A 115343-nucleotide genomic window follows, 5' to 3' on the forward strand; every position below is an offset into this window, starting at 1 on the left:
GCCATTTGGTGTCGGGGGAGTCGGATTTCCTGCTGCAGGTGGTGGTCGCGGACCTGGCGGCCTACGAGCGCTTCCTGACCGGGACCCTGCTGCGCCTGCCGGGCGTCAGCGACATCCGCAGCAACTTCGCGATCCAGACCGTCAAGGAGCACGGCCCGCTGCCGCTGACGCGACTCGAGGACGAGGGCCGGGACGCCTAGCCGGCGTCGAGCCAGTCCATGACCGCCTCGTGGAGTCGCCGGGCCTGGGCGGCGTCGAGTCGCGGCGGTGGCACGTCGGGGGCGGCGCCCGCCGGCATCTCGATGCCGATGATCCGGATGCCCCCCCGGAAGATCCCGAGGGCCTCGACCAGCGCCAGGGTGCCCGCCAGGTCGAGGCCATGGGAGGACAGCGATGCGGCGGTCTCGGGAAGTTCCCCCGGCGCGAAGACCCTGAGGGTGCCGGGCGAGCCCTGGCCCCGCATGGCGTCGACCAGCAGCAGGCGGTCGCTCGCTGTCACCGCATGGAGGAAGAGGTCGACGGGCTGGGCGAGGCAGTCGACGCTGACATCGTCGCGGTCGGCCAGCGCCTCACGCAGGCCGTCGGCGGCGAGCCAGCCGAGCCGGTCCCCGCCATGGGGCGAGCCGAGCCCGAAGAGGTAGGCATGGCCCGCCGGCCGGTCGTCGGCCCCGTCCTGCCTAGCCAGTTTCGCCCCGGTCACGCCCGGTTCAGTCTCGGGTGGCTTATTTTCGCACGACATGGAAGTCCAGGAAGTGGGTGGCGCAGGAAATGCAGGGGTCGTAGTTGCGGATCACCATTTCGCCATGCAGCCGCAGGGCGTCGTCGTCGCGCTCCAGGCCGAACCGCGTGAGGCTGGTCACGAGGTCCTCCTCCATCCGCGCCTGGTTCTGGCTCGTCGGCGGGACGATCTGGGCCTCCACGACCCGGGCCTCATCGTCGAGCGCGTAGCGATGCCAGAGGATGCCGCGGGGGGCCTCGGTGCACCCGAATCCGACGCCGGCCCGGGTCGGCACCTCGACACGGGGCTCGGCGGCGGGTTCGTAGTCCTCGGTGAGGCGCAGCGCCTCGGCGAGGGCCACATGGATCTCCACCGCCCGGGCCACGATGCTGTGGAACATGTTGCGACTGGGGAAGGCCACGCCGCAGTCGTCCAGAAGCTGCCTCAGGTCGGCGGGCAGCCGGTCGAGGTTGTTGTTGAGCCGGGCCAGCGGGCCGACCAGGTAGGGGTGGCCGTCGAGCTGGGCGTGCAGGGCCGTCGAATGGGGGACCTGGAACTCCCGGAAGCGCTGCTCGAAGTCGGCCGGGTCGATGTCGAGCCCCTGGTCGGAGACGATCCGGCCCGCGGTGATGGGGTAGTCCCGGGGATGGCGCAGCGAGACCGAGACGAAGTCCTGGTCGTCCTCGGGGATGGGGAGTCCGGCCGTCCAGGCGATCAGCTCCCGGGCCTCCTCGAGGCCCTTCGCCAGCTGCTCTCGCAGGCGCTGCATGGTCGCCGCGTCGGGGGCATGGAAGAAGCCGCCCGGACAGAGGCCGACCGGGTGCACCGAGCGGCCGCCGAAGGTGCGGATGATCTCGTTGCCGAGCCCCTGGAGCCGCAGGCCGCGGCGGACCTCGTCCGGATGGTCCTTGGCCATCGCCGGGGCACTGTCGTAGCCGAGGAAGTCGGGGGCGGCCAGCAGGTGGATGTGCAGGCTGTGGCTCTGCAGCCACTCGCCGCAGTACATCACCCGGCGCATCGCCTCCACCCAGGGGCTCGGCGTGACGCCGAGGATCGACTCGATCGCCGCCACCGCACTCATCTGGTAGGCCACCGGGCAGATGCCGCAGATGCGGGCCACGCTGTCGATCACGTCCTGGGTGCTGCGCCCCTCGAGCAGCTTCTCGAACAGCCGGGGCGGCTCGAAGATGCGCAGCTTCAGCGCCTCGATCCGACCGGCCGCGATGCGGATGTCCAGGGCGCCCTCACCCTCGACCCGCGCCAGGATGGGCACATGGATCTCGCCGGTTCGCGTGGTGTGACTCATCCCTGCTCCTCCTCGCTGCCCTGACGCGTGATGACCCGTGCCTGCCAGTCCAGGCCCTCGGCGCGGAACGGCTCGGCATGGCCGTTGATGAACAGCAGGCGCCGGGCGACCTCGTCGGCCGGCATACCGGTATCGGCCAGGTGGGTGGCCAGTGCCGAGACGTTGGCCTGGACGGCGGGCCCGTAGCAGGCGTAGCAGTCCCGCTGCCAGCGTGGGCAGATCGCCCCGCAGCCGGTGCTGGTGACCGGGCCCATACAGGGCCTGCCCTGGGAGACCATGACGCATACCGCCTGCTGGCGCTTGCACTCCATGCACACCGCGCTGTGGTCGACCCGGGGCAGGTGGCCGGCCAGCATCGCCTTGGTGGCGCCGAGCACCTGTTCGCCGCTGACGGGGCAGCCCCAGAGTTCCAGGTCGACCTTGACGGTCTCGGCGATGGGGGTCGAATCGGCGAGCAGGTCGATATGCTCGGGCTGGGCATAGACCCCGGACACCCACTCGTCGGCGTCATGGAGGTTGCGCAGCGCCTGGATGCCGCCGGCGGTAGCGCAGGCGCCGATGGTGACCAGGTAGCGACTGCGTTCGCGGATGCCGCGCAGGCGCGCGGCATCCTGGGAGGTGGCCACGCTGCCCTCGACGAAGGCGATGTCGACCTCGGCCTCCTCGTCGATGGGGCCGGCCTCGGCGAAATGCAGGATGTCGACCGTCTCGGCAAGGGTCAGCAGGGGCTCGCCCAGGTTGAGGAAGGCCAGCTGGCAGCCGTCGCAGGAGCTGAACTTGTGCACGGCGATGCGCGCGCGGCGGGTCCCGGTGGTCATGGTCAGACTCCCCTGTGTGTCAGGTAGGGCGCCAGTTCCCGGCAGGTGAAGACCGGGCCGTCACGGCACACGAACTTGGGGCCCAGCTGGCAGCGGCCGCAGGAGCCGATGGCGCAGTGCATGTTGCGCTCCATGCTGAGCCAGATCCGCTCCTCCGGCACCTGGCGCTGGCGCATCGCCTTGATCACCGCCCGCATCATGCCCTCCGGTCCGCAGATGAAGACCGAGCAGCGCGCCGGGTCGAAGTCGATGCGGTCGAAGAACTGGGTCACCGGGCCGACATGCCAGGGCCAGAGGGTGTCGCCGGTATCCGCGGTCAGGTAGACCTCGACGTCCGGGTGCTGTCGCCAGGCGTCGTAGCGCTCGCGCCAGATCAGGTCGTTGGAATGCTTGACCCCCTGGATGATGTGCATGCGGCCGTAGCGCCCCCGCCGGTGCAGCACGTACTCGATCAGCGAGACCGACGGGGCGCAGCCGAGCCCCCCGGTGACGATCACCAGGTCGGTGCCCTCGGCCTCCTCCGTGGGCCAGCCGCGGCCGTAGGGGCCGCGCAGGCCGAGCCGGTCGCCGACCCTGAGTTCCCCGAGGTTGCGGGTGACCGAGCCGACCTTGCGGATGGTGTGATCGATCATCTCCCGCTCGTCGGGGTCGGAGACGATGGAGATCGGCACCTCGCCCATGCCCGGCAGGTAGAGCATGTTGAACTGGCCCATCGAGAAGCGATAGGCGGCCTGCACCTCGGGGTCGGTGAAGCGTAGCTGCAGGCTGAACATGTCCGGGGTCTCGTCCTTGCAGCCGACGACCTCGGCCTCGAAGGGCACCAGCGCGCTGGTCATGGCGTGTCCTCCCCATCGGTGGGTCGAGCGGGCGTCGTGGCGGGCGCCGCATTCGTCGCCAGGGCGGGTGCGTCGTCGGGCGCCTTGGAAAGCGCGGCTTCGGGCGCTATGGAAAGCGCGGCCAGTTCCTCGATCACGTCGATACCCACCGGGCACCAGGCGATGCAGCGGCCGCAGCCCACGCAGCCGCTGCGGCCGTACTGCTCCACCCAGGTGCCGAACTTGTGGGTCAGCCACTGGCGATAGCGCTGGGGCCGCTCGGCGCGGATGACGGTGCCGTGGATGTAGCTGTGGTCGGGGTCGAAGCAGCTACCCCACTGCCGGCCGTGCTCGGACGTCTTCCCGTCCAGCGAGAGCTGGTCGACGTGGGTCTGGCAGAAGCAGGTGGGGCAGACCGCGGTGCAGTTGCCGCAGGTCAGGCAGCGATCGTTCAAGCTCTGCCAGTGCGGGTGGTCGACGGCCGCCTGCAGCATGTCCGGCAGAGAGCCCTCGGGCAGCCGGCGCGTCTGCTGGTGGGTGGCCCGCTCGATCCCGGCCTCCACCTGCTCGAGCTGGTCATGGGTGGCCGAGGTCGTCTCCAGGGCGTCGAGGATGGCCTGGCCCTCCAGGGTGTGGGCCTCCATCACGAAGCCGTCGTCGAGCTCGGAGAGGGCCAGGTCGAAGCCGTGCTGGACCCGCGGGCCGTCCCCGGTGGCGGTGCAGAAGCAGGTGGTGGCGGAGCGCATGCAGTTGACGGCGACCAGGAAGAGGTTCCGGCGTCGCTCCCGGTAGTGCGGGTCGGGATGGGCGTCGTTCAGGAAGTGGCGGTCATGGATCGACAGCGCGGCGAGGTCGCAGGCGCGCACGCCGATGACCGCCGTCGGCTGGGCCTCGGGGGGCTGCTCGCGGAAGACCAGCCGGCCGTCGGGCTGCCGCTCGCTCCGCCACAGCGTCTCGCGGGGCGCGAAGGTCAGCGGCTTGATCGCCTGGGGGCCTGTGGCCCAGTCGAAGAAGCGCCCGCTGTCGGAGCGCTCGAGCCGGTAGTGGCCGGGGGCCTGGGCGTCGGTGATCCCCTCGGGGAGCTGCTCGACCCGCGAGAGGGGCTCGAAGAGGATGGCGTGATCGCGCACCCGGGGGCCGATGACCTCATAGCCTGCCTCCACCAGCCGGTCGAGGAGGGTCTGGAAGCGGTCCCTCGCCAGGAAGTGCCGTACCTTCATGGTGCCATGTCCCGTTCAATCGTCGTCAGGATGACCGGCGCGCCGGCGCCGGCCGGGTCTCAGCAGATGCGGGGCAGGGGGTCGTCCTCGAGCTCCTGCAGCAGGCGCTCGCCGCCCCACTCGTTGACCAGCAGCAGCCGGTCGTGATGCGGATCGAGCGTGCCGATCCGCTGGGCCTCGCGCCCCTGGGGAAGCGACTGCCAGCGCCGCAGGGCCTCGTCGGCCTGGTCCTCGGCCACGATGGCGACCACCCGCCCCTCGCAGGCGATATAGAGTGGGTCGTAGCCCAGCATGTCGCAGGCGCTGCGGACGCTGCCGCGGATCGGCAGCCGCTCTTCCTCGAGGGTCACTCCCTGGCCCGTGGCGTGGATGACCTCGTGGAGCACGGTCGCCAGGCCGCCGCGGGTCGGGTCGCGCATGAAACGCAGGCCGGTCAGGTCCAGCAACGCCTGGGTCAGGGGCACCACGCTTCCGCTGTCGGAGGCCAGCGAGCCGCTGAGGCCGAACTCCTCGCGGGCGAGCATCACGGCAATGCCATGGTCCCCCACCGGCCCGCTGACCAGCACCGCATCGCCGGGGCGGATGCCGTCGGCGCCCAGCACCAGGCCGCGCGGGCGCAGGCCGATCCCGGAGACCCCGAAGTAGGCGCCGCCGCAGAGGCCGCGCGGCAGCACCTTGGTATCGCCGGCCACCACCTGGACATCGCAGGCCCGGGCCGCCGCGGCCAGGCTCTTGACGATCCTCTCGAGCTGCTCGAGCGGCAGACCCTCCTCCAGGAAGGCGTTGAGGCTCAGGTAGCGCGGCATGGCGCCGGCGACGGCGAGGTCGTTGACGGTGCCGTGAACGGCGAGGCTGCCGATGTCCCCCCCGGCGAAGAACAGCGGCTGCACGGTGACCCCGTCGCTGGTGAAGACCAGCTCCTGATCGTCCTCCGGTGCATCGGGCAGCACGGCGGCATCGGCGAGGGGGGCCAGCCAGGGGTTGCCCAGGTGGCGGACGAAGACCGATTCGATCAGCTGGCGCATGAGGCGTCCGCCGTTGCCATGGGCCAGGGTGATGGTGGCCGTCTCGACTCCGGGCTGTGTCACTCACTTCTCCTCGTCATGGCGGGCCAGTCGTTGCATGCCAGGTACTCCATGACCTGGCCGACGCTGATGGCGGCGTCGTTGCAGGGCAGACGCTCGTGCAGCAGCACCGTGAAGCCGTCGCCTGTCAGGGCCGTCACGGCAGCCTCGGTCAGGCGGCGGTTCTGGAACACACCCCCGGTCAGGCCGAGGGTCGTCACCCCCGAGGTGACCCGGGCCGCCTCGGCCTGCCGGCGGAGCACCTGGACCAGGGTGGCATGGACATCCGCGGCGCGCCGGGCGGGGGCGAGGCCCGCGTCACCCAGGTGGCGGATCAGCGGACGCCAGTCACAGCGTAGCACCCCGGCCGCGTCGCGATGGTGAGGCAGGTCAAGGCCCTGGCCAACGCCATCGGCCAGGGCCTCGAGCCGCATGGCGGCCTCGGCCTCGTGGCTGATCCGGCGAATCGGCAGCAGCAGCGCCGCGGCGGCATCGAAGAGCCGGCCCGCGGCGGAGCAGGTCGGGGCGTTGAGGCCTCGCTCCCAGATCCCTCGCAGCAGGGTCAGCTCATCGTCGGTGCCGGGAACGTCCGGCGTCGCGAGGCCGCTCTGCCAGGCCAGGGTGACGGCCAGGCGCCAGGGCTCGCGGATCGCCGCCTCGCCGCCGGGCAGGGCGAAGGGCGCGAAGGAGGCGTGGCGCTGCCAGTGGCCGGGGTGGCCGAGCAGGGCCTCGCCGCCCCACAGGGTGCCGTCCGGGCCCAGGCCGGTGCCGTCCCAGGTGAAGACCAGGGTCGGCTCCCGGAAGCGGCCGTGCTCACCGCAGAGGGCGGCGGCATGGGCATGATGGTGGGCGATGTCGTGGCAGGGCAGGCCGCTCTCCCGGGCCCAGCGGGTGCCGTGATAGCCGGGGTGGGCATCGTGGAGGACCCGCGCCGGACGCACGCCATAAAGCTTTGAGAGGGTTGCGATCTGGCGCTCGAAGGCACGCTGGGTGCCAAGGCTCGAGAGGTCGCCGATGTGCGGCGACAGCACCAGCCGTGACCCCCAGGCGAGGCAGATCGTGCCCTTCTGGTGGGCGCCCACGGCCAGCACGGGCTGAGGCAGGGGCCAGGGCAGCGCGAGCTCCAGGGGAGCGGCGCCTCGGCCGAGGCGCAGGGGACGCGCCCGGCCGGCGATGGGCCGCCGGACGCCGTCGTCGATGCCCTGCAGGATGGGACGGTCATGGTGCAGGAAGGCGTCGGCGACCCGGCCGAGGCGCGCTTCGGCTACCTCCGGGTCGGTGATGATGGGCTCGCCTGAGAGGTTGGCCGAGGTGGCGACCAGCGGGCGCCTCAGGGCCTCCAGCAGCAGGTAGTGCAGGGGCGCGTAGGGCAGCAGGACGCCGACCTCGTCGAGCCCGGGGGCGATGCCGTCTGCGAGGCCGTCGGTGAGGCCGCCGGTGAGGAGAGCGTCGGCCCGCAGCGGCAGCAGCACGACCGGACGCTCGGCCGCGGCGAGGGCCTCGGAGGCCGCCGGGTCGAGCCGGGCATGCTCGCGCACGGCGTCCAGGCCGTCCTCGCCCTGCCAGGGAAACATCACGGCGAGCGGCTTGTGCGGCCGGTGCTTGCGCTCGCGCAGGGTCGAAACCGAGGCCGGTCGGCCGGCATCGGCCATCAGGTGATAGCCGCCGACGCCCTTCACGGCGACGATCCGCCCGGCGTCGAGGGCCGCGATGGCGGCCGCCAGCGCCTCCTCGGGATCCGTGAGCGTCCGGTCGCCCTCCACGACGCCTTCCACGAAGTTCTCTACAAACGTCAGGCGGGGCCCGCACTGCGGGCAGCCGATCGACTGGGCATGGAAGCGCCGGTTCTGCGGGTCCTCGTATTCCCGTCGGCAGGCCGGGCAGAGCGGGAACGCCGCCAGGCTGGTGCGCGCGCGATCGTAGGGCAGCCGCTCGATCACGCTGTAGCGCGGGCCGCACTGGTCGCAGTGGGTGAAGGGGTAGCGGTAGTGGCGATCCTGCGGGTCGTGCATCTCCGCCAGGCAGGCCGGGCAGACCGGGGTGTCCAGCGGCAGGTGGACCGGGCCCGCCTGTGCGCCCTCGTCATCGCTTGGCTGGATCAGGAACGGTCGGGGGAGGAAGACGGGATCTGCTCCGCCTCGATCGTCTCGCGGCAGGCGATACGCGGGCTCGCCTGCCGAGGGGCATCAATGAGCAGGGCGCGCTCGAACGCGTCCAGCCGACCGGCGCGCCCCCGGGCCTCGATCACCACCTCGCCGCCCCGGTTGCGCACCTGGCCCGCGAGGTCCAGCCGGCTGGCCAGGCGCTGGACGAAGGGGCGAAACCCCACCCCCTGGACGCCGCCGGCCAGCACCCAGCGGCGCGCCACCAGGTCGGGCGCCGGCTCCTCCGGGGTGGTCTCGTCCTGGACTGTCTTGTCCGGGGCTGTCTCGTTCGGGGCAGCGTCGACGGAGGTGGCGGCGATTCGCCGGGCGGGCGGCGTCTGGGCCGAGCGGACGCCGCTCGCCCACCAGATCCGGCAGGCGCCCTCGTCGGAGACCATGCAGGGGCCCACCGGGTGATCCGGGTGACAGGCGCTGCCGTAGAGCCGGCACTCCGGCGGCCGGATCCGGCCCAGCACCACCTCGGCGCAGTCGCAGCCGGCCGGCATCTCGCCGCGGCGGGCGTAGGCGGCCTCGAACACTTCGGGAAACTGCCGGCGGGCATCGCGGTGGGCGAGGGCGTCCGTGCAGGCATAGCCCGAGTCGGGAAGGGCGCCGATGCCGCGCCAGTTGGCGGCGGTGATGTCGAAGGTCGCGGCGATCATCTCCCGCGCCCGGGGGTTGCCGTCGGCGGTGACGCACTGCGGGTAGGCGTTGTCCAGCCGGGGGGCCTGGTCGAGCGCCTGTCGGAGCACCGCGTGCAGGCCCTCCAGGATCAGGCCGGGGGTGAAGCCGGCCACGGCGGTGGGCAGCGCGTGTGACTCGGCCACGAAGCGCCACTGATCGGCGCCCATGATCGTCGCCACATGGCCCGGGGCGATCAGCGCATCGAAGCCGGCCCGGCCATCCTCCAGCAGGTGGGCGATGGCCGGCCAGGTCTGGCGGGCACTGAGCAGCAGCAGCAGGTTGTCCGGCAGGTCGGGTCGCGAGAAGAGGGCGGCGATGGGGGCGGTGGTCGTCTCGAAGCCGGCGGCGAAGAAGACCACCTTCTGGTCGGGATGCTGGCGGGCCAGGGCCAGCACCTCGCCAGGGGAGGCCACCGGGACCACCCGGCCGCCGAGGGCCCGGGCCGCCTGGAGGGAGCGGGGCTCCCGCTTGGGCGCATTGCAGGGAACCCGCACCATGTCGCCGAAGGTGGCGACGATGACGTCGTCCTGAAGGCTCAGTGCCACCGCGGCATGGATATCCTCCTCCGGGCAGACGCAGACAGGGCAGCCTGGCCCCGGGATCAGCTCCAGGTAGTCGGGCAATACCTTGCGCAGGCCGGCATGGGTGATGGTGCGCTCATGGCCGCCGCAGACGTTCATGATCCGCAGGCGGCCCGACGAGGGCCGGGGCAGGGCACGGATCCGCGACAGCCACTCGCCCGGAGACGGCGTCGTCATGGGGCAGTCGATGCCAGGTGGCCGGGAAGGCCGGGACGCGTCAGCAGGCGTTCCCCGTCCGGCGAGGGCGCCGGGCGGAACGGTCGGCGCCGCTCGGCCAGGCCGGCCTCGAGCCACTCGAGCCAGGCATCGAGCGGCCCCGACTTGCTGCTCAGCGCCATCACCGGGGCGGCGGAGGCGAGCCGGTGCATGTGCTCCTTCACCGCCTCGACGTCGAAGTCGTCGAGGACCGGCAAGAGGTCGGTCTTGGTGACCAGCACCAGGTCGCTTGAGCGGAACATGACCGGGTACTTGAGCGGCTTGTCGTCGCCCTCCGGGGTGGACAGCAGGGTGACGTTGGCATGCTGGCCCAGGTCGAAGCTCGCGGGGCAGACCAGGTTGCCGACATTCTCGATGAACAGGATGTCCAGTTCGTCCAGCGACAGCGCGTGGGCCGCGCGGTGCACCATCGTCGCATCCAGGTGGCAGGCGCTGCCCGTGGTGATCTGGACCGCCGGCACCCCCTTGGCGCGGATGCGGCGGGCATCGTTTTCGGTCTCCAGATCGCCCTCGATCACCGCCAGCCGGTGGCGGCCGCCCAGCGCCTCGATGGTGGCCTCCAGCAGGCGGGTCTTGCCGGCGCCGGGCGAGGACATCAGGTTGACGACCAGCAGGCCGGCACGGTCGAAGTGCTCGCGGTTGTGACGCGCGGCCGCGTCGTTGTGGGACTTCAGGCCCTCGAGCACCTCCACGGTGTGGACATCATGCTCGGTCGAGGCATGCTGAAGGTGGTCGGGCAGGGCACAGCCGCAGGTCTGGCACACGATGGGGCTCCTTCTTGCTCGGTGGGGCTAGGGACTCGACGGGACGGAAGGGGCGGCGATAGGCGCGGCGAGGTCGACGCTCACCAGCAGCAGCTCGTCGCCGCCGGTCAGCCGGGTCTGCCAGTGGCCACAGAGGGGGCAGCTGAGGTCGTTGACCCGGGCCTCGGCCTCCCGCTCGCAGCGGGGGCAGTGCACCCGCACCGGCGAGGTCGTCATCTCCAGCCGCGCGCCCTCGGCGGCGGTATGGCGGCTGGCCAGCGGAAAGGCCTCGCGCATCAGCTCGGCCTCGACGCCGGAGAGCGGGCCGATGCGCACGCAGACGCGACGTATGCCTGGCGCGCCATGCTCGGCGGCGACCAGTGTGGCCTGGCGGACCAGCGACCGGCACAGGCTCAACTCATGCACCTTGCGGGGCTCCGTCGTCCGGGTCGCCGGCGGCATCCATCTCGTCGAGCAGTCGCCAGGTCTCGAGGGCATCGTCGGGATGCAGTCGCTGCAGGGCGTAGCCGACATGCACGATGACGAAGTCGCCCACGGCGAGGGCCTGGTCCTGGACCAGCATCAGGTCGATATCGCGTTCGATGCCGCGGGAGGTCGCTCGCGCCGTGTCGCCGTCGAGGCGGGTGATCTGCATGGGTATCGCCAGGCACATGGTCGGTGGTCGGGCTCCCTCGTCGGGTGGGGTGAGGCACTCGCGTAACTGCACTATAGAAGATCGCTTTCCCCGACGTCAGACCCTTCCCCGCCCGATGGCGCCGATCCGGGTGATGGGCGCCACTTTCTGGTATCCTCCTTGATCCACATCATCCCTACAGGGCCCTGGCCCGACGGCCCCGCCGTCCGCTCTTCCCCTCAGCATCTCAGGTCACTCCCCTTGTCCGATTCCTCTGCCGACTTCGCCGCGCTGCCGCTGGCGCCGGAACTGCTGTCCAATCTCGCCACGCTGGGCTACCGCACCATGACGCCGATCCAGGCCGAGAGCCTGCCACCGATGCTGGCGGGACGCGACGTCATCGCCCGGGCCAGGACCGGCTCGGGCAAGACCGCGGCCTTCGGCCTGGGGCTGCTCTCGCGGCTGACGCTCTCGAGCGCCCGGGTGCAGGGGCTGGTGCTCTGCCCGACCCGGGAGCTCGCCGACCAGGTGGCCGGCGAGCTGCGTCGCCTGGCGCGCAGCCTGCCCAACGTCAAGGTGCTGACCCTGTGCGGCGGCGCTCCCCTGGGGCCGCAGCTCGCTTCGCTGGCGCATGGCGCGCATGTCGTCGTCGGCACCCCGGGGCGGGTGGAGGAGCACTTGCGCAAGGGCTCGCTCGACCTCTCAGGGCTCGAGACCCTGGTGCTGGACGAGGCCGACCGGATGCTGGACATGGGCTTCCAGGCCGCCATGGAGGCGATCATCGCCGAGACCCCGCCGAGCCGCCAGATGCTGCTCTTCAGCGCCACCTATGCCGAGGCCATCCGGCCCATCGCCGAGGGCCTGATGCGCGACCCGGTCACGGTGGAGGTGGTCGAGCCCCATGACGAGACCACGATCCGCCAGCACTTCTACCGGGTGGCCGACGAATCGGCCCGCTTCGAGGCGCTGCGCCGCCTGCTGCTGCACGTCAGGCCCGCCGCCAGCGTGGTGTTCTGCAACACCAAGCGCGAGACCGACGAGGTCGCCGATGCCCTGAACGAGGCGGGCTTCAGCGCCCTGGCGCTGCACGGCGACCTCGAGCAGCGCGACCGCGACCGCCTGCTGGTGCTGTTCGCCAACGGCAGCGTCTCGATCCTGGTGGCCACCGACGTGGCCGCCCGCGGGCTGGACATCGATGCCCTGGACGCGGTGTTCAACTACCGCATCGCCCGGGAGCTCGAGGTGCACGTCCACCGCATCGGGCGCACCGGCCGCGCCGGGGGCTCCGGAATGGCCTGTACCCTGGTGGCCGAGCAGGAGGACTACCGGCTGGCGCGGCTCGCCGACTTCCTGGGCGAGACGCTGGAAACGGAGCCGCTGCCTTCCCGCGCGGTCCTGGAGCGTACTCCTGTCACGCCGGCCATGGCGACGCTCGAGCTCGGTGGCGGCAAGAAGCAGAAGCTGCGCCCCGGCGACATCCTCGGCGCCCTGACCGGCGAGGGCGGGATCGCCGGCGACCAGGTGGGCAAGATCAAGGTGCTCGCCAACTGCGCCTACGTGGCCGTGCGCCGGGACGTCGTCCGGGCGGCCCTCGACCAGCTGGCCAACGGCAAGCTCAAGGGGCGCAGCTTCCGGGCCCGTCGCATCCGCGGCTAGCTGGTAGTGTGTCCCCACACATTGCTATCAGGAGGCGTTCATGGCGGAGCCATCATCCCCCGATGACTCCCTCACCCTGACCCTGGGACGCGAGGAACTGATCATCCGCCGGCGCTACGAGACGCTGAGCATCTTCAACGATGTGCTGATCGCGCTGTGGTTCCTGGTCGGCAGCATCCTGTTCCTGTACCCCTCCCAGGAGCACCTGGCGATCTGGATGTTCATCCTCGGCAGCGTCCAGTTCCTGGTGCGCCCGGCGATTCGCCTGATGCGTCACCTGCACCTGCAGCGCATCCCCCGTCGCGACGGCCACGGCTGACGCCGGCCGGCGCCTTAGGGGGCGCCGGCCGACGCCCTGGCCTGGTCGAAGCGCTGGGTGGCCGCGGTCTCGGTGTGGCGGCGATCCTGCAGGGGGCTCGCGCCGAAGGTGCGCTTGTAGTCGCGGCTGAACTGGGCCGCACTGCGATAGCCCACCGCCTGGGCGGTCTGGCTGACATTCAAGTCGTCATGACTCAGCAGCAGCCGCGCCTTGATCAGCCGCAGCCGCTTCAGGTACTGCAGCGGAGTGGCGCGGGTGACCTGCTTGAAGTGCTGATGGAACGACGAGACGCTCATGTTGGCCTCCCGGGCCAGGCCCTCCACCGAGGCGACCTGGGTCACGTCGGCATGCATCTGCGCGAGCACCTGGATGATCTGCGAGTAGTGCCCCTGGTGGTGCACCAGGGCCCGCAACGCCGGTCCCTGCTCGCCCTTGAGGGCCTCGAAGATCACCTCCCGCACCCGGGCCTCGCCCATCACCCGCGCATCCAGTGGGTCGCCCAGGGCCCGCAGGAGCCTCACCACCGCCTCCTGCATGCTCGCGGTCATCGCCACCGAGGCCATCGGCAGAGGTTCGCCGTCCCTCGACGCGGTGTCGAGGCCGGTCTCGAGCACAAGTTCGCTGAGCATCGCCGGGTCGATGCGCACGGAAAGCCCCAGCAGCGGGGCCTCGGGGGTGGCGAAGGTCTCGCACTCGAAGGGCAGCGGCAGGGTCTGCACCAGGTACTGACCCGGGTCGTAGTGGATCTCGCGATCGCCGAGATAGCCGATCTTGCGGCCCTGGACGACGATCACCAGGCTCGGCTCGTACATCAGCGGGGTGCGCGGCACCTGCTGGTGGCAGGCCATCAGCGAGACCGACGGCACCGCGCTGGGGGTGAACCCATCGCGGTCGATCAGGGGGTCGATCAGCGCTTTCAGGCGGGGAGAAAGCGGCATGGGCGAAGTCCTGTCGGGGGATGACGGGCCGGAAACGGCCGTCCGGGGCGACGATTATAGGGCCTCGCGACAACCGGATCATGTCGTTTTTGGCGATAAAGCGATGCGCCATGCGCCGGTTCCTGGAGGAATAGGCAAGAATCACGCAGGATCGTCTGTCGCGGAGAGGGGCCGGGAGGGCCACAATGGTCGGCCCTCATCATCCGCATGAGCCCACTCTCTCAGGAGGACACGGAACCCATGAGCCATCAAGCCAAAGGTTATGCCGCCCATTCGGCCGAGTCGGACCTCGCCCCGTTCAGCTTCGAGCGTCGCACGCCGCGCCCGGACGACGTGTCCATCGAGATCGACTACTGCGGTGTCTGTCACTCCGACCTGCACTTCGCCCGCAACGACTGGGGCATGAGCCAGTATCCCCTGGTGCCTGGCCACGAGATCGTCGGCCGCGTCACCGCCGTCGGCAGCGAGGTCACCAAGTACAAGGTCGGCGATGTGGTCGGCGTCGGCTGCATGGTGGATTCCTGCCGCCACTGCCGTGCCTGCCAGGATGACCTGGAGCAGTACTGCCTGGCAAGGCATGACCATGACCTACGGCAGCCCGGACCGTCATGACGGCGCCATGACCCAGGGGGGCTACTCCGACTCGGTCGTGGTCAGCGAGCGCTTCGTGGTCTCGGTGCCCGACAAGCTCGACCCCGCCGCGGCGGCACCGCTCTTGTGCGCCGGCATCACCACCTACTCGCCGCTGCGCCACTACGGCGTCAAGGCCGGCGACCGGGTCGGCGTCATCGGCATGGGTGGCCTGGGCCACATGGGCGTCAAGTTCGCCAAGGCGCTGGGCTGCGAGGTCACGCTGTTCACCCGCTCGGAGGCCAAGGTCGGCGAGGCCAAGAAGCAGGGTGCCGATCACGTCATCGTCTCCACCGACGACGACCAGATGGCGGCCGCGGCCGAGCACTTCGACTTCCTGCTCGACACCGTGCCGGTCCCCCATGACCTCAATCCCTACCTCGCCACCCTGAAGTACGACGGCACCCACATCCTGGTCGGCCTGATCCAGGAAGTGGACCCGGCCCTGATGGGCGGCAACCTGGTGATGAAGCGCCGCGTGCTGGCCGGCTCGCTGATCGGGGGCATGGCGGAAACCCAGGAAGTGCTGGATTTCTGCGCCGAGCACGACATCACCTGCGACATCGAGATGCTCGACATCAAGAACATCAACGAGGCCTACGATCGCATGCAGAAGGGCGACGTGAAGTACCGCTTCGTGATCGACATGGCCACCCTCAAGGACACCCAGCCGGCCTGATCCGCCCGGCGCCCCGTCCTGCGCCCGCCCCCGGTCCTGCCGCGGGCGGGCGCTTTCGTATCGGGGCCAGCCGCGAGCAGGTGTCATGGCCCCGTGGCAAGATAGGCATGCGGAGGGGAATCGTGCCCGTAGTGACTTGTACGCTTCCGCCTCGATCATGAGATGATGTATCAGGCGCCTGGTTCGAAGGCGCGTCACCGGCAAGGCAGGGCCCCGTACAGGCGTTATGAAGATACCGAAGAGACTACAACCGCTGGTCGACGATGGCTTGATCGACGAGGTCGAGAGCCAGTTGATGAGCGGCAAGGAAGCCCAGGTGTTCGTGGTGCGCTCCCATGGCGAGCGACGCTGCGCCAAGGTCTTCAAGGAAGCCAAGCAGCGCAGCTTCAAGCAGGCGGTGCAGTACCAGGAGGGGCGACGCGAGCGCAACAGCCGTCGCTCCCGGGCGATGGCCAAGAAGACCCGCTACGGCCAGAAGGAGCAGGAGCAGGCCTGGCTCAACGCCGAGGTCGATGCCCTCTACCGGCTTGCCGCGGCGGACGTGCGGGTGCCCAAGCCCTATGGCTTCATCGACGGCGTGCTGCTGATGGAGATGATCAGCGATGCCGAGGGGCTGACCGCCCCGCGCCTGGACGACGTGACCCTGAGCGCCGAAGAAGCCCGCGAGTACTACGCCAAGATCCTAGCCGACGTGGTGAAGATGCTCTGTGCCGGCCTGATTCACGGCGACCTGTCCGAGTTCAATGTGCTGCTGGCCGCCGACGGGCCGGTGATCATCGACCTGCCCCAGGCGGTGGACGCCGCCGGCAACAACAGCGCCGAGTGGATGTTCGAGCGTGACGTCGACAACATGCGTCGCTACTTCGGCCGCTTCGCCCCGGAGCTTCTGGCCACCGACTACGGCAAGGAGATCTGGGCGCTCTATGAAGCCGGCGACCTGCACCCGGACAGCCAGCTGACCGGCTGCTTCGAGCACGATACCAGCACCGTTGACGTGGACGAGCTGATGACCGTGATCGATGACGTGCGCGAGGAGGAGGCCGAACGGCGTGCCGCGCTGAGCGGCGACCGGGAGCCCGGCGTGGAGGAGGCCGCGGCGGACTGGCGGGCGGCCCACGACGAGCGCTGAGGCCGCTGCCTGCCGTTATCGATGTTCCCTCTCATGCTTTCGGCTGGTTTTCCTGTCCTCTCTCTGGTCGGCCCGGGTATCCGGGACTGTACTGGAACACGGCTCAAGAGCTAACGCGGCCAAGGGAGAGCCCCGGATATCCGGGAGGGCTTTCGCCCTGCCGGCGATGACCTGCCTGACGGCGCGGCCAACGCGGCGATGCTCCCTCCCGCATCGGGAGGACAGCGACAATGAAGCATCTCTATGGCGGTATGAAAGGTAAGGTTGGACCGGGCCTGGTCGCGCTGCTGGCGTGCCTGGCCGGGAGCGGGGTGGCCCTGGCCGACCAGGCGATGATCGATGACGCCCTGGCGGCCGCCTCGCCGGTCCTGACGGAAGGCGCCAGTGTGGTCGACTGGGAAGGCAACGTGCTGAAGGAGGGCTCGAACGGCTTTACCTGCATGCCGACGCCACCAAGCCTGGCCGGAACCGCACCGATGTGCCTCGACGAGGCCTGGATGCACTGGGCAAAGGCCTGGCAGAGCAAGGAGCCGATCACGGTCGAGTCCTTGGGCATCGCCTACATGCTGGCCGGTGACGAGGGGGCGAGCAATGTCGACCCCTATGCCGAGGGACCCACCGAGGACAACGAGTGGATCAAGGAAGGGCCGCACCTGATGATCATCGCCCCGGCGGCGCTGCTCGAGGGCTACCCGACCGATCCGGACAACGGCGGCCCCTACGTGATGTGGAAGGGCACCGACTACCAGCACCTGATGGTTCCCGTCGGGGCGCGTGACTGAGCGTCCCTCGCTCAGGGCATCGCCCTGCATGACCCGCCACGGCCTTTCATGAACCACCACTGCATGGCGTGACGCCCATGCCCCTCAAGGCTGGTCCCTCATGGAACGGCCGGCCCCTCGGGCCGGCCGTTCCATGAGGGCGGCGGGGGAAGGCCGCGTCACGCCTCCTGCTGGATCTCGGCGTTGTGGAAGACGTTCTGCACGTCGTCCAGATCGTTCAGGGTGTCGAGAAGCTTCTCGAACATCGCCACGTCGTCGCCCTCGACCGGGGTCACGGTCTGGGGCACGAACTGGATCTCGTCGACCTCGAAGTCGAGCTCGCCGAAGGCATCGATCAGGGCCTGCTTGGCCTTTGCATACTCGGTATGGGGGGCGAAAACGGTGATGTGTCCCTCCTCGTCCTCGATGTCGGTGACATCGACATCGGCCTCCATGAGCGCCTCGAGGGTGGCCTCCTCGTCATCGCCCGGGAAGGCAAGGATGGCGCAGTGGTCGAACATGTGGCTGACGCTGCCCGGGGTGCCGAGCTTGCTCTTGGCCTTGTTGAAGCAGGCGCGCACGTCGCCGAAGGTGCGGTTCGGGTTGTCGGTCAGGCACTCGACGATGACCATGCAGTTGCCCGGCCCGAAGCCTTCGTAGCGGGCCGGGGAGAAGTCCTCGCCGCCCACGCCGCTGGCCTTGTCCAGCGCCTTGTCGATCACGTGGGAAGGCACCTGGTCCTTCTTGGCTCGCTCGATCAGCCCGCGCAGGGCCAGGTTGCCGGAGGGGTCGATACCGCCCTGCTTGGCGCAGACGTAGATCTCGCGACCGTACTTGCTGTACACCTTGGTCTTGGCGGCGGCCGTCTTGGCCATGGATTCCTTGCGGTTCTGGAAGGCCCTGCCCATTGCATTGTCCTGTGGCATCGAAACTCGAGGCTGGATTCTACGAAACCGACGTGGATGGTAACAGGGATATTTTGAGCCGACGCGCTGTCCTGACGCCCGGCATGGCTACACTGCCAGGGAACCCCGTTCACCCTGGAGCGTCACTCGATGGATCACCACGCCTACCGCCATGCCCTGGCTGACTGCCTCGCCGAGAGCGAGCTGCCCTTTCCCCCCGAGGAGTTCGACGCCCGTCGCCGCCGCGTGCGACAGGCCATGCGGGATGCCGGGCTCGAGGCGTTGCTGCTCACCGACCCTGCCGACATCTTCTACCTGACGGGCTATCACACCTTCGAGGTCTCGGTGTACACCTGCCTGGTGGTCTCGGCCGACCGGCTGGTGCTGCAGGTGCCCTCCATCGAGACCGGCCCTGCCGTGGTCACGGCCAGGGTGGACGAGATCCTGGGCTATCGCTGGGAAGGCATCGAGGAGGTGATCGAGCCGCTGGCCGAGGTTCTCGCGCCGTTCCGGGCCATCGGCCTGGATGCCTTCGGGGCTGGCCTTCGCCATGGCGTCATTCGCGAGCTTCAGGCCCGCCTCGGTGCCGGGCGCTTCCGTGATGACGGGGGCGAACTGCTCGATCGCCTGCGTATCGTCAAGACGCCGGCGGAACTCGACTGCCTGCGCGAGAGTGCCCGGATCACGTCCATCGGCCTCAGGGCGGCCATGGCGACCATCGCGCCCGGCGTCACCGACAACGAGGTGGCGGCGGAGGGCAGCCGGGCCCTGCTGGCTGCCGGCAGCGAGTTCATGAGCCTGCAGCCCATCGTGACCACTGGCCGGCGCATCAGCATCATCCACGTCAACCACAAGCGGCACGTGATCGCCGCGGACGAGCCGGTGTTTCTGGAGTTCGGCTCCGCCTACCAGCGCTACACCGCGCCGATGATGCGCACCGCCGTGGCCGGTCGGTCCAGCGCCGAGATGCAGGCGCTGCGCGATGTCTGTCGCGGCATGTTCGAGGCGCTGGTCGCCACCATGCGACCCGGCCATACCTTCGACGAGGCGGCCCGGGCGGCCGAGGCCGTGCTGGCCCCCCATGCCGACCGGGCGTTCTTCTCCGGCGTGTTCGGCTATGCGGTGGGGGCCCAGTTCCCGCCCAGCTGGGTCGAGGGGACGGGCTACATCGCCCGCGGCCAGAACCGCGAGTTCGAGGCCGACATGGTCTTCCACCTGCCGCTCTGCCTGCGGCTGCCGGGCCAGTGGGGCATCGGCCTGAGCGATACCGTGCGGGTCACGCCCGAGGGCGGGCAGCCGCTCACCGACAACGACTGGCAGTTGCAGGAGCAATCCTGACCATGGAACGGACGAGGCGGCGAACGTGGGGCATGCCTCCCCGGAGGTCCGCTCATTGACCACGGAGCGACCTCACGCTGGCCGAGTGATCCTGGACCCCGGTCGCCTGAAGCAGCATCGCCAGCGACTGGGGCTGAGTCAGGATGCACTGGCCCAGCACTGTGTCGACCGTCACCACTGGCTCTCCATCGCCTCCATCAAGCGAGCCGAAAGCGGCCGGCCCGTCCTCTTCCGGACCGCCCGTCACCTGGCCCTCGTCTACGAGGTGGAGGTTGCCGACCTCATGCCGCCAGCTTCGCGGCCACGGGAGGAGGGGCCCGAGAGGCCTGACGAGGCGCGCACCGTCATCAGGATAGTCGTGGAGCCGCTGGCGGACGCGTCCACCCCACCGCTGGCCTCCATGGTGGGACAATACGGGGGCATCCTGCAGCCCGGCGCGGGCCCGCCACCCCATGAGGCGATCTTCGGCGTGCCTCGTGCCTATCGCAGCGATGCCCTGCGCAGCCTGCAGTGCGCGATGGCCCTGAGCGATCGCGCCGCGGGGCGTCTGCGGGTCGCTCTCAGGGTCGAGCAGTGGCGTCCCTCCGATGGGGAGGTGATGGGTTCGGCCCCCGCCTGGCCCGAGGGCCCGGCGGCCGGCGTTCGTGTCCATCGCGACCTCGTCGTGCAGCTCACGGAGCACTTCCTGTTCGAGGACACGGGGCAGCCTTTCCTGCGCTGCCTGGCGCGACGTCCTTGCGAACCGGTGCCGGGGGGTGGCCTGGTCGGCAGGCATTTCGAGCTTGGCCAGCTCACCTCGGCGCTGGAGACCACCTGCGCCCATGGGGCCGGTCACACGATCTACCTGCGCGGCCTGGCCGGCATCGGCAAGACTCGCCTGTGCACCGCCTTCGTCGAACTCGCCCGGCAGCAGCGGGTCGGGCTGCATGAGGCCGCCGTGCTGGATTACGGACGGCGGGTCGAGGATGACCCCCTGGGGCAGTGGCTCCGCTCGCTGCTGGGTCGTGCCGGTAGCGGCGCACGCTTCGATCATCGGCTCCTCGACCGGTTCGAGGCACTGGCGCTGCCGGAGGCGCATGTCCTGGCGCTGCGGCCCCTGCTGGGCATTGCGCCATCGACCGTACAGGCGTCGTTGGCCCCCGAGGCTCTCATCCGGCAACGGGTCCAGGCCCTGGGCGACCTGATCCTGCGCGAGGCCGCCGTGTGTCCCCAGGTGATGGTCATGGAGGACCTGCACTGGGCGGACGACGCGCTGCTTTCTGCCGTGGCGGGGCTGGTCCGGGCGACCCGCGATGCCCCGGTGGCCTGGCTCCTGACCTCACGCATCGAGCAGGATCACTGGGAGTCCCACCTGAGGCCGCGGCTGACGGATGTGCCGCTGTCGCTGATCGAGCTGGGCCCGTTGCGAGATGACGAGGCACTGGCCCTGAGCGAGCAATTCGCGGATATCGATCCCGCCCACGCCGCCCTGTGCGTGGAGAAGGCCCAGGGCAATCCGCTGTTCCTCACCCAGCTTCTCCGGCTGCATCCCGACCCGGCCCTGCCCGCGAGCATGAAGCACCTGGTGCAGAGCAAGCTCGACCAGCTTGGCCATGGGGAACTCGATGCGCTGCGCCTGGCGGCGGTCATTGGCCAGCGGTTCTCCCTGCCCCTGCTGAACCAGCTGCTGGGGAGTTCGGCCGACGCCCTCCTGGTGGGACCGACGCGACTGAGCCTCGTGCGTCCCCTGGACGTCGACACCTGGCAGTTCCTGCATGAGCTGATCCGTCAGGGCATCTACGAGGCCATGCCCGAGGGGCAGCGCGAGCGTTTCCACCTGCAGCTCGCCAGTCACTTCGAGGCGCGCGATGTGGTGCGCCAAGCCCAGCACCTGGTCAAGGCACGGTCGCCCCAGGCGCCCGCCGCTCTCATCCGAGCCATCGAGGAGAGGCTCGAGCATCATCGCCATGCCGAGGCCTTTCCCCTGCTGCGCCAGCTTGCCGAGCTCGATCCTGCGCCTCGTGATGAGGCCCGCTGTCACCTGCTGCATGCGCGGGTCTGCCTCGCGCAGGGCCTGATCCACGAGGCTCGCCATCGGTTCCGGCTCGCCTGCCGCGAGGCGCGGCATGACAGCGAGCGGATCGCCGCCAGCCTGGGCCTGGCCGCCACCCTGGAGATGCTGGACGAGCTCGACGCCGAAGAGGTCGAGCTGCAGGCCATCCTGCCCCTGGTGCGCGACCGGAATATCCCCGAGAGTCTCGCGGAGACGCATGGCCTGCTGGGCAGGCTGGAGCTGGCCCGCGAGGGGCAGGCCCGTGGCCGCCGGTGCCAGCTGCGGGCCCTCGAGGAGGCGCGATTGAGCGACTCTCGGCGACTGTGGATCGGGGCGGCGATCGGGCTGGCCGATGCGCTCTATGCGGAAGGACGCATGCAGGAGGCGGGCCGTCTCTATGGCTACTGCGTCGAACTGAGTCGGCGGTCCGCCCATGTCGACCTCGAAGCCGCCAGTCTCGTCATGCGGGCCACGACCCGGCTCTATGCCGGCGAGACGCAAGCGTCGCTGGAGGATGGCGAGAGGGCCGCCCAACTCGGGCGTCAGCTCGACGACCGATGGATCGAGCTGAGGGCGCGACAGGCGCTCGCCTGGACGCTGCTCTCGCTGGCGCGCCATGAGGAGGCGGCAGAGCACGTCGAGACCGCCCTCGGGATGGTACGGGCCATGGGCACCCCGCGCCCCGAGGCCCTCCTGCTGGAGAGCCAGGCACGCATCGAGCTGGTGGCCGGTTCCCACGAAGCGGCCTGCAACACCATTCGCAGGGCCTGGCACCTGGTCCGCCGGCACGGGCTCGAACGCCATCTCGGTCCCTGGGTGCTGGGTACGCTGGCGCTGCTGGCGGCGTCACCGCCGTCGCGTCGCCGGGCGCTGGCGGAAGGGGAGAGGCTCCTCGCTCGGGGGGCTGCCGGTCACAACCGTCACCGCTTCCTGATCACGGCGGCCGAGGTCAGCCTGATGCAGGGGCATCCCCTGCCGGCGCTGTCGTATGCGCAGCGACTCGAGGCTCTCCAGGCGCAGGAGCCCTGCGCCTGGATGCAGCACCATGCCAGGCTCATCCGCTCCCATGCTGCCTGGCTGGTCGCGCCCTCGGAGCGAACCCTGCAGGAGGCCAGGGAGTGCTGGGAGGATGGCGGCCAGGCCGGCCTGATCATGACCCTGCCCTGCCTCGCCATGATCTATCGCACCACGCCCTCGACGAGCCATCCCCGGTTCCCGGACCCGAGCGGCCAGCCCCTTGCTGATACCAGGATGATGCGGCTAAGAGGATAGGCGTCGTCATCCCCCTGAATCCCCCGGGATCGGCTCGGCCGATCACGCGATGCCGGCCCTCGCCCGACGAGTTGCTGCTACCGCGATGATACTGCGCCATGACAGGACGCCATCTGTACTGAAGGAGCCATCAGGATACCCCCGCTGGCGCTAAGCCGGATGACACTTGTTTCATCCGCACAACGTGACAGGAGCAGCACCAATGAACATGGCGCAGGAAGTCAAGGGTGAATTTTCCAAGGATTCCATTACCTTTGCACAGACGGTGTTTTCCGAAGCAGGGCATCGACATTCTTTAAACAAATTGGAGAGCATCTTCAATCTCAGTGTTAGCCCAGTGGCGCTTACGGCTGAAGCCCCAAGTTCCAGTGACCTTGATTCACTTCTTAATAATGTGGGAAAAGCGAGCAGTGCTACCACTATCACGACGGTTCCAGATGCGCCGACTAACAATGATGCTCTTCTGATTCAGGATGTGCAGACGCTGGAGTCTTACATTGCGGTTCTGACGGCTTTGGTAATGTACAATAAGCATCCAGATCCTTATGACTTGTCAGATTCAAAGCAGGCAGCCCAGTTTGTCATAGATACGGCAAATGCAAAAAACTATGTCATGACAGGTGGTACGGTAAAGGATATCGTGATGTACCTGCCCGGGATGGAGGCAAGTACAGAAACGAAATCACTTTCCACCACTTCGGCGGACCTTCATGTTGACTTGCTTAATGCGCTGTTCGGGGCCTTGAGCTTGCCTGAGTCGGTGCTTACGCAGCTTGATGGTATATTGACGGAAATTTCAGAGACACTGAAGAGTCTCAAGCTTTCATTTTCCTCTCAGTCCCAGACTCTCAATCATGTTGTGAGTTTTTATTACCTTTCTCCGGTCGAGGGAACGTCTCCCCCTATCAACGAGATGAAGGTTCGGTTCCTTTATTTGCAGATTGATCAGAATTCCTGGAAGGCCTCTGCTGGGAAGTCTTCGGTCGAGCACTTCTCGTTTGATATGATTCTCACACAAACCAGTTCAACCATGAGTTCAGGTATTGTCTCGGCCAATACGTCAAATATTGTCAATTCCTTGATGGCCTTGACAGCCAAGGACCCTGATGAAATCTCTAAGCTGACGGGGGCGAAAGGAGTAAAGGTCTGATTGGGTAGTGCCTCTCAGGAGTTGTTTTTTCATGGTGATGTCTTGTCTTGGTGGCATCGTGGGGTGGGTTATGACACAAATATCGACCCGGGAATTCTTGGGCTATGTGGAGGAGTGGGTTAATGGTAGCTATCAAAAGATTGGCTCGATGTGGCCGCAGAAGGGAGGGTGGGAGAAATGGGCGCAAAGTGAAATAGGGTCGTTCATTCTGAGTCAAGACAGCACCTGTGATCTATTGAGGGAGCAGGGGGTCTATGTCTCGAAAAGAAAGGATGCGGATTTTCTTTTAAACGGCATGTCGATGACGGCAAGTGATAAGGTTGTTGTGGAGTTGAAGTGTCAGTCTTTTGAAAATTACAAGAACTTCAAGAAAGGGCTCGAGGAAGATATATCCAAGCTTTCCAGGGAGTTGAAGCCAGGGTTCAGTGGTGCAGATCTTCTCGTGCTAGGGATATATTTTTTTCAGCACTCAGACATTCCACCGTATTTTGACAAGAAAGTGCTTGATAATGGTGAAGTGGGGATGTGCTGGGCAATAGACTTGAACAGCTGACTGCAGGCTAGACGAGCAGGAAGGGTGGCCGTTCCCTTGGCAACAGGGGGCGGCCACTTCGCGTTTCCGATGGGGCCAACGCCTCACGGGTATTATCATCATCGAGGTGGGGTTGCTGTCATGATGTGGTCTCATCCCCGGCACCAAGGAGGCGACACGACGCTACTCCGCACGTGCAACGCCGATACACTCACGCTGGACCTTTAGGGGAAGCCCATTCATGGCCTGTGCTGATACATCATCCGAGATACGGCCACCCTTGCCGCCGTTCACCCGCGAGACCGCCGAGCAGAAGGTACGACTGGCCGAGAATGCCTGGAACGGTCGCGACCCGGAAAAGGTGTCCCTTGCCTATACCCCGGACAGCCGCTGGCGCAATCGTGCCGAGTTTCCCCAAGGGCGGGCACAGATCGTCGAGTTCCTGACCCGCAAGTGGGAACGCGAGCATGAATATCGCCTGATCAAGGAGCTATGGGGGTTCACCGGCCATCGAATCGCAGTGAGATTCGCCTACGAGTGGTGCGATGACGCGGGGAGCTGGTATCGCGCCTACGGGAACGAGAACTGGGAGTTCAATGAGCAGGGGCTGATGAAAACACGCTACGCGAGCATCAATGACCTGCCGATCACAGAATCCGAGCGGCTGTTTCACTGGCCTCAGGGTCCTCGCCCCCTTGATCACCCCGGACTCAGCGAGCTGGGGTTGTAGCTGCCCAGGACCTGGCTCCAGCTCAAGTCGTGGCCAAAGGCGAGTTGAGGTGCTCCAATGGATGGAGGGACCCGGATAAGCCTGGTCATGGAGGCAAGGAGGGGGGCATGATCCGACAGGCTCGGCGAGGGTGTTCCGACCCATCCAGCGCCGATGCCTCATGACACTCCCCTTTCCTGATATGCCGGAGGACATGATGCGAACCTTCAAGGTCTCGCTGGCCGCACTGGCCCTGCTGCTGACGGGCAGCGTCCTGGCCGCTGACATCCAGCGCTTTCCCGATGTCATCGGCGTCGAGGTGGATCGTGCGGGCGAGAACCGCTTCCACTTCGACGCGACCCTCTCCTCACCCTACGACTCGCCGTCGCGCTATGCGGATGCCTTCCGGGTGCTGGGACCGGACGGCGAGGAGTACGGGGTGCGTGAGCTGCTGCACGACCATGCCAACGAGCAGCCCTTCACGCGCCGGCTTTCCAGCGTGGCGATCCCCGCCGGTGTCGAGCGGGTGACCGTTCAGGGGCGCGACCAGGAACACGGCTACGGCGGCCGAACCTTGACGGTGGCATTGCCTGGACGACAAGTCGGCGATCAATGAGAGGACTGCGTCATGGCGACCCGATAGGGCCTGCGGGAGTCTGACCGTGACCTCGACGCGGCTCGTCGGCCAGGTAGTGGCTCGCTTCGAGGCGGTGCATCTCACCTGATCGGTTGCTGTCGCGGGATGTTCGAGGCCGGCAGCGTCGTCGACCTGCCGTCCGCTGAGAGGATGGCGACGCGTCGGGGGAGGGGCCATCCTGAGAGGATCCCGCGGCCTTCGGGCCCCGGTGGCATCCCGCCCGCCGGGCCCCGGCGGCGCATCAGAGGCCCGCATGTTCCGCTTCTTCGAGTCCCTCGTGAATCCCTACCCGGAAGGCGAGCCGGAGGTCCCGCCTCGGGGCCTGCTGCCGTTCATCCTGCATTTCTCGCGGCCGGTGCTGCCGCTGCTGATCGCCATGTCGCTGGTCACCGCCCTGGTCTCGGCGGCCGAGGTGCTGTTCTTCCACTACATGGGTGAGCTGGTGGACTGGCTCGCCGGGGCCGAGCGCGAGGGCTTCTTCGCCGACTACGGCTGGCGCCTGGCGGGCATGGCGGCGCTGGTGGTGGTCGGCCTGCCGCTGCTGACCCTGCTGCAGTCGCTGCTGACCCACCAGAGCATCTTCGGCAACTACCCGATGCTGGGCCGCTGGCTGGCGCATCGGCACATGCTGCGCCAGAGCCTGGCCTTCTATCAGGACGAGTTCGCCGGGCGCGTCTCCCAGAAGGTCATGCAGACGGCCCTGGCGATCCGCGAGACGGTGATGAAGCTGATGGACCTGATGGTCTACGTCCTCGTCTACTTCGCCGGCGCCATGCTGCTGATGGGCCAGGCAGAGCCCTGGCTGATGGTGCCGCTCGGCGCCTGGCTGGCCGGCTATGTGGCGATCATGTGGGTGTTCGTGCCGCGGCTCAGGCGGGTCTCCATGGACCAGGCCGATGCCCGGGCACGCATGACCGGGCGGATCGTCGACAGCTACAGCAACATCCAGACCATCAAGCTGTTTGCCGACACCCGACGTGAGCAGGCCTACGCCCGCGACGCCATGGAGCGCTTCATGGTGACGGTGCATCGCCAGATGCGCCTCGCCACCCAGCTGACGCTCTCCCTCACGCTCCTCAACTCGCTGCTGCTGGCCGGTGTCGTCGCCACGGCCATCGGTGCCTGGTACCTGGAGGCGGTATCCCTGGGCGCGATCGCGGTGGCCATCGCCCTGGTGATGCGCATCCGCTTCATGTCCAACTGGATCCTCTGGGAGGTGGCCGGACTCTTCGAGAACATCGGCACCGTGCAGGACGGCATCAACACCATCGCCCGTACCCCGGCGGTGCTGGATGCCCCGGATGCCCGGGCGCTGTCGGTGTCGCGGGGCGAGATCCGTCTCGAGGGGCTGCGCTTCGGCTATGGGCAGGGGGCGGGGCAAACGACAGGGGAGACCCGGCGCGTCTTCGACGGGCTCGACCTGACCATTGCCCCGGGAGAGCGGGTCGGACTGATCGGTCGCTCGGGGGCCGGGAAGTCGACCCTGGCCAACCTGCTGCTGCGCTTCTACGACCTGCAGGGCGGGCGCATCCTGATCGACGGCCAGGATATCGCCGGCGTCACCCAGGAATCTCTCAGGCGCCACATCGGCATGGTCACCCAGGACACCTCGCTGCTGCACCGCTCGGTGCGCGACAACCTCCGCTACGGCAGCCCCGGGGCCAGCGAGGCGGACATCCGCCGGGCGGTGCGCCAGGCCCATGCCGACGTCTTCATCGAGGAACTGGTCGACCTCGAGGGGAGGCGTGGCCTGGACGCCCATGTCGGCGAGCGCGGGGTGAAGCTTTCCGGGGGGCAGCGCCAGCGGATCGCCATCGCCCGGGTTCTGCTCAAGAATGCACCGATCCTGGTGCTCGACGAGGCGACCTCGGCCCTGGACTCCGAGGTGGAGGCGGCCATCCAGGAGCAGCTCTACGCCCTGATGGCGGGCAAGACGGTGATCGCCATCGCCCATCGGCTGTCGACCATCGCCATGCTCGACCGGCTGGTGGTGATCGACGCGGGACGCATCGTCGAGACCGGGCGGCATGACGAGCTGCTGGCCCGGAATGGGCTCTACGCGGCCCTGTGGCGCCGCCAGTCCGGCGGCTTCCTGGGGCTCGACACCCGCGGTGGGGTGGTCGATCACCACCAGCCGGCGCTCGATGACTGAGGCTCGCCGCCCGGACGCGGTGGCGTCTCTCGCCTAGGCTGGGAGTAACGCCAACGGCGTTTCCCTTCGCGGGTGATACGGGCCGCCAGGATGAGCACGCTCTTCATCAGTCACAGCAGTCAGGATGCCAAGGCCGCCGCCGAGCTGGCCGACTGGCTGCAGCGGCACGGCCATCACTCGCTCTTCCTCGACTTCGACGTCGAGCATGGCATCCCGGCCGGACGCGACTGGGAGAAGGAGCTCTACCGTCGCCTGCGCGCCTGTCAGGCGCTGATCGTGCTGTGCAGCGACGCCTCCATGGCGTCCTGCTGGTGTCTCGCCGAAATCAGCCATGCCCGGGCGCTCGGCAAGCCCATCCTGCCGATCCGCATCGCGCCCTGTACCCTTCGTCCGCAGCTTCGCGAGCTGCAGGTGATCGATCTGGTCAAGGAACCCGAGTCAGGCTACGAGCGGCTGCGCCGGTCGCTCGCCGGGGTGTTCGACTGGGATCCCCGCCGGCCGCCCTATCCCGGGCTGATGGCCTTCGAGGAGCAGGACGCAGCCATCTTCTTCGGCCGCGAGGCCGACACCCAGCATGCCCTGGATCGCCTCAACCGTCTGCGTCGCTTCGGTGGCCCGCGCCTGCTGCTGTTCCTGGGCGCCTCGGGGAGCGGCAAGTCGTCCCTGATGCGGGCCGGGATCCTGCCGCGGCTGCGTGCCTCGCCGGAGACCTGGGCACTGATCGGGCCGATCCGTCCCGGGGACTGGCCCCGGGATGCCCTGGTGGACGGGCTTCTGGCCGGGCTCGAGGCCCAGGGCGTGGCGACCGCAGAGCTGGCGGCGCTGGTCGGACGGGATGCGGCACCTCCGGGGCTGATGCCGGCGGCGCTCGAGGCATTGCACGCCACCTCCGGGCGGGAGCGCTCGTCGCTGGTGCTGGTCATCGACCAGTTCGAGGAGGCGCTGAAGGACTCCGCACAGGCATCGGCCTTTCGTCGCCTGCTGCATCCCGTCGTGCAGGCCAGCGACGGTGACGTGCTGGTGATCGCCACGCTCCGTTCGGACTTCCTGGGGGCCCTGCAGGCTCAGCCGGGCTGGCAGGATGTCCCCCTGGCCCCAGTGACCGTGGCGCCGCTCTCCGTGGAGGGCTTCTCGGCGGTCATCGAGGGGCCGGCGGAGCTGGCCGGCCTGGATCTCGAGGCGGGCCTGACGCAGAAGATGGTCGCCGATACCGCCACCGAGGACGCCCTGCCGCTGCTGGCCTTCACGCTGCGGGAGCTGTGGGAGAGGGGCCGGGCCGACAGCCGGCTCACCCTGGCCGAATATCGTGAACTCGGCGGCCTGCACGGCGCTGTGGCACAGGCCGCCGAGGCGGTACTCGCGGCCGCCCGGCCCACACCGGCGCAGCGGCACGCCCTGCGCCGGGCGCTGTTCGCCCTGGTCCGCCTCGATGACGAGGGGCGCTATACCCGTCAGGTGGTGCACTGGCAGGCACTGCCCGAGGAGAGTCAGCCGCTGCTGGAGCGCTTCGTCCAGGCGCGCCTGCTGATCGCCGGCGACCACGAGGGCGAGCGGACCCTGGAGGTGGCGCATGAATCGCTGTTCCGGGTCTGGCGTCGGCTGAACCACTGGCTGCGGGCCAATCGCGACGCCCTGAGGGTCCACGAGGGCCTGCGTCGGGCCGCCGCCGACTGGGAGGCGGGCGACGACAGCGACGAGCTGCTGGTCCATCGTGGCGGGCGGCTGGAGGAGGCGGAGGCGCTGGCGCGGGAAGCCACCCTGCCGCTCGACGCGCGGGAACGCCGCTACCTGGAGGCCTGCCGTGACCTGCGCGACGCTGAGCGCGAGGAGCGCCTGCGCCGTGAGCGGATCAAGCGGCGCTGGGTCAGGGCCACCTGGCTGACGCTGCTGGGAGGGGTCATCGGCCTCGGCGGGGTCGCCTGGTCACTGCATCAACAGGCCCAGGCGACCCGCCAGGGACTGGCCGACCTGCACTGGGCCAACGCGGTGAGTGCCCGTGACCGGGACGACGATCTCCTCCGTTCGGGCATGCACTTCATGCAGGCCGCGGCCCTGGCGCTGGATCCGGCACGGGCGGCCAGCGCCTACTGGGCCGGCGAGCGCCTGGGCAGTGGCCCGACCCTGGAAGCCATCGACGCTGTCGGCCCAGGGCTGGTGAGCGCCGACTTCACGGCCTCGGGTGAGGTGCGACTCTGGCAGCGCCACGACGCCAGCCTGGGCGTTTCGATACAAATGGTCGACTCCACGGGCAACCGACCACCCTGGCGGCGACGCATCGCGGTGGCAGGCGAGGCGGGTCGCGTCGAGGTGCGCGATCGTCGCAGCGGCGCGCTGCTGCTCGAGGCGCCACCGGCGCTGGAGGGGCTGTGGATCGGCGACGCCGAGGAGGGCACGGCGGTGACTCTCCACGCCGGCGGTGCGGTCTGGATCTGGGGCCTGGCGAGCGGAGTGCGTCGCGGCCCGCTACCCGGGGTGGCACCGGTGGGTGTGGCCATTGCCCCCGACAGTGAACGCCTGCTGGTCTGGAGTGACGACGGCACGGCCTATATTCATCAGGATGGCGAGACAGTGCGGGTGGCCGGAACGGGGCCGGCGGGAGGAGCGAGGGTAGTCGGCGGGACGCTGGGCCGCGGGACGGGAGAGCTGGCGCTGTGGGACCTTGCCGGGCGGCTGTGGCTGCCTGAGCGGCAGGACTTCGTCCTGCCTCCTGACGGGGCGGGGCGCTGCAGCTGGCGGGCCGTCGGCGCCCGTTTCCTGGATGACCCGGCCCGGCTGCTGGTGTGGAACCATGGCGCCTGTGGCACCGCCAGCCTGCGAACCTTCGATACCCTGGCGCCCTTGGGGCCGGGCATGCGCCACGACAACGAGCTCGCCCTGCCGCTCAGCGATGGCGAGCGGGTCCTCACCTGGAGCGCCGGCAGCGGACCGGCCCGGCTGTGGGACGCCGGGAGCGGCAAAGCGCTGGCGACCCTGCCCGGTCCGCTGCAGGGCGCGCTCTCTGCAGCGACGTCGAGCCTGCTGATCACCTGGCACGGCCGGGAAGCGCGGATCTGGTCGCTTGGCGACGGCATGCCCCGGGGGCTGCCGCTGCGCCAAGCAGCGCGGATCGACGGCGTCGCGGTCGATGCGACGGGGGAGCACCTGCTCAGCTGGTCGGCAGCGGGCGACCTGCGTCGCTGGCGAGGCCCGGTCACTGAGGGCATCGCATCAGCGCGGTGGCAGTTCGGGGCGGCGGTCCTCGATGCTGTGCCGGTGCCCGGCGAGGCGCGGGTCCTGGCCGTGACCCTCGAGGGGCGCCTGCAGTCCTGGTCGCCGACCGGCAACCGCCCGCTCCAGTGGCTGGACCGGGACGCCGTCTATGCGGCCTTCTCCCCCGACGGTGGCCGTCTTCTCACCGCCACGGCCGACGGTGAGGTGCGTGTCTGGAATCGCGAGGACGGGGGCTTCCTGGAGCTGGCTGCTCCCGGGGGGACCACCGGCGACACGCCGCTGGCAGGGGTGGCCTGGGGGGCCGCCGCCGACCGCCTGCTGTTCTGGGGCGAGCGGGGCTGTACCGCCTGGCTGTGGCGGCTGGGCACCGCCCGGGTGCAGCCGCTCGCGCATGCCGAGGCGTCGGACAGCGAATGCCGATTACGCGGGGCGCGCTTCGCCGAGGACGGCGGCGGGCGGGCGCTGATCTGGGGAGAGGACCGGCGGTTGAGCCTGTGGGACACCGAGGCGCCGACGCCCGCGATCCTGGCGACGCCGGTCGAGGGGACGCTGGTGCGCGATGCCCGCCTGGCGGCCGAGGGCGAGCCGGTAGTGGTCGCCACCGCGGAGGGCCGGGTCCGCCTCGTCGGAGAGGCAGACCTGATGCTCGCCCATGCCGCCGTGCGAGGGGCGCGGTGGCATGCCGGCACTCGGCGGATCCTCAGCTGGAGCGACGAGGGCGTGCGCCTCTGGAATGCGGACAGCGGGGCCTTGCTGGCGTCGCTGTCCCATGACGGCGGCGTCGCCGGGGCGGCCTTCACGCCCGACGGCGAGCGCCTGATCAGCTGGCAGACCGACGGGGCCGTGCGTCTCTGGGATGCCCTCGCCGGTCAACCATTGACCCCGCTGCTGGGCGGTGGATCGCACGAACCGCCGATGGTCGATATCGATACCTCGATACCGGCCATGCGGATGCTGGTGGTCTCGGGGTCCCGGGGACGGCTCTGGAGCCTGCCCCCCTTCGTCGCCCCGCCTCACCGGCCGGTGCGCTTCCTGGAAACCGTCACCGGCAGCCGGCTCGCGCCTCAAGACGAGGTGGAGGCCCTGCCGGAAGCGGCATGGCGGGAGTTGCAGGCCGACTAGGGCGCTAGGGCGCGACGTTGACCCGCGACCCCGACCAGGCGGTGACCCAGCCGCCGGTCGGGGCCCAGGCGCGGACCTTGAGCCGATGGGTGCCGCGGGAGACCCGCTCGAAGCTGTCGCGACCGTCCCACTGTCGGGGGGCGATGCTGCGGTTGGCGGCGAGCCCTCCGTCGATGGGCGCCTCGTCGACGAAGAACTGGCGTTCGCCATCGCTGGCGTCCTCCACGCGAATGAACTCCGCCACGGCGTTGGTAAAGTCGGAATGCGAGAAGAAGCGGTAGGAGGCGCGCTCCTGAGCCTGGGCGCGGATCCGTCGCGGCAGGAAGGAGACCTCCTCGATGGCGACCGAGCCGACCGCCCGGGGGCCGCACCCCAGGGCCAGGATCCGGAAGCCGGGCGCCGGACGTTGGCCGCTCATGTCGGTGGCGGTCACGCCGATCGCGGCAGGGCGTTCGCTGTCACCGAAGGCCGGTGGCAGCCGGAACTGCAGACGGTGCTCGCCGATGTCGCCGGCGCCGAAGGGCAGACGGACGGTGTAGACCTCCGGCACTTCCCTGGCGCTGAGGCGCAGCGTGACCATGACCGGGGCCTCGTGGGAGAAGCTCAGCACGAAGGGCCAGTCGCCACGCACCGGGGCGATGGCGGCGAAGGCACTGGTGTTGTAGCTGGGCGCAAAGACCGGGCCCTGACGCTGAAGGCGGGACATCATGGCGTCGTCTTTCGACGGCGTATGGGCCTGGTTGCGCTGGTACAGCCAGCGCCCCACCAGGCCAAGAGCCACCGCACCGGCCACGATGGCCGGCAGCTTCCAGTCGTCATCGTCCCCGTCTCCATTGTCTTCGGGGTAGCGCGGGCTGTCGTTGCTGTCGCTGCCGGTATCGTAAGCGTCGTCGCCCAGGATGGTCTGGATATCATCCTGGATCGCCAGGGCCGGCGACAGCAATAGCATGGCGGCCAGCGAGCCGGCGAGCCAGTGGGAGCCCCGATGACGCCGCTGCATGACTAGGCCTCCACCGTGTTCCAGGACTCCCCGTCCGGTCGGCGGCAGGCCGTGCCGTTGGTGGCACGGCGCTCGCCATCGACAACGACCTCGAGATCGAAGTCACGGCACTGCTGGTCGGCCTCCTGGTAGGTGCGTCGGGGTGTCATGGTGTAGGTGTTGCCGGTCTCGGGGTTGCGCCAGCGCTCTGATTCCCCGTCATCGGCGGTGTCGAGGGTGGTGTCCATGGCTTGCCGGTCCTCGCGGGTCAGGCGAGCACCGATCTCCCTGCCGATCCAGGCGCCCAGTCCGGCGCCGATCACCGTGGCGATGGTCCGGCCGGAGCCGCCCCCGACCTGATTGCCGAGCACGCCACCGATGACGCCGCCGATCCCGGTGGCAATGCCCTCACGGGTGTCGAGGTTCTCGCAACCGCCGAGCAGCACCAGGCCCAGCAGAGCCACAGAGAGCGCACGTACCAAGCGAATCGTCATGCCGGTTCCCCCTGTCGACGGGGCCAGTCCGCGAGATCGGATAGTGGGGCTCGAAGGCGCGGGTGGCCCCGTCCCTTGACCCCTTCACCGGGGCCGTCATCGAGTCCTTGTTGATCAGTATTGCACCCCTTCGCGCCACGCTCCATGTTGGCGACGGTCGGATGCTATCTTGAAGACGGGCGACACGCTTCGGAGGCTGCCGTGGACGATGCGAACCGTGACGAGGCGCCGGCCATCGCCGGGGACCTGCCGGACGAGTGGCAACGGCTGGAGGATCAGCTGGCCTGGTATGGTCGTCGCAGCCGCGACTGTCGACGCTGGCACAAGGGCGTCCGCCTGGTGCAGGTGGTGTTCGCCGCCGCGATACCGGTGATCTCCCTGGCGGATCTGCTCTGGGCCCGCTGGCTGACCGCCACGTTGGGGGCGCTCATCGCAGTCCTCGAGGCCTTCGAGCAGATCAACCAGTTCGGACCGCTATGGATCCAATACCGCTCCACCGCCGAGAGCCTTAAGCACGAGAAGTTCCTGCTGCTCGCCGGAGCGGGACCCTACCGGGATCTGGCGCGCGGCGAGGCCCTGCGGCTGCTGGCGGAACGGGTCGAGGAGCGGGTGTCCCGCGAGCATGCGCGCTGGGTACATGCCACGACGGAAACCGTGGCAACGCCCGCGGCCGAAAAGTCGCCCACCACGCCTCAGCAGTAAGGTCCGGACCGGAGAGAGGCCGACGTGCTCGAGGGCAAGCCTCAGCCGGTTAGCCGTCTCTCCAGGTAGTCGAGCAGACCCTGAAGGGTCTCGAGCTCGTGGTAGTCGCTCTCCGGCACGCTGACGCCGAGGCGCTTCTCGAGGTCGACCAGGATGTTGAGGAAGTCGAAGGAGTCGATCTCGAGCTGCTCTCGCCACGGTCGGCCGGGGGGCAAGGCGTCGAGGTCGGCCTCGGGGGCCACCGCCAGGATGGCGTCGGTGACGGTGTCGCGCAGGGTGTCGCGGCTCAGGGGGGCCATAGGCGGTCGGGCTCCGTCAGCAGGTCGGTGAGTCGGGTGAGGAAGCGGGCGCCGATGGCGCCATCGGTGACCCGGTGGTCGGCGGCCAGCGATACCTGCAGGCAGCGGGCGGCCACGACCTGGCCGTCGCGTACCCAGGGCCGTTCGGCGATGCGCCCGAAGCCGACCAGCGCCACCTGGGGCGGGTAGATCACGCCCTGGACACTGTCCACGCCGAGGTCGCCGAGGTTGGTGACCGTGAGGCCGGCGTCGGTGAGCTCCGAGCTTCTCAGCCGGTCCTTTCGGGCGCGCGTCAGCAGGTCGCGCAGGGCGGCCATCATGGCGTCGGGGTCGAGCCGGTCGGCATCATGCAGCGCCGGGGCCACCAGGCCCCCGCCGCGCAGGGCGGTGGCGACCCCCAGGTGCACGCCTTCGGCGGGGCGGAAGGCGCCGTCGACGAACCAGCCGTTGAGGGCCGGCACCTCCTGAAGCGCCATCGCCACGGCGCGCAGCTGCAGTACCGGGAAGATCAGCCGCTCGGCCACCGAGCGTTCGGCATTGCAGGCCGCAAGCCAGGCCAGCGCCGGCTCCACGCTGAGGGTGTGGCCCAGGTAGTAGTGAGGAATCTCGCGCTTGGAGCGGGCCATGGCGGCGGCAATGGCCTGGCGCATGGCGGCATGGGCGTCATGACCGGCGGCGGGGCGGGCCAGCCGAGGCTCGGCAGGTGCCTCGGGGGCCGTCTCGGCGGCCTTCTCGATGTCCGCCAGGCTGATCGTGCCGCCAGGGCCGCTGCCGGTCACGGTCGCCGGGTCGACCCCCAGCTCGCCGGCCCGCTTGCGTGCGGCGGGGGAGAGGCGCAGCCGTTCGCCGGCGGCTGTCGCGGCGGGCGTCGCCGCGCGCTCGGGCGCGCGGGGAGCCGGTGTCGGGGATGTTGTCGGCGTCGGGCGGCCGGCCGGTGCCGTCTCCGGGGCGGCGTCCTCGCCCTCGGCTTTTTCGCCTTCGGCACGGATCACCGCCAGTACCTCGCCCACGGGAACCTGCTGGCCTTCCTCGACCACGAGACGCTCCACGGTCCCGCCCTCCCAGATTTCCACGTCGATGGCGCCCTTCTGGGTCTCCACCACGCAGACGATCTGACCCCGCTCCACCCGGTCGCCCGGTCGAATGTTCCACTCGACCAGGGTCCCGCTCTCCATGTCGGCCCCCAGCGAGGGCATGCGGAACTCGCTCATGCGTCCATCCCTATGTCTCTCCTTGCCTCGTCATCAGCCGAGCAGCCGCTGCACGGCGGCGACGATGTCCTCGACCTGGGGGATCGCCGCGTCCTCGAGGTGCTTGGCGTAGGGCACCGGCACCTCCTGGCTGCAGACCCGTACCGGGGGGGCATCGAGCTCGAAGAAGGCCTGCTCGTTGATGCGGGTGATGATCTCGGCCGACAGGCTGCCGCTGCGCCACCCCTCGTCGATCACCACCACCCGGTGGGTCTTCGCCACGCTGGCCATGATCGCGGCGTCGTCCAGGGGGCGCAGGGTGCGCAGGTCGAGTACCTCGGCGTCGATGCCTTCGGCGGCCAGCTGCTCGGCGGCCGCGAGGGCCTTGTGCAGCATGCCGCCGTAGGTGATCAGGCTGACCTGGTTGCCTTCCCGCCGGATGGCGGCATGGTCGAGCTCCATGGGGTGCGGCTCGCCCTCGACGGTGCCCTCGGCGCCCAGCAGCAGGGCATGCTCGAAGATCAGCACCGGGTCGGGATCCTCCAGGGCGGCCAGCAGCATGCCGCGGGCGTCCTCGTGGGTCGCGGGGGCGACGATGCGCAGCCCCGGGATGTGGGCGTACCAGCCCTCCAGGCTGTGGGAGTGCTGGGCGGCGAGCTGGCGCCCCCCGCCGGTGGTCATGCGGATCACCACCGGCACGCTGTACTGTCCGCCCGACATGTGGCGCAGGGTGGCGGCGTTGTTCATGATCTGGTCGAGGGCGAGCAGGCTGAAGTTCACCGTCATGATCTCGACGATGGGGCGCATGCCGTTGAGGGCCGCGCCGATGCCGGCCCCGGTGAAGGTCGACTCGGAGAGCGGGGTATCGCGGATGCGCGCCTCGCCGAACTCCTCCAGCAGGCCGTGGCTGACCGCGTAGGTGCCGCCGTAGCGGCCCACGTCCTCGCCCATCAGGAAGACGCGGTCGTCGCGGATCAGGGCCTCGCGCAGTCCTTGGCGCAGGGCCTCGCGGTAGGCGATCGTCTGGGTGGTCATGGGCGCACCTCCCGGGCATAGACATCGTGGCAGAGGTCCTCCACCGGCTCCCAGGTGCCGGCCTCGGCGAAGGCCACGGCGGCGTCGATCTCCTCGGCGACCTCGCGCTCGATCTCGTCGCGCACCGAGGCCTCGAGCAGCCCGCATGCCACGGCGTCCCGGGCGAACGTCTCGACGGGACAGCGCTGCCTCCACTGCTCGACCTCCGCCTTGTCGCGGTAGTGCTCGGGGTCGAACATCGAGTGGGCGCGGAAGCGGTAGGTGCGGTACTCCAGGAACATCGGCCCCTGGCCGCCGCGCACGTAGGCCACCGCGGCCTCGGTGGCCCGGCTCACCGCCACCACGTCCATGCCGTCCACCGACTCGCTCGGCAGGCGGTAGGCGGCGGCCTTGGCGGCCAGGTCGACCTGGGACTGGTGGCGCTCCAGCGCGGTGCCCATGGCGTAGCGGTTGTTCTCGCACAGGAAGAGCACCGGCAGCTGCCAGAGGGTCGCGAGGTTGAGGGACTCGTGGAACTCCCCCTCCGCCACGGCTCCGTCGCCGAAGAAGCAGGCGGTCACGTTGTCGCGACCGGCCAGCTGGTCGGCCAGGGCGAACCCTACCGCCAGTGGCAGGGAGCCGCCCACGATGGCGCTGCCGCCGACGAAGCGACGGCCGGCGTCGAACAGGTGCATGGAGCCACCATGGCCGCGGCTGCAGCCCTCCTGCTTGCCGTACATCTCGGCCATGATCTCGCCCGCCGGCACCCCGCGGGCCAGGGCATGGCCGTGCTCGCGATAGGTGGCCAGCACGCTGTCGGTGTCGCGCAGGGCGGGCATGGCACCGGCCGCGATGGCCTCCTCACCGATGTAGAGATGCAGGAAGCCACGGATCATGCCGGCGCTGTAGAGCTCGGCGCACTTCTCCTCGAAGCGGCGGATGCGCACCATCTGCCACAGCAGCGCCCGGGCGCGCTCGGGATCGTCCAGGCCGGCGGCGCCGATGGCGGGCCGGGTGTCGGGGGTGTCCTGGGGGGTCATCGCGGGGTCTCCAGGGTCGAGATGTCACCCTCGGGCAGGCCCAGCTCCCTGGCCTTGAGCAGGCGACGCATGATCTTGCCGCTGCGGGTCCTGGGCAGCGAGGGCTGGATGTCGATCTCCTTGGGGGCGACCGCGGGACCGAGGCGCTTGCGGGCGAAGCCGAGCAGTTCGCGGCGCAGGGCCTCGTCGGGCTCATGGCCCGGCTTCAGGGCCACGAAGGCCTTGACGATCTCGCCGATCACCGGGTCCGGCTTGCCGATCACCCCGACCTCGGCTACCGCCGGGTGCTCCATCAGCGCCGATTCCACCTCGAAGGGACCGATCAGGTGGCCGGCGGACTTGATCATGTCGTCGGCCCGGCCCACGAACCAGAAGTAGCCATCGTGGTCACGGCGGGCCAGGTCGCCGGTCAGGTACCAGTCGCCGACGAAGCAGCGCCGGTAGCGTTCCTCCTCGTGCAGGTAGGTGCGGAACATCGAGGGCCAGCCGACGCGCAGCGCGAGCTCGCCCTCGTCGTCGACATGCTCGACCGGCGCGACGCCGCCGTCGGGCAGGCGGCGCAGCACCGCGGCCTCGATGCCGGGCAGGGGCTTGCCCATGGCGCCGGGGCGGATGTCCATGCTGGCGAAGTTGGCGATCATGATCCCGCCCGTCTCGGTCTGCCACCAGTTGTCGTGGATCGGCAGCCCGAAGGCCTCCATGCCCCAGTGCACGGCCTGGGGGTTGAGCGGCTCGCCGACGCTGGCGATGAAGCGCAGGGCGGGATAGTTGCCGGCGCGGGCACGCGCCGAGCCCCCCTTCATCATCATCCGCACGGCGGTGGGGGCGGTGTACCAGACGCTGACGGCCTCGCGCTCCAGGATCTGGTACCAGCGCTCGGCATCGAACTCCGCCTCGTCGATCACCAGGGTGGCGCCGAGGGAGAGCGGGGCGATGATGCCGTAGGAGGTGCCGGTGACCCAGCCGGGATCGGCCGTGCACCAGAAGACATCGTCGGCGCGCAGGTCGAGGGCGAAGCGGGCGGTGGCGTGGTGGGCGACCACGGCCTGGTGGACGTGCAGCGCCCCCTTTGGCTTGCCGGTGGTGCCGCTGGTGAAGTGCAGAAGGGCCGGCGTCTCGGGGTCGGTCGCCGGGATCGTGTAGTCGGACGCGGCCGCCTCGAGCAGCGGGGCGAGCTCCCGGGTGCCCTCGGGCAGCGCCTCGAAGTCGTCGTCGCGGACCACCAGGACGTGCTCGAGGCTCGGCAGCCGATCGCGGATCGGGGCCACCTTGCGACGGTAGAGGCTGGTGGTGGTCACCAGCACCCGGCCCTCGCCGAGGGTCATCCGGGTCGCGATGGGCTCGGGGCCGAAGGCGGAGAACAGCGGCGTGACCACGGCCCCCTGCTTGAGCGCCCCGAGCACCGCGAGGTAGAGCTCGGGAATCCGCCCGGCGAGCAGGAAGACGCCGGCGCCGCGGGCCATGCCAAGGGTCTCCAGCACATTGGCGAAGCGACTGCTCAGTTCGGCCAGCTCGCGATAGCGGATCTCGCGTCGGGTCCCGGACTTGCCGAGCCAGCGGATCGCGATGCGCTCCCCCGCCTCGCCGGCGGCATGGCGATCCACCGCCTCGTGGGCGATGTTCAGCCCGCCGCCGTCGGGCAGGCCGTCGAGCCACCCGCGGGCCTCCTCCCAGGAGAAGCTGGCGCATGTCGACGGGTAATCGTCCAGTACCGCGGCCTGGGCCTCGTGGCGGCTCTTGCGGAGAATCTCCATGGGCGACGACCTCCTGAATCCATGACTCCTTCCAGCGTAGTCCGCGGGCCTGTTCCCGCGTGCCCGTCATGGGGCCGGCTTGATCTGCGACAAGTCGGGACAGCCGCCCTGGCCTCGTCTCATGCCAGCAAGGCCAGCGCCAGGCCCGCCGCCAGCGAGGCCACCATCGGCAGGGCGACCTGCTTGCCGAGCCGCCGGGAGCCGAAGGCCGTGGCCAGTCCCGACTTGACGAGGTTGTTGACCGCGGCGGCGATGACGATCCCCAGCACCGCGGTGGAGGGCGTGATCCGCTCCAGCGACATGCGGGTCAGCGAGAGGGTGATGGCATCCACGTCGGCCATCCCCGAGGTGGCCGCCAACAGGTAGATGCCGGCCTCGCCCAGCCAGTCGCGCAGCCACTCCCCGAGCAGCATGATCAGTCCCAGCAGGCCCCCGAACAGCAGCGCCGTGCTCAGCTCCAGGGGGTTCTGGACCGGGGTCGGGCGGTCGACCCGGAGGGTGTGTCTATGGCGATACCAGAGGAGCATCGCGGGCAGGTAGAGCATCAGGCCCATCACCGTGATCGGCAGCAGCAACCGGGGCAGCAGTCCCGGGCTGATCACCGCGGCATAGATCAGGATCCGCGGGAACATGGTGCCGCAGGCCAGCAGGATGCCGGGGGCCAGCATCGCCTCGACCTCGCGGCTCTGGCGGGACAGCCGGGCGAAGTGCAGGGTCAGCGCCGTGGAGGAGGAGAGGCCGGCGAAGAGGCCAGTGAAGAGGATGCCCTTCTCGGCGCCGCCCACGCGCATGGCGAAATAGCCGACGAAGGAGATCGCGGCGATCAGCACCACCATCCACCAGATCTCGTAGGGGTTGAGCACCTCGCCGGGGCCGACGCCGCGATCCGGCAGCAGCGGGAGCATCACCACGCTGATCAGCAGCAGCTTGAGGCCGGCATCGAGCTCGTGGGCCTGCAGCTTGTTCAGCAGGCCGTGTATCTCGTGCTTGTTGTCGAGGATCACCGCGGTGATCACCGCACCGGCGGTGGCGAGTGCCAGGTCGATCGCCACGGCCACAGCACCGAAGCAGAACGTCAGCAGCAGGCCCACCAGGCCGGTGATGCTGTAGTCATGGTGCCGGGTCAGTCGCGCCCGCCAGGCGACCAGGCTGGTGCCGGCCAGGGACAGGAAGATGAGCGGGAAGGCCCACTCGCTGACCGTCCCCGAGAGCAGGGCGGCGATGCCGCCGAGCAGGCCGACCAGCGCATGGGTGCGGATCCCGGCGATGCGCTCCCCGGACTCCTGTTCCCGGGCGACCCAGCCGCGCTCGATGCCGATCAGGGCACCCAGCAGCAGCGCCACGCCCAGGCGAAGGGCGGGTTCGTGGGCGATGAGAAAGTCGCTGGCGACATCATCCATGGCAGGGGCTTCCTGGTGCCGTCCGGTGACCGGCGGATGGCTTCAGGGTGGCCGGTGCTGGCCCCCGCTTCAATGTTCCCCTACGGGAGGGGCCTGCCGGGCTGGTCGGGCATGGATTTCGGAAGGACCGCGACCTGCGAGGGAGGACAAAGCAAAACAATGCGTTACACTGGCGGTGCCCCTACGAGACAAGGAACTCCGGTGGTATGAAGGATTTTCCCGGCCCGACCGGCGAGCGGCACCGCTGGACACGCTTGCAAGCCATCGGTATCTACCTGCTGACGCTGCTGACGCTGGCGGTCTTCCTGGCCTGGGTGCTCCTCGATCATCACCAGCGCGCCCTCGAGAGCGCGCGGGGTCGCACCGGGGGGCGGGCCGACCTCATGGCCGAATGGGTGGCCAGTACCTTCCATGCCAGCGAACATTCGCTCTCGAGCCTGGTGCATTTGCTCGAGACCCCTTTCAGCAGTGCGCTGTTGGCACGCCACGACAATGACTCGGCCCTCCAGGCGCTGCTTCGCCAGCACAGTAACCAATATCCCTTGATCGACGGTATCGGTATCGTCGATTTGGGAGGGAGGCTGCTGGCCTCTTCCAGCTCTATATTACCCCCCGGATTTGATGTCGCCGGTTCGCCCTATTTTCAGGCCTTCGAGCAGGATGACGACCTGCAGGAGTGGGTGTCCCCGCTCTACTGGTCGGCCCTGAACCAGGACTTCCTTATGGCGCAAGCCCGTCGCCTGGAATGGCTGGGCGGCAGCCCCCGTGGCCTGGTCGTGATGTGGCTAAACCCGGCCATCTTCGGCCAGGTTCTCGAGGGACTGGACATCACGCCAAGCGAGAGCATGGCCCTGATCGACACCGGCATGCGCCTGGTGGCTCGGCAGCCGGACTTCGACCCCGAGAGGATGGCCCGGGTGCCGGGGCTCGAGCTCCGTGAGCCATTGACCCGGGCCTTCCTCGACAGCGGCCAGGCCTCGACCACCCTGCGCACGGTCTCGCCGCTGGACGGCCGCGAACGCCTCTATGCCATGCAGCGCGTGGCGGGCCTGCCCCTGCTGGTGGTGGTCGGCGAGGAGCTCGACGTGGCCTTGAGCGGCTGGTACCAACGCCTGTGGCTGCTGGGCGGCGTCTTCCTGCTGGTCGCGTGCCTGGGCCTGCTGGCGCTGCGGCACTACCTCCGCCTGCGGGGGCTGGAGGTCGAGCTGCGCCTGCGGCTGGCCGAGCGGGAACAGGCCCGGCGCTCGGTGCAGGAGCGCGAGGCGCGGCTCCAGGCCCTGATCGGCTCGATCCAGGACATGATCTTCGTCGTCGATGCCGAGGGACGCTTCGTCTACGTCCATGCCCTGGACCCGGACCAGCTGGCCGGGGACGTCGACGACCTGCTGCAGCGTCACTACCGCGATGTCCTGTCGACGGACGTGTCGCGACAGTTCGACCGGGCCCTGGCGGAGCTCAAGGCCAGCGGCGAGCCAGTGGAGATCGAGTATCGCGTCTCCCTGGGCGGCATGCCGCGCATCTTCCAGGCGGTCATCAGCCCGCTGGCCCGGGAGGGAGGGGCCTTCAGCGGCGTGCTGGCCGTGGTGCGCGAGGTCACCCGCGCCCGTGCCACCGAGGCCCAGCTGCGCATCGCCGCCATGGCCTTCGAGACCCACCTGGGGATGCTGATCACCGATGACCAGGGCGCGATCCTCCGGGTCAACGAGACCTTCACGCGCATCACCGGCTACACGGAGTCGGAGGTGCTGGGGCGCAACCCCCGTATGCTCAGCTCCGGGCGTCACGACGAGGCCTTCTACCGGGCGCTCTGGGAGAGCGTGCGACAGACCGGCAGCTGGCAGGGCGAGATCTGGAACCGCCGCAAGAACGGCGAGGTCTTCCCCGAGTGGCTCACCATCAGCGCGGTGCGCGACGAGGCCGGTGAGCTGACCCACTACGTGGCCACCTTCAGCGACATCACCCGGCGCAAGGCGGCCGAGGAGGAGATCCACCAGCTCGCCTTCTTCGATCCCCTGACCGGGCTGCCGAACCGCCGCCTGATGCTGGATCGCCTGGAGGGCGTGCTGAAGGACAGCTACCGTAACGGCCAGTTCGGTGCCCTGTTCTACCTCGACCTGGACAACTTCAAGCAGGTCAACGATACCCAGGGTCACCTGGCCGGCGACCAGCTCCTGCAGCAGGTCGCCCTGCGGCTGGGCGAGGTGCTGCGCGCGACCGATACCCTGGCGCGGCTGGGTGGTGACGAGTTCGCCGTGCTGCTGCACGACCTCGGACGCGACCCGGCTCGGGTGGCGGTGGTGGCCGAGCGCGTCGCCTACAAGCTGCTTGGCGTGCTGCGCTCGCCGATGCGCCTGGAGGGCGTCGAGGTGGAGATGACCGCCAGCCTTGGGATCACGCTCTACCGCGACCACGAGACGACCCTGGAGCAGATCCTCCAGCAGGCCGACATGGCGCTGTTCAAGGCCAAGGAGGCGGGGCGCGATACCCTGCGCTTCTTCGACCCCGCCATGCAGGCACAGCTTCAGCAGCGTGCCCGGCTCGAGGCGGACCTGCGCCAGGCGCTGCCCCGGGGCGAGTTCCGGCTCCACTATCAGCCCCAGGTGGGGGGCGACGGGAGGATGACCGGGGTCGAGGCGCTGCTGCGCTGGGCGCATCCGGCGCATGGCATGGTATCGCCTGGCGACTTCATTCCCCTGGCCGAGGAGAACCGGTTGATCGTGCCCATCGGCGGCTGGGTGCTGGAGACCGCATGTCGTCAGCTGGCTGCCTGGGCCGCCGATCCTGCCACGGCCGAGCTGACGATCTCGGTCAATGTCAGCCCCGTGCAGTTTCGCGAGGCCGGGTTCGCCGAGCAAGTGCTGGCCACCCTGGCGCGCACTGGGGCACCACCCACACGACTCAAGCTCGAGGTGACCGAGAGCCTGTTCGTCGATGACCGCGACGAGGCCCGCAAGACCATGCTGTGTCTCAAGGAGCACGGCGTGACCTTCTCCCTGGACGACTTCGGCACCGGCTACTCCTCGCTCTCCTACCTCAAGCGCCTGCCCCTGGACCAGCTCAAGATCGACCAGTCCTTCGTGCGTGACCTGCTGGAGGACGAGGCCAGTGCGGCCATCGTCGCCAGCACCATCGCGCTTTCCGAGAGCCTGCAGCTGGAGGTGATCGCCGAGGGGGTCGAGACCGAGGCCCAGCGGGCCTGGCTGATGGCACAAGGCTGCCAAGCCTTCCAGGGCTACTTCTTCGGACGGCCTGGGCCCGTGGAGTCGCTTCCCTTACAGGCTTGATGCATGTCAAAGAGTGCGGTTACTCCCGCCCACGATGCTCAAAGCTCTGGATGCCCCGCCATGTCTTGGCTACACATAAATCGTGCAGTGATTATTCCATACGTTTTTTGCTGGTTCGCCAGCAGGGTGAGGTGAGCATGGCATCAGTTTCCTGGATCACGCGTGGCCTGCGGTTCATGCCGGTGGCGGCGCTGTGTCTCTCCATCGGCCTCGCCCAGGCCCAGAGCCCCGACGTCGAGGAGTGGCTCTACGGCGGCCCGATGTTCAGCCAGCAGGAGCGTGACCAGTTCCGGCAGCGGTTGCGCGACGCCGATTCCCTCGAGGCGCGCCAGCGCATCCAGGCCGAGCATCGCAACCTCATGCGCCAGCGCGCCGAGCAGCGCGGCTTCGACCCGGATGGCATCTACGGCTATCCGATGATGAACCGGCAGCAGCGCCGCGAGTATCACCAGCGCATGCAGGGCCTCGACTCTCTCGAGGAGCGCCAGCGGTTCCGCCAGCAGCACCGCGATCAGATGCGTCAGCAGATCCTCCAGCAGCAGCGCAACTCACGCGGCCAGGGCGGCGGCCACATGAAGAACCAGGGCGGTGGGGGACGCGGCTGAGTCGATCCGCGCCGCCGATGCCGGCGTTTCCTGTCCGACCACGAGCGAGGCGGCCCCACGGGGCCGCCTCCTTTCGTTCGGGGCCGGGTCCCGTCACCCCTTCAGGTGCTGGCGGGCCTCCTCGGCGCTCTCGTAGATGTGCGGCGAGACGGCGCGCTCCTCCAGGGCATGGCCGAGCTTGCGGCGCATGAAGCCGCTGGTGGTGTAGCGGGTCACCCGGGTGTAGAAGCGCTGCTCGAGGCCGCGCACCATCTCGGTGTAGGGGGCGAGCAGGTCGTCGTGGATGCGGAAGTGGTCGTAGTTGACGATGGCCTGGACCCGTCGGCCCAGGGGGGCGAGGCGTCGCTCGACCTCCTGCTCGATGGCGTCGATGTCCTTCGGGGAGGCGACGCGCAGGTGCTCGAAGTTGATGAAGAGCACGCCCTCGTCCTCGTCCAGGCTGAAGCGCTGCGCCAGGGGCCGCTCCAGCAGTTCCTCGACGAGCCCCATGGGGGCTTCGCGGAAGATGCGCTCGTCCATCCGGCGGGGCGGCTCGGGCATCCGCGGGGTGAAGTCCATCAGCGCCAGCACGTCGCGCTCCAGGTCGACCCCCGGGGCGATCTCGGTGAGCACGAGTCCCTCCGGGGTGAGCTCGAACACGGCCCGTTCGGTGACGTAGCAGACGGGCTTGCCGTCCGCGGCGGCCAGGGTCCCGCTGAAGGTGCGGTGCTCCACCTCGGCGACGAACTTGCTCTGGCCCCCCTCAGGCAGCCTCAGTGCCCCGTCGACGATGGCGAGGGTCTCCCTGGTGGCCACGAAGGTACCCATGAAGACCACCTTGCGGGCGTTCTGGCTGATGTTGATGAAACCGCCGGCGCCGGCCAGCCGCGGGCCGAAGCGCGAGACATTGACGTGGCCCGCGACGTCGACCTGGGCCATGCCCAGGAAGGCGATGTCGAGCCCGCCGCCGTCGTAGAAGTCGAACTGGGCCGGCTGGTCGATGATTGCCTGGGTGTTCAGCGCCGCGCCGAAGTCGAGCCCGCCCGCCGGCAGGCCGCCGATCACCCCGGGTTCGGCGGTCAGGGTCAGGTGCTCGAGCAGGCGCTCCTCGCTGGCCACCGCGCCGACGCCTTCGGGCATACCGATCCCCAGGTTGACCACGCTGTTGGGCTTGAGCTCGAAGGCCGCGCGCCGGGCGATGATCTTGCGCGCCGAGAGCGGCAGCGGCTCGGGTGTCGCCATGGGCGCCCTTATCTCGCCGGAAAAGGCCGGGTTGTAGGCGGTGCGGAAGGTCTGCCAGTGGTGGTCCGGATCCTCGCAGACCACCACGCAGTCGACCATCACGCCGGGGATCTTCACGTCCTTGGGGTGCAGGGTGCCGTGCTCGGCGAGGCGCTCCACCTGCACGATCACCACGCCCCCGGAGTTGCGCACCGCCGTGGCGATGGCCAGCGCCTCCAGGGTCAGGGCCTCGCGCTCCATGCTGACGTTGCCCAGGGTGTCGGCGGTGGTGCCGCGCAGCAGCGCCACCTGCAGCGGCAGGGCCCGGTAGAAGAGGTACTCCTCGCCGTCGATGGGCAGCAGCGAGACGCGCTCCTCGGTGGTGACGTCGTTGATCCTGCCGCCGCCCAGGCGCGGGTCGACGAAGGTGCCGAGGCCCACCCGGGTGAGGGTGCCGGGCTTGCCGGCGGCGATGTCGCGGAAGAGGTGCGAGATCACCCCCTGGGGCAGGTTCCAGGCCTGGATGCGTCCCTCGATGGCGAGGCGCTGCAGGGCGGGCACCAGCCCCCAGTGGCCCCCGATCACCCTCGCCACCAGCCCCTCGTGACCCAGGTGGTTGAGCCCGCGTGTCTTGCCGTCGCCCTGGCCGGCGGCGTACATCAGGGTCAGGTCGCGGGGCTCGCCGGTCTCCAGGAAGCGTTCCTCCAGGGCCACGGCGAGCCCCTCGGCGAAGCCGATGCCGACGAAGCCGCCGGTGGCAATGGCATCGCCGTCGCGGATCAGGTTCACGGCCTCGCGGGCGGAGACCACCTTGCCCTTCTCGGCGAAGGGCTGGCGGGAGAGCAGGGGATGGGGCATGGCGGGCGTCCTTCTTGTGATTTTTCCTCACGGTAGCACGCCCCATGGCGTGCCGGCAGGGCTTGCCAGACGGGAGTCAGGTGGAGAATACTGTATGGGAATACAGTATTGATGGAGGTGCCCATGACCTCGCCGACGTCCAGCCCCCTGCGGGTGATCGGCCGCGCCGTGCCGGTGCCCGGCGACGCGGCCCAGCCGCTGATGGGGTGCCGGGTGCGGGCCGGCTTCCCGAGCCCCGCCGATGACCATCTCGACGTGGAGATCGACCTGCATGCCCATGTGGTGCGCCGTCCGGCCGCCACCTACTTCGTGCGGGCCGAGGGCGACTCCATGCTCGGCGACGGCATCCACGACGGCGACCTGCTGGTGGTGGACCGCAGCCTGGAGCCGCTGCCCGGGCGGGTGGTGGTGATCGCCGTGGACGGCGAACCCACCGTGAAGCGCCTGGCGCGTCGCGGCGAACAGACCTTCCTGATGGCCAGCAACCCGCGCTTCGCGCCGATCCCCCTGGCGGGACGCGAATGCGAGGTGTGGGGCGTGGTCACCCATGTGCTGCATGCCTTGCCGGGGGGCGGGGCATGATCGCCCTGGTCGACTGCAACAACTTCTACGTCAGCTGCGAGCGGGCCTTCGCCCCGCGCCTGGAGGGGCGGCCGGTGGGCGTGCTCTCCAACAACGACGGCTGCGTGGTGGCGCGCTCCAACGAGCTCAAGGCGCTGGGGGTGGCCATGGGGGCGCCGATGCACCTGCTACCGCCGGCCATCCGCCGCCAGGCGGTGCTGCTCTCCAGCAACTACGCGCTCTACGGCGACATGAGCCGGCGGGTCAACCTGATCCTTGACGAGTTCTCGCCGGACGTGGAGGCCTACTCCATCGACGAGAGCTTCGTGGGCTTCGCCGGCTTCGCGGTCGACGGCCTGGAGGCGCATGCCCAGCGGCTGCGCGAGACGGTACGCCGGGATACCGGCATCCCGGTCTGCGTGGGGCTGGCGCCCACCCGGGTGCTGGCCAAGGTGGCCAACCACGCGGCCAAGAAGCAGGCGGCCTACGAGGGCGTCTGCCGGCTCGAGGCCGACGGGCCCGCCACCCGCGCCCTGCTCGCGTCGCTGCCGGTGACCGAGCTGTGGGGCGTGGCGCGGCGCACCGCCGAGCGGCTGGCGCTGATGGACATCCATACCGCCTGGCAGCTGCGCGAGGCCGACCCCAAGCAGGTCCGCCGCCACTTCTCGGTGGTGCTGGAGCGCATCGTCTGGGAGCTGCGCGGCCGCCCGGCCATCGTGCTCGACGACATGCATGAGCCGCGCCAGCGCATCATGGTCTCGCGCTCCTTCGGCCGGCTGACCGGCGCCTTCGCCGACCTGCAGGAGGCGGTTCGCCAGCATGCCGCCCGTGCCGCCGAGAAGCTGCGCGGCCAGGGCAGCCAGGCCCGGGCGGTGATGGTCTTCCTGCGCACCAACCCCCATCTGGTCGGCGAGCGCCAGTACCGCAACAGCGTGGTGGTTCCGTTGCCGGCCCCCGGCGACGACAGCCGGGAGCTGCTCGAGGCCGCTTCCTGGGGGCTCGCGGCGATCTTCCTCGAGGGAGTGCGCTACCAGAAGTGCGGGGTGATGCTGCTCGACCTGGTGGAGGCCGACCGCCACCAGCTATCGCTGCTGGCGCCGCGCAGCGAGGTCGAGCGTGGCCGCAGCCAGCGGCTGATGGCGGCGGTGGACAGGCTCAACCGCGAGATGGGCCGCGACACCGTGCGCTTCGGCCTGCCGCGCCAGGGCACCGCCTGGGCGCTGCGCTGCGAGCGGCGGACCCCGCGCTACACCACCCGCTGGGACGAGCTGATGCGCGTCAGGACCGGCTGAGGTGCCTGCCGGGCAAGGCGTTCGCCGTGACCGGCCGCGACTGCCATGCTGGAGGGATGTTCCCGTGACCGGCCGACGGCCGAGGAGGCCCCATGCAACCCCGCCCGGTGAGGTGGCTGCTGGCCTGCCTGCTGGCTGGACTGATGGCCGGAGCATGCCTGCTGGCCGGTTACGCCGCGGCGGCCTCCCGGCCGCTGGGTGCCGAGGTCGCCGAGATGGTCGAGATGGAGGTCACCTCGGTGGGGATCGCCCTGCCGATGGGCCGGCCCGTGGTGGTGCTGAGGGAGCCCGACACGCAACGGGTGCTGCCGGTGTTCCTGACGCCGCTCCAGGTGGCGGCCCTGCTGCGAAGCTGGCGGGGTGATCGGCCATCACGTCCCGACATGCCCGAGCTCTTCGGGGAGCTCGTGGCGGCGGCCGGGGGGCGGCTGACGCGGGTCTACCTCGATGACGTGGAAGGGGGGATCTTCCTCGGCATGCTCGAGCTTCGCCTGCCCGGACAGCGATCCCCGGTGCGCCTCGACAGCCGGGCCGGCGACGCCATCACGCTGGCGCTGCGGGCAGGGGCCGCGATCCTGGTCGCGCCCCAGGTCATGGCGTTCGCCCACCCGGGGGCGCCCGGCGACCCGGATGAGGATGAGGATGAGGATGAGGATGAGGATGCTGATGCGCAGGGGCCGTGGGTGACCGTGCCGGACCTCCCGCTGATGTCGGTCACCGCGTCACGGCGCGAAGCGCCGGGGCTGCCGGCCGCGGGGATGGACCGCGCCGGGCCGGGTATCCCCTGACTCATCGGGCCGCGCCGGGCGCCGCCGGCTCGGCGACCTCGCGCCGGGTGGCGAGGCGGGCCTGGCGGATCAGCCACAGGCCTACCAGGGCCACGCCCGCCAGGACGGCGAAGACCGGTGTGTAGGCGTCGAACAGGCCGTGCAGCGCCGTGACCAGGGGGAGCCCGAGCAGCACGCCGCCATAGGTGAAGACCAGGCAGCCCCCGGCGGCGTCGGCGACGCGACTCGCCGGCGCCAGCTGGGTGATCTCGGCCATGAAGACGCCGTTCCAGCCCAGCGAGGAGAGGCTGAGCAGGCACATCAGGGCGGTGACCAGGGCGTGCGGCCAGGCCGGCGTCATCGACGACACCAGCAGGGCGCAGGTGGCGGTGGTGCAGGCGATCACGGCGAGGGTGGTCAGGCGGTCGCCCAGCCGGTCGCCGACCCAGCCCCAGCCGATGCGGCCGGCGATGCCGACGACCTGCACCGCGGACATCACCAGCCCCGCCTGCACCAGGCCGAAGGCCAGGTCCTCCACCAGCAGGGCGACGGTGAAGGCCGACACCGACAGCTGGAGCATCGAGAAGCAGAGGCTGAGCAGCGCCACGTAGCGCAGGGAGTGCTGGCGCCAGACCACCAGCATGCCGGCGAAGGGCGTGCGCAGCCAGCGCGTGTGACGCTCGCGCTGGTCGTCCCAGCGCGGGCGGGCAAGCTGCAGGGCGGCGATGCCGGCGAGGGCCAGGCCCACGAGCAGCAGCAGCCCCGCCTGCCAGCCGATCACCAGGGCCAGGAAGGGGGCGCTGGCGCCGGCCAGCACGCCCCCCAGGGGCACTCCCGACTGCTTCAGCGAGAAGATCAGGCCGCGCCGTTCGGGCGGCGTGAAGCGCACCAGCAGCAACGAGGCCGAGGGGTTGGTCAGGCCGTAGCCCAGGCCGGCGAGCAGCGACGCGACGGCGAAGCTCGGCAGGGCGGGGATCGCCATCAGGCCGGCGCCGCCGCCCAGCAGGGCCAGCGACAGCTGGCTGGTCCGGCAGGGTCCCAGGCGGCGGCTCAGGGGGCCGCCCACCAGCGAGGAGAGCATGGCCCCGGCGAAGATCAGGCTGACCTGCAGGCCCACCGTGGCCGAGGAGACGCCCAGCGCCGCGGCCACCTCCGGGGCGATGGCCGCGGGGAACAGCGCGACCAGCGAGGAGAACGCCAGGACCAGGGTGGTGGCGAACAGGACGAGCGTCACGGCGGTGAGGTCACCCGTCCCCGGGGCACCTGCCGCAGGTGGCTGGCGGTCTGCCCCCCGGGCAGCGCGGCGATGGCATCGGCGGCCTCCAGCAGGCGGGCTAGGTCGATGCCGGTGTCGACATCGCCGCCGTTGAGGGCGTAGACGAGGTCCTCGGTGGCGGTGTTGCCGGTGGCGCCGGGGGCGAAGGGGCAGCCGCCGAGGCCGGCGCAGGCGGCATCCAGGGTGGTGGCACCGTGGTGGATGGCGAACAGCGCGTTGGCCACTCCCATGCCGTAGGTGTCGTGACCGTGGAAGGCCCATTTGAGGCGCGGCCCGGCGTGGCGCTCGACCAGCCGGCTGAAGTGATTGGCCACCTGGTAGGGAGTGGCGCGGCCGGTGGTGTCGCAGAGCGCCACCTCGAGGTGCAGGTCGCCGCACAGGTCGCGTGCCCGGGTGAGGACGTCATCGACCTGGTGCCAGGCGATGGTGCCTTCGTAGGGGCAGTCGAAGCTGGTGCCGAGATCCAGGCGCAGGCAGGCGTTGCCCTCCTGCTTGAGCAGCGCGACGATGCGGGCGAGGTCCTCCAGCGACTCGGCCACGCTGCGTCGGACGTTGCCCTGGTTGTGGGACTCGGAGACCGAGACCACGAACACCAGCTCGCGAACGCCCTTGGCCAGGGCGAGCTCCGCGCCGCGCAGGTTGGGCACCAGGGCCGAGAAGCGCATGGCGGCACGGTCGGCGAAGGCGGCGACCAGCTGGTCGGTGTCGGCCATCTGCGGGATGGCCCGCGGGCTGACGAAGGAGCCGATCTCCATGCGGGTGATGCCGGCATCGATCAGCCGCTGGATGCAGCGGATCTTCTCGTCGGTGGGCAGGGGGTCGCGGATCGACTGGAAACCGTCGCGGGGGGCTACCTCGACGATGTCCACCCGCTCCGGGGGCGATAGCAGGCTCATGAGGTCTCCTCCTGGCGCAACCAGTTGATGACGCCGCCGGCGGAGAGGATCTCGCGCTGGCGGGGACTCAGTTCATGGGTCAGGGACAGGGTTTCGCCGCCCTGGAGGGTGGCCACGACCCGGCGGCCGGCCGCGAGCTGATCGCGCCAGCCCTCGATGCGCAGCGTCTGGCCCTGTCGCAGGCGCGCCCGGTCGGCGGGGTCGGCGAAGGTCAGCGGCAGCACCCCGAAGCAGGGCAGGTTCTGCCAGTGGATGCGGGCGATGCTCTCGGCCACCACCAGCTGCAACCCCAGCAGGCGGGGCACCAGGGCGGCATTCTCGCGGCTCGAGCCCTGGCCGTAGTTGGCGCCGCCGACGATGGCGTGGCCGGCCTCGCCCTGCTCGCGGGCCCGGGCCACATAGCCGGGGTCGACGGCCTCGAAGACATGCTCGGCCGAGGCGAAGACGTTGCTCCAGAGCGGCAGCACGCGGGCCCCGGCGGGCATGATGTCGTCGGTGGAGATGTTGTCGTCCACCGTGAGCAGCACGGGAATCTCCAGGGTCTCCGGCAGCGGCGCGATGAGCGGCAGCGGCGGGGTGTTGTCGGTGGCCAGCAGCTCGACCCGACGGGCCTGCTCGGGAGGCAGCGGCGGCTCGAACCAGTCATCGTTGACGCGCATGTCGCTAGGCTCGCGGGGCCGGGGGCAGGGCATGTCGAGGCGGCGCGGGTCGGTGATCACGCCGTGAAGCGCCGAGGCGGCCGCGGTCTCGGGGCTGCACAGGAAGACGCTGTCCTCGCGGGTCCCGGAGCGCCCGGGGAAGTTGCGCGGTACGGTGCGCAGGCTGTTGCGCCCGGCGGCCGGCGCCTGGCCCATGCCGATGCAGCCGTTGCAGCCGGGCTGGTGCAGGCGGGCGCCGGCGGCGACCAGGGCGCCCAGGTGCCCCTCGTCGATCAGTGCCGCCAGGATCCGGCGGGTCGAAGGGTTGATGTCCAGCGAGACGTTGCCGGCCACGCTGCGCCCCGCGACGATCTCGGCGACCACGGCGATGTCGCGGTAGCCGGGGTTGCCCGAGGAGCCGATGTAGGCCTGGTGCAGCGGCTCGCCGGCCACCTCGGCCACCGGCACCACCCGGTCGGGGCTCGACGGCAGGGCGATCAGCGGCTCGAGGCGGGACAGGTCGACCACCTCGTCGCGGTCGTAGCGGCAGCCGGGCTCGGCGGCCAGCGCCACCCAGTCGGCCTCGCGGCCTCGCGAGCGCAGGAAGTCGCGGGTCACCTCGTCGCTGGGGAAGACGCTGCTGGTGGCCCCCATTTCGGTGCCCATGTTGGCCAGCACGTGGCGGTCCATGGCGTCGAGCGTGGCCAGGCCCGGCCCGTGGTACTCGAGGATGCAGTTCTTGGCCCCCGCCACGCCATGCCGGCGCAGCAGCTCGAGGACGATGTCCTTGGCGCTCACCCAGTCGGGCAAATCGCCCTCCAGACGCACGCCGACGATCTCGGGCATGGCCAGGTAGAGCGGCTCGCCGGCCATGGCCATGGCGACCTCGATGCCGCCGGCGCCGATGGCCAGCATGCCCAGCGCCCCGGCGGCCGTGGTGTGGCTGTCGCAGCCCACGAGGCTCTGGCCCGGCACGCCGAAGCGCTCCATGTGCACCGGGTGGCTGATGCCGTTGCCCGGGCCGCTGTACCAGACGCCGAGGCGCTCGCAGGCGCTCTTCAGGAAGAGGTGGGCGTCGGCGTTGATGTTGTCCTGCTGGAGCAGGGTGTGGTCGATGTACTGCACGCTCGTCCTGGTGTGCACGCGGTCCAGGCCCATGGCATCGAGCTCGAGCATCACCAGGGTGCCGAGGATGTCCTGCAGCAGGGCCTGGTCCATGCGCAGGGCGATCTCGTTGCCTGGGATCATCTCGCCGCCGACCAGGTGGGCGGCGATCAGTTGATGGCTCAGGGTATCAGCCATGGGTAGGGTCCTTGCGGGTGTCGTAGGGTTGCAGCAGGCGATTCACGCTGGCCAGGGTGTCGAACAGGAACTGCAGGCCCAGGGCGGCGAAGCCGATCGGCATCAGGGCGTAGGGAATCACCATCGGCGTGCCCAGCGAGCTCGAGACGCGCTCGCCGTACTCGAGAGCCTGGAGGGCCATGATGCCGCCCCGCCAGACCAGCACGCTGCAGAACACGGCCCCCAGCAGCCCGGTCAGGATGTCGATCACCAGACGGGCCGTGGACGGCAGCTTTTCCTTGAAGAAGGAGATACGGATGTGCGCGTCGTGTCGCTGGGCCTCCGCGGCGCCCATCACGGCCATGTACACCAGCAGGAAGGAGTTGATCTCCAGACTCCAGTTGGTGGGGGCCGAGAAGGCGTAGCGCATGATGGCGTCGTAGGCGATGGACAGCATCATGAACATCAGCACGGCCATGGAGGTCCAGCGCAGGACGGCCATCAGGCCGTCCCAGCTGCGCATGACGATCGCGGTCATGGATACGTCCTCAGGCCTCGCCCAGCGCCAGGGCGATCGCACGGCTGCCGACCTCCTCGCCGACCTCGCCCTTCCAGTGGTCCCAGATCTCGTGGCTGGAGTCGTTGAACGTGGTGGAGTCGGCCTCGGACGGCTCGATGATCTCGACGCCGGCCTCGGCGATCTGCGGCCAGTACTCGTCGGGATAGATGCCCTGGTTGCAGTGGCTGATGAAGTTCTCGTCATACCAGTCGGCGGCCTGCTGGTAGACGGCGCGGGTGTCGTCGTCCAGGCCGTCCCAGGTGTCGCGCAGCATGAAGGGCGCCACCGTGAAGCCGGTCGTCGGCAGCTTGTAGCAGTAGTGCAACTGCTCCTGGAGGCTGCGGCCGATCACCGTGGAGATGTTGAACACGCCGGCATCCACGGTCCCCCGCTGCAGGGCCATGTAGGTCTCGGAGGAAGGAATGCGGGTGGCGCCGATGTCGTACTTCTCCAGGGCCTTGGTGGCCTCGAAGCTGACGATGCGAATCTTCTTGCCGCGCACCTCCTCCAGGCTGCGGATCGGGCTGGCCTCGGTGCTCCAGATGTATTCCGGCTCCAGCACGCCGCCGCCGGAGCTGAGCATGTAGAGGTTCTCCTTGGCCAGCACCTCATTGATCAGCTCCATCAGCGGGCTGCCCTGGGCCAGGCGCTCGGGATGGCGATAGAGCTCGCCGACCACGCCGGGCAGGCCGGTGATGCCGAGGATCGGCACCGAGCGGGTGATGTAGGAGGTGGTGTGGAACATGAAGTCGATGCTGCGCGCGCGCAGCGCCGGCAGCTGCTCGTCTGCCTTGAGCAGCTGGCCGGAGTCGTAGAACTCCACGTTGAGCACGTCGCCGCCGTTCTCCTTGAGGATCTCGACGAAGCGGTTGGAGCCGTAGGTCAGCGCCTTGTAGGAGGGCGGCAGGTAGGTCACCCCGGTGGCGGTGGTGGCCGCCATGGCACGCGGGGAGAACAGGCTGTGCCCGCCGAACAGGGTGGCGCCGGCGGAGGCGAAGGTGCCGTACTTGAGCAGTTGGCGGCGAGTGAGGGTCATGGTGAGTCTCCTGCTTGTTGTTGTGTCTTAGGGTCACTTCACTGGCGTTGCAACACCGGGGCTACATCAGTCCCGGCAACCACAGGCTGAGGCTGGGGAAGAACACGAACAGCATCAGCACGAGGAACTGGACGGCGACGAAGGGCAGGGCGCTTCTGATGATCTCCTCCACGGAGAGCTCCGGACAGACGCCGCGAAGGGCATAGAGGTTGAGCCCCACCGGCGGGGTGACCACGGCGATCTCCAGGTTGAGCACCATGATGATGCCGAACCACAGGGGGTCGTAGCCCAGCGCCGAGATCAGCGGCAGCAGCACCGGCGTGGTCACCACGATCAGCGATACGGCATCGACGATCATGCCCAGCAGGATCAGCAGCAGCATCACCGCCAGCAGGATGGCCCAGTCGGGCAGGCCGCTGGCGGTGAGCGCCTCGGTGAGCAGCTGGGGCACGCGCACCATGTTGAGGTAGTCGCCGAAGATCTTGGCGCAGCCGATGATGAGCAGGATGGCGCCGCTGATGCGGGCCGTGGTGCCGAGGATGCCGAGAAACGACTTCCAGCTGAGGCTGCGGAAGATCAGGGTGGCGATCAGGAAGGCGCCGAGGGCGCCGATGCCGGCGGCCTCGCTGGGCGTGGCCAGGCCGGAGTAGATCGAGCCCAGCACGGCGACGACCAGCAGGGCGGAATGCCAGATGTTGGCCAGGCTCATCCAGCGCTGCTTCCAGGTGAAGCGCTCGTGGCTGACCGGCGCCTCTTCCGGGTTGAGGCGCACGCGCACGTAGATGAACACCGAGAGTGCCAGGGCCAGCACGATGCCGGGCACGATGCCGCCGATGAAGAGGTCGGCCACCGAGACGTTGGAGACCGCCCCATAGATGATGAAGGGCACGCTGGGCGGGATCAGCATCGCCAGCGCCCCCGCGCTGACCACCGACCCGGCCGCCAGGGAACGGCTGTAGCCGCGCGCCAGCATCTGCGGCACGGCGATGGAGCCCACCGCGGCGACCCCGGCGAGGCTGACGCCCGAGACCGCCCCGAACATGGCCGAGGCGCCCACCGAGGAGATCGCCAGGCTGCCGCGCAGCCAGTTCAGCCAGCGCACCGCGGCCGTGAACAGGCTTGAGCCCACCGGTGTGGCGCCCAGGAAGTTGCCCATCAGGATGAACAGCGGCAGGGCGATCAGCTCGAAGGCGTTGAGCTGGCCGAACAGCGACGACGGCGCGAAGAAGAAGGCCAGCGACCCCCGCGCCATGTAGAGGCCCAGCAGCCCGGAGAGCCCGAGGGCGAGGAAGATCGGGAAGCCGACGGCGATGAGCCCGACGAGCAGCAGAACGACGAGAACAGGATCCATTAGGTCACTCCGCTCAGATCACGTGTTCGGCGCGCAGGCCGTCAAGTGATTCGGGGCCGACCCCGAGCCAGTCGGCCAGGATCTCCTCGGTATGCTCGCCCAGTGCCGGCCCCACATGGCGGACGCGCCCGGGGGTCTGGGTCAGCCGCGGGAAGACGTTCTGCATCGGCAGGGGCTTGCCGTGGCGGTCGGGGACCTCGGTGATCGCCTCCCGGGCCTGGATGTGGGGGTCGGCCAGCATGTCGGGGGCGGTATAGACCAGTCCGGCCGGGACGCCGGCCTCCGCCAGGCGGTCGACGATCTCCTGGGCATCGTGGCGGCTCGTCCAGCCCGTCACCACCTCGTCGATGGCCTGCTGGTGGATCCCGCGGGCCCGATGCGTGGCGTAGTCGGGGTGGTCGGCGAGCCCGGGCTGGCCCATGGCCTCGCAGAGGCGCCGGAAGACGGTGTCCTGGTTGGCGCCGATGATCACGTCACGGCCGTCGCGGGCGGGGTAGGCGTTGGAGGGAGCGATCTTGGGCAGGAAGCTGCCGCTGCGCTCGCGTACCTTGCCGGCCCGGGCATACTCGGGGATCAGGTTCTCCATCATCGCCAGCACCGACTCGAAGATGGCGCTGTCGACCACCTGGCCACGGCCGCTGCGCTCGCGCTGGTGGAGGGCCACCAGGGTGCCCATGACGGCATGCACGCCGGCCAGGGTGTCGCCCAGAGAGATGCCCACGCGGACCGGCGGGCGGTCCGGATAGCCGCTGAGATAGCGCAGGCCGCCCATGGCCTCGCACACGGAGGCGAAGCCGGCGCGGGAAGCATAGGGGCCGTCCTGGCCGAAACCGGTGACCCGGACCATGATCAGTCCGGGGTTGTCACGGGAGAGCACGTCGTAGCCCAGCCCCCAGCGCTCCATGGTGCCGGGGCGGAAGTTCTCGATCAGGATGTCGGCCTGGCTGGCGAGCTCGCGCAGCAGCTCCTGCCCGCGGGGCTGGCGCAGGTCCAGGGTCATCGACTTCTTGTTGCGGGCGATCACGTTCCACCACAGCGGCTCGCCGGTCTCGCTGTCGGCTTCGCCCCACTGGCGCATGGCGTCGCCCTTGCCGGGCGGCTCCACCTTGATCACTTCGGCACCGAAGTCGGCCAGCACCTGGCCACAGTAGGGGCCGGCGATCAGCTGACCGAGCTCGAGCACCTTGAGGTCGTCGAGGGGCAGGTCGGTGAGGGAGGTCAGGTCGGTCATTGTTGTTGTAGTCCTTGACGTGTTGTCGGTCGTCGGGTCAGCCCGGCGGGGCCTCGCCGCCCGCCCTGTCGGGCTCGTTGAGGCTCTGGTGCAGTTCACGGGCGGAAAGCAGGTGGGCGCGCATCACGCTCTCGGCCCAGGCGGGACTCCGGGCCTCGATGGCCTGCAGGATCTCGCGGTGATGGTTCATGCTGCGCTGCAGGGCGCGGTGGTCGTAGGTGTTGAAGTTGCGGCGAATCACCGAGGTGCGCACCACCATGTCGAGCATCGTGAACAGGCGCTGGTTGTCGCTGGCGAGCACCAGTTCCCGATGGAACTCGTGATTGAGGACGGCGATCTCGTTGCGGGCCTCGGCGGTCACCGGTTGCATATCGGCCAGGGCCTCCATCCGCGAGGCCAGGGACTTCAGGCGTGCCGTGCGCGAGGCGTCCATGTGCTGGCAGGCCATGCCCGCGGCCATGGGTTCCAGGACCAGGCGCAGCTCGAAGACCTCGCGTGCATCGCGCTCCGTCCAGGCCACCACTCGTGCGCCGTGGTGGGGAATCGCCTCCAGCCATCCCTCCGAGACCAGCTCGCGCAGCGCCTCGCGTACCGGCGTGCGGCTCACCTCGAGTTCACGAGCCATGCTGGTCTCGCGGATGTAGTCATGGGGGCGGTAGGTGCCCTCGAGGATGCGCTGCTTGATGGCCGCGTGGACCTGGGCCGTGGCGGTCCGATGGGCGCCGTCGAGGGCGGCTGAGCTGGCCTTGGCCACCGGTATCTCCTGAAATTGCATACAACATCAAAGGTAGGCCACGCTGTATGGGCAAGGCAATGTCGACCTTAGGCTAAGGTTGCATGCAACTTTGGGTCGTGGCGTCAGGCGTCGGCCCACATCCGCAGCAGGTTGGCGAGGCTCTTTGAGAGGGTGTCGAAGGTCGGGGTCTTGCCGCTCTCCTCGAAGAGGCGTCGGCGGGTGGTGTCGAGGTCGAAGAGGATCTCCCGCTGCTGGGGATCGCGGACCAGGCTCTGTGCCCAGCCGACGGCCGCCAGGCGCTCGCCCCGCGTGACCGGTTCGACCCGGTGCAAGGTCGAGGAGGGATAGAGCACCAGCGAACCGGCCGGCAGCTTGAAGGTCTGCTCGCCGCCGGTCGTCTCGATCAGCAGCTCGCCGCCGTCATAGCGGTCCGGGTCCCCGAGGAAGAGGGTGAAGGAGATGTCGGTGCGCATGGCGCCGGAGGGACTGCCCATGATCGCATCGTCCACGTGGTTGCCGTAGCTCATGCCCGGCTCGTAGCGGCTGAACATCAGCGGCTTCATGCGCCGCGGGCGGACCGCCATCTGGAACAGCGCATGGCGCTGCAGGTGGCTGGTCACCTCCTCGCGCAGTGCGCTCACGGCGGGGTGGCTTCCCTCGGCCTGGCGGTTGTGCTTGACCGTCCTGGCATGCCAGCCGGCGGTCTCGCGGCCGTCCTGGAAGGGCGTGTCGGCCAGGGTGGACTGGATCCGGTGAAGCAGTTCATCGGGGATGATCTGGGCGATGCAGAGGATCACGGTCGGCTCCGTTCATGAGAGACGGGGTCAGTATACCTGAATGAAAAGGATTTGCATTCAGTGTCCGGCCGGTACTATCGTCTGCGACGGCGGCCGTTCGCCGCCCCTATTCATGCGAAGAGAGGAACACTGCACCATGGCCAACACCCGCACCAAGCTCTGGATCGGCGTCGGGACGAGCGTCCTGCTGGGGACCTCCGGCTCCGTCTGGGCCGATACCTCCGGTGCTGCCGGTACGGAAGACGAGGCGACCTCCACCGAGCTGCTGGTCGATGCCGGCACCGACCACTCCCCGGGGGGAGAAGGCGGCGAGCAGGGCCATCACCAGGCAGGTGGTGAAGGCGGTGAGCAAGGCAACCACCATGAAGGTGGTGAAGGCGGCGAGCAGGGCCATCATCGGGAAGGTGGTGAAGGCGGTGAGCAGGGCCACCACCATGAAGGCGGAGAAGGCGGAGAAGGCGGAGAAGGCGGCCTGGGCCCCGACCCCCTTGCCGTCTTTTCCGGCTGGGGCGCCGCCCAGGGCGGCGAAGGCGGTGAAGGCGGTGAAGGTGGCGAGAACGGTTCCGCCCCTGCCGACAACCCGGGGGTCACCTACACCCGCCTTGCCATGATGCAGGGCCATCTCGAGGTCGCCCGCGAGCTGTATCGCCAGGGAGAACATGACGCCGCCGTGGTCCATTTCGCCCACCCCCTCGACGAGCAGTACGAGGCACTGGAGCCGGTCCTCGAGTCTCGGGGGGTCGATGATGTCCTCGAGGTTTCCCTCGAGACCCTCGAGCAGGGCGCCCGTGAGGGGCTGGCCTGGGAGGCACTCGAGTCGCGTTATGCGGAGGTCGAGACGACGATCCGGGAGGCCATGGATACCACCGAGGCATCGCTGCTCCAGGATCCCGCCTTCGTCAGTCGGGTGCATCGCGCGCTGATCACCGCCTCGCTGTATGAGTATGCCGAGGCCGTCGACGAGGGCGACTTCACCAACGTCGTCGAGTATCAGGACGGGCGCGGCATGATGCAGGTGGGGCGTCGGATGCTGGAGCGCCAGGGTGAGATCTTCGGGGCGACCGAGGACGCCGAGGGCTACCAGGCGCTGCTGGACGCCTATAATGAGGCGCTGCGCGCCTGGCCCTCGGCCGAGGCGCCCGCGGAACCGGTGATGAGCTTCGGCGAGCTCTCCGGGGCGGTCTTCCGCCTGGAGAATCTGCTGGGCGACTACTGATTCGCGCCACGTCGGTCGTCATGCGCGGGGCACGGCGACCGACCATCCACCAGTCTCAAGGGCTGTCCTCAGTGGGCGTGTCCATCCGCGTGATGGTCGTCCTGCTCATCGGACACCTCTGCTCCTCGGCCTGCCCTTGTGCATGGTGGCCGTCCGTGGTGCCTGCGCGGGGTGTCGCCGTGTCGTGAGGCCGGCCACCATGCGGCCTGTCGTCTTCCGTTGAGGCCGACCCTGCCATGGCCGTCATGTCGCCATGGCGGTGGTCATGTCCATCCTCTGCCGGCTTGCCGTCTGGGGGTCGAGCAGGCCCTGGTAGACGGTCGCGGATGAGGGAGGGCAGCTTCTGCAGGAAGGCCACCAGCTCCCAGCGCTCCTCGTCCTCGTGGGTCTCGCCCCAGGCAGGCATGCTCATCAGGATTCGCACCATCCTCTCCCATCGGGCTTGTCGGGTCGATTTTTTTCCGGCATCCAGGGGCGGCACCATGGCCACCGACACCGTGTCGGGTTCAAGCGGCAGGCTATCGAGCGCGAGTCTGCGCGATGCCAGTCTGATGATTTCGTGTCCCTTCAACAAAGGGGCTTTTTGAAAACCACTCATCCTTGACATGCGCCAACCGAAGGGCCTGGGGCAACTGGCCGCAGCCTTCACGTCTGGAGATTCCGCAATGTTTCGTTCGCCAGCGCACTGTGAGTGCGTGCCATGAGGTTCATCATCGGACCGAGTGTGGCAACGGACAATGCCTGATACAGGATGTTGCACTATGCGCTGCAGGGAACGCAGCGCCACCTTCGCTTCGTAGACCGCTCGTTCGACAGTCCCTCGTTCTTCCGCCCGCGCTTCGTTCCTGGCATCGGCTCGCCACCAGGTGCTATTCGCGCCGAGTCATCTCTTACCTCGGCCAGACAGGTGCCGATATCGAGGAAAGTGTCATGAAATCCATCTTTGCCCTGACAGTTGGAACGATAGCCTTTTTCCTGGCGATCACCGCTCAGGGTTCGCCTACCACGCAAATCTTCCTTGCTTCCGTGGGCCTGGCGCTATGTGCGGTGGCAATGAGTTCGGGGTCTACTAGAGGTGAGTTGAATGCATCCAGGCACGCTAAGCCGAGCAGACCCAAGCTATACGGGTTCAGTGATCGCCGCCAGTCGAGCCTGGCCATCGACGGCATCAAGGGCGCCCCAGGCCGGGCTCCTTCGCTTCCTGCACCCGAGAGGTCGAGCGGATCCACGAGGGTGCGAGCCCGTCCATGCGGAACCGTCAAGGAGAACCGCGCGCCGCGACCCTCGTCCGGCGTCGGTAGTGAGGCAAGGTAGCGGCTCAGAGGAGATTGCTGCCATTGGCTACCGAGAAGGCTCGCAACGAGAACGGCCACTGCTGTTATGAGCCAAGTGACCGTTTTTCATTGAATTTCTGGTGCCGCAAAGAGGATTCGAACCTCCGACCTACGCATTACGAGTGCGTTGCTCTACCAGCTGAGCTATTGCGGCGGCAGTGGCATGGTAGCGCCGGTCTCGGCGCGATGCCAGACGTCAGGTGCGCAGCCGGGTCAGCCCCTCCTGGGCGCTGGAGGCGACCATCCGGCCCTGGCGATCATAGAGGCTGCCGCGGGCGAAGCCGCGGGCACCGCCGGCCCAGGGACTGTCCATGTCGTAGAGCAGCCAGTCGTCGACCCTGACATCGTGGTGGAACCAGAGGGCGTGGTCGAGGCTGGCGATCTGCAGCCTGGGGTCTCTGAACTCGATGCCGTGGGGCACCAGCGCCGTGGTCAACAGGTTGAAGTCGGAGCTGTAGGCGAGCAGGCTGCGCTGCAGCGCCTGGTCCTCGGGCAGCTCGCCGACCAGGCGGAACCAGAGGCGCTTGCGGGCCGGCTGGCCGGGCTCGGCCGCCTCGTCGACCCGCAGGAACTCGATGGGGTGGCCGGGGAAGCGCTCGAGTCGGGCGTCACCGTCCTGCAGGGCCTCGGGGGCAGGCACATCGGGCATGGTCGTCTGGTGCGCGATGCTCTCCTCCACGCCCTGGAAGGAGGCGCTGCAGAAGAAGATCGGCCGCCCCTTCTGGATGGCGGTGACCCGGCGGGTGGTGAAGCTGCCACCGTCGCGCACCGCGTCGACCTGGTAGACCACCGGGCGATGGGGATCCCCCGGACGCAGGAAGTAGCCGTGCAGGGAGTGGGCCTGGCGGGTCGGGTCGACGGTCTGGCTGGCGGCCGACAGGGCCTGGCCCAGCACCTGGCCGCCGAACAGCTGCGGCAGCCCGAGGTCCTGGCTGCGGCCGCGAAACAGATTCTCCTCCAGGGCCTCCAGGCCGAGCAGGTCCACCAGGGCGTTCAGGGCGTCGGGTGTCATCGTCTCCTCCGGGGCCGGTGGCGTGCAGCCACGCCATCGGTATCATACGATCGTCTTAACGCCATCCAGTCTACGGGAGTTCAGGTCAGTGCGCAGCGACGAGTTCTACATGCATCGGGCGCTGGACCAGGCCCGGCTGGGCCTGGCCGCCGGCGAGGTGCCGGTGGGCGCGGTGGTGGTGGACGCCGCCGGCGAGATCGTCGGCGCCGGCTTCAACGCCCCGGTGGGCGGCCACGACCCCAGCGCCCACGCCGAGATCCGGGCGCTGCGCGATGCCGGCGCGCGGCTTGGCAACTACCGGCTGGAGGGCTGTACCCTCTTCGTGACCCTGGAGCCCTGCCTGATGTGCACGGGGGCGATCATCCATGCCCGCCTGGCCCGGGTGGTCTACGGCGCGGCCGAGCCGCGCAGCGGCATGGTGGAGTCGAAGGCCAATCTCTTCGCCCAGCCCTGGTACCACCACCGGGTGGCGGTGGAGGGTGGCGTGCTGGCGGCCCGCGCCTCGCGGCTGCTCAAGGCGTTCTTCGCCGCCCGCCGGGACGGCGATGGTCCCGTGGCCGACTAGAGGACCGGGGGAACCTGCTCGAAGAGCTCGCTCTCGGCCTGGTCCGGCAGCCGGGCATTGAGCTCGTGGAACTGCTCCTGACTGCGGTCGAGGTAGGCCAGGATCTCGTAGTAGCGACGAATGTTGCGCACGTAGATCACCGGCTCGCCGCCCCGGGCGTAGCCATGGCGGGTCTTGCTGTGCCACTCGCGCTCCTGGAGCAGGGGCAGCGACTCGCGCACGTCGCGCCAGAGGTCCGGGTCGCCGCCGCGCATCTCGGTGATCTTCCGGGCGTCATACAGGTGGCCGAGGCCGACGTTGTAGGAGGCCATGGCCATGAACAGGCGGTCGTCGCCGGTGATCGATTCCGGGAGCCGTTCCTTGATGTGGCGCAGGTAGCGGGCCCCGCCATGGATGCTCTGGGCCGGGTCGAGCCGGTTCTCGACGCCGAGGTCCCCGGCGGTGGCGTTGGTCAGCATCATCAGCCCGCGTACCCCGGTGGGGGAGGTGGCCCTGGGCTCCCAGTGGGACTCCTGGTAGCCCAGGGCGGCCAGCAGCTTCCAGTCGAAGCGGGTGTTGCGGGCGGCCTCTCGGAACAGCTCGCTGTACTGGGGAAGGCGCTCGCGGGCATGGGCGATGAAGGTCCGCGCGCCCACGTACTCGAGGTAGTCGTCGTGGCCGAAGTAGCTGGCGACCAGGGCGTCGAGCTCGTCGTCACGGCGCAGCTCGTCGAGGAACCGGTTGGCGGCGCTGACCAGCCCCAGCCCCCGGCCGGCGGGGAAGGCCCAGGCCAGGGAGAGCGGTTTGCCGAGGGTGAAGCCGTCCTCGACCTCGGGGAAGAACAGCCGGTTGAGGCGGAACTGGTGCTCAAAGATCACCGCGGCGTCCAGGGTGCCACCGGCCACCTGGCCCAGCAGCTCGGCCACTTCCAGTTCGGTGGACTCCTTCCAGCTCAGCCAGGGGTGCTCGGCCTGCAGCTCGCGCAGCACCCGATCGGTGCCGGATCCACGCAGGGTGCCGATCTCCAGCCCTTCCAGTTCCTCGATCCCCTCGGGCGGATGCAGGCCACGACGGTAGACCAGCAGGGGCTGCAGCAGCATGATCGGCCGGCTGAAGAGCAGGCCGTCCAGGGTCGGGTCCAGGGGCAGGGCGGCCGCGCCCAGGTCACCTTCCTCGCGCACGGCCGCAAGCACCTCGGGAATGTTGTGGCCGGAGTCCAGGGTCAGGCTGACGCCCAGGTGGTTGGCGAAGCGCCGCACCAGTTCGTACTCGAACCCGGTGGGGCCCTGGCGTCCCTCGTAGTAGGTGGTGGGGGTGTTGCGGGTATGCACGCTGAGGAAATCGCGGGCCAGCACCTCCTGCAGGTGCGTGTCTGCCGGCGGGCCGGAACGATAGGGCAGCAGCGCCAGCAGGAGGGCACTGCACAGGAGAAATGCCCCACGCCAGAGGCGCCGGGAAGAGATGGTCGCGGATGCGGGCATATGAGCGATGGGCGGCGATGAGGCCTTCAACCATAACCAGCCGGCCGGCGGCTGTCACCTGCGCCGATTTCTCGCGCCCGGCGCTTTCCAGTATCATGTGCGCTCGTTGCCGCCGGCTGCGGCCCCGAATACCCCCTGTTTCAGAGGCTCCAGGATATGCTCGAACTGCGAGGCGCGCCCGCCCTACCTGCCTTCCGTCATGCCAAGTTGCTGGACGCCCTGCGCGCATCCGTTCCCGAGGTCGAATCCCTGCAGGCCGACTACGTCCACTTCGTCGATCACGACGGCGATCTGGGCGAGGACGAGCAGCGCCTGCTGGAGCAGCTGCTCGACTACGGTCCCGAGCGCGGGAACGCGCCCCATGCCGAGGGCCAGCTGTTCCTGGTGGTGCCGCGGATCGGCACCCAGTCTCCCTGGTCCTCCAAGGCCACCGACATCGCCCACAACTGCGGCCTGTCCCGGGTGCGTCGCATCGAGCGCGGCATCGCCTATCGGGTCAAGGTGGCCGGGGCACTCTCCGAGGCCGCCTTCGAGGGAGTCCGGGCGGCCCTGCATGACCGCATGACCGAATCCGTGCTGGCCGATGCCTCCGATGCCGCCCGGCTCTTCGCCCACCACGAGCCGGCCCCGCTGGGCAGCGTGGACATCCTCGAGGGTGGCCGCGAGGCCCTCGAGGTCGCCAACGTCGAGCTGGGCCTGGCGCTGGCCGAGGACGAGATCGACTACCTCTGCGAGGCGTTCCGCGAGCTGGGCCGCAACCCCTCGGACGTCGAGCTGATGATGTTCGCCCAGGCCAACTCCGAGCACTGCCGCCACAAGATCTTCAATGCCGACTGGCTCATCGACGGCGAGGCCCAGGAGCGCTCGCTGTTCAAGATGATCAAGCACACCCATGAGCAGTCGCCCGACGACATCCTCTCCGCCTACAGCGACAACGCGGCGGTGATCCGGGGCTCTGAGGCACCGCGTTTCTTCCCGGCCCCGCTCACCGGCCAGGGTGACGAGCGGGCCGTCTATGGCGCCTCCCACGAGCCGATCCAGATCCTGATGAAGGTGGAGACCCACAACCACCCCACGGCTATCGCGCCGCATCCGGGGGCGGCCACCGGCGCCGGGGGCGAGATCCGCGACGAGGGCGCCACCGGCATCGGCGGAAAGCCCAAGGCGGGCCTGACCGGGTTCACCGTCTCCAACCTGCGTATCCCCGAGTACGTGCAGCCCTGGGAGGCCTTCGACTACGGCAAGCCCGAGCGCATCCAGTCGGCGCTCGAGATCATGCTCGAGGGGCCCATCGGCGGGGCCGCCTTCAACAACGAGTTCGGCCGCCCCAACCTGGCCGGCGTCTTCCGCACCTACGAGCAGGACGCCCTGGGGCATGACGGCATCGAGCGACGCGGCTACCACAAGCCGATCATGCTCGCCGGCGGCTACGGCAACATCCGCGACGGCCATGTCCAGAAAGGCGAGATCCCGGTTGGCGGCAAGCTGATCGTGATGGGCGGCCCGGCGATGCTGATCGGCCTGGGCGGCGGCGCGGCCTCCTCCATGGCCTCGGGGGCCTCCAGCGCCGATCTCGACTTCGCCTCGGTGCAGCGCGGTAACCCAGAGATGGAACGTCGCGCCCAGGAGGTCATCGACCGCTGCTGGGCGATGGGTGCGGAGAACCCGATCCGCTTCATCCACGACGTGGGCGCCGGCGGCCTCTCCAACGCCCTGCCCGAGCTGGTCAAGGACGGCGAGCGCGGTGGCCTGTTCGACCTGCGCGCCGTGCCCAACGCCGAGCCCGGCATGAGCCCCCTGGAGATCTGGTGCAACGAGGCCCAGGAGCGCTACGTGCTCGCCGTGGCCCCCGAGGCGCTGGCGACCTTCGAGGCGCTCTGCGAGCGCGAGCGCTGTCCCTATGCCGTGGTCGGCGAGGCCACCGAGGCCCATCACCTGGCGGTGACCGACGGCCACTTCGAGAGCCAGCCGGTGGACCTGCCCATGAGCGTGCTGTTCGGCAAGCCGCCGAAGATGCAGCGCGAGTTCACGCGCCGGAGCAACACCCTGTCCGGCGTGATGCTCGACAACCTCGACCTGCGCGAGGCCATGGACCGGGTGCTGCGCCTGCCCGCGGTGGCCTCCAAGAGCTTCCTGATCACCATCGGCGACCGCTCCATCACCGGCCAGGTGGCCCGCGACCAGATGGTCGGCCCCTGGCAGGTGCCGGTGGCCGATGTCGCCGTGACCACCGCGAGCTTTGACACCCATGCCGGCGAGGCCATGGCCATGGGCGAGCGTCCGCCGGTGGCCCTGATCGATCCCGCCGCCAGCGCGCGCCTGGCGGTGGCCGAGGCGATCACCAACCTGGCCGCCGCGCCGATCGGGAGGATCGAGGACATCAAGCTCTCGGCCAACTGGATGAGCGCCGCCGACCACCCCGGTGAGAACCAGGCGCTGTATGACGCCGTGCATGCCGTGGGCATGGAGCTCTGCCCGGCGCTGGGCATCGCCATCCCGGTGGGCAAGGACTCCATGTCCATGCGCACGGCCTGGCAGGAGGAGAACGCCAGGGGAGAGGCCGAGGAGAAGAGCATCACCTCGCCGCTGTCGCTGTCGATCACCGGCTTCGCCCCGGTCACGGATGCGCTGCGCACCCTCACGCCGCAGATCAACCTGGAGCAGGACGAGTCCGACCTGCTGCTGGTCGACCTCGGTGGTGGCCGCAACCGCCTGGGGGGCTCGGCCCTGGCCCAGGTCTACGGCCAGGTGGGCGACGAGTGCCCGGACCTGGACGACCCCGAGGACCTCCGGGCCTTCTTCGCGGTGATCCAGGGACTCAACGCCGAGGGCAAGCTGCTGGCCTACCATGATCGCAGCGACGGCGGCCTGCTGGTGACCCTGCTGGAGATGGCCTTCGCCGCCCACGCGGGCCTCGAGATCAAGCTCGACTGGCTGATCGACGAGCCTGTGGACGCCTTCAACGCGCTGTTCGCCGAGGAGCTCGGCGCGGTCATCCAGGTGAATCGCCAGTACACCGAGGAGGTGCTGGCCCAGTTCGCCGCGGCGGGCATCGAGACCTGCGGCGTCATCGCGCGGCCGCGCTACGACGACCAGGTGCGGGTCACCCTCTTCGAGGAGCCGCTGCTGGAGACCACCCGGCTGCTGGCCGAGCGCACCTGGGCCGAGACCAGCTACCGCCTGCAGGCTCTGCGCGACAATGCCGACTGCGCCAAGAGCGAGTTCGATGGCCTGCTAGACGGCCGCGACCCGGGCCTCTCGGCCCAGCCGACCTTCGACGTCGACGAGGACATCACCGCCCCCTATCTTCAGGCACCCCAGGTCAATGCGGCCCGCCCGGCCGTGGCGGTGCTGCGCGAGCAGGGCGTGAACGGCCAGCTGGAGATGGCCTGGGCCTTCGACCGGGCCGGCTTCGAGGCCGTCGACGTGCACATGAGCGACATCCTCGAGGGCCGGGTGAGCCTCGAGGCGTTCCAGGGGCTGGTGGCCTGCGGCGGCTTCTCCTATGGCGACGTGCTGGGCGCCGGCGGCGGCTGGGCCAAGTCGATCCTCTTCAACCCCCGCGCCCGGGAGGAGTTCGCGGCCTTCTTCGAGCGCGAAGACAGCTTCTCGCTGGGCGTCTGCAACGGCTGCCAGATGCTCGCCCAGCTCAAGACGCTGATCCCCGGTGCCGAGGCCTGGCCGCGCTTCGTGCGCAACGAGTCCGAGCAGTTCGAGGCGCGGGTCTCCATGGTGCAGGTGGAGGAGAGCCCGTCGATCCTGCTCGCCGGCATGGAGGGCTCGCGCCTGCCCATCGCCGTGGCCCACGGCGAGGGCCGGGCCGAGTTCCACGACAGCGCCCACCTGCGCGGTATCCAGGGCAGCGGCCAGGTCGCCCTGCGCTTCCTGGACAACCACGGCCAGGTGACCACCCGCTATCCGGCCAACCCCAACGGCTCGCCCTCCGGCATCACCGGCCTGACCACGCCGGACGGCCGGGTCACCATCATGATGCCCCACCCCGAGCGGGTCGTGCGGGCGGTGACCAACTCCTGGCGCCCCGCCGAGTGGACCCGGGACGGCGCCTGGATGCGCCTGTTCCGCAACGCCCGGGCCTGGCTGGACTGACCCGGGGCCCTGGCCCCGCTATCACCCTCACGCCACCGCCCACACGCCGACGCCCGGGACTCGTGCCCGGGCGTCGGCGTCTGTGGCGGGGGCGCCGGGAGGGGTCAGGAGCGGCTGTCGTCCTTGGCGTCGTCCTGCTTGAGGTGCGCCTCGAGATCCTCGATGACATGGCGGAACTGGGCCTGGAAGTAGTCGAACCGGCCGAAGTCATGGCCGCACTCGTCGCAGTACACGTGGTACTGGTCCTCGCGGCCCGGCGGGAAGCGTTTCACCCGGCTGCCGCACTTGGGGCACTCGGGACTGGTCTTCACTTGCATGGGCGTTTCTCCTTCTGCGGGGGGATGGACGACGGCTATCGTCCCTGATTCTCCTCTAGGTATCATGGCACTACCCTTCGAGGTCAAGAGTTGACGCATGACAAGCTCCGCCGACAAGCCCTTCCCCGGGGAGGGCGGCGCCCCGTCGCTGCGCCCCTATCAGGCCCGGGCGGTGGACCGTGTGATCGAGCATTTCCGGGCCTCCGACGACCCTGCGGTGGTGGTGCTGCCCACCGGCAGCGGCAAGTCGCTGGTGATCGCCGAGCTGGCGCGCCTGGCCCGGGGGCGGGTGCTGGTGCTGGCCCATGTGCGGGAGCTGGTTGAGCAGAATCACGCCAAGTACCAGACCTATGGCCTGACGGCGGACATCTTCAGCGCGGGGCTCGGGCGCCGGGAGGCCGCCCGCCAGGTGGTGTTCGGTTCGGTGCAGTCGGTGGTGCGCCATCTCGATGACTTCGACGATGGCCAGTTCACCCTGCTGGTGATCGACGAGTGCCACCGGGTGTCGCCCGAGGAGGATTCCAGCTACCGCCGGGTGATCGACCGCCTGCGCCGCGCCCATCCGCGCCTAAAGGTGCTGGGCCTCACGGCCACGCCCTACCGGCTGGGCCAGGGCTTCATCTACCATCGCCACCACCATGGCATGGTGCGCGGCGACGAGGCGTGCTTCTTTCGCGACTGCGTCTTCGAGCAGCCGCTGCGCCTGATGGTCAGGCAGGGCTACCTGGCGACGCCCCGACGGGTCGATGCCGCCGTCGAGCGCTACGACTTCTCCCGGCTTTCGCCCGCCTCGAGCGGGATCTTCAGCGAGGAGGCCCTGGATCGGGTCGTCGCCGGCCACCGGGCCACCCCGGGCATCATCGCCGAGGTGATCGAGCGCGCCCGGGAGCGCCGCGGGGTAATGCTGTTTGCCGCCACCGTGGCCCACGCCGAGGAGATCATGGGCTACCTGCCGGCCGGGGAGGCGGCCCTGATCACCGGGGCGACCCCCTCCGCCGAGCGCGAGCGGATCATCGCCGCCTTCAAGGCCCGCGAGTGCAAGTACCTGGTCAACGTGGCGGTGCTGACGACCGGCTTCGATGCCCCCCACGTGGACCTGATCGCCATCCTGCGGCCCACCGAGTCGGTGAGCCTCTACCAGCAGATCGTCGGCCGTGGCCTGCGCCTCTCGCCGGGCAAGGACGACTGCCTGGTCCTGGACTACGCCGGCAACCCCTGGGACCTCTACGCCCCCGAGGTGGGAAGCCCGAAGCCGGCCGGCGACAGCGAGCCGGTGCAGGTGCCATGCCCCCAGTGCGATCACCCCAACCTCTTCTGGGGCAAGCGTGACGGCGAGCTGGTCATCGAGCACTTCGGGCGGCGCTGCCAGGGGCTTGTGGCTACTAATAAACGCGCCCGACCCCGCGCGAAAAGCGCAAATTCAAACTCCGACTATCGCGCCCGACCCCGCGCGAAAAGCGTAAATTCAAACTCCGACTATCGCGCCCAGGCCCGCACGCAAGGAGCGAGATCGATACCGCCAACGTCGGCAATGGAGCAGTGTTCGTTCCGCTTCCGCTTCAAGGTCTGCGGCGACTGCGGCGCCGAGAACGATATCGCCGCCCGGCGCTGCCACGGCTGCCAGGCGCTGCTGGTGGATGCCGACGACAAGCTCAAGGCGGCCCTGAAGCTTCGTGACGCCAGGGTGCTGAGGGTCGGCGGGATGCAGCTCGAGGCGACGGTCAACGGCCGTGGCATGGCCCGCCTCAAGGTCACCTACCACGACGAGGAGGGCGTGACCCTGAGCGAGTGGTTCGCCCTGGAGACGCCGGCGCAGCGCGGCGCCTTCGCCGCGGCCTTCCTGCGCGACCATCTGCGGGCGCCCGGCAGCCGCTGGTCGCCGACCACGCCCGAGGAGGTGGTCACCGAGCAGCGACGCCTGCGGGCGCCGGACTTCGTGGTGGGGCGCAAGGTGGGGCGCCACTGGCAGGTCCGCGAGAAACTCTTCGACTACACCGGGCGCTATCGCCGGGCCGAATCGCTGGCATGAGCCCCGGCGGTTTACCCTCCCGGGCCAGGAATTGCTAGACTGCACGATCGATCATCCGCCGTGCAGTCGGGAGGCCAGGCCCCGCGTGAGCGACACCCCCCAGAGTGAAGCGCCCGAGCGGGCCGACCCCGATGCCGTCCCGGCCGCCGACGTCCAGGCCGACGTGCTGGGTCGCCTGTTCGACGAGCCGATCACCGAGCTGCCCGAGGACCTCTACATCCCCCCAGAGGCCCTCAGGGTCTTCCTGGAGGCCTTCGAGGGCCCGCTGGACCTGCTGCTCTACCTGATCCGCCGGCAGAACCTGGACATCCTGGCCATCAACGTGGCGGCCATCACCCGGCAGTACATCGAGTACGTGGAACTGATGAAGGCCATGGAGATCGAGCTGGCCGGGGAGTACCTGCTGATGGCGGCGATGCTCGCCGAGATCAAGTCGCGTACCCTGCTGCCGCGCCCGCCGAAGGAGGGCGACGATGACGACGAGGAGGACCCGCGCGCCGAGCTGATCCGCCGCCTGCAGGAGTACGAGCGGCTCAAGAATGCCGCCGAGGCCCTGGCCGAGCTGCCGCGCCTGGGACGGGACTGGTTTCCGGCCCGGGCCTCGCTGCCGCCCCTTGAGGCCCGGGTGATCCACCCGGAGGTAGAGCTCGACGAGCTGCTCGGGGCCCTGGCCGGCATCCTGCGGCGTGCCGAGCTCAACCAGGCCCACCAGATCAGCCGCGAGGGTCTCTCCACCCGGGAGCGCATGCTGGCGATCATGGAGCGGCTGTCGCGCGAGCACTACACCCCCTTCGAGGCGCTGTTCACCCTCGAGGAGGGGCGGGCCGGGGTGATCGTCACCTTCATGGCGATCCTCGAGCTCGCCAAGGAAGCGATGATCGAGATCGTGCAGAACGCGCCGCTCTCGCCGATCCACGTGCGGGCCCGGCTGGACGAGGAAGAGGCCTTCGAGGAGGAGGCCGTGGAGGACGAGGAGGGCGGCGAGAGCCCCTTCGACGATGACCTTCGCGATGATCGTCGCGACAACCAGGACGAGAGCGACCCGGCATGACCGCCATGGAATTTCCCGATGCCCTGGACGAGATCCTCGAGGCGGCGCTGCTGGCGGCCGGGGAGCCGCTGGGCCTGGAGCGCCTGGAAGGGCTCTTCGACGACCACGAGCGCCCGCCGCGACGCGCCCTGCGGGAGGCCCTCGAGCGCCTTGGGCTTCGCCACGAGCAGGGGGCGATGGAACTGCTCGAGACCGCCTCGGGCTACCAGCTGCGTATCCGTCCGCGGCTCTCGCCCTGGGTATCGCGGCTGTGGGACGAGCGTCCCCAGCGCTACTCCCGGGCGCTGCTGGAGACCCTGGCCCTGATCGCCTATCGCCAGCCAGTGACCCGCGGCGACATCGAGGAGGTGCGCGGCGTCACGGTGAGCGGCTCGATCATGCGCACCCTGCTCGACCGCGGCTGGGTTCGGGTGGTGGGCCACCGCGACGTGCCGGGTCGCCCGGCGGTCTATGCCACCACCCGCAGCTTCCTCGACGACTTCGGGCTGCGGACCCTCGACGAGCTGCCGCCGATGCACGAGCTCAAGCAGTTCGAGGAGCCGACCCTCGAGGACGAGGCCCCGCCCCCCCAGTCCGAGTTGCTGGCCCAGGCGGACGCGCCGGCGGACGAGGACGACGCGGAAGACGAGAGAGACGACGAGACAGCGCCGCCCGAGGAGGGCGGCGAGGTCGTGCCGGAGACCGCCGAGGCGGGAGAGGCGACGACCGACGCGACGGCCGGGAGGGCCGACGACGATGACCACGCCGGGACGGCGTCCGAGCGGGCAGGACTGAGCTTCGCCGATCTTGAGGCTCGCCTGTCCGAACGTGCCCGGGGCCGCGTCGACGATGACGCTGCCCCGGGCACGGAATCCACATCCAGTGAGAACGATGACCGATGAGCACTACCACCGAGAAACTGCAGAAGGTCCTGGCCCGTGCCGGGCTGGGATCGCGCCGCGAGATGGAAACGGCCATCGCCGATGGGCGGGTCAAGGTCAACGGCCAGGTGGCGACCCTGGGCGACCGCATCGACATGCGCGATCGGGTGGCCCTCGACGATCGCCCGGTGACCCTGCGCGGCGCCGAGGACGTGCCGCGCCGGGTGATCATGTACAACAAGCCCGAGGGTGAGCTCTGCACCCGCAAGGACCCGGAAGGGCGCCGCACCGTCTTCGATCGCCTGCCGCGCCTCAAGGGCGAGCGCTGGATCGCCATCGGCCGCCTGGACATCAACACCAGCGGCCTGCTGCTGTTCACCACCGATGGCGAGCTGGCCAACAAGCTGATGCATCCCTCCACGCAGGTGGAGCGGGAATACGCCGTTCGCGTGATGGGCGAGGTGAAGAAGGAGCAGGTGAAGGCCATGGTCGAGGGCGTGATGCTCGACGATGGTCCGGCGAACTTCTCCGACGTGCAGGAGTTCGGTGGCGAAGGGATCAACACCTGGTTCCACGTGGTGATCATGGAAGGGCGCAACCGCGAGGTTCGCCGGCTGTGGGAGTCCCAGGGCCTGACCGTCAGCCGCCTCAAGCGGGTGCGCTATGGCAACATCTTCCTCGACAAGCGGACCAAGGCCGGGGAGTGGGTGGAGCTCTCCCAGGACGAGATCGACGATCTGGCCGAGACGGCCGGGCTGGCGGCGCGCAAGGTGCCGGAGCTGACCCCGGACGAGAAGAACCGCTGGAGCCGCGACAAGCACAAGCGTCGGCCGGTGCAGGCCATGCGCAAGCCCAAGGGCCAGCGCGGTCGCGGGTGAGCCTCTCGCGCTTCGACCAAAGGCAAAAATCACTTGCCATCACGGGGGCAGATCAGTAATATCTGCACCCGTTCGGAAGGGTCGTTAGCTCAGTTGGTAGAGCAGTTGGCTTTTAACCAATTGGTCGTAGGTTCGAATCCTACACGACCCACCATCCGGACCTGTATGCTTGCACGCAAGCACCGGGTCGTTAGCTCAGTTGGTAGAGCAGTTGGCTTTTAACCAATTGGTCGTAGGTTCGAATCCTACACGACCCACCAGATCGATAACAAAGCGCCCTCGCTTCCTGGAAGCGAGGGCGCTTTGTCATTATGGGGTCATGTCTCTGTCGAGCTTAGTCGAGCTTACGGCGTTCGGCTCGCCTGACTCAACGCAGGCCGAGGACGGATAGAACCACCAGCACGATGACGACGGCGCCGACGATCCAGACGATGTTGTTCATGAGATACTCCTCTGCGGCGCATGATCCCGTGTGAGGATCCTGTGCCATGGTTGTGGTGATGGCGTCGCGGTCCCTGCGACGCGTTGGTGCAACTCCCTGTACAGGCTGTTCCCTTGCCTCACCCATGCCGAGAGTAAGCGAACGGTACCCTACCGTCTGTGCGGTGGCGTACATGGGGCTCACGAAAAGTTGAATACGCCCTGCGACGGCGGAAGAAGACGCTGAAGGCCTGAGTCGATCCGTCTTCGTTGAAGGGGCCGGCCATCCATCTCGGCCGTGAAGCTCCGATGCCCATTTCGGCCATTTCGCTTGGTGTGGTACATGGCCGTGTCGGCGTTCTGCATCAGGGCATCGGCATCATCGGCATCATCCGGGTAGAGGCTGATGCCGATGCTCAGCGTGACGAGGAGTTCATGGCCCTGGACATGGAACGGCCTGCTCAGGGCCGCCAGCAGTTTTTCCGCGACCGTGGTGGCATCCTCGGGTTGCCGGATCTCGGCGAGCAGGATCACGAATTCGTCGCCGCCCTGCCGGCAGACGGTGTCGATGTCGCGCATGCACTCCTGGAGACGACCCGCCACCGCCTGGAGCAGGCGGTCGCCCACGTCATGACCCAGGGCGTCATTGATGGGCTTGAAGGCATCCAGGTCGAGATAGAGCAGGGCGACCAGGTGTCGGTGTCGCCGGGCCAGGCTGATGGCCCGGGAGAGCCGTTCCGTCAGCAGGGCGCGATTGGGCAGGCCGGTGAGGGCATCATGCTGCGCCAGATAGGCCATCCGCTCGAGCATGACCTGGGACCGGGTGGCATCGTGGAACACGATCACGGCGCCGGTGACGCGACCTTCCCGGTCATGGATGGGCGCCGCCGAATCCTCGATCTCGAGCTTGCTGCCATCCTGGCGGACCAGCACGCAATCCAGGGCGAAGCCTGCCGTCCTGTTCTCCTCGATGGCACGCCGCCCGGGGGGGATGGTCGTCTGCTGTGTCTTGCCGTCGACGAGATGGAACACGCGGGAGAGTGGCTTGCCGATCGCTTCCGGTTGCGACCAGCCTGTCAGGGTCTCCGCCACGCGATTCATGTGGGTGACCCTCCCCAGAAGGTCGATGGTCAGGACGCCATCATCAATGGCGTCGAGCACCACCCGCGCCCATGCCCTCTCGGCCTCCAGGATGGCGGCGACGTCCCGTCTCGGGACGGTCGCTTTTCGCTCGGAGGTGACGTCCACCGTCGGGTGGAGCCCTTGCCGCACCGGGTGCCCGGCGGGTAAGGAGGCGGCAGGGAGCGGCGTCCAGACGATGCCCTGAGGCACCGAGTTGTCGTCTCTCATGCATTCGCTCCTGGTGGGTGCATCAGCCATGGGCCGCACGCCCGACGGTGAGTCGAGAGCGGCGGGGCACGGTGGGGCGCCCGAGACCGTGAGGCCAGCGACGTGATCATCCGAAAGGTGGGCACTTGCATGAGTCGGTTTCCTGTTCCGCCTGCCTGCGAGCCCCGGGTGGCCAGGCGTCGCCTGCCCCCTGTCCCTGTCCTGGCGCGCCTGGCCGATAGTCATCAAGCCTAGTGGCGTGACGGGGTCGCTTCCGTGCGTTAGCGTACACAGCATGGGCATCGCGCCCTGCGCCTGTGTCGGCGGGGCATGCAGCGAGTCAGCGTTTCTCGGTGTATTTCCAGGGGTGATCGCCTGCCTGGTGCTGTCGGGCAGCCTGTTGCCTGTTTCTTGACGTGATCCGGGGTGAGTCCGGCAAGGTGTTTCCGCGGCTGCCCCGTATCGTCAACCACCATCGGCCAAGTCCTCTCTGCCGACCCTGCGGTCGGGGGTGGCCTGACCGACTCGGGAGTGTCAGTCATGGCCCTGCAACATGATCCTCGCCAGAATCACCTGCTGGCGGCCCTGCCGCGGGACGAATACGAGCGCCTGGCGCCCCACCTCGAGCGGGTCGAGCTGACGCTGGGGGAGTCGCTGGTCGAGTCGGGCATGGTGATGCGCCATGTCTATTTTCCGACGGATTCCATCGTATCGCTGCTATGCGTCATGGAAGCGGGTGATTCGACGGAAATTGCCGTCGTCGGTGCCGAGGGGATCGTCGGCATCTCGCTGTTCATGGGCGGCGAAACCACGCCGAGCCGCGCCGTCGTGCAGAGTGCCGGCAGTGCCTATCGCCTCAAGGGGCAGCTGCTGAAGGACGAGTTCGATCGCGCGTCAACGCTCCAGTTCCTGTTGTTGCGCTACACCCAGGCCCTGATCACCCAGATGGCGCAGACGGCGGTATGCAACCGTCATCACAGCCTGGATCAGCAGCTGTGTCGCTGGCTGTTGCTGAGCCTGGATCGCTTGCCGACCAACGAACTGGTCATGACCCAGGAACTGATCGCCAACATGCTCGGCGTGCGCCGAGAGGGCGTCACCGAGTCGGCCGGCAAGCTGCAGAAAGCCGGACTGATTTCCTACCATCGCGGGCGTATCTGCGTCCTGGACAGGCCTGGCCTGGAAGCGCGGGTCGGTGAGTGCTATGCGGTCGTCAAGAAGGAGTACGATCGCCTGCTGAGCTATCAGCGTCCCGGGTGAAGGTGCCCTGTCCCTCGCGGAGCGGCATGGTGGTGAGCAGGGCCTTTCCCGCGTATGTCTCCTGGCGCACCGACGGCATGATGGTGGATATGCCAGTGTTCGCTCGGCGGCTTGTCGGAGGATGTCTGATCCCTCCCTGGCGGCCGTCGACGTCGGAGCTGAGTGATTCATTGCCATGTGCCGATTGCCGGTTTTCCACCAGGAGCACGCACATGCGACCTTCATCTCCCCGTCCGGCCACCAATCACCTTCTCGACAGCTTGCCATGCCGGGAGAGAGACCTCTTGGTCGCCTCCAGCGAGACCGTCGAGCTGGTGTTCGGCGACGTGCTCGTCGCGCCCGATGCGCCCATCTCGCATGTCTATTTTCCCCTGACCGGCTTCATTTCCCTGATCGCGAGCCTGGACGACGGCCAGCGGATGGAAGTGGCGATGGCCGGGAGCGAGGGCATGTTCGGCGTTTCGCTGATTCTGGGAGTCGAAGCGTCTCCCCTGCTCGCCCTGGTGCAGGGGAGCGGTTCGGCCCTGCGCATCCCGGGTGCCTCCTTCCTGGGCCTGCTGGAGCAAAGTCCCTTCCTGCAGCTGCTGTTGAAACGCTACCTTCATGTGCTGATGACCCAGCTTGCCCGTTCGGCGGCCTGCACCCACTTTCACCAGGTCGAGGCACGACTGGCGCGCTGGCTGCTGATGACTCAGGACCGAACGTACTCCGAACGGCTGCATCTCACCCACGAGTTTCTCGCCATGATGCTGGGGGTGAGGCGCGCCGGCATCACCCTGGCCGCCATGGCGCTTCAGGCGCGCGGGTTGATTCACTATCACCGTGGGGATATCACGGTGGTGAATCGGGCGGGTCTGATAGCGGCTTCTTGTGGGTGCTATGTCGCGGACCGTGAGCTCTATGCACGGTTGCTTGAAGGGCCGGCATGATCGGAGCGGCCGGCCATGAATCTCAGGCTGGATGGTCGGCTCGGAACGCACTGATGTCTTCGCCCATCGCGCCACCCAGCTATTCGGTCACATCATTCAGGCTTGCTGGTTTCGTGGCCAATGACGCCGCCGACGGCTGCACCGCCGATGGTGCCCATCGTGCTGCCACCGGTCAGCACGGAGCCACCGATGGCGCCCGCACCCGCGCCAAGGGCGGTGTTCCTGTCCTGTTCCGACATGCCGGAACAGCCCGAGAGAGTGAGCAGCAATGCCATCATCACGATAGCAAGCTTGGATTGGTGCAGTGTGTTCATGGGAATAACCCCCTGTCGCAAGCGCGACACGTTGAGGGACGAAGCACAAGTGACGGCTTCACCCTTTCAGTCTAGTTGATGTCCCCCTTGGGCCGGGTGAGACGCACGCCGACGTATCGGGGCCGGGGCGAATCGTGGGGGGCTGGATGGGGGCGTGATGAGCTCGAGTTGCGGTGCGGGCTTGACGACATCGTGAAGCATCGGTGAGCCCATCTTGGCGGCACTTGGAGCCAGCGGTCGGTGCGCTGGCACACCAACGCCGTCGATAAATTTCGCCCCCCCATGCCACACTTTCTGCCCGGAATCGAACAATGGCCGGGCATTCTGGTCTAGAATGGCGTTGGGTCGGCCATCGCGACAGACGCAGCGGTTGACCCTCTGGCGTGTTGCCCCGTGCGGAGTGCACGAGCGGCGGCACCTGGTGCAATGCAGGGGGAGCCCCTGCCGGTCACAGTGGTAGACACGATGACGATCATGACTTCCCGTGCCGAGCTGCGCGAGCAGCTGGCACGCACCTACTGCCCCACCCGCATCCTCGCCGAGGACGAGGCGCGCATCGAGGAGATCAAGGCGCTTCTCGAGGCCAACAACGCCGTGCTGGTGGCGCACTACTACACCGACGATGCCATCCAGCGGCTCGCCGAGGAGACCGGCGGCTGCGTGGCCGATTCCCTGGAGATGGCGCGCTTCGGCGCCCGGCACGAGGCGGACACCCTGGTGGTGGCCGGCGTGCGCTTCATGGGCGAGACGGCCAAGATCCTCTCCCCGGAGAAGCGGGTGCTGATGCCCACCCTGGAGGCGACCTGCTCGCTGGACCTGGGCTGCCCGGCCGACGAGTTCAGCGCCTTCTGCGACGCCCATCCCGACCGCACCGTGGTGGTCTATGCCAACACTTCCGCGGCGGTGAAGGCGCGTGCTGACTGGGTGGTGACCTCCTCCATTGCCGTGGACGTGATCGAGCACCTCCAGGCGCGCGGCGAGAAGATCCTCTGGGCCCCGGACAAGCACCTCGGGGGCTACATCCAGAAGCAGACCGGTGCCGACATGCTGCTCTGGGACGGCGCCTGCATCGTCCACGAGGAGTTCAAGGCCCAGGGCGTCGAGGACCTCAAGGGACTCTATCCTGATGCGGCGGTGCTGGTGCACCCGGAGTCGCCGGCCGCGGTGGTGGAGCTGGCCGACGTGGCGGGCTCCACCTCCCAGCTGATCACGGCGGCCAGGGAGCTGCCCCACGACAAGCTGATCGTGGCCACCGACCGCGGCATCTTCTTCAAGATGCAGCAGGCGGTCCCCGAGAAGATCCTCTTCGAGGCGCCCACCGCCGGCAATGGCGCCACCTGCAAGAGCTGCGCCCACTGTCCCTGGATGGCGATGAACGCCCTGGACAACCTGGCCGGCGCGCTGCGCCAGGGAACGGGCGAGATCTTCGTCGATGCCGACCTGCGCCTGGCCGCCCTGAAGCCCCTGGAGCGGATGCTCAACTTCAAGAAGTAAGCGCCGAGCCACAAGCGCCGAGCTACAGGAAACCCCGAAGGCTGAGACCTCCGGGGTTTTCCTTTGCTGCGGACTTGCCGCTTGCCGCTTGCCGCTTGCCGCTGCTACTGAAACTCCTCCAGCGCTTCCCGGTAGCCGAGGAAGGCCTCCCGGCGCCGCTCGATCTCGATGGCCGCGGCGCGGTCGTCCTGCTGCCGGGCGACCTCCTTGGCGACCTCGAGCTGGCGGATGGCGCGGTCGATGCGGCCGGTGAGCTGCAGCTGTTCGGCGCGGGCCAGGTGGCCCCAGGCCTCCCGGCCACTGCGTCCGGCGGCCTCGGCGAGCAGGGTGAACACCTGCGGATCCTCGGGGCGGCGCTCGGCCAGGTCGCGGAGCACGCGATACGCCTCGTCGGGGTCGCGCTGTAGCAGCGCCTCCCCGAACAGCCGGCTGGCCGGCACGTAGTCCGGCATCAGCCGCAGCTGGCGGCGGCTGCGCGCGATGGCGTTGTCAAGGCGCCCGGCCTCGAAGGCGACCTGGGTCGCCGTGGCCGGCACCATCGCCAGGTCGGGCAGCATCCGGGACAGGGCGTCTAGCTCGCGCAGGGCCCGGTCGGTGCGACCCGCGTCGGCGTCGATCAGGGCCGCCAGGTAGCGCCGGGCCGGTGCTGGCGCCTCGTCCTGGGCCAGGCGGGTGCTGGCCTGCCGAGGGTCGCGGGAGTGGATCGCCTGCAGGGCACGGGCCCGGACCAGCTGGTACTCGAGGTCCCCGTCGCGCGGGGTGGCCACGGCGATCTGGCTGGCGCGGGCCTCGGTATCGCTGATGCGCGACTCGGTCATCGGGTGGGTCAGCAGGAATTCCGGCGGGGTTCCCCCCTGCAGGCTCATCATGCGCTGCATGGCGCGGAACATCTCCACCATGGCGTCGGGTTCGTAGCCGGCGTCGGCCATCGCCTGCAGGCCGACGCGGTCGGCCTCCTGCTCGAAGCGCCGGGAGTAGCGCAGCTGGTCCTGGAAGAAGGCCGCCTGGGAGCCCATGGCGGCGGCGATGCCGGCATCGCCGCCGCCGCCGGCGGCGATCAGCATGCCGGCCAGCATGGCGGCCATCGCCGGGATCTGGGTCTGTTCGGTGCGGGCCTGGCCGCGGGCATAGTGGCGCTGGGAGAGGTGGCCGAGCTCATGGGCGATCACCGAGGCCAGCTCGGCCTCCTGCTCGGCGAAGGCGAAGAGCCCGGCATTGACCCCGATCACCCCGCCGGGCACCGCGAAGGCATTGAGCAGGCGGCTCTCCACCAGGGTCACGATGGGATGGGCATTACCCAGGCCGCTGTGGGGCAGCAGGCGGGCCACCAGCGACTCCACGTAGTCCTGGGCGATGGCATCCTGCCACTCGGGGGCGCGGGCGCGGAACTGGCGCAGCCAGGCGCGTCCCAGGCGGGCCTCCTCGCCGCTGATGGCCTGGCTGTCGCTCTGGGTCAGGCTCGGCAGGCCATAGTCCCCGCCGCTGGTCGGCGTCCCGCTGCTGCGGGTCAGGCCCGGTGCCTCGTAGCGCCCGGTGGACTGGGCCTGCACCGGGAGGGCAAGGGCCACGCAGAGGGCACAGGCGATGAGGGGGGTTCCGGTTAGACGCAGCATGGCCATCCTCGTCAAGGGCGAAAGCAGGGGCGTGCGTCCTGCTCTGACATTGATTCGGCCCGCAAAGTGCCTTTAAATCGCAAGGGCTTGCGTGTGGACCCGCTGGCCTGCACGACACACTGCATTCTCCCGGGAGACAACATGGCGCTGCAACCCGACGACCAGCTCGATGCCCGCGGTCTTCCCTGCCCACTGCCGCTGCTCAAGGCCAAGCAGGCCCTGGCGCGTCTCGCGCCCGGCCAGCTGCTGGAGGTCAGGGCCACCGACGCGGGCTCCTGGCGCGACTTCGAGACCTTCATCGCCCAGAGCGACCATGAGATGCCGGCCCGCGAGGAGCGGGGCGAGGTCTACCACTACTGGATTCGCAAGGGCGGGGAGCAGGCTTCATGACCCTGAGGGCGGTGTTTCGCAGCTGGATGGACCACTACCTCTCCGACGAGGAGGCGGTCATCCTGCTGATCGTGCTGGTGCTCGGCTTCGCCGTGGTGATCTGGCTCGGCAAGATGCTGGCGCCCTTCCTGACCGCCCTGGTGATCGCCTTCCTGCTGCAGGGGGCGGTGAGCGCGCTGACCCGGCGACGCGTGCCGCACTTCCTGGCGGTGATGCTGGTCTTCCTGGCCTTCATCGGGGTGCTGTTCGCGATGGCGCTCATCCTGATGCCGCTGATCTGGAACCAGCTGATCAACCTGGTCCAGGAGACGCCGCGCATGTTCGCCAGCGTCCAGCAGCTGCTCGACGACCTCCAGGTGCGCTACCCGCAGCTGGCGACCCCGGACCAGATCCAGGCCTGGATCGGCATGGCCGGCCGCGAGGTGACCCAGCTCGGCCAGCGGGCCCTGACCCTTTCGCTGGCCTCCCTGGGCAACCTGGTGGGGCTGATCGTCTACCTGGTGCTGGTGCCGATCCTGGTCTTCTTCATGCTCAAGGATCGCGACCGGCTGGTGGGGTTCGTCGTCTCGCTGCTGCCGCGGCATCGCGGGCTGATGACGCGGGTCTGGCAGGAGATGGACGACCAGATCGCCAACTACGTGCGCGGCAAGTTCACCGAGATCATCATCGTCGGCGGCGTGGCCTTCTTCACCTTCGCCTTCTTCGGACTGCCCTATTCGGCCCTGCTGGCGGTCATGGTGGGCCTCTCGGTGCTGGTGCCCTTCATCGGCGCCGCGGTGGCGACCCTGCCGGTGGCGGCCGTGGCCGGCTTCCACTTCGGCCTGGGCGACCAGTTCCTCTACGTGATCATCGCCTACGGCGTGATCCAGGCGCTGGACGGCAACGTGCTGGTGCCGGTGCTGTTCTCCGAGGCGGTGAACCTGCACCCGGTGTCGATCATCCTGGCGGTGCTGTTCTTCGGCGGGGTGTGGGGCTTCTGGGGCATCTTCTTCGCCATTCCCCTGGCGACCCTGCTCAAGGCGCTGGTCTATGCCTGGCCCAGGGGCCTCAAGCAGCGCCGCCAGGAAGTCTCCCAGGAAGAGCGGGCCGCCGGGTCCTGACCGCCTCCGCCCCGCGGCCCAGGCGCGATCACGGCCCGGCGTGCAGCGCCTGGGCCGCCTCCAGCACCTCCTGGGCATGGTCCTTGACCTTGACGCCCCGCCACTCGTGGGCAAGCCGGCCGTCCGCATCGATCAGGAAGGTGCTGCGCTCGATGCCCAGGTGCTCCTTGCCGTAGAGCTTCTTGAGCTTGATGACGTCGAACAGCCGGCACACCGCCTCATCCTTGTCGGAGATCAGCGCGAAGTTGAACCCCTGCTTGGCCTTGAAGTTCTCCTGGGCCCGGATGCCGTCCCGGGAGACGCCCAGGATCACGGTGTTCGCAGCCTCGAAGGCCGCCTTGCGATCGCGGAAGTCGCCGCCCTCGGTGGTGCAGCCCGGCGTGCTGGCCTTGGGGTAGAAGTAGATCACCACCTGCTGCCCCTTCAGGTCGGAGAGCTGCACGGTGGTATCGCCGGTGGCGGTGGCGGTGAAGTCGGGGACGGGCTCGCCGAGGCTGACGCTCATGGACGGACTCCTTTGTGGCATTGGGGGAGGGGAAAGCCCTGATTACACGCAAGCCGCGGCCAACTGTAAAGTCGCGGCTGTACAGGCTCCCGAGGCCTGAGTACCATTTGGCCCTTGGCACCGGGGCAGGTCCCGGCGCGTTGCCCGGGTCCGAGAGGCCGCGAATGTAGGCGAATCGAGAGGAAACGAAAGGATGATCACTGGCAGTATCGTCGCGCTGGCGACGCCGATGAAGGTCAACGGCGACATCGACTGGGAGGCCCTGCGTCGCCTGGTGCACTTTCATCTCGACAACGGCACCGATGCGATCGTGGCGGCCGGCACCACCGGCGAGCCGACGACCATGTCCTTCGCCGAGCACTTCGACGTCATCCGCACCGTGGTGGAGGAGGTCGATGGACGCATTCCGGTCATCGCCGGCACCGGCTCCAACAACACCACCGAGGCGGTGGAACTGGCCCGCTACGCCAGCGAGGTCGGCGCCGACTGCTGCCTGACCGTGGCGCCCTACTACAACAAGCCCACCCAGGAAGGCCTCTACCGGCACTTCAAGGCCATCGCCGAGAGCAGCGACCTGCCGGTGATCCTCTACAACGTGCCGGGGCGCACCTGCTCCGACATCTACAACGAGACCGTGCTGCGCCTGGCCGACGTCGACAAGATCATCGGCCTCAAGGATGCCACCGGCAACCTGGAGCGCGCCGAGGACCTGATCGCGCGGCTCAAGGGCAGCGACTTCATGCTCTACTCCGGGGATGACGCCACCGCCTGCGACTTCATGCTGATGGGCGGTCATGGCGACATCTCGGTGACCGCCAACGTGGCCCCCCGGGCCATGCATGAGCTCTGCAGCGCCGCCGTGGCCGGCGACGCCGACAGGGCCCACCAGATCAACACCCGCCTGATGCCGCTGCACACCAACCTCGGGATCGAGTCCAACCCGATCCCGGTCAAGTGGGCGCTGTACCGCATGGGCCACCTCGAGGCGGGCATTCGGCTGCCGCTGACCTGGCTGTCCGAGAAGTACCATTCCACCGTCAGCGAGGCCCTGCAGCTGGCGGGCCTGATCGACGACTGAGCGGTGCCCGGGCACCGCACTCCGCACAACACTAGGCAAGGTGGACGCATGAACTCTGCGCTGAAAGGCATGCCGCTGGTGGCGGTGATCGCCCTGGCCATGGCCGGCTGTGCCCGTGATGGCTTCTATCATGACCGCAACCTCGACTACGCCGAGGCCGAGGAGAGTGCCCCCCTGGTGCTGCCGGACGCCCGCAATGCCAATCGCTACCGGGATGCCATGCCGGTGCCCGAGGTGAGCGGCACCCGTCCCGCCGAGGACGGGGTGGTGGAGGCGCCGCTGCCCCAGGCCCTGTCGCCCGGACGGGCCAGGGAGCCCGGCTATGTCGAGCGCCGCGAGATCGGCAGCGACGCCTGGCTGGTGGTGGGCGCCGACCCCGCGGCGATATGGCCGGAGCTCGAGCGTTTCGTGCAGCGTCGCGGACTGGACGTCACCGCCCGTGACCCGGGCCGCGGCCTGCTGGAGACCGAGGAGGCCAGGTTCCGCGTCCGGCAGGGGCTGCGCAGCGGCGACAGCGAGATTCTCTGCGAGCGCGGCGGCGCCACCGACACGGGCTGCCTGACCGCGCTGGAGCGACACTTCCAGGCGCTCAGCGCGTCCTCCAGCGTCGCCTCCCTGACCGCCCAGCGTCCCGAGAGACTGGATCGCGCCCGGTTCGAGCAGCGCGGTGACGACTGGCGGGTGATCCTGCCCTTCGGCGTGGATCGGGTCTGGGCCGAGCTCAGCCACCAGCTGGAGATCGACTTCGCCATCGAGGGCCGCCGCGAGCTGCTCGACCGTGACCCGAGCGGGCATGCCTTCCTGGTGGACTACCTGACCCTGAGCGAGCGCGAGCAGGGCCTGCTCAGTTCGCTGGCCTCCCTGGACCTCGGCGACGAGCCGCGCAGGGTCCGCCTGGCGCTCGAGGCCCTCGGTCCCGAGGAGACCGTGCTGAGGGCGACGGGGGTCGGCGAGGCCGGCGAGCTTTCCGACCAGGACCAGCGCGAGCTGCTCGAGCGGGTGGCGGGCCTGCTGCGCTGATGAGGGGCCCGGCGTCGGGCGCCCCCGGGCGCCTCACCTTCGCCTCCCTGGGCAGCGGCAGCAAGGGCAACGCCACCCTGGTCAGCGATGGCGAGACGCACCTGCTCGTCGACTGCGGCTTCGGCCTGCGCGAGACCGAGCGTCGCCTGGCTCGCCTGGGACTGCACCCTCGCCAGCTCGATGCCCTGCTGGTGACCCACGAGCACGGCGACCACGTGCGTGGCGTGGGCCCCCTGGCCCGACGCCACGGGGTGCCGGTCTACCTGACCCCCGGCACCTGGCTGTCGGGAAGGCTCGGCGAGCTGCCGCTGCGCCACTGGATCACCCCCCAGGCGAGGTTCGCCGTCAAGGGACTGGTCATCGACCCGGTGACGGTGCCCCATGACGCGCGCGAACCGGTGCAGTTCTGCATCGCCGGGGGCAGGCAGCGCCTCGGCCTGCTGACCGACCTCGGGCATCCCAGCGCCCACGTGGTCGAGGCCTTCGCCGGCTGCGACGGCCTGGTGCTGGAATGCAACCACGACCCGCGCATGCTCGCCGAGGGTCCCTATCCCGCGAGCCTCAAGCGTCGGGTGGGCGGCGACTGGGGCCACCTGGCCAATGGCCAGGCGGCCTGGCTGCTGCAGCGACTGGGGCTCGACCGCCTGCAGCGCATCGTCTGCTCGCATCTCTCCGAACACAACAACCGCCCCGAGCTGGCCCTGGAGGCCCTGGTGCCACTGCTCGACGGCGATGACTCCCGGCTGAGGGTCGCCGCCCAGGACGATGGCCTGGCGTGGCAGACCCTCGGCTGAACGACCATCCTTACCCGTATCCTCGCCTCTGGAGGCTCCCATGGAAAAGCGCCAAGAACTCTTCGCCGGCAAGGCCAAGTCGGTCTACGCCACCGATGACCCGGATCGCCTGATCCTGCACTTCCGCAACGACACCAGTGCCTTCGACGGTCGGCGGGTGGAGTCGCTTGAGCGCAAGGGCCGGGTCAACAACCGCTTCAATGCCTTCATCATGGGCAAGCTCCAGGAGGCCGGGATCCCCACCCACTTCGAGAGCCTGCTCTCCGATACCGAGTGCGTGGTCAAGAACCTCGAGATGATCCCGGTGGAGTGCGTGGTGCGTAACATCGCCGCCGGCAGCCTGGTGAAGACCCTCGGCGTCGAGGAGGGCCAGGAGCTGACCCCGCCGACCTTCCAGCTGTTCCTCAAGAACGACGCCCTCCACGACCCGATGATCAACGAGTCGCTGGCCGAGACCTTCGGCTGGGCGACCCCCGACCAGCTGGCCGAGATGAAGGCGCTGACCTTCCGGGTCAACGAGGTGCTCAAGGCGCTCTTTGCCGAGGGCGGCATGCTGCTGGTGGACTACAAGCTCGAGTTCGGCCTCTTCCACGGCCAGATCGTGCTGGGGGACGAGTTCTCCCCCGACGGCTGTCGCCTGTGGGATGCCGAGACCCGCGAGAAGCTCGACAAGGACCGCTTCCGCCAGGGGCTGGGGAACGTGATCGAGTCCTACGAGGAGGTCGGTCGCCGCATCGGCGTCGACTTCGGCTGACATCGGGTGTCGCGCTGGGTGTCGCGTCGAGCGCCGCCATGACGAAGGGCCCTGCGGGGCCCTTCGTCGTGAGCGGGGCTCAAGCCGGCACGATCTCGACGACCTCGAGGCGGGTCGGGCCGTCAGGGACCTCCAGAGCCTGGAAGCGCACGTCCACGTCGCGCAGGCGCACCCCGTAGATGCGCGCCTCGGCGCCGCGACGGTAGGCCGGTCGCGGGTCCTGGGCGAGGACCTGGCGGATCAGCTCGCGCAGCTTGTCGCCATCGGGGCGCCGGGCCAGCACGGCCTCGGCCTCGGGCGAGAGGCCGACCGCCAGGGTGGGCGGGGTCCCGGGGGCGAAGCCGGCGCGGGCCTCGGGACGTGACTCCGCCCAGGGCAGGTAGGGCTTGATGTCGAGCACCGGCGTGCCGCTGACCAGGTCCACCCCGCCGAGGGTCAGGCGCACCCCCCGCGAGGTGTCGATGTCGATCAGCTCCACCAGCGAGAGGCCCAGGCGGTTGGGGCGGTGGGTGCTGCGGCTGGCGAAGACCCCCACCCGGGTATTGCCGCCCAGGCGCGGCGGGCGCACCAGCGGCGTCCAGCGCTCGGGGCTCTGGTGGAAGACGAAGGTCAGCCAGAGGTGGCTGAAGGCCGAAAGGCCGCGCACCGTCAGGGGATCATCGTAGGGCGGGACCAGCACGAGGGTCGCCCGGGCCGCCGTCGCCAGGCCCGGCTGACGCGGGATGCCGAACTTGTCGGGGAAGTCGCTCTCGATGATCCCGACCGGGGTCAGGCTGACGGGAGCGGGCAGGGCGGGGCGGTCGTTCATGGCGGATCCTGACACTTTCCTTTCTCGGGGATTGGCCCCGCGGCGTGGCTTGGGTAGTCTGCTGGCCTGGCCATCATCGCAGGAAGCTCACGCATGCGTCATGCCGATCACCACCATCCCGATGCCGAGCCGCGCTCCGAGGCTGTTCCTGGAGCGCGTCGCGGCCCGCGAATCGTCTATCGGGCGGCGCTGGCCCGTGACGCCGCCGATCAGGCCGAGGTCTTCCACCATGCCGTGATGCAGGGGGCCGCGGGACACTATACCCTCGCCGAGCGCGAGGCCTGGACGATGGCCCTGCCCCGGGATGCCAGCGCCTGGTCGGCACGTCAGGCGCTCTTCACCACCCTGGTGGCCGACTGCGAGGGCCGTTGCGTGGGCTTTCTCGAGCTGGATCTGTCCGGGGGGCGGATCGAGACCCTCTACGTCTGGCCGTCGTTGGGGCGGCGGGGCATCGGGTCCACCCTGCTCATGCATGCCGAGCGCCTGCTGCTGGAACAGGGCGTGACCCGGGCCAGGATCGAGGCCAGCGCCATGCTGGCCGACGGCCTGGTGCGTCGCGGCTGGTCCCGGCTGGGCGACGAATGGGTCGAGCGTGGGGGCGAGCGGCTCTATCGCCAGCGGCTCGAGAAGCGCCTCGTCGGGGTCGAGACCTGAGGTCTCGCTCAGGTCGGCTGCTCGATCATGCGCATCGACAGGTCGATGGCCTTGAGGTCCTTGGTCAGCGCCCCGCTGGAGATGCAGTCGACGCCGGTCTCGGCGATCGCGCGCAGGGTGTGCTCGTCGACGTTGCCCGAGGCCTCCAGGGTGGCGCGCCCCTGGTTGCGTCTCACCGCCTCGCGCATGTCGTCGAGGCTGAAGTTGTCGAGCATGATCACGTCGGCGCCGGCGGCCAGCGCCAGGTCGAGCTCCTCGAAGGTCTCCACCTCGACCTCCACCGGCAGATCCCGGGCGATATCGCGCGCCTCTCTCACCGCGGCCTCGATGCCCCCGCAGGCGGCGATATGGTTCTCCTTGATCAGGAAGGCGTCGTAGAGGCCGATGCGGTGATTGTGGCCGCCACCGCAGGTCACCGCGTACTTCTGCGCCAGGCGCAGGCCCGGCAGGGTCTTGCGGGTGTCGAGCAGGCGTACCCCGGTGCCCTCGAGCAGGTCGGCGTAGTGGCGGGTGCGCGTCGCCGTGGCCGACAGGGTCTGCAGCAGGTTGAGCGCGGCGCGCTCGCCGGTGAGCAGGCTGCGGGCGGGACCCTCCAGCTCGAGGAAGGCCTGCCCGGCCTCGAGGCGATCGCCGTCGGCGGCCTGCCAGTGAAGACTGACCCTGGTATCGAGACGCCGGAACAACTCGTCGACCCAGGCCACGCCGCACAGCACCGCGGGCTCGCGGGTGATCACCCGGGCCCGGGCCATCTGCTTCTCGGGAATCAGCTCGGCGGTGATGTCGCCGGGGCCGACGTCCTCGGCCAGCAGCCGGGCGGCACTGTCACGGATCTCTTCGGCTAGGGCGTCCTGATAATGCATGCTAGGTCCATCTCTGTGCGGGGAAACGTCAGGCGGCCATTATAGGGAAACCCATGCATCCACGTCAGGGAAAAACCATGCGCATCGACGACGGCTGGCTCGAGGGCGCCCGACGCCTCCCCTCGCCCAACCAGGACAGACGCCCCGAGGGGGAGGTCTCGCTGCTGGTACTGCATTCCATCAGCCTGCCTCCGGGCGTGTTCGGCGGCGAGCATATCGAGCGGCTCTTCACCAATCGGCTCGATCCCGCGGCGCACCCCTTCTTCGCGGCCATCGCCGGCCTGCGCGTCTCGGCCCACCTGCTGATTCGTCGTGACGGCGAGTGCGTGCAGTTCGTGCCCTTCGAGGCGCGCGCCTGGCATGCCGGACGCTCGCGCTGGCGCGACGGGCCCAACGAGCGCCAGGCGCTGAACGACTTCGCCCTGGGCATCGAGCTGGAGGGGGACGAGGTGACGCCCTATACCGGCGCCCAGTACCGGGCCCTGGCCCTGGCCACGGCGGCGCTGCTGGCCTGCTATCCTGCGCTGAACGACCGTCGCATCACCAGCCATGCCCGGGTGGCCCCGCTGCGCAAGACCGACCCCGGTCCGGTCTTCGACTGGGCCTATTTTCGCCAGGAACTGGGAAAGCTACGTTCCTAGCTACCGCCAAGACAACCGACGAGTTCATGACCCAGTGGCACGCTTGCTTCATACGGTAGTTCAGCTACAACTTCTTGAGAGTGGGCGGTTTCGGCGAGGGTGTCGTGCGTAATTGTCTGTGTTGCGGTGCAATATAGCTTATGTGAAAAACATTTCCATTTTATCTTGAATTGGCAGGGCCCGGCGTTTACGGTATCTTCGCGCCATCAGCGGCGGCTTGTTGCACTGCCTTGTAAAACAACTACAGGCCTGACGCGTCAGGGCACCTCGCCCGACCATGCGTGCCATTTCGCCCCTCTGCGGGGCTGTAGTCCCCATCGTCATTCGGAGAGACGTCTATGAGTCTGGAATCAAGAGAAGATCTCGATCCGGTCGAAACCACGGAATGGCTGGATTCCCTGGAGTCGGTCCTGGATCGCGAGGGCGAGGATCGTGCCCGGTACCTGATGACTCGCCTGGCCGACCGGGTGAGGCGAGACGGCATGCAGGTGCCCTTCTCGGTGACCACCCCGCATCGCAACACCATTCCGGTGCACCGCGAGGCGCCGATGCCGGGCGACCTGTTCATGGAGCGTCGTATCCGCTCGCTGGTTCGCTACAACGCCATCGCCCAGGTGATCCGCAACAACCGGGCCAACCCCGGCCTGGGCGGGCACATCGCCAGCTTCATGTCGGCGGCGACTCTCTACGACGTGGGCTTCAACCACTTCTTCCGCGCCCCCAACGGCGACTTCGAGGGTGACCTGGTCTACATCCAGGGCCACGTGGCGCCGGGGGTCTATGCCCGCGCCTACCTGCTCGGACGCCTCTCCGAGGACCAGATGGACAGGTTCCGCCAGGAGGTGGACGGTGACGGCCTGTCGTCCTATCCGCACCCCTGGCTGATGCCGGACTTCTGGCAGTTCCCCACGGTCTCCATGGGCCTCGGGCCCATCCAGGCCATCTATCAGGCCCACGTGATGAAGTATCTCGACGCGCGCGGGCTCAAGGACATGCACGATCGCAAGATCTGGTGCTTCATGGGCGACGGCGAGTGCGACGAGCCGGAATCCCTCGGCGCCATCCACCTGGCCAGCCGCGAGAAGCTCGACAACCTGATCTTCGTCGTCAACTGCAACCTGCAGCGACTCGACGGCCCGGTGCGCGGCAACTCGCGCATCATGGACGAGCTCGAGGGCGTCTTCCGCGGTGCCGGCTGGAACGTGCTCAAGGTGGTCTGGGGCCGCCTGTGGGACCCGCTCTTCGAGAAGGACAAGAAGGGCATCCTGCAGAAGCGCATGGACGAGGCGGTCGACGGCGACTACCAGAACTACAAGGCCAACGGCGGCGCGTACACCAAGGAGCACTTCTTCGGGAAGTACCCGGAGACCGCCGAGATGGTCAAGGACATGTCCGACGAGGACATCTGGAAGCTCAACCGTGGCGGCCACGACCCGTTCAAGGTCTATGCGGCCTACCACCAGGCGACCCAGAACGCCAACGGCCGTCCGACCGTGATCCTGGCGCACACCGTCAAGGGCTACGGCATGGGGGGCGGTGACGGCGAGGCCGCCAACGAGGCCCACCAGGTCAAGACCATGGAGTACGAGGCGCTGCGCCGCTTCCGCGACCGCTTCGGCATCCCGCTCTCCGACGAGCAGCTCAAGGAGGTGCCGTACTACAAGCCCGAGGACGACTCCCCGGAGCTGAAGTACATGCACCTGCAGCGCGAGCGCCTCGGCGGCTACCTGCCGAGCCGTCGCAGCGACTTCGAGGCGCTGCCGATCCCGGCGCTGGACGACAAGACCTTCGCCTCCCAGACCGGCGGCTCCAAGGGGCGCGAGGTCTCCACCACCATGGCCTTCGTGCGCATCCTCAACGGCTTGGTCAAGGACAAGCAGCTCGGCGAGCGCGTGGTGCCGATCATCCCCGACGAGGCCCGCACCTTCGGCATGGAGGGCATGTTCCGCCAGCTCGGCATCTACACCTCGGAAGGGCAGAAGTACGAGCCGGTCGACAAGGGCCAGATCATGTTCTACCGGGAGGATCAGAAGGGTCAGATCCTCGAGGAGGGCATCACCGAGGCGGGCGCCATGTCCGCGTGGATCGCCGCCGCGACCTCCTACTCGAACAATGGCATCACGCTGCTGCCGTTCTACGTCTACTACTCGATGTTCGGCTTCCAGCGCATCGGCGACCTGGCCTGGGCCGCCGGCGACATGCAGGCGCGAGGCTTCCTGATCGGCGGCACCGCCGGGCGTACCACCCTCAACGGCGAGGGCCTGCAGCACCAGGACGGCCACAGCCACCTGCAGGCGTCGATGATCCCCAACTGCCGCAGCTACGACCCGACCTACGCCCATGAGGTGGCGGTGATCGTCCAGGACGGCCTGAAGCGCATGTTCGCCGACAAGGAGAACTGCTTCTATTACCTGACGGTGATGAACGAGAACTACGAGCACCCCGCCCTGGAGGAGGTGCCCGCGGACGACATCATCAAGGGCATGTACCTGCTGCGCGAGACCCAGGGCAAGAAGGGCCGCGTGCAGCTGCTGGGCTGCGGCACCATCCTGCGCGAGGTCGAGGCGGCCGCCGAGATGCTCGCCGAGGAGTGGGGCGTGGGCGCCGACATCTGGAGCGTCACCAGCTTCAACGAGCTGCGTCGCGAGGCGCTGGAGATCGACCGCCAGGCCTTCATCAACCCCGAGGCCGAGGCGGGCAAGCCCCACGTGACCGCCTGCCTGGAGGGTCGCGAGGGTCCGGCCATCGCCGCTACCGACTACATGAAGCTGTTCGCCGACCAGGTCCGCGCCTGGGTGCCGACCCACTATCATGTGCTGGGGACCGATGGCTACGGCCGCTCCGACACCCGCGAGAAGCTGCGTCACTTCTTCGAGGTCGACCGTCGCTTCGTCACCGTGGCCGCGCTCAAGGCGCTGGCCGACCGCGGCGAGCTGGATCGCAAGGTGGTCGGCGAGGCGCTCAAGAAGTACGGCATCGACCCGACCAAGCCCAACCCGCTTGAGGTGTGAGGCGCCGCCCGACCGATCCGGTGGCATGGCGGGCCCGCGGGCCCGCCCCCGTCAAGAGTTTGAAGGAGCGCGACCTTGAGTAGCGAAATCATCAAAGTTCCGGACATCGGTGGTGATACCGATGTCGAGATCATCGAGATCGCGGTGGCGGTGGGCGACGTCATCGCGCCCGAGGACACCCTGATCACCCTGGAGTCCGACAAGGCCAGCATGGACGTCCCGGCGCCGAAGGGCGGCAAGGTACTGAAGGTGCTGGTCAAGGAGGGCGATACCGTCTCCGAGGGCGACGGCATCGTCGAGATCGAGGCCGAGGGCGGCGGTGACGCCGGGGACGAGGCGCCGGCGAAGCAGGAGACGACCGCGCCCGCCCCTGAGTCCGCCGCAGAGAAGCCGGCCGCCGAGAAGCCCGCGGCCAAGAGTGGCGGCGGCAAGCAGACCGTCGAGATCAAGGTGCCGGACCTCGGTGGCTCCTCCGACGTGGAGATCATCGAGGTGGCGGTGGCCGCCGGTGACGAGGTCGCGGCGGAGGACACCCTGATCACCCTGGAGTCCGACAAGGCCTCCATGGATGTGCCGAGCCCCCACGCCGGCAAGCTGGTCACGCTCACCGTCAAGGAGGGCGATACCGTCTCCGAGGGCGACGTCATCGGCACCATGGAAGTCGAGGGCGAGGGGGGCGGCGAGGCCGCACCCGCCGCCGAGTCGGCACCCGAGCCCGCCGAGAGCGCCCCGGAGGCCGATGCCCCGGCCGAGGAAGAGAGCGGCGGTGGCGAGCCGGAGCGCAAGGAAGTGCGCGTCCCGGACCTCTCCGGCTCCTCCGACGTGCCGATCATCGAGATCGCCGCCAGCCCCGGCGACGAGGTCGACGAGGAGGATCCGCTGATCACCCTGGAGTCCGACAAGGCCTCCATGGACGTGCCCAGTCCCTTCAAGGGCAAGCTCATCGAGCTCACCGTCAAGGAGGGGGATACCGTCTCCGAGGGCGACCTGATCGGCTACATCGAGGTGGCGGGCAGCAAGCCCGCCGCCAAGCCGGCGTCGAAGCCGTCCGAGCAGAAGGCCGAGAAGCCGCCGGCGCAGAAGGCCGAGGCGCCTGCCGCCGCGACTCCTTCCGGCTCGCCGAGCCCCGAGGCCCAGATGGCCGCCCACAAGCCGCGCGACGCCAAGCTGGTGCATGCCGGCCCGGCGGTGCGCATGCTGGCCCGCGAGCTGGGCGTCGACCTGGGGCTGGTCAAGCCCAGCGGCCCCAAGGATCGCGTGCTCAAGGAGGACGTCCACGCCTACGTCAAGCAGGTCATGTCCGGCCAGGCGAAGACGCCTGCCGCGGCGGCACCGGCCGCCACCGGCAGCGGCATTCCGCCGATCCCGGACCAGGACTTCAGCCAGTTCGGCGAGGTGGAAGAGAAGCCGATGGGTCGCCTGATGAAGATGGGCGCCACCAACCTGCATCGCAGCTGGGTCAACCTGCCCCACGTCACGCAGTTCGACGAGGCGGACATCACCGAGCTGGAGGCCTTCCGCAAGTCGATGAAGGCTGAGGCCGAGGCCCAGGGCGCCAAGCTCACGCCGCTGCCCTTCCTGATCAAGGCCTGTGCCTTCGCGCTGCGCAAGTACCCGCAGTTCAACGTCAGCCTGAAGAGCGACGGCGAGACGGTGGTGCACAAGAAGTACGTGCACATCGGCATCGCCGTGGACACCCCGGATGGCCTGATGGTGCCGGTGATCCGCAACGCCGACCAGAAGTCGCTGATCGAGCTGGCCAAGGAGTCGGTGGAACTGGCCGGCAAGGCGCAGTCGAAGAAGCTCAAGCGCGAGGAGATGACCGGTGGCTGCTTCACCATCTCCAGCCTGGGCTCCATCGGCGGCACCGCCTTCACGCCGATCGTCAACGCCCCGGAGGTGGCCATCCTCGGCATCTCCAAGGCGCAGATGAAGCCGGTGTGGGACGGCGCGGCGTTCCAGCCGCGGCTGACGATGCCGCTGTGCCTCTCCTACGACCACCGGGCGGTCAACGGCGCCGATGCCGCGCGCTTCACTGCCTTCCTGGGCCAGGTGCTGACGGACATCCGTCGCCTGCTGCTGTAGGCGCGCCCCGCCCGCAACAACGGCGCCGCAAGGCGCCGTTGTCGTTTCCGGGGTTGCTCGCTCCCGCGGGGCAGACCAAAGTGCTATTTGGCTCCCAGGAGCCTGATGTGGGGCACTTTTTTCCCCGATTGGCGGCGTGATCCGAGGCCCTTCGCTTGTCTGGGCCCGGCCGCGCGGTTATGGTTCGCTTCTTCCATTTCTTCGTCGACCAGAACCACACTTCAAGGAGCAGTCAGATGCGTTTGATCCTTTTGGGCGCCCCGGGTGCCGGCAAGGGCACCCAGGCCCAGTTCATCTGCGAGCGGTTCAACATTCCGCAGATCTCCACCGGTGACATGCTGCGCGCCGCGGTGAAGGAAGGCAGCGAGCTGGGGCTCAAGGTCAAGGAGATCATGAACAGCGGCGGCCTGGTGTCCGACGACATCATCATCGCCCTGGTCAAGGAGCGCATCAGCCAGCCCGACTGCGCCAACGGTTTCCTCTTCGACGGCTTCCCGCGCACCATCCCCCAGGCCCAGGCCATGCGCGACGCCGAGGTGAAGATCGACCACGTGCTGGAGATCGCCGTCGATGACGAGGAGATCGTCAAGCGCCTGGCCGGACGCCGCGTCCACCCGGGGTCGGGTCGCGTCTACCACCTCGAGTACCAGCCGCCGAAGGAGGAGGGCAAGGATGACGTCACCGGCGAGGCCCTGATCCAGCGCGACGACGACCGCGAGTCCACGGTGCGCAATCGCCTGTCGGTCTATCACGAGCAGACCGCGCCGCTGGTCGACTACTACCGGCAGTGGGCCAAGGAAGCCCCCGAGGCGGCCCCGGCCTACCATCGCGTCGAGGGGGTCGGCAGCATCGACGACATCACCGCCCAGGTGATCGAGGCCCTGGAGGGCTGAGCTCCCGCCTTGCCCCGCACGTCCCCGAAGGCCCGCCAGCGCGGGCCTTCGTCGTTGGCGGCGGCAGGCGTATAATGTTCCGACATTTCCCGCCACGACGTGATGTCCCATGCCGATCCTGCTGGCCCTGGATGCTTCCTCGAGCGCCTGTTCCGCCGCCCTGCTGCGCCGCCGCGACGGCCACGATGACGAACTGATCTCCCGCTTCGCCCTGACGCCTCGCGAGCACACCCGGCGCCTGCTGCCGATGGTCGACGAGGTGCTGGCCGAGGCCGGGCTTCCGGCCACGGCGCTCGACGCCGTGGCCTATGGCCGGGGGCCCGGCTCCTTCACCGGGCTGCGCATCGCCGCCGGGGTCGCCCAGGGGCTTGCCTTCGGCCTCGACCGTCCGCTGCTCGGGGTCTCGACCCTGGAGGCCCTGGCCCTGGGGGGGCATCGTCGCCATCACTATCGCCAGCTGATCACGGCCCTGGATGCCCGCATGGGCGAGATCTACGTGGCCGCCTGGCAGTGTCGGGACGGTCGCGTCCTGCCCCTGACGGACGAGGCGGTCATGCCGCCGTCGCGACTGCGCCTGCCCGAACTCTCGGACAGTGCCCAGGACGATCACGACTGGGTCGGCGTCGGGTCGGGGTGGACCCTCTGGGACGAGATGCCCACCGAGGTCCAGGCGGGGGTCGGCCTCTGCCTGTCCGAGGTCGAGGCCGAGGCGGCCGACATGGCGCTGCTGGCCATGGAGGCGTGGGCCAGGGGCGAGGCCCGCCCGCCCCACGAGGTGCAGCCGGTCTACCTGCGCAACCAGGTCGCCTGGCAGAAGGGACGATGAGCCGGGTCGCCGTCCGCGATGCCTCGCTCTACCCGCTCGCCCGGCGCCTGGGCCTGCCCATGCTCGGCGAGGGCGAGGCCGAGCTGACCCTCGCCCGGCAGGAGGACCGCCTGGTGCTGGTGGGCGATCCAGGGCGCTACGGCGACCCCCTGGCCGTGGAGTTCGTCACCGGCCGCGCCGCCCACCGTCGTCGGTTCGGCGGCGGACGTGGCCAGCTGGTCGCCCGCGCCTGCGGGCTCGCCAAGGGCGTCACGCCCTCGGTGGTGGACGCCACCGCCGGGCTCGGGCGCGACGCCTTCGTGCTCGCGAGCCTGGGGGCCGAGGTGCTGATGGTGGAGCGGGTCGCGGCGATCGTCGCGCTCCTCGAGGACGGCCTGGCGCGGGCCCTGGCCGATCCCGAGACCCGGGAGGTCGCGGCGCGCATGGGGCTCGTGCAGGGGGATGCCGGCCGCGAGCTGGCGGCCCTGGTGGCGAGCCGGGCGGTGGCCCCCGAGGTGATCCACCTCGACCCCATGTTTCCCCACCGCGACAAGTCCGCGCTGGTCAAGAAGGAGATGCGGCTCTTCCGCACGCTGGCCGGCGACGACCCCGACGCCCCGCGACTGCTGGAGGCGGCGCTCGACGTGGCGACTCACCGGGTGGTGGTCAAGCGCCCCCGCAAGGCGCCGCCCCTGGAGGGCCCGGCGCCGCGCCACGTCATCGAGGACAAGACCAGCCGCTATGACCTCTATGTTCATCGCCGCCTGGGCGCCTGAGGTCACCCCTCGCCGGGGCGGCTGACCAGCTGCAGCCGGTGACGCAGTGCCGAGTCGAACAGCGCCCGGCTGCGCCTGGCCGCCTCGCGCAGCTCCTCCCCGAACGTCAGGCGATCCCCCTCCGTCCCGATCCATCCCTCGGCCGCCAGGCTCTCCACCAGCCCGCTGAAGAGCCGGGTATCGAAGAACTCCGGGGCGTCGAGTCCCGAGAGCAGGGCCAGCCGCTCGGCGAGCTCACGGCTGCGTGCGGTCAGTTCGTCGGCCGTGAAGTGCCCCGCCGGTTCGCTCAACAGCGTCGACAGCAGCAGGTAGCCGCGCTCCAGGGACGGCTGCATCAGGGCGCCGAGCATGTCCAGCTGCTCACCGGCCTCCAGGGAGGCCCGTGGCCGCCGCCAGCCGTCACCCCCTCGCTCCAGCAGCCCCTGCTCGACCAGCACCTCGAGCATCGCGGCCAGATCGGCCCGCGGCGGGGGCGTGGGGTCGATCGCCAGTTCCCTGGCCAGTATCGGCCAGCCGGGGCCGATCAGGGCCTCGAGGTCGTCCAGCCGGTGACGGGCCTGGTGACGGAAGGTGAAGGCCGCGAGGCCGGCGAGGGCGAAGAGGTGCAGCACGTTGTTGCGGTACCAGCCCAGCAGGCCGGCCTGGTGGGCGTCGGCGACGATGATGTCGCCCAGCGGATGGGGGTGGCGCCCGATCATGCCCAGCGTGGCCACCTGCTCGATCCATGCCTCGGGGGTGCCCTGCGGCAGGCTCTCGTCGCGGCCGCCTGGCCGTCGCTGCTGCAGGGCCACCAGCAGCGCCAGCTGGCGCCGGAGCAGGCCGACCTCGATGGCATGGTGGGGCGTGGCCAGCAAGACCAGGGCCACCAGGTTCACGGGGTTGAGCGCGGCGACGGCGTTGATGCGCCGCGAGAGGGTTTCGCCCAGGCGGGGCACGACACGGGGCAGCCAGGACGGTCGGGACGTGTCGAGCGACCGTCGCCAGTCGGGGGCCGCCTCGTCGAGAAAGTCGGACAGCGACAGCGGCTCGCCGATGTTCACGGCCACCCGCCCATGGGGCTGGCGGAGCCGTCGCGTCACGCCGAGCAGGGCCAGCGGCGATTCCTTGCGCTTGCTGGCGCCGTGGAGCTCGCGCTGGTAGCTGGCACTCTCCAGGATGCGCTCGTAGCCGAGGTAGACGGGTACGAAGACCACGTCGCGGCCGCCTTCCCGTCGACTGCGCAGGAAGGAGCGTAGGGTCATGGACAGCATGCCGGGCCGGGCCTGCAGCAGCCGGCCGCTGCGCGAGCGCCCCCCTTCCATGAAGTATTCCAGCGGATGGCCCCGTGACAGCAGGCGGTGCAGGTACTCGTTGAACACCGCCGCATAGAGGCGGTTGTCGCGGAAGCTGCGGCGCATGAAGAAGGCGCCGCCGCGGCGCAGCAGGGGGCCGATCAGTGGCATGTCGAGGTTGCGTCCGGCGGCGATATGCGGCGGCATCAGCCCCTCCCGGTAGAGCACGTAGGAGAGCAGCAGGTAGTCGATGTGGCTGCGGTGGCAGGGCACGTAGACCAGGGCGTGCTCGCCGGCCACGGCCTTGACCCGCTCGAGACCGCGCACGTCGACCCCGTCGTAGAGGCGGTTCCAGAGGCGCCGCAGGAGGCCTGCCAGGAAGCGCATCACCGGATAGGTCATGTCGGAGGCGATCTCGCGGCCGTAGCGCCGTGCGCGGCGGGCCAGTCGAGCGGGCGGCACGCCTTCGGCCTCGGCGACCTCGGCGATGGCCTGCTGCACCCCGTCGCTCGTGACCACCCCGTCGATCAGGGTCCGACGGTGGGAGAGGTCCGGCCCGAGGACCCGGGTACGCCGCCGTCGGAAATGCACCCTCAGAAGCCTTGCCACCTTGCGGTTGGTGAGGGAGGGCGGCCGTTCGTCGAGCAGGTCGGAGAGCCTGAGCCGGGGACCGAAGTGGACCTCCACGTCCCGGCCGTTGACCAGCACCGACAGCAGGCGGCGCAGTCGTCCGGTGAATCGCCAGCTGTCGGCGGCGAGCATCTGCCAGAGGCCGAAGCGCTTGCCCGGGGCGCGTCCCCAGAAGACGCTCGCCGGCACCAGCTGCACGTCCCGGGCCGGGTCGCGGCGGCACTGCTCGATCAGCGTCAGGAAGGGCGCCGATGGTCGGCCTCCCCGGCGCCATAGGCGACGGCCCGGGGCGGGCAGCGCCAGGCAAGCGGGCAGGGTGAGCTCGCCCACGCGGCGCCTGCCGCCGGCCGGCGGCAGGCCATGGGCGCGGGTCAGGGCGTCCAGCAGCAGGGTGTCGGACAGCGCCGGGTGCGGCAGCACGTAGAGGACGGGAAGCGTCGGCTCGAGGGCGAGCGCCTCGGGCGCGGGCTCGATCAGCCGCACCTGGGTCCAGCGGACCATCAGTCGCGTGAGCGGTGCGCGCAGCGCGCCGGACAGCATGCGTGCAAGGCCCATCCTGTCCCCTTGGCCGGGAGTGAGCCGTTAGTATAGCGATCCTCGACCGGGCGGTCAGGAGCGGGCTTTTCCCCAGCCCGTAAACATGCGTCAATGCTGTAACGGTAGGTGACAGGGACCACGCCATGCATGGCATGTGGCGAGACGGAAATCACTTCGAGCTGCTTCCCGAGGCGGCGCTCTTCCTGCCGGCCATGTTCGAGGCCGTCGACCAGGCGCGCGACTTCGTGCTGATCGAACTCTACCTGATGGAGTCCGGGCGGCTGGCCACGGCGCTGACCGGATCGCTGCTGCGGGCGGCCGAGCGGGGCGTATCGGTGATGCTGCTGCTCGACGGCTACGGCGCCATGGGCCTGGACGCCGCCGATCGTGAGCGCCTCGAGGCCGGCGGGGTGGCGCTGCGCTTCTTCAATCCCCTGGGGCTGGAGTCGCTGGTGCGCAACCTCACCCGCGACCATCGCAAGCTGGTGGTGGTCGATGGGGCCCAGGCCTTCACCGGGGGCTTCGGGGCGGTGGACGAGTTCCTGGATGCCTGGTACGAGGTCGCGGTGCGCATCGAGGGGCCGGTGGTCGCGGACTGGGTGCGGCTGTTCTGTCGCGTCTGGGACTCCCCCATGAGCCGCGGGCCCGGCGAGCCCACGCTGGTGCGGGGGATCGACCTGGCGACGCGTCGCAACGAGGGCTATCGTAGCATGCGAGGGCGGGTGGTGTGGGGGCAGGGCTATCGCTACCAGGCGATCCGTCACTCCCTGCATCACCGGGTCTCGGTCTCCTCGCAGCGTCTGTGGCTCTGCACGCCCTACTTCGTGCCCACCCTCACCCTGCGCAGGCGACTGGCCCAGGCGGCCCGGCGCGGGGTCGACGTGCGGCTGCTGCTGCCCGGCGTGGCCCACGACCATCCGGGCGTGCACTACGCCGGCCAGCGCTTCTACGGCCGCATGCTGCGCGCGGGGGTGCGCATCTTCGAGTTCCAGCCCAGCTTCATCCATGCCAAGTTCACGCTGGTCGACGACTGGGTCAGCCTCGGCTCCTGCAACTTCGACCACTGGAGCCTGCAGTGGAACCTGGAGGCCAACCAGGAGGTGGAGGACCCCCGCTTCGCCGTCGAGGTCGCCGACCTGTTCGAGCGCAACTTCGCGACGAGCCATGAGATCGATCCCGAGGCCTGGTCCCGGCGGCCGCGCTGGCAGCGCCTCAAGGAGTGGCTGTTCGGCACCCTGGACGGGATGCTGACCCGGCTGCGCTGACGGCAGGCGAGGCGTCGCGGCGTCGGCGAACCCGGCGTCCGTTGCCTAGCGCTTGTGGCCCTTGCCGCGACTGGCGGGCGCCTTGCGCCGGGGCTTGGGCTTGGGCGTCTCCGGCGGGACGCGATAGTGGAGGTAGAGGTCCAGCAGCAGCTCCGGCAGCTGGGCGACGAGGCCCTCCAGCCGCGCGCTGTCGCCGGCCAGTTCGGCCATGTCGGGCTCGTCCTCGAACAGCCCCGACAGCAGCATGAAGGGCAGCAGCAGGGTGGCGGCGGCCTCCTCGTCATCGGCGAACCAGGCGGCCTCGTCGAGGAAGACCCCCTCCATGAAGCCGGCGCACCAGTCGCCGATTGGCGTCTCCTCGGGGGCCAGCTCGCCCAGTTCGAGCTCGAAGGGCAGCTCCGGCAGCCCGCCGCCTTCCAGCACCTCGATGGCCGTGTGCCGAAGCCGCTCCAGCAGCCCGAGGATCGCCTCGCGCTCGGCGTCGTCCTCGAAGGCCGGCTCGCCATGGAACAGCTCGGCGACCCAGGTCGCCGCTGGCACGTCGCTAGGCGCCACGGCCAGCGCCACCAGGAAGCCATGGGCCCCGATCAGGTCCAGGGCATCGGCATCGACGCGGTCGGAGTCGAGGAAGTCGTCCAGGAGGTCGAGCTCCTGGTCCTCGAGCAGGGGCTGGGGTAGGGGCGTTTCGGCATCGGACATGACGGCTCTCGCAGGGAAACGTTGCATGGGGTAAGGCGTGACGCCTCGGGCTTTACGCCTCGATCAAGACCGGCCATTCTAGCATCCCATGACGGCTCCCGCGCTTCCCGCCCCCGACGCCACCCGGCTCGATGCCCTCGACCGGCAGGCCCTGCACCGCGCCCTGATCGACCGGGTCGAGGCGGCCTGGCGGCTGTGTCTCGAGGTTCACCCGGCGCTGCCGCGCCCGGCCGTCTGGCTGGACCTGCGCGGCAAGTCGGCCGGCCAGGCCCACTTCGGCCGCGGCGGGCTGCGCTTCAATCCCGTGCTGCTCGACGAGAACCGCCTCGCCTTCCTGGTCGAGGTGGTGCCCCACGAGATGGCCCACTGGCTGGTCCATCATCTCGAGGATGGGGAGCGGGCGCGTCCCCACGGCCGGGAGTGGCAGACCGTGATGCGCCGTCTCTTCGGCCTTCCCCCCCGCACCACCCATCGCTTCGATACCGGGCGGTCGAGCCCCGCTCCCTACCGCTATCGCTGCGGCTGCCGCGAGCACGCCTTCACGGCCCGTCGTCATGCGCTGGCCCGTCGGGGAAGCCGTTATCGTTGCCGGCACTGCGCTCAGACCTTGGTCTATTACGCCCCGCCAGCGTTTGAAAAGACCGTTTAAGTCATTGTTATGAATAAGAAATTTGATCATACCAATGTCTAAAGGGAAGGCCGCGTCCAGGCGTATATGCTGTGGGCAGTTTTTATGGAACCGGCGCGCCATCAAACGCGCAGCCGGCATCATCCACCTGGAGGGCCTACCCTCCCGGACAGAGGCAACTCCATGACCGAGCAGCAGAAAGTCTATCCGGTAAGTGACGACTTCGCGGCCAAGGCCAACGCCGACAAGGCCACCTACGAGGCCATGTACCGGCAGTCGGTCGAAGACCCCAAGGGGTTCTGGGGTGAGCAGGCCAAGAACCTCGACTGGTTCAAGGCGCCCACCAAGATCAAGAACACCTCCTTCGACTCGCACAACGTGGATATCCGCTGGTTCGAGGACGGCACCCTCAACGCCAGCGTCAACTGCCTCGACCGCCACCTCGAGACCCGTGGCGACCAGCCGGCGATCATCTGGGAAGGCGATGATCCCAAGGACGACAAGACGCTCACCTATCGTGAGCTCTACGAGCAGACCTGCCAGCTGGCCAACGGGCTCAAGGAGCTGGGAGTCGGCAAGGGCGACGTGGTCACGCTCTACATGCCGATGATTCCCGAGGCCGCCATGGCGATGCTGGCCTGTGCCCGCATCGGGGCGGTGCACTCGGTGGTGTTCGGTGGCTTCTCGCCGGACGCCGTGGCCCAGCGCGTCATCGGCGCCAAGTCCAAGCTGATCATCACCGCCGACGAGTCCGTCCGCGGCGGCAAGCAGGTGCCCCTCAAGGACAACGTCGATGCCGCCCTGACCCGCGACGGCACCGACGTGTGCAAGAACGTGCTGGTGGTCAAGCGCACCGGCGGCGAGATTGACTGGAAGGACGGTCGCGACGTCTGGTACCACGACGTCGTCTCCAAGCAGTCCACCGACTGCCCGGCCGAGGAGATGAACGCCGAGGACCCGCTGTTCATCCTCTACACCTCGGGTTCCACCGGCGCGCCCAAGGGGCTGAAGCACACCACCGGCGGCTACCTGCTGCAGGCGTCCATGACCCACCGCTACGTCTTCGACTACCAGGACGGCGAGGTCTACTGGTGCACCGCCGATGTGGGCTGGGTCACCGGCCACAGCTACATCGTCTACGGCCCGCTGGCCAACGGCGGCACCACCCTGATGTTCGAGGGCGTGCCCAGCTACCCGACCCATGGCCGCATGGGCGAGATCGTCGACAAGCACAATGTCAGCATCCTCTACACCGCCCCCACCGCGGTGCGTGCGCTGATGGCCCACGGCGACAACGTCATGGACTCCAGCCAGCGCGACAGCCTGCGTCTGCTCGGCTCGGTCGGCGAGCCGATCAACCCCGAGGCCTGGGAATGGTTCCATCGGGTGATCGGCAACGGCAAGTGCCCCATCGTCGACACCTGGTGGCAGACCGAGACCGGCGGCATCATGATCGCCCCGCTGCCGGGCGCCACCGACCTCAAGCCGGGCTCCGCGACCCTGCCGTTCTTCGGCGTGATGCCGGCCCTGGTCGACAACGAGGGCAACGAGCTCAAGGGCGCCACCGAGGGCAACCTGGTGATGCTGGACTCCTGGCCGGGTCAGGCGCGCTCCATCTGGGGGGACCACGACCGGTTCGTGCAGACCTACTTCTCGACCTACAAGGGCATGTACTTCACCGGTGACGGCTGTCGTCGCGACGAGGACGGCTACTACTGGATCACCGGCCGCGTCGATGACGTGCTCAACGTCTCCGGTCACCGCATGGGGACCGCCGAGATCGAGTCCTCGCTGGTGGCCCACGAGGCCGTGGCCGAGGCGGCCGTGGTCGGCTTCCCCCACGACATCAAGGGGCAGGGCATCTACATCTACGTGACCCTGGCCGACGGCTTCGAGCAGACCGACGAGCTCAAGAAGGAGCTGACCCAGTGGGTGCGCAAGGACATCGGCCCCATCGCCTCGCCGGACGTCATCCAGTGGGCGCCGGGCCTGCCCAAGACCCGCTCGGGCAAGATCATGCGCCGCATCCTGCGCAAGATCGCCGCCAACGAGTGTGATGGCCTGGGCGACACCAGCACCCTGGCGGATCCTTCCGTGGTCGACGACCTGATCGAGCATCGCGCCAACCGCTGAGGGTACTGCCCGCCTCGGCAGGCGAGGTCGCCTGCCGCGGCACGACACCGCAAGCCGGCCCCACAGGGCCGGCTTCTTCGTGGCCGTGAGTCCGGCTGTCGACGATATCTCGCGAGCTCTTGGGAATCGCCTCGGGCATGGGGTAACATGCGGGCAACAACAGTTAGCCCAGCGTGGCGGTCTTCGGTCCGCTGCAAGAGGAACCGGAGGAAGATCCATGGCTTTTGCCCAGAAATTCATCGTCGCCGATGATCATCCGCTGTTCCGCGCGGCCCTGACTCAGGCCCTGCGTCAGCTGGCGCCCCAGGCCGAGATCGTCGAGTCCGACACCATGTCGGCGACGACCGACGTGGTCACCCGGCACCCCGATGCCGACCTGATCCTGCTGGACCTGCACATGCCCGGCGCCCACGGTTTCTCCGGCCTGATCCAGCTGCGCGGCCAGACCCCGGACATTCCGGTGGCGGTGGTCTCGGGCAGCGACGAGGTCCACGTGGTGCGCCGGGCCATCGACTACGGCGCCTCGGGCTTCATTCCCAAGTCCTCGTCGCTGGCGCTGATCGCCGAGGCGGTGGGCGAGATCCTCGATGGTGAGGTGTGGCTGCCGGCCGAGATGGCCGAGGCCCTGGGCGAGTCCAACGAGGAGGAGACCCGCTTCGCCGAGGCGATCGCCTCCCTGACGCCCCAGCAGTTCCGGGTGCTCAACATGCTCACCGAGGGGCTGCTCAACAAGCAGATCGCCTACGAGCTGAGCGTCTCCGAGGCCACCATCAAGGCCCACGTCACCGCCATCCTGCGCAAGCTCGGCGTGCACTCCCGTACCCAGGCGGTGATCGCCGCCCAGAAGCTCGAGGTCGAGCCGCCCAAGGTCGAATCCTGACCCGGGCGTCCCCGCCCGCCTCGCGCGTCACCCACGAAACACCCCGCCGGATCGCCCCCCGGCGGGGTGTTTCGTTGCGCGTCGGCCGCCCTCCTAGGGCTGTCGCTCCGCCCGGCTGGCCTGCAGGGTGCGGGTGAGCAGGGCGCGCAGGGCCGCGGGACGCACGGGCTTGAGCAGCAGCTGGTAGCCGCTGCGACGGATCTCCTCGGCCACCTCCTCGGTTCGGTCGGCGGTGATCACGATGCCCGGCACGGCATCCTCCAGGCGTTCGCCGAGGGCCTCCAGGGCCATCAGACCGGTGACCTCGTTGTCCAGGTGGTAGTCGGCGAGGATCGCATCCGGGTCGCCGTCCAGGTGGCGAAGCACCGACTTGGCGCCGCCGATGGAGGTGGCGGTGAAGACCTCGCAGCCCCAGCCCGAGAGCATCGCCTTCATGCCCTCGAGGATCAGCGACTCGTTGTCGATGCACAGGATGCGGGTGCCGGCGAGCTTGTTGCCGGCCCGCTTCGGGGCGTCCTCGGCCTGCTGGGTCGCGGTGCGGGGCGCCACCACCGGCACGCTGACCGAGAACATGGTGCCGACGCCCTCCCGCGAGCTTACCCGGATGGGATGGTCGAGGACGCGGGCCATGCGGTCTGCGATGGAGAGCCCGAGCCCCAGGCCCTTCTCGCTCTCCTTGTGGCGCGTGGCCTGGTCGAGTCGTCGGAACTCCTGGAAGATCTCCGCCTGCTTGGCCTCGGGAATGCCGGGGCCCGAGTCCCATACCTCGATGGTGATGCGCTCCCCGTGGCGGCGGCAGCCCAGCAGGACCCGGCCCGCCTGGGTGTAGCGGATGGCGTTCGACAGGAAGTTCTGGACGATCCGGCGCAGCATCTGGGCATCGCTGTCCACCCACTGGCGCGTCGGCACCACCATCAGGTCCAGGCCTCGCTCCTCGGCCATCACCTGGAACTCGGCCCGCAGGGGCTGGATGATGTCGGCCAGGGCGAAGTGGCTGCGCCGCGGGGTCAGGGCGCCGGCATCGAGCTTGGAGATGTCGAGCAGGGTGCCGAGCAGCTCCTCGGCGGCCTGCAGGGAGTTGTCGATATGGCCGATGGTGCGCTTCATGTCCTCGGCATCCATCTCCTGGGCCAGCGCCGAGGTGAAGAGCCGCGCGGCATTGAGCGGCTGCAGCAGGTCATGGCTGGCGGCGGCCAGGAAGCGTGTCTTGGAGGCGTTGGCGTCCTCGGCCAGCTGCTTGGCCTGGCGCAGCGCCAGCTCGGCCTCGGCGCGGACCCGGTTCTCCTGGCGCAGGGCGGCGTTGGCCTCGGAGAGCGCCTGGGTACGCTCGCGGACCCGCTCCTCGAGGGTCTCGTTGGTCTCCTTCAGGGCGATCTCGGCCAGGCGTCGCTCGGTGATGTCCTGATAGAGGGCGAAGAACCCGAGTATCGCCCCACTGTCGCCGAAGTGGGGCGTGTAGGTGACCAGCATGTGGCGGCGCTCGTCGCCGATGGGCAGCGAGACCTCGAAGTTGACCCGCTCGCCGGCCAGGGCGCGCTCGATCCAGGGGGCCCGCTCGCGGGCCATGTCGGGCGCGATCACCTCCTCGACGCGCTTGCCGATCACCGCGTTGCGGTCGATCTCGAAGGCCTGCTCGTAGGCGCGGTTGGTGAAGAGATAGCGACACTCCTTGTCGAAGTAGGCGATCAGCGCTGGCACGTTGTCGGTGTAGATGCGGATGTTGTTCTCCGAGCGGATCAGCGCCTCCTCGATGCGCTTCTGCTGGGTGATGTCCTGGTAGGTGTAGACGAAGCCGCCGCCCGGCATCGGGTTGCCCTGCACCTCCAGCACGCTGCCGTCCTGGCGATAGCGCACGTAGCGGTGGGGCTGGCCCTCGCGGATGTTGTCGATGAGCAGCCGGACATGCTCCTCCGGGTCGCCGGGGCCGTACTCGCCGTTGTGGGCGTTGTAGCGGAAGATCTTGTCCATCGGCGCGCCCACCCGGATCAGGTGGTCGGGGAAGCGGAACAGCTCCAGGTAGCGCTGGTTCCACACCACCAGGCGCAGGTTCTGGTCGACCACGCTGATGCCCTGGTTGATGTTCTCGATGGTGGCCTGGAGCAGGGCGCGGTTGAACTCCAGCACCTGGGAGGCCTCGTCGACGATGGAGATGACGTCCGAGATGCCGATGCCGCGGCCCTGCAGGGCGGAGTTGACGACGATCCGCGCCGAGGAGGCGCCGAGCACCGACGCCAGGAAGCGTTCGGTGAACTGGATGACGTCGATGGAGGCCCGGGTGTTGTCCTCCAGGGGCTTGCCGGTGCGTCGGGCATAGTCATGGAAGGCGCGACTCACCTGGCCGGCGCCCAGGAAGCGCTCGCAGAGCACCTTGAGGTCGCCCACGGTGGTGGCGCCGGTCCAGGGGCGGTTCACCGAGGTCTGGCGGGTCTCGACGCTGTCGACGAACAGCGAGGCCTGGATGCGCTCGACCACCCGCTGCGGTGTCATCTGGGACACGAAGATGTAGCAGAAGAGGTTCACGCCCAGGGAGAGCATCACGCCATGGGTGAAGCTGTCGCCGACATTGAGCCCGAACAGCGAGGTGGGGGCGAGCCAGGCGATATCCAGCGGGCCGCCGTCGGCCCAGCCTGCCGGCAGCACGCCGGTGCTGATCATGGTGGGCATCAGCAGGCTGTAGGCCCAGATGGCGAAACCGGCGTTCATGCCGGTGATGACCCCGAGGCGGTTGCCGCGCTTCCAGTAGAGGCCGCCGATCAGCGCCGGGGCGAACTGGGCCGCCGCGGCGAAGGAGAGCATGCCGATGTTGGCCAGCGAGCTGAACTCGCCGATCAGGTGGTAGAAGCCGTAGGCCATGGCCAGGATCACGGCGATGGTGATGCGCCGGGCGCGCAGCACCAGCCGGCCGTAGTCGCGCGGCTTGGTGTCGAACCAGCGCAGGCGGAACAGCGCGGGGATGACGATCTCGTTGGAGATCATGATCGAGACCGCCACGGCGGCAACGATGACCATGCCGGTGGCCGCCGAGAAGCCGCCGATGAAGGTCAGCAGCGTCAGCCAGGCGTTGTCGGCCGCCATGGGCAGGGCCAGCACGTAGGTGTCGGGCTCGATGCGCGTGTCGGCGAAGATGGTCAGGCCGGCCGCGGCGAGCGGGATGACGAAGAAGGCGAAGGCCAGCAGGTAGAGCGGGAAGAGCCAGCGGGCCTTGGTGGCATCGTCGCGGTGGATGTTCTCCACCACCGCGACATGGAACTGGCGGGGCAGGCAGAGGATGGCCAGCATCGCCAGCAGGGTCTGGGCCCAGAAGCTCTGGCCGAAGTTCTGGTCGGCCAGCTGGCGCTGGAGCTCCAGCTGGGTCTCGGCGCGGCCCAGCAGGTCGCCCAGGCCGTCGAACATGCCCCAGGTGACGTAGGCCCCGAGGGCCAGGAAGGCCAGCAGCTTCACCAGCGACTCGAAGGCCACGGCGTGGATCAGCCCCTCGTGGTGCTCTGTGGCGTCGGTGTGCCGGGTGCCGAAGAGGATCGCGAAGGCGGCCATTACCAGTGCCACGTAGAAGGCCGTGTCGCCGAACAGCGGTGTCCGGGTGATGTCGGAGGCCGAGGTGACCACGCTGAAGGAGGTGGAGACCGCCTTCAGCTGAAGGGCGATGTAGGGCAGGGTGCCGATCAGCGCCACCAGGCTGGCGAAGGCCGCCAGGGACTGGGTCTTGCCGTAGCGCGAGGCGATGAAGTCGGCGATGGAGGTGACGTTCTGGTGCTTGGCGACGCGGATCATCTTGGCCAGCACCGGCCAGAACAGCAGCAGCGTGAGGATCGGCCCGACGAAGATGCTGGCGAAGGACCAGCCGGCCGTGGCCGCCTGACCCACGGCGCCGTGGAAGGTCCAGGAGGTGCAGTAGATGGCCAGCGCCAGGCTGTAGATCACCGGACGGCGTCGGCTCGCCCCGTGTGCCCTGGCATGGCGATCGCCGCGCCAGGCGATCGCGAACAGCACGGCGATGTACAGCAGTGAAACGACGATCAGCAGCCAGCCAGCGAACATTCACTCTACTCCCTTCCGGATGCGCCCATTCTAGGGCAAGGCTGGTGCTCGGGGCAGCCGGCAGTGCATGGCCGCCGGGTCAGGCCTCGGGGCATACCGCCCGATGGATCGGGGCGGACGCCTCGACGCGGCGCATCTCTTCGGTGCGCGGGGTCCGCGTCTCTCCCTCGAGTGGCAGCATCTCTCCGGTCGCGCAGTTCATCAGCCAGGCCTGGTGGCTCACCTGGTCCACGTACTGTTTCTCGAAGCGGTAGAGGATGAACTCGACCAGGCGCTCTCCCTCCGTGCGAGTCACCGCCAGGTTGTCCTGTTCCACGATGGTGAAGGCCGTGGTCATCGGGAAGAAGTAGGTCCAGGGGCGCCAGAAGGCCGGGCGCTCCTCCACGGAGACCACCTGTGCCGAGTCGGGCAGCTGCAGCTGCTTGTGCTCGAACCATGAGTACTCGTTGTGGATCTGGTAGGCCAGCATGCCGAGGCCACCACAGATCGGGATGATCCAGCGCGGCAGGCGCTTACCGCTGGCCATTCGCAGGATCAGTCCGACGCCCGCGGCTCCCAGGCCGGCAAATACCGCCGCAATCAAGTGCCATATCATAAATCATGAGTCCTTAAAGCGATCGGGCTTCCCTGAGGAAGCCCGATCGGGTGAGGTTCCGCGGCCCGGACTGGCCGGGCCGGGAGGCCATTATGGCCTAGTGGTCAACGGCAGTACCAGCGCCCTTCGGGAAGCGCACGCTCTCCACCAGGTCCTGGATCTCCTGCGGAGGCTCCTCGGTGGCGTTGGAGACGGTGAAGGCGACTGCGAAGTTGAAGATCGCGCCCACCGCACCGAAGGAGAGCGGCGAGATGCCCAGGATCCAGTTATCCGGCGTGTTGGGCAGCATGTTGGTCTCCGGAATGAAGAACCAGCCCAGGTAGGTGAAGATGTAGAGCAGGGTAGTGCCCAGACCGGTCAGCATGCCGGCAACGGCGCCCTTGTTGTTCACCCGCTTGGAGAAGATGCCCATCATCAGCACCGGGAACAGCGAGGCACCGGCGATACCGAAGGCCAGGGCCACCGTCTGTGCCGCGAAACCGGGAGGATTCAGCCCCAGGAAGGTCGCCAGCAGGATGGCACCGGCCATGGAGATCCGGGCTGCCAGCATCTCGCCCTTCTCGGAGATCTTGGGGTTGATCATGGTCTTGATCAGGTCGTGACTGATGGCCGAGGAGATGGCCAGCAGCAGGCCGGCGGCCGTGGAGAGCGCGGCCGCGATACCACCGGCGGCGATCAGGCCGATGACCCAACTCGGCAGGTTGGCGATCTCCGGGTTGGCGAGCACCAGGATGTCGTTGTTGACGTTGAGCTCGCTGCCGTTCCAGCCACGCTGTGTGGCAGTCTCGGCGAAGGCGTCGTTGCCGTCGTTGTAGACCTGTACGCGACCATCGCCGTTCTTGTCATCGAAGGTGATCAGGCCGGTCTCTTCCCAGGTCCGGACCCACTCGGGACGGTCGGAATAGAGGATCGGGTTGGTGGCGGCGTCCTCGTAGCTCTCGACCTGGCCGGCCATGTCCGGATAGACGGTGGTCATCAGGTTGAGGCGTGCCATGGAACCCACGGCGGGTGCGGTCAGGTAGAGCAGGGCGATGAAGACCAGTGCCCAGCCGGCGGACCAGCGTGCATCGGCCACCTTCGGGACGGTGAAGAAGCGGATGATGACGTGGGGCAGGCCCGCGGTACCGACCATCAGCGACATGGTGAACAGCACCATGTTCAGCTTGTTGTCGACGTCGGCGGTGTAGTCGCGGAAGCCCAGTGCATTGATCACGTCATCAAGCTTCGCCAGCAGCGGCACACCGGACTCGGTGTGGGTGCTGAACAGGCCCAGCCCGGGAATGGGGTTGCCGGTCAGCTCCAGGGAGATGAACACGGCCGGGATGGTGTAGGCGATGATCAGCACGATGTACTGCGCCACCTGGGTGTAGGTGATGCCCTTCATGCCACCGAACACGGCGTAGAGGAAGACGATGAAGGCGGCGATCCAGATGCCCCAGGTATTGCTGACCTCCAGGAAGCGCGAGAAGGCGACGCCGGCACCGGTCATCTGGCCGATGACGTAGGTGATCGAGGCCACGATCAGGCAGATGACCGCGACCAGGCGGGCGGTATTGCTGTAGAAGCGGTCACCGATGAAGTCGGGCACCGTGAACTTGCCGAACTTGCGCAGGTAGGGCGCCAACAGCATGGCCAGGATGACGTAGCCCCCGGTCCAGCCCATCAGGAAGGTGGAGTTGGCATAGCCCCCGGAGGCCAGCAGGCCGGCCATGGAGATGAATGAGGCGGCAGACATCCAGTCCGCGGCGGTGGCCATGCCGTTGGTGACCGGATGCACGCCGCCGCCGGCGACATAGAAGTCCTTGGTCGACCCGGCACGGGCCCAGATCGCGATGCCGATGTAGAGCGCGAAGGAGGCGCCTACGAACAGCAGGTTGATTGCAAACTGACTCATGCTGGCTTACTCCCCGAGTCCGAACTGTTTATCGAGACGGTTCATCTTCCACGCATAGAAGAAGATGATGCCGATGAAGGTCAGGATCGAGCCCTGCTGGGCGAACCAGAAGCCCAGGTCCGTCCCGCCTACCGGAATGCCTGCCAGCAGCGGGCGAAAGAGGATAGCGCAGCCGTATGACACGAAGGCCCAGACGATCAGGCACCCCGTGATCAGGCGTACGTTCGCCTTCCAGTAAGCAGCGGCATTGGCTTTGTCGTCTGCCATAGTGTTGCTCTCCACATTTTATTGACGTTGGGAAGTTGTCCAGAGCGTTCATGTCGCTCATCAGGACAGTCGTGCCGACGGAGCCAGCCTCGATGGCGGAATCTGGACCGGTCTGTCACCAGGTTGCCCGCAGCGTGTCGAGCTGCATTGTCGACGCGGGATTGCCCTGTATGGCTCAGGCGTAATAGTGGGCAGCAAATGCCTAAAATAAATCCCAGACTTTCGTATCATGAAAAGATACCGATGGAGTGTATTCCTTATAAATACATATAAAACAGAATCTTGCATTTATCCTTTGGGAGGGCTTTCACTCGGCAAGGGGCGCGCATAGGACGATGGTATAGCCTGGAAAAGTCGACCAGTTGATGTGATTTGCCCGGCGGTGTCTGACGATGGTCTAAGGCTGCCAGGATAGGACGATTGTCTAGGTCTTTACGCCCCCCCGACTTTGCTATCTTGAATTCCCGATAGAAGCCAAGTTTACCGAGGTCTGCGGGGTGGTGGCAGCCGCGCAACGAGGACAGCCCCATGGTAGATGTAGAACTTTCACATCCCCCCTTCACCTTCCTCGACGAGGAAGGCAGGGAGCGTGTCCGCAGCGGTATTGATCTGGCCTATTTCGACCGCGATGAGATCATCCTCGATGCCGGTCAGCCCGGGGAGTACGTCTTCCTGATCCACAAGGGCGAGGTCGCCGAACTGGACCCGACCCTGCCGGGCTCCCAGTCCCATATCGGCCACTACACGGCCGGTGACCTGTTCGGGGCCATCAGCATCCTCAACGGCACCAGTCGCTACCGCTTCAGGGCCGAACAGGAGTGCCTCTGCTACCTGCTGCCCAAGGGGCTGTTCAAGCAGATCTGCAAGGCCTACCCGGCCTTCGCCGAGTTCTTTCGCCAGCGCCTGGCCCAGAAGACCCGCTTGCTCACCGAGCGCCGCGCCGAGGGGGGCGTCACCATGGCGGGCTTCATGCTCGCCGGTGTCAGCGAGTGCATGCGTGCCCCCCTGGTCGTGGAGGCCACGACCAGCATCGCCGAGGCGGTGCACACCCTGAACGACAGCCATGCCGACAGCCTGCTGGTGCAGGGCGAGCACGGGCCGGGCATGGTCACCAAGACCGACCTGCTCAATGCCCTGGTCCTCAAGGGCCTGCCCCAGGAGAGCCAGGTGCAGGCGGTCGCGCATTTCGAACTCGTCACCGCGACAGCCGAGCAGTACCTGTTCGAGGTGCTGGTCCAGATGACGCGCTTCAAGGTGGAGCGGGTCGTGGTCATGGAGCAGGACCGGCCCTGCGGGGTCGTGGAGCTGACCGATGTGCTCAGCTACTTCTCCAGTCGCAGCTATGTGGTCAGCCTGCAGGTAGAGCAGGCGAACAGCCTGGAGGCGCTGGCTGCCGCCAGTCGTCGAACACCCGAACTGGTGAGCGCGCTGATGGCCCAGGGCGTCAAGCTGCGCTTCGCCATGGGCCTGCTGGCCGCGCTCAACGGGCGCATCATCAACAAGGCCTGGGGATTCCTGATCGACGAGCGCTACCACCGCGACAGCTGCCTGATCGTGATGGGCAGCGAGGGGCGCGGCGAGCAGATCCTCAAGACCGACCAGGACAACGGCCTGATCCTCGCCGACGACCTGGAGTGGCCCGACTGCCACGACCAGATGCAGCGCCTCACCGAGACGTTGATCGAACTGGGCTACCCGCCTTGCCCCGGCAACATCATGGTCTCCAATCCCGAGTGGGTGGGGACCGAGACCCAGTGGCGTGCTCGCATCGCGCACTGGGCAGCGAGCCGGGATGGGGAAAGCCTCATGCGTCTGGCCATCATGCTCGATGCCCATGCGGTGGCCGGCAATCCGGCGCTGCTCGAGCGACTGCGCGAGGAGCTCTTCGAGCGCTGCAGTCGTGACGAGATCCTGCTCTCCTATTTCGCCCGTACGGCCTTGCGCTTTTCCACGCCCTTGACCCTGTTCGGGTCCCTGAAGAAGCCGCAGCACGGTGTCGACATCAAGAAGGGGGGCATCTTCCCCATTGTCCACGGGGTGCGCACCCTGGCACTGGAGCGGCGCATCACGGCGACCTCCACCCTCGACCGGCTCGAGGCGCTGGTGGCCGACGGCCGGTTGGATGAGCGTTTCGCCGAGGACCTGGGCGAGGCCCTGTCGCTGTTCACCGAACTGAGGCTCCGGCAGCGGCTCGCGCGCCGCGACGACCCGGAGAGCAAGGGCGGGGAGCCCGACCGGGTGGTGGTTCAGGAACTCTCCTCGCTGGAGCGGGACCTGCTTCGCGAGGCCCTGCACATCGTCAAGGAATTCAAGCAGCGGCTCTCCCACCGCTTCCACCTCGAGTACTCCTGACGGACGCGCGACGCGCGCGGGAGACGGCTCACTACCCTACCAGGAGGTTCCTCGATGCTCAGGGTCCTGCGGCGCGCCGCCGACCGACGACGACAGGCCCATGGCGACTATGGCTGGCTCTTCTCGCCCTATACCGGGGACGAGATGGTCGCCATCGACTGCGTGACCACCGGGCCCGATGCCCGCCAGGCCGAGCTGGTGTCGCTGGCGGCGGTGCGCCTGCGTGGCGACCGGGTGCTGACCAGCGATTCCCTGGACCTGCGGCTGGCGCGTCCCGCCAGCCTCTCAGGCGACTCGATCTGCTTCCACGGCCTGCGTGGCGTCGACCTGGTCGATGGCGCAGGCGTCGACGAGGCGCTGCGGCAGTTCCTGGATTTCGTCGGCAATCGGCCGCTGATCGGCTGGGCCCTGGACGCCGACCTGGCCATCCTCAACCGC

General features: G+C 68.8%; 96 protein-coding genes, 3 tRNA genes and 1 pseudogene (2 of these 100 only partly in view). 51 read left to right on the top strand and 49 right to left on the bottom strand.

The features are described 5' to 3' along the window. On the top strand, positions 1–200 hold the end of the coding sequence (locus tag BOX17_RS10705; protein ID WP_071944417.1) for an Lrp/AsnC family transcriptional regulator. The gene continues 298 nt to the left of window position 1, outside the view; the window shows 200 of its 498 coding nt (coding positions 299–498); the start codon falls outside the window, past its left edge; its stop codon occupies positions 198–200. On the opposite strand, the gene BOX17_RS10710 is transcribed toward BOX17_RS10705, so the two are convergent. The 11 genes from BOX17_RS10710 to BOX17_RS10760 are packed head-to-tail and all read right to left on the bottom strand — an operon-like array spanning position 197 to position 10964. Beyond that, positions 197–700 (bottom strand): hydrogenase maturation protease, encoded by a 504-nt coding sequence (locus BOX17_RS10710; protein WP_071944419.1) that lies wholly within the window; start codon positions 698–700, stop codon positions 197–199. The two genes, BOX17_RS10705 and BOX17_RS10710, sit on opposite strands and share 4 nt — an antisense overlap. Positions 701–722: 22 nt before the next feature. Further along, complete coding sequence (locus BOX17_RS10715; RefSeq protein ID WP_071944420.1) at positions 723–2024, bottom strand: Ni/Fe hydrogenase subunit alpha; 1302 nt, start codon at positions 2022–2024, stop codon at positions 723–725. Next, a complete protein-coding gene (locus BOX17_RS10720) occupies positions 2021–2842 on the bottom strand; it encodes an NADH-quinone oxidoreductase subunit B family protein (RefSeq protein ID WP_071944422.1) in 822 nt (273 codons plus the stop codon). Before BOX17_RS10720 ends, BOX17_RS10715 begins: the two co-directional genes overlap by 4 nt. Before the next feature lie 2 nt (positions 2843–2844). Further along, a complete protein-coding gene (locus BOX17_RS10725; protein WP_071944424.1) occupies positions 2845–3678 on the bottom strand; it encodes an FAD/NAD(P)-binding protein in 834 nt (277 codons plus the stop codon). Continuing rightward, positions 3675–4877, bottom strand: coding sequence for a 4Fe-4S dicluster domain-containing protein (locus tag BOX17_RS10730; protein ID WP_071944426.1), 1203 nt, complete (start codon positions 4875–4877; stop codon positions 3675–3677). The genes BOX17_RS10725 and BOX17_RS10730 overlap by 4 nt, the downstream gene beginning before the upstream one ends. Positions 4878–4936: 59 nt before the next feature. Further along, on the bottom strand, positions 4937–5965 hold the full coding sequence (hypE, locus tag BOX17_RS10735; RefSeq protein WP_208858059.1) for a hydrogenase expression/formation protein HypE: 1029 nt from the start codon (positions 5963–5965) through the stop codon (positions 4937–4939). After that, positions 5962–8097, bottom strand: a complete 2136-nt coding sequence (gene hypF / locus BOX17_RS10740; RefSeq protein WP_208858129.1) for a carbamoyltransferase HypF — start codon at positions 8095–8097, stop codon at positions 5962–5964. The genes hypE and hypF overlap by 4 nt, the downstream gene beginning before the upstream one ends. Beyond that, positions 8040–9527 (bottom strand): hydrogenase formation protein HypD, encoded by a 1488-nt coding sequence (hypD, locus tag BOX17_RS17240; protein WP_208858060.1) that lies wholly within the window; start codon positions 9525–9527, stop codon positions 8040–8042. The genes hypF and hypD overlap by 58 nt, the downstream gene beginning before the upstream one ends. After that, entirely contained in the window at positions 9524–10330 is an 807-nt protein-coding gene (gene hypB, locus BOX17_RS10750; protein ID WP_071944427.1) for a hydrogenase nickel incorporation protein HypB, read from the bottom strand. Before hypB ends, hypD begins: the two co-directional genes overlap by 4 nt. 27 nt (positions 10331–10357) lie before the next feature. Then, positions 10358–10735 carry a hydrogenase maturation nickel metallochaperone HypA/HybF gene (locus BOX17_RS10755; protein WP_071944428.1) on the bottom strand — a complete coding sequence of 126 codons (378 nt, stop codon included), beginning with the start codon at positions 10733–10735 and terminating at the stop codon, positions 10358–10360. Next, complete coding sequence (locus BOX17_RS10760; protein ID WP_244272133.1) at positions 10728–10964, bottom strand: HypC/HybG/HupF family hydrogenase formation chaperone; 237 nt, start codon at positions 10962–10964, stop codon at positions 10728–10730. Before BOX17_RS10760 ends, BOX17_RS10755 begins: the two co-directional genes overlap by 8 nt. A 240-nt stretch (positions 10965–11204) precedes the next feature. On the opposite strand from BOX17_RS10760, the gene dbpA reads away from it, so the two are divergent. Then, the gene (gene dbpA / locus BOX17_RS10765; RefSeq protein WP_071944431.1) at positions 11205–12599 is read left to right on the top strand and encodes an ATP-dependent RNA helicase DbpA; all 1395 of its coding nucleotides are present in this window, start codon (positions 11205–11207) and stop codon (positions 12597–12599) included. 40 nt (positions 12600–12639) lie between these two features. After that, positions 12640–12918, top strand: a complete 279-nt coding sequence (locus BOX17_RS10770) for a YrhK family protein (protein ID WP_071944432.1) — start codon at positions 12640–12642, stop codon at positions 12916–12918. A gap of 14 nt (positions 12919–12932) precedes the next feature. On the opposite strand, the gene BOX17_RS10775 is transcribed toward BOX17_RS10770, so the two are convergent. Beyond that, positions 12933–13856, bottom strand: coding sequence for an AraC family transcriptional regulator (locus BOX17_RS10775; RefSeq protein ID WP_071944434.1), 924 nt, complete (start codon positions 13854–13856; stop codon positions 12933–12935). Positions 13857–14096: 240 nt separating this feature from the next. Between BOX17_RS10775 and BOX17_RS10780 the strand changes: the two are divergent. The 3 genes and pseudogenes from BOX17_RS10780 (at position 14097) to BOX17_RS10790 (ending at position 17076) form a co-directional block, all read left to right on the top strand. Continuing rightward, positions 14097–15165 (top strand): annotated as a pseudogene (locus BOX17_RS10780) (NAD(P)-dependent alcohol dehydrogenase). A gap of 226 nt (positions 15166–15391) precedes the next feature. Next, the gene (locus BOX17_RS10785; RefSeq protein WP_071944436.1) at positions 15392–16294 is read left to right on the top strand and encodes a PA4780 family RIO1-like protein kinase; all 903 of its coding nucleotides are present in this window, start codon (positions 15392–15394) and stop codon (positions 16292–16294) included. Between the two features lie 230 nt (positions 16295–16524). After that, the gene (locus BOX17_RS10790) at positions 16525–17076 is read left to right on the top strand and encodes a hypothetical protein (protein ID WP_208858061.1); all 552 of its coding nucleotides are present in this window, start codon (positions 16525–16527) and stop codon (positions 17074–17076) included. 158 nt (positions 17077–17234) lie between these two features. On the opposite strand, the gene BOX17_RS10795 is transcribed toward BOX17_RS10790, so the two are convergent. Further along, on the bottom strand, positions 17235–17963 hold the full coding sequence (locus tag BOX17_RS10795; RefSeq protein WP_071944437.1) for a YebC/PmpR family DNA-binding transcriptional regulator: 729 nt from the start codon (positions 17961–17963) through the stop codon (positions 17235–17237). A 147-nt stretch (positions 17964–18110) separates the two neighbouring features. Here BOX17_RS10795 and BOX17_RS10800 point away from each other — a divergent pair, with 147 nt between their 5' ends. From BOX17_RS10800 to BOX17_RS16555, 8 genes are all read left to right on the top strand, one after another. Then, on the top strand, positions 18111–19298 hold the full coding sequence (locus BOX17_RS10800; protein ID WP_071944439.1) for a M24 family metallopeptidase: 1188 nt from the start codon (positions 18111–18113) through the stop codon (positions 19296–19298). Between the two features lie 85 nt (positions 19299–19383). Beyond that, the gene (locus BOX17_RS10805) at positions 19384–22602 is read left to right on the top strand and encodes an AAA family ATPase (protein WP_071944444.1); all 3219 of its coding nucleotides are present in this window, start codon (positions 19384–19386) and stop codon (positions 22600–22602) included. 202 nt (positions 22603–22804) lie between these two features. Beyond that, positions 22805–23752 (top strand): hypothetical protein, encoded by a 948-nt coding sequence (locus BOX17_RS16810; protein WP_125925551.1) that lies wholly within the window; start codon positions 22805–22807, stop codon positions 23750–23752. A gap of 31 nt (positions 23753–23783) precedes the next feature. Further along, complete coding sequence (locus BOX17_RS10815; protein WP_071944448.1) at positions 23784–24305, top strand: hypothetical protein; 522 nt, start codon at positions 23784–23786, stop codon at positions 24303–24305. Positions 24306–24525: 220 nt separating this feature from the next. Continuing rightward, positions 24526–25014: a nuclear transport factor 2 family protein gene (locus BOX17_RS10820; RefSeq protein ID WP_071944450.1), complete on the top strand. Its 489-nt coding sequence runs from the start codon at positions 24526–24528 to the stop codon at positions 25012–25014. 196 nt (positions 25015–25210) lie between these two features. Then, the gene (locus tag BOX17_RS10825) at positions 25211–25609 is read left to right on the top strand and encodes a hypothetical protein (protein WP_208858062.1); all 399 of its coding nucleotides are present in this window, start codon (positions 25211–25213) and stop codon (positions 25607–25609) included. Positions 25610–25883: 274 nt separating this feature from the next. Then, positions 25884–27782 carry an ABC transporter ATP-binding protein gene (locus BOX17_RS10830; protein ID WP_071944453.1) on the top strand — a complete coding sequence of 633 codons (1899 nt, stop codon included), beginning with the start codon at positions 25884–25886 and terminating at the stop codon, positions 27780–27782. Between the two features lie 90 nt (positions 27783–27872). Next, a complete protein-coding gene (locus tag BOX17_RS16555) occupies positions 27873–32114 on the top strand; it encodes an nSTAND1 domain-containing NTPase (protein ID WP_083582134.1) in 4242 nt (1413 codons plus the stop codon). Positions 32115–32118: 4 nt separating this feature from the next. Here BOX17_RS16555 and BOX17_RS10845 read toward each other — a convergent pair whose 3' ends face one another. Both BOX17_RS10845 and BOX17_RS10850 read right to left on the bottom strand, forming a co-directional pair. Continuing rightward, complete coding sequence (locus BOX17_RS10845) at positions 32119–33114, bottom strand: hypothetical protein (RefSeq protein ID WP_071944455.1); 996 nt, start codon at positions 33112–33114, stop codon at positions 32119–32121. A 2-nt stretch (positions 33115–33116) separates the two neighbouring features. Beyond that, complete coding sequence (locus BOX17_RS10850) at positions 33117–33587, bottom strand: glycine zipper 2TM domain-containing protein (RefSeq protein ID WP_071944457.1); 471 nt, start codon at positions 33585–33587, stop codon at positions 33117–33119. Between the two features lie 201 nt (positions 33588–33788). Between BOX17_RS10850 and BOX17_RS10855 the strand changes: the two genes are divergently transcribed. Then, complete coding sequence (locus BOX17_RS10855; protein ID WP_071944458.1) at positions 33789–34289, top strand: DUF4231 domain-containing protein; 501 nt, start codon at positions 33789–33791, stop codon at positions 34287–34289. Between the two features lie 41 nt (positions 34290–34330). On the opposite strand, the gene BOX17_RS10860 is transcribed toward BOX17_RS10855, so the two are convergent. From BOX17_RS10860 to BOX17_RS10885, 6 genes are all read right to left on the bottom strand, one after another. Beyond that, positions 34331–34588 (bottom strand): acyl carrier protein, encoded by a 258-nt coding sequence (locus BOX17_RS10860; RefSeq protein WP_083582136.1) that lies wholly within the window; start codon positions 34586–34588, stop codon positions 34331–34333. After that, positions 34576–35799 carry a dihydrolipoamide acetyltransferase family protein gene (locus tag BOX17_RS10865; RefSeq protein WP_071944459.1) on the bottom strand — a complete coding sequence of 408 codons (1224 nt, stop codon included), beginning with the start codon at positions 35797–35799 and terminating at the stop codon, positions 34576–34578. The genes BOX17_RS10860 and BOX17_RS10865 overlap by 13 nt, the downstream gene beginning before the upstream one ends. 33 nt (positions 35800–35832) lie before the next feature. After that, the gene (locus BOX17_RS10870) at positions 35833–36813 is read right to left on the bottom strand and encodes an alpha-ketoacid dehydrogenase subunit beta (RefSeq protein WP_071944460.1); all 981 of its coding nucleotides are present in this window, start codon (positions 36811–36813) and stop codon (positions 35833–35835) included. Next, positions 36810–37832, bottom strand: a complete 1023-nt coding sequence (pdhA, locus tag BOX17_RS10875; protein ID WP_071944461.1) for a pyruvate dehydrogenase (acetyl-transferring) E1 component subunit alpha — start codon at positions 37830–37832, stop codon at positions 36810–36812. The genes BOX17_RS10870 and pdhA overlap by 4 nt, the downstream gene beginning before the upstream one ends. Next, positions 37829–39586 (bottom strand): acetate--CoA ligase, encoded by a 1758-nt coding sequence (gene acsA, locus BOX17_RS10880; protein ID WP_071944463.1) that lies wholly within the window; start codon positions 39584–39586, stop codon positions 37829–37831. Before acsA ends, pdhA begins: the two co-directional genes overlap by 4 nt. Positions 39587–39705: 119 nt before the next feature. Then, positions 39706–40986: an MgtC/SapB family protein gene (locus tag BOX17_RS10885; protein ID WP_071944465.1), complete on the bottom strand. Its 1281-nt coding sequence runs from the start codon at positions 40984–40986 to the stop codon at positions 39706–39708. A gap of 206 nt (positions 40987–41192) precedes the next feature. On the opposite strand from BOX17_RS10885, the gene BOX17_RS10890 reads away from it, so the two are divergent. Both BOX17_RS10890 and BOX17_RS10895 read left to right on the top strand, forming a co-directional pair. Further along, a complete protein-coding gene (locus BOX17_RS10890) occupies positions 41193–44270 on the top strand; it encodes a bifunctional diguanylate cyclase/phosphodiesterase (RefSeq protein ID WP_071944467.1) in 3078 nt (1025 codons plus the stop codon). Between the two features lie 137 nt (positions 44271–44407). Continuing rightward, entirely contained in the window at positions 44408–44875 is a 468-nt protein-coding gene (locus BOX17_RS10895) for a hypothetical protein (RefSeq protein ID WP_125925553.1), read from the top strand. Positions 44876–44968: 93 nt separating this feature from the next. On the opposite strand, the gene BOX17_RS10900 is transcribed toward BOX17_RS10895, so the two are convergent. Continuing rightward, on the bottom strand, positions 44969–46933 hold the full coding sequence (locus BOX17_RS10900; RefSeq protein WP_071944470.1) for an acyl CoA:acetate/3-ketoacid CoA transferase: 1965 nt from the start codon (positions 46931–46933) through the stop codon (positions 44969–44971). 123 nt (positions 46934–47056) lie between these two features. Between BOX17_RS10900 and BOX17_RS10905 the strand changes: the two genes are divergently transcribed. The 3 genes from BOX17_RS10905 to BOX17_RS10915 all read left to right on the top strand — a co-directional run bounded on the left by BOX17_RS10905 (position 47057) and on the right by BOX17_RS10915 (position 49574). After that, the gene (locus tag BOX17_RS10905; RefSeq protein WP_125925555.1) at positions 47057–47515 is read left to right on the top strand and encodes a translesion error-prone DNA polymerase V autoproteolytic subunit; all 459 of its coding nucleotides are present in this window, start codon (positions 47057–47059) and stop codon (positions 47513–47515) included. Beyond that, on the top strand, positions 47512–48786 hold the full coding sequence (locus tag BOX17_RS10910; protein ID WP_071944475.1) for a Y-family DNA polymerase: 1275 nt from the start codon (positions 47512–47514) through the stop codon (positions 48784–48786). Before BOX17_RS10905 ends, BOX17_RS10910 begins: the two co-directional genes overlap by 4 nt. 92 nt (positions 48787–48878) lie before the next feature. Further along, positions 48879–49574 carry a bifunctional nuclease family protein gene (locus BOX17_RS10915; protein ID WP_071944477.1) on the top strand — a complete coding sequence of 232 codons (696 nt, stop codon included), beginning with the start codon at positions 48879–48881 and terminating at the stop codon, positions 49572–49574. Position 49575: 1 nt separating this feature from the next. Here the strand turns inward: BOX17_RS10915 and BOX17_RS10920 are convergent, their stop codons facing one another. From BOX17_RS10920 to BOX17_RS10960, 9 genes are all read right to left on the bottom strand, one after another. Further along, positions 49576–50787 carry an MFS transporter gene (locus BOX17_RS10920; RefSeq protein WP_071944479.1) on the bottom strand — a complete coding sequence of 404 codons (1212 nt, stop codon included), beginning with the start codon at positions 50785–50787 and terminating at the stop codon, positions 49576–49578. Next, a complete protein-coding gene (locus tag BOX17_RS10925; RefSeq protein ID WP_071944481.1) occupies positions 50784–51725 on the bottom strand; it encodes a hydroxymethylglutaryl-CoA lyase in 942 nt (313 codons plus the stop codon). The genes BOX17_RS10920 and BOX17_RS10925 overlap by 4 nt, the downstream gene beginning before the upstream one ends. After that, a complete protein-coding gene (locus tag BOX17_RS10930; RefSeq protein ID WP_071944483.1) occupies positions 51722–53665 on the bottom strand; it encodes an aconitate hydratase in 1944 nt (647 codons plus the stop codon). Before BOX17_RS10930 ends, BOX17_RS10925 begins: the two co-directional genes overlap by 4 nt. Continuing rightward, positions 53658–54182 carry a TRAP transporter small permease subunit gene (locus BOX17_RS10935; protein WP_071944485.1) on the bottom strand — a complete coding sequence of 175 codons (525 nt, stop codon included), beginning with the start codon at positions 54180–54182 and terminating at the stop codon, positions 53658–53660. The genes BOX17_RS10930 and BOX17_RS10935 overlap by 8 nt, the downstream gene beginning before the upstream one ends. Before the next feature lie 10 nt (positions 54183–54192). Continuing rightward, positions 54193–55239: a TRAP transporter substrate-binding protein gene (locus BOX17_RS10940; RefSeq protein WP_071944487.1), complete on the bottom strand. Its 1047-nt coding sequence runs from the start codon at positions 55237–55239 to the stop codon at positions 54193–54195. Positions 55240–55300: 61 nt separating this feature from the next. Continuing rightward, positions 55301–56590, bottom strand: coding sequence for a TRAP transporter large permease (locus BOX17_RS10945; protein WP_071944489.1), 1290 nt, complete (start codon positions 56588–56590; stop codon positions 55301–55303). A gap of 13 nt (positions 56591–56603) precedes the next feature. Then, positions 56604–57821: a CaiB/BaiF CoA transferase family protein gene (locus BOX17_RS10950; RefSeq protein ID WP_071944491.1), complete on the bottom strand. Its 1218-nt coding sequence runs from the start codon at positions 57819–57821 to the stop codon at positions 56604–56606. 37 nt (positions 57822–57858) lie between these two features. Next, complete coding sequence (locus BOX17_RS10955) at positions 57859–58575, bottom strand: GntR family transcriptional regulator (protein WP_071944493.1); 717 nt, start codon at positions 58573–58575, stop codon at positions 57859–57861. 104 nt (positions 58576–58679) lie between these two features. Beyond that, positions 58680–59354, bottom strand: a complete 675-nt coding sequence (locus tag BOX17_RS10960) for a Fe2+-dependent dioxygenase (RefSeq protein ID WP_071944495.1) — start codon at positions 59352–59354, stop codon at positions 58680–58682. 136 nt (positions 59355–59490) lie between these two features. Here BOX17_RS10960 and BOX17_RS16650 point away from each other — a divergent pair, with 136 nt between their 5' ends. Beyond that, positions 59491–60570 carry a hypothetical protein gene (locus tag BOX17_RS16650; RefSeq protein ID WP_086830734.1) on the top strand — a complete coding sequence of 360 codons (1080 nt, stop codon included), beginning with the start codon at positions 59491–59493 and terminating at the stop codon, positions 60568–60570. 55 nt (positions 60571–60625) lie between these two features. Here BOX17_RS16650 and BOX17_RS10975 read toward each other — a convergent pair whose 3' ends face one another. The 3 genes from BOX17_RS10975 to BOX17_RS10985 form a co-directional block, all read right to left on the bottom strand. Beyond that, the gene (locus BOX17_RS10975) at positions 60626–61168 is read right to left on the bottom strand and encodes a c-type cytochrome (RefSeq protein WP_125925556.1); all 543 of its coding nucleotides are present in this window, start codon (positions 61166–61168) and stop codon (positions 60626–60628) included. Between the two features lie 814 nt (positions 61169–61982). Next, positions 61983–62058: transfer RNA gene (locus tag BOX17_RS10980), tRNA-Thr, on the bottom strand. A gap of 42 nt (positions 62059–62100) precedes the next feature. Then, positions 62101–62916: an acyl-CoA thioesterase gene (locus BOX17_RS10985; protein ID WP_071944503.1), complete on the bottom strand. Its 816-nt coding sequence runs from the start codon at positions 62914–62916 to the stop codon at positions 62101–62103. An 88-nt stretch (positions 62917–63004) separates the two neighbouring features. On the opposite strand from BOX17_RS10985, the gene tadA reads away from it, so the two are divergent. Beyond that, a complete protein-coding gene (gene tadA, locus BOX17_RS10990; protein ID WP_071944506.1) occupies positions 63005–63481 on the top strand; it encodes a tRNA adenosine(34) deaminase TadA in 477 nt (158 codons plus the stop codon). Here tadA and mltF read toward each other — a convergent pair. Further along, positions 63478–64941: a membrane-bound lytic murein transglycosylase MltF gene (gene mltF, locus BOX17_RS10995; protein ID WP_071944508.1), complete on the bottom strand. Its 1464-nt coding sequence runs from the start codon at positions 64939–64941 to the stop codon at positions 63478–63480. The two genes, tadA and mltF, sit on opposite strands and share 4 nt — an antisense overlap. 156 nt (positions 64942–65097) lie before the next feature. Here mltF and purL point away from each other — a divergent pair, with 156 nt between their 5' ends. Further along, positions 65098–69048 (top strand): phosphoribosylformylglycinamidine synthase, encoded by a 3951-nt coding sequence (purL, locus tag BOX17_RS11000; protein WP_071944510.1) that lies wholly within the window; start codon positions 65098–65100, stop codon positions 69046–69048. Between the two features lie 104 nt (positions 69049–69152). Here the strand turns inward: purL and BOX17_RS11005 are convergent, their stop codons facing one another. Then, positions 69153–69365, bottom strand: a complete 213-nt coding sequence (locus BOX17_RS11005; protein ID WP_071944512.1) for a hypothetical protein — start codon at positions 69363–69365, stop codon at positions 69153–69155. A gap of 97 nt (positions 69366–69462) precedes the next feature. On the opposite strand from BOX17_RS11005, the gene BOX17_RS11010 reads away from it, so the two are divergent. The 6 genes from BOX17_RS11010 (at position 69463) to BOX17_RS11035 (ending at position 74443) form a co-directional block, all read left to right on the top strand. Beyond that, the gene (locus BOX17_RS11010; protein WP_086830736.1) at positions 69463–71394 is read left to right on the top strand and encodes a DEAD/DEAH box helicase; all 1932 of its coding nucleotides are present in this window, start codon (positions 69463–69465) and stop codon (positions 71392–71394) included. An 85-nt stretch (positions 71395–71479) separates the two neighbouring features. After that, a complete protein-coding gene (locus BOX17_RS11015; protein WP_071944514.1) occupies positions 71480–72445 on the top strand; it encodes a segregation and condensation protein A in 966 nt (321 codons plus the stop codon). Next, positions 72442–73326, top strand: coding sequence for an SMC-Scp complex subunit ScpB (gene scpB, locus BOX17_RS11020; RefSeq protein WP_071944516.1), 885 nt, complete (start codon positions 72442–72444; stop codon positions 73324–73326). The genes BOX17_RS11015 and scpB overlap by 4 nt, the downstream gene beginning before the upstream one ends. Further along, positions 73323–74183: a 23S rRNA pseudouridine(2605) synthase RluB gene (gene rluB / locus BOX17_RS11025; RefSeq protein WP_071944518.1), complete on the top strand. Its 861-nt coding sequence runs from the start codon at positions 73323–73325 to the stop codon at positions 74181–74183. The genes scpB and rluB overlap by 4 nt, the downstream gene beginning before the upstream one ends. Positions 74184–74261: 78 nt before the next feature. Further along, positions 74262–74337 (top strand) — tRNA-Lys (locus tag BOX17_RS11030). A gap of 30 nt (positions 74338–74367) precedes the next feature. After that, a tRNA-Lys gene (locus tag BOX17_RS11035) sits at positions 74368–74443 on the top strand. A gap of 107 nt (positions 74444–74550) precedes the next feature. On the opposite strand, the gene BOX17_RS11040 is transcribed toward BOX17_RS11035, so the two are convergent. Both BOX17_RS11040 and BOX17_RS11045 read right to left on the bottom strand, forming a co-directional pair. Next, complete coding sequence (locus BOX17_RS11040) at positions 74551–74799, bottom strand: hypothetical protein (RefSeq protein WP_071944520.1); 249 nt, start codon at positions 74797–74799, stop codon at positions 74551–74553. Between the two features lie 5 nt (positions 74800–74804). After that, positions 74805–75953, bottom strand: coding sequence for a diguanylate cyclase domain-containing protein (locus tag BOX17_RS11045; protein ID WP_071944522.1), 1149 nt, complete (start codon positions 75951–75953; stop codon positions 74805–74807). Positions 75954–76472: 519 nt separating this feature from the next. Here BOX17_RS11045 and BOX17_RS11050 point away from each other — a divergent pair. Both BOX17_RS11050 and BOX17_RS11055 read left to right on the top strand, forming a co-directional pair. Continuing rightward, the gene (locus BOX17_RS11050; protein WP_071944524.1) at positions 76473–77192 is read left to right on the top strand and encodes a Crp/Fnr family transcriptional regulator; all 720 of its coding nucleotides are present in this window, start codon (positions 76473–76475) and stop codon (positions 77190–77192) included. Between the two features lie 284 nt (positions 77193–77476). Further along, a complete protein-coding gene (locus BOX17_RS11055) occupies positions 77477–78121 on the top strand; it encodes a Crp/Fnr family transcriptional regulator (RefSeq protein ID WP_244272134.1) in 645 nt (214 codons plus the stop codon). 92 nt (positions 78122–78213) lie between these two features. Here the strand turns inward: BOX17_RS11055 and BOX17_RS11060 are convergent, their stop codons facing one another. Continuing rightward, positions 78214–78435: a glycine zipper 2TM domain-containing protein gene (locus tag BOX17_RS11060; protein WP_071944528.1), complete on the bottom strand. Its 222-nt coding sequence runs from the start codon at positions 78433–78435 to the stop codon at positions 78214–78216. A 465-nt stretch (positions 78436–78900) separates the two neighbouring features. Here BOX17_RS11060 and nadA point away from each other — a divergent pair, with 465 nt between their 5' ends. Then, entirely contained in the window at positions 78901–79929 is a 1029-nt protein-coding gene (gene nadA, locus BOX17_RS11065; RefSeq protein WP_071946832.1) for a quinolinate synthase NadA, read from the top strand. Between the two features lie 104 nt (positions 79930–80033). Here nadA and BOX17_RS11070 read toward each other — a convergent pair whose 3' ends face one another. Beyond that, positions 80034–81548 carry a M48 family metalloprotease gene (locus BOX17_RS11070; RefSeq protein ID WP_071944530.1) on the bottom strand — a complete coding sequence of 505 codons (1515 nt, stop codon included), beginning with the start codon at positions 81546–81548 and terminating at the stop codon, positions 80034–80036. A gap of 135 nt (positions 81549–81683) precedes the next feature. On the opposite strand from BOX17_RS11070, the gene BOX17_RS11075 reads away from it, so the two are divergent. Together BOX17_RS11075 and BOX17_RS11080 are read left to right on the top strand one after the other, a co-directional pair. Next, positions 81684–81932, top strand: a complete 249-nt coding sequence (locus BOX17_RS11075; protein WP_071944532.1) for a sulfurtransferase TusA family protein — start codon at positions 81684–81686, stop codon at positions 81930–81932. After that, entirely contained in the window at positions 81929–83032 is a 1104-nt protein-coding gene (locus BOX17_RS11080; RefSeq protein WP_071944534.1) for an AI-2E family transporter, read from the top strand. The genes BOX17_RS11075 and BOX17_RS11080 overlap by 4 nt, the downstream gene beginning before the upstream one ends. A 28-nt stretch (positions 83033–83060) precedes the next feature. Here the strand turns inward: BOX17_RS11080 and BOX17_RS11085 are convergent, their stop codons facing one another. Next, a complete protein-coding gene (locus BOX17_RS11085) occupies positions 83061–83537 on the bottom strand; it encodes a peroxiredoxin (RefSeq protein ID WP_071944536.1) in 477 nt (158 codons plus the stop codon). 193 nt (positions 83538–83730) lie between these two features. On the opposite strand from BOX17_RS11085, the gene dapA reads away from it, so the two are divergent. The 4 genes from dapA to purC are packed head-to-tail and all read left to right on the top strand — an operon-like array spanning position 83731 to position 87183. Next, entirely contained in the window at positions 83731–84615 is an 885-nt protein-coding gene (dapA, locus tag BOX17_RS11090; RefSeq protein ID WP_071944538.1) for a 4-hydroxy-tetrahydrodipicolinate synthase, read from the top strand. A 48-nt stretch (positions 84616–84663) separates the two neighbouring features. Next, complete coding sequence (locus tag BOX17_RS11095; RefSeq protein WP_071944540.1) at positions 84664–85635, top strand: lipoprotein, NlpB; 972 nt, start codon at positions 84664–84666, stop codon at positions 85633–85635. Beyond that, positions 85635–86429, top strand: coding sequence for an MBL fold metallo-hydrolase (locus BOX17_RS11100; RefSeq protein ID WP_071944542.1), 795 nt, complete (start codon positions 85635–85637; stop codon positions 86427–86429). The genes BOX17_RS11095 and BOX17_RS11100 overlap by 1 nt, the downstream gene beginning before the upstream one ends. A 40-nt stretch (positions 86430–86469) precedes the next feature. Continuing rightward, complete coding sequence (gene purC, locus BOX17_RS11105) at positions 86470–87183, top strand: phosphoribosylaminoimidazolesuccinocarboxamide synthase (protein ID WP_071944544.1); 714 nt, start codon at positions 86470–86472, stop codon at positions 87181–87183. 79 nt (positions 87184–87262) lie between these two features. On the opposite strand, the gene tsaA is transcribed toward purC, so the two are convergent. Then, a complete protein-coding gene (tsaA, locus tag BOX17_RS11110; protein ID WP_071944546.1) occupies positions 87263–87991 on the bottom strand; it encodes a tRNA (N6-threonylcarbamoyladenosine(37)-N6)-methyltransferase TrmO in 729 nt (242 codons plus the stop codon). 93 nt (positions 87992–88084) lie between these two features. Between tsaA and BOX17_RS11115 the strand changes: the two genes are divergently transcribed. Next, positions 88085–88645 (top strand): GNAT family N-acetyltransferase, encoded by a 561-nt coding sequence (locus tag BOX17_RS11115; protein WP_083582143.1) that lies wholly within the window; start codon positions 88085–88087, stop codon positions 88643–88645. A gap of 8 nt (positions 88646–88653) precedes the next feature. Here the strand turns inward: BOX17_RS11115 and nadC are convergent, their stop codons facing one another. Beyond that, positions 88654–89505 carry a carboxylating nicotinate-nucleotide diphosphorylase gene (nadC, locus tag BOX17_RS11120; protein WP_071944548.1) on the bottom strand — a complete coding sequence of 284 codons (852 nt, stop codon included), beginning with the start codon at positions 89503–89505 and terminating at the stop codon, positions 88654–88656. A 77-nt stretch (positions 89506–89582) separates the two neighbouring features. On the opposite strand from nadC, the gene ampD reads away from it, so the two are divergent. The 6 genes from ampD (at position 89583) to BOX17_RS11150 (ending at position 97716) form a co-directional block, all read left to right on the top strand. After that, a complete protein-coding gene (gene ampD / locus BOX17_RS11125) occupies positions 89583–90146 on the top strand; it encodes a 1,6-anhydro-N-acetylmuramyl-L-alanine amidase AmpD (RefSeq protein WP_071944550.1) in 564 nt (187 codons plus the stop codon). A 338-nt stretch (positions 90147–90484) separates the two neighbouring features. Then, the gene (gene aceE / locus BOX17_RS11130; protein WP_071944552.1) at positions 90485–93157 is read left to right on the top strand and encodes a pyruvate dehydrogenase (acetyl-transferring), homodimeric type; all 2673 of its coding nucleotides are present in this window, start codon (positions 90485–90487) and stop codon (positions 93155–93157) included. 75 nt (positions 93158–93232) lie between these two features. Next, a complete protein-coding gene (gene aceF / locus BOX17_RS11135) occupies positions 93233–95242 on the top strand; it encodes a dihydrolipoyllysine-residue acetyltransferase (RefSeq protein ID WP_071944554.1) in 2010 nt (669 codons plus the stop codon). 236 nt (positions 95243–95478) lie between these two features. Then, on the top strand, positions 95479–96135 hold the full coding sequence (gene adk / locus BOX17_RS11140) for an adenylate kinase (protein WP_071944556.1): 657 nt from the start codon (positions 95479–95481) through the stop codon (positions 96133–96135). Between the two features lie 109 nt (positions 96136–96244). Beyond that, on the top strand, positions 96245–96961 hold the full coding sequence (tsaB, locus tag BOX17_RS11145; protein ID WP_071944558.1) for a tRNA (adenosine(37)-N6)-threonylcarbamoyltransferase complex dimerization subunit type 1 TsaB: 717 nt from the start codon (positions 96245–96247) through the stop codon (positions 96959–96961). 59 nt (positions 96962–97020) lie between these two features. Next, positions 97021–97716, top strand: a complete 696-nt coding sequence (locus tag BOX17_RS11150; protein WP_244272316.1) for a class I SAM-dependent methyltransferase — start codon at positions 97021–97023, stop codon at positions 97714–97716. Between the two features lie 2 nt (positions 97717–97718). Here BOX17_RS11150 and plsB read toward each other — a convergent pair whose 3' ends face one another. After that, positions 97719–100172: a glycerol-3-phosphate 1-O-acyltransferase PlsB gene (gene plsB / locus BOX17_RS11155; protein WP_071944562.1), complete on the bottom strand. Its 2454-nt coding sequence runs from the start codon at positions 100170–100172 to the stop codon at positions 97719–97721. 125 nt (positions 100173–100297) lie between these two features. Between plsB and BOX17_RS11160 the strand changes: the two genes are divergently transcribed. Beyond that, entirely contained in the window at positions 100298–101419 is a 1122-nt protein-coding gene (locus BOX17_RS11160; RefSeq protein ID WP_071944564.1) for a phospholipase D-like domain-containing protein, read from the top strand. A gap of 45 nt (positions 101420–101464) precedes the next feature. Here BOX17_RS11160 and BOX17_RS11165 read toward each other — a convergent pair whose 3' ends face one another. Continuing rightward, positions 101465–102118, bottom strand: coding sequence for a YecA/YgfB family protein (locus BOX17_RS11165; protein ID WP_083582145.1), 654 nt, complete (start codon positions 102116–102118; stop codon positions 101465–101467). 88 nt (positions 102119–102206) lie between these two features. On the opposite strand from BOX17_RS11165, the gene BOX17_RS11170 reads away from it, so the two are divergent. From BOX17_RS11170 to BOX17_RS11180, 3 genes are all read left to right on the top strand, one after another. After that, complete coding sequence (locus tag BOX17_RS11170) at positions 102207–102767, top strand: SprT family zinc-dependent metalloprotease (RefSeq protein WP_071944567.1); 561 nt, start codon at positions 102207–102209, stop codon at positions 102765–102767. A gap of 162 nt (positions 102768–102929) precedes the next feature. Then, a complete protein-coding gene (acs, locus tag BOX17_RS11175; RefSeq protein ID WP_071944569.1) occupies positions 102930–104879 on the top strand; it encodes an acetate--CoA ligase in 1950 nt (649 codons plus the stop codon). Positions 104880–105096: 217 nt separating this feature from the next. Continuing rightward, entirely contained in the window at positions 105097–105759 is a 663-nt protein-coding gene (locus BOX17_RS11180; protein WP_071944570.1) for a LuxR C-terminal-related transcriptional regulator, read from the top strand. A gap of 93 nt (positions 105760–105852) precedes the next feature. On the opposite strand, the gene BOX17_RS11185 is transcribed toward BOX17_RS11180, so the two are convergent. The 4 genes from BOX17_RS11185 to BOX17_RS11200 all read right to left on the bottom strand — a co-directional run bounded on the left by BOX17_RS11185 (position 105853) and on the right by BOX17_RS11200 (position 112553). Further along, a complete protein-coding gene (locus tag BOX17_RS11185) occupies positions 105853–109797 on the bottom strand; it encodes a hybrid sensor histidine kinase/response regulator (RefSeq protein ID WP_071944572.1) in 3945 nt (1314 codons plus the stop codon). A 79-nt stretch (positions 109798–109876) separates the two neighbouring features. Further along, positions 109877–110380, bottom strand: coding sequence for a hypothetical protein (locus BOX17_RS11190; protein WP_341853280.1), 504 nt, complete (start codon positions 110378–110380; stop codon positions 109877–109879). Positions 110381–110489: 109 nt separating this feature from the next. Continuing rightward, positions 110490–112286 (bottom strand): sodium:solute symporter family protein, encoded by a 1797-nt coding sequence (locus BOX17_RS11195; protein WP_071944576.1) that lies wholly within the window; start codon positions 112284–112286, stop codon positions 110490–110492. Between the two features lie 6 nt (positions 112287–112292). After that, the gene (locus BOX17_RS11200) at positions 112293–112553 is read right to left on the bottom strand and encodes a DUF4212 domain-containing protein (RefSeq protein WP_071944578.1); all 261 of its coding nucleotides are present in this window, start codon (positions 112551–112553) and stop codon (positions 112293–112295) included. 528 nt (positions 112554–113081) lie between these two features. On the opposite strand from BOX17_RS11200, the gene BOX17_RS11205 reads away from it, so the two are divergent. After that, entirely contained in the window at positions 113082–114905 is a 1824-nt protein-coding gene (locus BOX17_RS11205; protein ID WP_071944580.1) for a DUF294 nucleotidyltransferase-like domain-containing protein, read from the top strand. A 54-nt stretch (positions 114906–114959) separates the two neighbouring features. Next, positions 114960–115343 carry the 5' portion of a 3'-5' exonuclease gene (locus BOX17_RS11210; protein WP_071944582.1) on the top strand. The gene runs 243 nt beyond the window's last position, so only the first 384 of its 627 coding nucleotides appear in the window; the start codon lies at positions 114960–114962; the stop codon falls past the right edge of the window.

Origin of the sequence: Halomonas aestuarii (genome assembly GCF_001886615.1) — a bacterium.
In the GTDB taxonomy this organism is placed as follows: domain Bacteria; phylum Pseudomonadota; class Gammaproteobacteria; order Pseudomonadales; family Halomonadaceae; genus Halomonas; species Halomonas aestuarii.

Coding starts and splice junctions, on each gene's coding strand:
- BOX17_RS11100 (WP_071944542.1), top strand. CDS start 85,635: ATGAGGGGCCCGGCGTCGGGCGCCCCCGGGCGCCTCACCTTCGCCTCC.
- scpB (WP_071944516.1), top strand. CDS start 72,442: ATGACCGCCATGGAATTTCCCGATGCCCTGGACGAGATCCTCGAGGCG.
- BOX17_RS10795 (WP_071944437.1), bottom strand. CDS start 17,963: ATGGGCAGGGCCTTCCAGAACCGCAAGGAATCCATGGCCAAGACGGCC.
- BOX17_RS11070 (WP_071944530.1), bottom strand. CDS start 81,548: ATGGCCATGCTGCGTCTAACCGGAACCCCCCTCATCGCCTGTGCCCTC.
- tsaA (WP_071944546.1), bottom strand. CDS start 87,991: ATGAACGACCGCCCCGCCCTGCCCGCTCCCGTCAGCCTGACCCCGGTC.
- BOX17_RS16650 (WP_086830734.1), top strand. CDS start 59,491: ATGGCCAACACCCGCACCAAGCTCTGGATCGGCGTCGGGACGAGCGTC.
- rluB (WP_071944518.1), top strand. CDS start 73,323: ATGAGCACTACCACCGAGAAACTGCAGAAGGTCCTGGCCCGTGCCGGG.
- BOX17_RS10940 (WP_071944487.1), bottom strand. CDS start 55,239: ATGACCCTCACTCGCCGCCAACTGCTCAAGTACGGCACCTTCGCCTCC.
- acsA (WP_071944463.1), bottom strand. CDS start 39,586: ATGGAGATTCTCCGCAAGAGCCGCCACGAGGCCCAGGCCGCGGTACTG.
- BOX17_RS10885 (WP_071944465.1), bottom strand. CDS start 40,986: ATGGATGATGTCGCCAGCGACTTTCTCATCGCCCACGAACCCGCCCTT.
- acs (WP_071944569.1), top strand. CDS start 102,930: ATGACCGAGCAGCAGAAAGTCTATCCGGTAAGTGACGACTTCGCGGCC.
- mltF (WP_071944508.1), bottom strand. CDS start 64,941: ATGCCCGCATCCGCGACCATCTCTTCCCGGCGCCTCTGGCGTGGGGCA.
- hypD (WP_208858060.1), bottom strand. CDS start 9,527: ATGACGACGCCGTCTCCGGGCGAGTGGCTGTCGCGGATCCGTGCCCTG.
- BOX17_RS11095 (WP_071944540.1), top strand. CDS start 84,664: ATGAACTCTGCGCTGAAAGGCATGCCGCTGGTGGCGGTGATCGCCCTG.
- BOX17_RS10715 (WP_071944420.1), bottom strand. CDS start 2,024: ATGAGTCACACCACGCGAACCGGCGAGATCCATGTGCCCATCCTGGCG.
- BOX17_RS10925 (WP_071944481.1), bottom strand. CDS start 51,725: ATGAGCCTGCTATCGCCCCCGGAGCGGGTGGACATCGTCGAGGTAGCC.
- BOX17_RS11085 (WP_071944536.1), bottom strand. CDS start 83,537: ATGAGCGTCAGCCTCGGCGAGCCCGTCCCCGACTTCACCGCCACCGCC.
- BOX17_RS10790 (WP_208858061.1), top strand. CDS start 16,525: ATGAAGCATCTCTATGGCGGTATGAAAGGTAAGGTTGGACCGGGCCTG.
- BOX17_RS16810 (WP_125925551.1), top strand. CDS start 22,805: ATGAACATGGCGCAGGAAGTCAAGGGTGAATTTTCCAAGGATTCCATT.
- dapA (WP_071944538.1), top strand. CDS start 83,731: ATGATCACTGGCAGTATCGTCGCGCTGGCGACGCCGATGAAGGTCAAC.
- BOX17_RS11005 (WP_071944512.1), bottom strand. CDS start 69,365: ATGCAAGTGAAGACCAGTCCCGAGTGCCCCAAGTGCGGCAGCCGGGTG.
- BOX17_RS11075 (WP_071944532.1), top strand. CDS start 81,684: ATGGCGCTGCAACCCGACGACCAGCTCGATGCCCGCGGTCTTCCCTGC.
- BOX17_RS10815 (WP_071944448.1), top strand. CDS start 23,784: ATGGTGATGTCTTGTCTTGGTGGCATCGTGGGGTGGGTTATGACACAA.
- BOX17_RS11150 (WP_244272316.1), top strand. CDS start 97,021: ATGCTCGGCGAGGGCGAGGCCGAGCTGACCCTCGCCCGGCAGGAGGAC.
- BOX17_RS10865 (WP_071944459.1), bottom strand. CDS start 35,799: ATGAGCGAGTTCCGCATGCCCTCGCTGGGGGCCGACATGGAGAGCGGG.
- BOX17_RS10825 (WP_208858062.1), top strand. CDS start 25,211: ATGCGAACCTTCAAGGTCTCGCTGGCCGCACTGGCCCTGCTGCTGACG.
- BOX17_RS10895 (WP_125925553.1), top strand. CDS start 44,408: ATGGCATCAGTTTCCTGGATCACGCGTGGCCTGCGGTTCATGCCGGTG.
- BOX17_RS10985 (WP_071944503.1), bottom strand. CDS start 62,916: ATGACACCCGACGCCCTGAACGCCCTGGTGGACCTGCTCGGCCTGGAG.
- BOX17_RS11115 (WP_083582143.1), top strand. CDS start 88,085: ATGCGTCATGCCGATCACCACCATCCCGATGCCGAGCCGCGCTCCGAG.
- BOX17_RS10770 (WP_071944432.1), top strand. CDS start 12,640: ATGGCGGAGCCATCATCCCCCGATGACTCCCTCACCCTGACCCTGGGA.
- BOX17_RS11200 (WP_071944578.1), bottom strand. CDS start 112,553: ATGGCAGACGACAAAGCCAATGCCGCTGCTTACTGGAAGGCGAACGTA.
- adk (WP_071944556.1), top strand. CDS start 95,479: ATGCGTTTGATCCTTTTGGGCGCCCCGGGTGCCGGCAAGGGCACCCAG.
- BOX17_RS10830 (WP_071944453.1), top strand. CDS start 25,884: ATGTTCCGCTTCTTCGAGTCCCTCGTGAATCCCTACCCGGAAGGCGAG.
- BOX17_RS11165 (WP_083582145.1), bottom strand. CDS start 102,118: ATGTCCGATGCCGAAACGCCCCTACCCCAGCCCCTGCTCGAGGACCAG.
- BOX17_RS10760 (WP_244272133.1), bottom strand. CDS start 10,964: ATGCAGATCACCCGCCTCGACGGCGACACGGCGCGAGCGACCTCCCGC.
- BOX17_RS10730 (WP_071944426.1), bottom strand. CDS start 4,877: ATGAAGGTACGGCACTTCCTGGCGAGGGACCGCTTCCAGACCCTCCTC.
- purC (WP_071944544.1), top strand. CDS start 86,470: ATGGAAAAGCGCCAAGAACTCTTCGCCGGCAAGGCCAAGTCGGTCTAC.
- BOX17_RS10915 (WP_071944477.1), top strand. CDS start 48,879: ATGCAACCCCGCCCGGTGAGGTGGCTGCTGGCCTGCCTGCTGGCTGGA.
- BOX17_RS10950 (WP_071944491.1), bottom strand. CDS start 57,821: ATGACCGACCTGACCTCCCTCACCGACCTGCCCCTCGACGACCTCAAG.
- BOX17_RS10870 (WP_071944460.1), bottom strand. CDS start 36,813: ATGACCACCCAGACGATCGCCTACCGCGAGGCCCTGCGCCAAGGACTG.
- BOX17_RS10860 (WP_083582136.1), bottom strand. CDS start 34,588: ATGGCCCCCCTGAGCCGCGACACCCTGCGCGACACCGTCACCGACGCC.
- nadA (WP_071946832.1), top strand. CDS start 78,901: ATGACGATCATGACTTCCCGTGCCGAGCTGCGCGAGCAGCTGGCACGC.
- BOX17_RS10930 (WP_071944483.1), bottom strand. CDS start 53,665: ATGGCTGATACCCTGAGCCATCAACTGATCGCCGCCCACCTGGTCGGC.
- BOX17_RS10890 (WP_071944467.1), top strand. CDS start 41,193: ATGAAGGATTTTCCCGGCCCGACCGGCGAGCGGCACCGCTGGACACGC.
- BOX17_RS10935 (WP_071944485.1), bottom strand. CDS start 54,182: ATGACCGCGATCGTCATGCGCAGCTGGGACGGCCTGATGGCCGTCCTG.
- BOX17_RS11045 (WP_071944522.1), bottom strand. CDS start 75,953: ATGAGAGACGACAACTCGGTGCCTCAGGGCATCGTCTGGACGCCGCTC.
- BOX17_RS11040 (WP_071944520.1), bottom strand. CDS start 74,799: ATGTACGCCACCGCACAGACGGTAGGGTACCGTTCGCTTACTCTCGGC.
- BOX17_RS11205 (WP_071944580.1), top strand. CDS start 113,082: ATGGTAGATGTAGAACTTTCACATCCCCCCTTCACCTTCCTCGACGAG.
- purL (WP_071944510.1), top strand. CDS start 65,098: ATGCTCGAACTGCGAGGCGCGCCCGCCCTACCTGCCTTCCGTCATGCC.
- BOX17_RS11180 (WP_071944570.1), top strand. CDS start 105,097: ATGGCTTTTGCCCAGAAATTCATCGTCGCCGATGATCATCCGCTGTTC.
- BOX17_RS10900 (WP_071944470.1), bottom strand. CDS start 46,933: ATGCCCCATCCCCTGCTCTCCCGCCAGCCCTTCGCCGAGAAGGGCAAG.
- BOX17_RS10845 (WP_071944455.1), bottom strand. CDS start 33,114: ATGCAGCGGCGTCATCGGGGCTCCCACTGGCTCGCCGGCTCGCTGGCC.
- tsaB (WP_071944558.1), top strand. CDS start 96,245: ATGCCGATCCTGCTGGCCCTGGATGCTTCCTCGAGCGCCTGTTCCGCC.
- BOX17_RS10800 (WP_071944439.1), top strand. CDS start 18,111: ATGGATCACCACGCCTACCGCCATGCCCTGGCTGACTGCCTCGCCGAG.
- BOX17_RS11050 (WP_071944524.1), top strand. CDS start 76,473: ATGGCCCTGCAACATGATCCTCGCCAGAATCACCTGCTGGCGGCCCTG.
- BOX17_RS10850 (WP_071944457.1), bottom strand. CDS start 33,587: ATGACGATTCGCTTGGTACGTGCGCTCTCTGTGGCTCTGCTGGGCCTG.
- BOX17_RS10775 (WP_071944434.1), bottom strand. CDS start 13,856: ATGCCGCTTTCTCCCCGCCTGAAAGCGCTGATCGACCCCCTGATCGAC.
- BOX17_RS16555 (WP_083582134.1), top strand. CDS start 27,873: ATGAGCACGCTCTTCATCAGTCACAGCAGTCAGGATGCCAAGGCCGCC.
- BOX17_RS11195 (WP_071944576.1), bottom strand. CDS start 112,286: ATGAGTCAGTTTGCAATCAACCTGCTGTTCGTAGGCGCCTCCTTCGCG.
- BOX17_RS11170 (WP_071944567.1), top strand. CDS start 102,207: ATGACGGCTCCCGCGCTTCCCGCCCCCGACGCCACCCGGCTCGATGCC.
- BOX17_RS10975 (WP_125925556.1), bottom strand. CDS start 61,168: ATGAGTGGTTTTCAAAAAGCCCCTTTGTTGAAGGGACACGAAATCATC.
- BOX17_RS10725 (WP_071944424.1), bottom strand. CDS start 3,678: ATGACCAGCGCGCTGGTGCCCTTCGAGGCCGAGGTCGTCGGCTGCAAG.
- pdhA (WP_071944461.1), bottom strand. CDS start 37,832: ATGACCCCCCAGGACACCCCCGACACCCGGCCCGCCATCGGCGCCGCC.
- BOX17_RS11185 (WP_071944572.1), bottom strand. CDS start 109,797: ATGTTCGCTGGCTGGCTGCTGATCGTCGTTTCACTGCTGTACATCGCC.
- plsB (WP_071944562.1), bottom strand. CDS start 100,172: ATGGGCCTTGCACGCATGCTGTCCGGCGCGCTGCGCGCACCGCTCACG.
- BOX17_RS10945 (WP_071944489.1), bottom strand. CDS start 56,590: ATGGATCCTGTTCTCGTCGTTCTGCTGCTCGTCGGGCTCATCGCCGTC.
- BOX17_RS10905 (WP_125925555.1), top strand. CDS start 47,057: ATGACCTCGCCGACGTCCAGCCCCCTGCGGGTGATCGGCCGCGCCGTG.
- BOX17_RS10785 (WP_071944436.1), top strand. CDS start 15,392: ATGAAGATACCGAAGAGACTACAACCGCTGGTCGACGATGGCTTGATC.
- BOX17_RS11160 (WP_071944564.1), top strand. CDS start 100,298: ATGCATGGCATGTGGCGAGACGGAAATCACTTCGAGCTGCTTCCCGAG.
- BOX17_RS10820 (WP_071944450.1), top strand. CDS start 24,526: ATGGCCTGTGCTGATACATCATCCGAGATACGGCCACCCTTGCCGCCG.
- BOX17_RS10910 (WP_071944475.1), top strand. CDS start 47,512: ATGATCGCCCTGGTCGACTGCAACAACTTCTACGTCAGCTGCGAGCGG.
- BOX17_RS11010 (WP_086830736.1), top strand. CDS start 69,463: ATGACAAGCTCCGCCGACAAGCCCTTCCCCGGGGAGGGCGGCGCCCCG.
- nadC (WP_071944548.1), bottom strand. CDS start 89,505: ATGCATTATCAGGACGCCCTAGCCGAAGAGATCCGTGACAGTGCCGCC.
- BOX17_RS10720 (WP_071944422.1), bottom strand. CDS start 2,842: ATGACCACCGGGACCCGCCGCGCGCGCATCGCCGTGCACAAGTTCAGC.
- aceE (WP_071944552.1), top strand. CDS start 90,485: ATGAGTCTGGAATCAAGAGAAGATCTCGATCCGGTCGAAACCACGGAA.
- BOX17_RS11080 (WP_071944534.1), top strand. CDS start 81,929: ATGACCCTGAGGGCGGTGTTTCGCAGCTGGATGGACCACTACCTCTCC.
- ampD (WP_071944550.1), top strand. CDS start 89,583: ATGCGCATCGACGACGGCTGGCTCGAGGGCGCCCGACGCCTCCCCTCG.
- BOX17_RS11060 (WP_071944528.1), bottom strand. CDS start 78,435: ATGAACACACTGCACCAATCCAAGCTTGCTATCGTGATGATGGCATTG.